Origin of the sequence: Trichocoleus sp. FACHB-591 (assembly GCF_014695845.1) — a bacterium.
Lineage (GTDB): Bacteria > Cyanobacteriota > Cyanobacteriia > FACHB-46 > FACHB-46 > Trichocoleus.
Genome location: NZ_JACJPA010000017.1, coordinates 57,672 through 173,014 on the forward strand (window position 1 = coordinate 57,672; position 115,343 = coordinate 173,014).

Genomic DNA, 115,343 nt, shown 5'->3' on the forward strand with positions numbered 1-115,343 from the left:
AAACGCATCTTTTTAGACCTAAAGCTGCACGACATCCCCAATACGATGGCGGGAGCATGCCGAGCCGCAGCCAAATATGGCGTAGACTTGCTCACAGTGCATGCCACAGCAGGGAAAACCGCGTTAGAGGCATCTCAGGCTGCGGCTGAAGCAGGAGCGATCGCAGCGGGTCTACCTGCGCCGAAATTGATTGCAGTCACGCTCTTGACCAGCCTTTCATCCCGGATGTTAGCTTTTGAGCTGAAGGTACCTTTAGAGTTGCCAGAATACGCCTTACAAATGGCTTTGTTAGCCAAGGAGAGTGGCTTGGCAGGAGCAGTTTGTTCTCCTCAGGAGGCTGAGCAACTGCGGCAAACTTGTGGTGACAACTTCCTCTTGGTTTGTCCGGGGGTGCGCCCGACTTGGGCAGAAGCAGGGGATCAGAAAAGAGCCATGACCCCAGCCGCAGCTTTACAGGCAGGAGCCAGTTACCTAGTGATTGGTCGTCCGATTACGGCTGCTCCTGACCCAGAAGCCGCCTTTGCCCGAATTTGTGATGAATTGGCAGTTGTGGCCTAGCGTGAGGAGATCCGTAGATGCGGTCATGGAGCGTCGCTAAGTTAGGAATCCTGATTCTTTGCGGGTTGAATTTTCAGCTAGGGGCGATCGCGACTGACAAACCTCCGAGTTTCCCTGTGGAGCAGCGTCCCTCGTCTCCCATTACGCTCCCTGGGCGGGCTGCTTGTCCGAGTGAATTTCAGCCTGTAGTGGCCTTGCTCCTGCGCGATTTACCCGGCTATATGAACCGAGTCCACCAGCGGCTCTTTCGGCGCGATCGCTCTACTGCCTCCGCTCCCTATGTCCTCCTCACCAGCCCACCAGATTTTGAACCCTTAGCTTTAGGGCCTGGGGTTTACGAGTCAGCGTCTTCACCAGAAGCAGAAGGAGTCCACCAGGTCTTCTTCACCACTCTAGAGCGCCAGTACACAGCTGGAAAAATCATTCAGTTGCAAGGTTATCATTGGGTTTTTCTGACCCAAACCGTGAGTGGCTGGCGATTAGCCATGATGTTTTCTCAATTTGGTCCCTATCCTGCCGCTCGTCCGCCTTCCCCCCCAGAAAATAGCACTCAAGGAGTCACAGGCCAAGCAATCCGCACTTGGCTGCGAGACTGCCGTGCCGGGCGAATTCGGCCTCTTTAACCTAATCTCCCGACTGTGGATTAATCGGCGCAGAAGTACCTCTAATCTCATCCAGCTTCGTCCGCACCACTTGGATATCCTGCCACATTTGCCACTTCGGGCTTCCCGGTTCCCGCGATGGATTGCGCAATAGATAAGCCGGGTGCAAAATCGGCATACAAAGATGGCCTTCCCACTCTAGCCATTGACCGCGAATCTTAGTGATGCCGCGTTTATCCCCTGTGACCCCCCGCACCGCTGTAGCACCCGTCAACAAAATAATTTTGGGATCTACCATCCGGATTTGCTCCATCAGGTAAGGGCGACAAGCTTCTGTTTCATCCGGTGTTGGAGTGCGGTTGCCAGGAGGACGACACTTGACCATGTTGCAAATGTAGACATCTGCCTCTGTGGTCAAGCGCACCGATTCTAAAATCTTTTCTAGAAGTTGTCCAGCCCGCCCGACAAAAGGCAAACCTGTTTCATCCTCATTTTGTCCGGGGCCTTCACCAATGATCATGATGGGCGCTTGCAGATTTCCTCGCCCCACCACTGCATGGGTACGGCTAGCACCTAAATCGCAGCGTTGGCACTGGTTGCAATGGACAGCCATTTGCTCCATCGCGCTGTAGGTGCCCGCTGGAATAGGTACCTTCGCACTCGTGGGAATCAAGTCTGGGTCAAAGTCCGCAGGTGCAGGAGATGCGGGAAGACCTGAAACATCAAAAAGGCTAATTTGTTCTTCGCTGGACATGAATCTTGACGGCAGATGTATCAGAATTTTCCTATCCCAAAGTATCAGGATGGAAAAAATTTGTAAGCAAACTCAATTCACTTAAGATTTATAAATTCTAGAACCAATTCCTCACGCTTGAGAGCTGTCGCTAGGTGGAATGTCCAGCTTTAGTATTATTTGGATCACTTGTAGATAACGGGTTCAATCAGCCAAGATAGGGACAACACTAATGCCGAGCGCTGGAGGGATGAATGTTACCTTCTCCGCTATTTCGCGATCGCGAAGCAGCTGGCCATGAACTAGCCCTGGCAGTTTTCGAGGAATTCAGCCGGCTCAAAACAGCGGCAACTGAGCTAGACTGGCCCACGCTTGCCACCGCTCAACCGATCGTTTACGGACTACCTCGCGGTGGAATTCCAGTCGCTGCTGCGATCGCCGAAAAACTCAACTGCCCGCTTGACGTAGTCATTGCCAAAAAAATCACTCGCCCCGAAGACCCAGAGCTAGCTATCGGAGCCGTTGCCGCCACAGGAGAAGTCTTGTGGACTCAGCCTCGACCTTGGCATCTTCATCGCACCAAAATTTATCAGGCCGCCTTGCAAGCGACGCTAGAGAAAGCTCAACTACAACTGACTCAATTTGGCCCCATCCGTCCCCAGGTCGAACCCCAAGGAGCAATCGCCATTTTAGTAGACGACGGCATCGCTACAGGCATGACCATCGCCGTTGCTGCGCAAGCCCTCCGCCAACAGCAACCCGCCCAAATCTGGATTTGCGCCCCAGTCGCCCCCCTAGAACTGGTGAATTGGCTTCACCAATGGTGCGATCGCCTGATCCTCTTAGCCACCCCCGCCGACTTCTCCAGCGTCAGCCGTTTTTACCAAAACTTTCCCCAAGTAGAGCTAGACGAAGCCATAGCTTGCTTACAAAACCAGTCCCATGCGAGACTGCCAGCACAAATGAATATTTGTTCCCCTAGGTCCCCAATGTTGGAGGAATTAGAGAGGAAATGTTCTTCAGCATTGGAAGGCGAAAGAGAGCAATAAAGTATTTATATAGCGACATAGCACGACACCAAGCAGCTAAAATCCCTTCTGGAGGAGGTCTGGAGGACGCAGCCGTCCTTCAGCGGGGGTTTGGGGGCGAGTGCCCCCAAGCTCTTGGTGCTGCCACAGAACCTACGCAAAGCAACATAAATAACTCCCATCCCAAGGCAGGTAGCCAAATCAAAACAGTTGGACTATCCTACGGTCAGTTCTGAAACGCTTAACCCAAAACAGGTTCAAGTCATAATTAGCTGTAGTGATTAAAGTGGTGGCGAGATGAGACGCTGGCAATCTTGGTGGGACACCCTAGCACTGGCAAGTAGCAGTAACCCACCCCAATTTGTGGAATTATTGATGCTCCTCTTAGCGATCGCCCTCCTACTCGTATGGGGAGCCAGCGATGTGGTCTGGGGCCTCACGAAAGGTTGGCCTTATTTAGTTCTAAGCTTAAGCTTCGCCATTGGAGCCGCCGTCTCCACTTTAGTTCGGGAAGCCCTCATCCCCTCCTCACAACCTCGTATTACCCAGGTCACTGCCGTCTTATTGCTGATTATCAGTTGCTATAGCTTCTCAGACTTGATGCGCTACTTTTAAGCCTGCGCAATCCATTCACGAGCTATTTCAGCAAAAACTAGCGTGCGGTTGTCGCCAAAATTTTTTGGTAAGACTGAATCATTTGTTGAGCGATCGCAGGCCAGCTATAGTGCTGCAAAGCATAGGCTTTTGCTCGCTGGCCTCGACGTTGGCGCTCAGGCGCATCCTTCAAAGCATCCTTGAGCAAATGAGTTAAAGCTGCTACCTCACAAGGCCCGACCCAGCCTGCCTCTGCCTGCCGCACTTCCTCACAGATATGCACTTGGTCTGAAATTACCACAGGCGTGCCCATTGCCATCGCTTCGGCTACCGCAATACCAAAGTTTTCGTAGTAAGACGGCAGCACAAACAAATCAGCACTTTGCAGCAAGGCAGCTTTCGTTTCCCCAGCGGCAAACCCAGTTACCGTCGTGTGGGGAGCGAGCGAGGAAGCTTGAATTTGGTTCCGAATCTCCGCTTCATAATCTGGGTCTTGGGGGTTGCCACCCGCTAACACAAAATGAAATTCTATTTTTTCTGCTAGCAAAGTTTCTAGAGCAGGTAACAGCAGATCCAACCCTTTTTTGGGGTCAATTCGCGACATAAATAAAACTAGGGGGCGATCGCTGGGAATGCCTAACTGAGCACGAATCGCTTCGGGGTGAGCAGACAGCTCCGGTAAGCTGACTCCCAAGGGCATGACTAAATCTGTAGTAGTCAGCCCAAAGCGCTCAGAGATTTTGGCTTCTTGGTCACTGGTGAAATGTATTGCCGCAGCCCCAGCCAAATTAGGCCGCTCTAGAAATGCTGCATAAATTTGCTTTAGCTGCTTTTTCTTGCGTAGGTCGGCGGGATCAAGAGTTCCCAAAGGACGCAGTAGATAGGGCAACTTTTGCGATCGCGCGATCGTAGCTGCTGCTGTACTCACCGGAGAAAACAAGGCGTGAATATGGGCCAAGTCGAAGGAGTGAGCATGTTTAGCCAGCCATTGCAGCAAGTCCAAAGAGAATTTGTAGCGGCGGAAGGGTGAGCAACGAAAGTAGCGGATTTGATAGCCATCTTGTTCTACAGGGCGATCGAGGGGTACCGCTAAGGGAGCCTGGCCCGCATCCCCATTAGAATCTGTAGTGAGGATTGTCACCTCTACACCCTGAGCTGCTAGGGCACCGGATAACCCCAACACCATTTGGCTTGGCCCTCCGTACACTAGCGAAATGGAAGGCACAATTTGCAAAACCCGCAGAGGCTGGTTCACGCGGCAAGCAACTCCTTGTAAAAGCTCAATAACTGGCTAGCCAAAGCGTGATTGGTGTACTGGTTAAGGACTCGTTCGTACCCTCGCTTCGCCAAGTTGGTTGCTAGCTCCGGTTGCTCCATCAACTGCTGCAAGCGATCTTGCAACGCTTCGGCATTTCCTTCCGGGAAGACCAAGCCCGCATCCCCAATCACATAAGGAATTTCCCCCGAATCCGAGCCAATCACCGGGACTTGGCAAGCCATCGCTTCAATCAGCACATGGCCGAATTGCTCTTTCCAGCCCACCGAGGTTAAGGTTTTGAATTGATAGGTGGTTTCCGAAGGCAGCACCAAGGTGCTCATTAAATTGATATATCGCTGCACCTGATCGTGCGGGACGCTCTCCACCCAAATCAACCGATCTGCCAAGCCCTCTTGCTGCGCCCAGTTAAAGAGAGTATCTTTTAGTGGCCCTCGGCCTAAGAGCATCCATTTCCAGGGGCGATCGCGCAAACCTGCTAAGGCTTTCCCTAGGGTTAGCAGCCCTTTTTCTTCCACAAAGCGCCCGACAAAACCCACCACAAACTCAGACGGCTGAATGCCAAGCTGAGCCGCTAGTTCTGGTTGAGGTTGCGGTCGAAATAAAGTTTCATCCACTCCCAATTGCGGCATCACACGGGCAGGGCCTTTGTAACCATGTTGCTGCAAAATTTCCACACCATCCTGATTCCCAGCTACCAACCCATCAGTATGGCGCAAGTTATAAGCCTCAATGGCGGAAATAGGAAACTTGAGGCTGTAAGGTAGATTCCACCAAGTAAAAAATAGGTTTTTAGCTTTTAGGCCTAGCAGACGGTTTAGCGTAATCAGTTGGCTATAGCCGATCGCCTTTGATCCCTGCTCTACTTGAATAATCTGGGGTCGAAACTGGCGTAGCAACGTGACCAAATCTTGACTAAAACAAAGCAGTCCTTGATTGTTCTGGCTCAAATTAGAAACTGGGACAATCCGAAACGAACCCTCTTGACGAGGCTGAGTTTCGATAATGGTATTTTGCACGCCTCCAGGCCGCCAACGTTGAGGTACCACAATCGTCACTTCAACATCTGGCTCCAAGCGGGCCAGCGAGCGTAACTTCTCACAATTGAGATCAACGATATAGGTATGGCTAGCTACTAAAATTCTCATGGCTGTTTAGAATTTACTCGTTGAACCCTACCTTTACCTTTTAGCCTGAACCAAATCTTCTAAGACTTCATTGAGCTAACAGCTGTAGCTTGTTCATCTAACGATTGGTTGGCAACGGGTGCCTGTGTCACTCTAGCGTTCTGATCCAAGCGTGTATAGGTTTGACCATCATCCCAGATAGATTTAATCAAAGTCCAAACAGCACTCAGAAATCCTAAGAAATAGAACCCCGCGCGACTCAGGATCTTTAAGGGAGAACCGCTCTTGTGGCAAGGTGGCCGACCTAGCACGTGACAGTCGAATAGGCGAGTGAACAAGCGTAGAGCTTGGATCGGGGTGAGATTCTTAAGCCCCAGCAAGAAGTGGTTGTGGTAGAAAGTGAGTTGATATTGCAGCGATCGCGTGCTGATATCGTGACAACCTCCCGTTTCTTCTCCTAAATGCACCAGATGAGCTTCTGGGTCGTACCAAATGCGGTAGCCCGTTTGGCGAATATGCAAGCAAAAGTCAGACTCCTCTCGCACAGCGCTACCTCGAAAGCGCTCATCAAAGTGCAGGCCATGCTGCTCAAATAACTCCCGCCGAAAGGACATATTACAGCCTCTCGCGGTCAACACTTGCTGAGGTTTAATCGTGTGAACCAAATCAATGTGATACCAGGCTATTCCTGGGTCCATCGCTTCGGGGGGCAAATATTCAATGACGCGAGTTTTCTTCGACTCAGTCAGCTTCATGCGATCGAAGACACGACCCGCCACAGCCCCCACATCTGGTTGTTCCACATAGTTGCGAGCATGCGTCGCCAGAAAACCAGGCGTAAGCTGCACATCGTCATCAATGAACAAAATAATGTCACCCGTAGAACGCCGTACAGCGTAGTTTCGCGCTCCTGGTAAACTCGCCCAATCCACCCGGAACCACTGAATCTTGCCTGCTGTGGCTAGTTGCTCCAAGTAGGCTTCAGTCGCAGGCTCGTGGGTACGAGTTTGGTCTACCACCAACACTTCAAAGTTAGGGTAATCCTGCGCCATGACATCTACTAGTGTGTCTCGCAAAGCCTCCTCACGACAATAGGTGGGAACAATCACCGAGATTAAAGGCCAAGCCATAACATCTGAATTTTTCATTGCAGTTTCAGTTTGGTTGGTCATCTAAGCTTGACTACTCACTAATTTTCTAGTCTGTTTGCGAATAAAAACTTCTGTTTTGACAAATAAAAATCCATAAATAGTAAGTAATAAACTTACTACTAAAACAGAGAAGCCGAGTTGAAGATAAGGGGGCAAATCAAGCAATTGATTGAGTCTACGCAAAACCACCACAAAAAGCGGTTGATGAATTAAATATAGTTGATATGAGTAAAGTCCTAGTAACGAAAGAAAGCTCATACCCCACTGTAGCGATCGCCACTGGCTCAAGAATTGGAGAAGCACACAAAGTCCCAAGAATAAAATTGGCGAAAGCAGCACATCAAACCCAAACATATAAATGATGCTGACTTTGCTCAAAACCATTCCGGCACAAATTACAACACCAAGCGCTAAAGTGCCAATAGCCGCTAACCAATCAATTCTCCTAAAGGATTGCTTATCAAAGTAAACAAATCCCCAGTACAAACCAAGGCAAAGCTGAAAAAAGTAGCTACCCAAGAAGTTGTTTTGCAACAAAAACCAGAAACTCGATGAACTTTGAGGTAGAACCCAACAAAGAGCCTTGGTTAGGGCAGCAACTAAAATCCCTAACTCCAAAATCTTGACTGTCTGACCCCTGCAAAAATAGAAGATTAGAGGAATGCTCAAATAAGCTTCTAGGATGACTGTAAAAAACCAAAAGCCAGGGTTAATCGATTGAAACTCATAACCTGCCAAGCCAATACAGCTCAAGACAAAGTTCTGAATTGAGTTGATTTTTAAGTGGCCGAACCACTGATAGAGCATCAAACTAGATGCGACTGCCAGAAAATAAGTAGGATACAGCCGAGAGATTCGCTTCTTTAACCACAATTTCCAATCTACTGATATTTCAGTTAAATTAGCTGTCTTTAAAGCTGAGGCTAAAGCATAGCTGGTATTAAACCCAGCCATGACAAAAAAGATATCAACCGCAGCGTAGCCGAAGCGAGCCCCATTTCGATCCAAAGCGACGACTAAATCAAAGCGCTCAGGGTAGTTTTGAAAAAAGTGGAATAAGATAACTGCTAAGATTGCAATTCCCTTGGTTTGGTCAATCCAATCTAATCTCTTTCTAACCACTTTAGTTTCACAATTCACGGTGGTTGAGTTCCTTATAAAGTTGCTGCTGCTTTTTTCGATCGCCTACCTTTCTTCTTATTAACCAAATCCTCCGAGGCTTCTTTAAGTAATTTTTCCTGGCGATCTAATTCTGGCAACTTCAAAATCACGCCAGCAAAAAACCAGTAGTAAACAGCCACTGGGTCCACATCTAAGGGGTAGTAGTAAGTATTGAAGCTAATGAATAAAATGAAAACCCAGAAGCTAGCTCCATAACTTCTCAAACTGCGATCGCGCACAGAGCGATAAGCCTTGAATGTAATAATGGTCAAGCTGATCGCTACTACCAAAAAAGCCAGCACTCCCAGCGGCCCAATTTCGTAAAGTAGTTTAGGGTAGTAGGTTTCAATGAGTTCCGAGTTGCCCAAAGAACGGGCCGCATTCGTAGCTCGTCCCAAACCCCTGCCTAAAAAACCAGATCGCTCTGCGGCATATTCAAACTGCTGCATGATGAAGGCTTGAGGAGGTGAAGCTTCCCATCGTCCTTGAAAACTAGTAATCCGCTCTTGGACAACCTCCGGATTGGCTGCCATCGCAACGCTCAAAATCAGACCTAAGCCTGCGCCTATGGGAATAAAGCGCTTGAGGTTAGCGACTTGCCCCGTGAGGATTAGCAGAATCACTGTGGTCACTGGTACCAGTGCTAACGCAATTCTTTGGCCCGATAAGGTAGACATAATGAAGGTTGCTGCCATTGCTGATAACCCAGCATTTCGCCAAACAAACGAGGGATCGCTGAAGGCCGCCGCAAAGCTGATAAACCCGCTGGAAATGAGGAACCAACCCCACTGCCACGGGGCAACAAAGGTTCCAGGTAGGCGGATCTGCCCATGCTCAGGGCTATATAGCAGAGAGCCACCGACTAAGCATCTTGCGTCTAGAGAGGCTTTGAAGAGAGATGCTCCCGAGGCTACCGTTCCAGCACAACGGCCTGTCTTGAGGAAAGTGTATTGAATGAAGGCAAGACCGCAACATGCCAAAATCAACACAACATGTAGGCGCAGCAGGAAATGGAGGTCTTTTTTGTCTCGGATTAAGTAATAAGCACAGACGATTAAAGGGATATAGCCCATCAAAACCTTGAGGCCCAAAATTCCCATTGCAAATGGCTGCTCGGCTCCATTAGCCGCCATCTGTTGCGAGCCGTTAATAAAAGCTAGAACTAGTAAACAATAGGCCAACAGAATTCCCAATGCTGGCATGAGCTGCTTAGGAATTAGAAAAGGCAGACGCTCGCGCCGACAGTACTGAATCGTGCCAATGAGAGCTGGGATAAAGAAAGCGTCCTTAGCCAACTGGAGCAAAGGGCTATTGCCAATCGCATAGGTGATCGTTCCGCCAAAGGGTAGGTAGATGAGAAATCCCCACATTGCCTGACGCGGATACTTAAATGACAGGCTGAGGCAAAGCAGACCCACAGTTAAGCCAATTCCTGGCTTCGGGTCTTCATTAATTACACCGAAACATAAGCCCGCAACGGCACACAGTAAAAGGGCAAAAATTGTGTAGTTAACGAGTTCTTTCCGGGCTTGGGCAGCTTTTCGTTTCTGAGCCAACCGCTCCTTCATCGTTAGCAGCGGAGCTTCGTCATTGAGAGCTTTTTGCTTTGACTTCAGTTTTGATTTGGGCATAGCAAAACTATGAGGCTGATCCTCTCCTTAACTTTGACTCGGAGCCTCGACGCGGAGCCACAACTAATTAGGTCAATCAATTAGTGGCATTTTCCGGCGGAGAAACTAGCGGTAGTTTCAGTGGCAATTTAGAGGGTTGTACCAATTGCGTAGATTCTTTCTGCGAGAACCCCAAATAAAGTTGAGAAACAGCTAGGGTATCGGCATCAGTATTAGGGAGAGTGGCCTACCAATTGTGGCATCTGGGCTTCTGATTCGGCGACTGTTTGGCTTGGCTTTAAGAAGGCTTTAAACAACTGACCCTATTGACCTTGGAAAAATTTAACATCGATGTGATCTCTGCATGCAAAAAAGCCTTTGTCAAGATCAGACTCGGCAAATCTAAGAATAGAGGGTTGCTGTAGTAGCTTTCGCTGCCTTCAACAACCCTCTATTTCCTAGCAAACTATCGAGCTGCTACCAGTGCTGCCAAAAAAATAAACTTTGAGTAGTGCTAAGTCAAATGCTCTTGTACGGCTAGAACTAGATTATCTGCCCAGTGGGTTGCCAACTCGGCACTAGCCGCTTCTACCATGACTCGAATCACAGGTTCGGTTCCAGAGGCTCGAACCAAAATTCGGCCTTGGTCTCCCATATGGGCTTCGGCTTGAGCGATCGCACTCTGCAAACCATCACAGTTTTGCCAGTTCAAACGGCGATCGCGATCCTCAACTCGCACATTCTTTAAGAACTGGGGATAAGTTTGGAAGCTTTGATCGACTAAATCTGCCAAAGAAGTACCTGCCCCTCGCACCAGTGCTGCTAAGTGTAAAGCAGTTAGGAGACCATCCCCACTGACGCTATAGTGCCGACAGAGAATGTGACCCGACTGCTCGCCACCAAGCATGGCACCTTGACGCAGCATTTCAGCATGGACATATTGATCCCCCACGGCAGTACGCAGCAGTTTACCGCCTTGTTTTTCCCAAGCCCGCTCGAAGCCCAAGTTTGCCATTACCGTCGAAACGATGGTATCGCCGGGTAACTCTTGCGCTTGACGTAACGTTTGGCCCCAGAAATATAGAATGTAATCTCCATCCACAGTGCGGCCTTGAGCATCCACGGCTAGGACTCGGTCGGCATCACCATCAAAGGCAAAGCCGATGTGAGCGTTATGCTGCTTCACTGCTGTACGGAGCGGGTCAAGATGGGTGGAACCGCAGTTAACGTTAATGCGATCGCCATCTGGACTGTCGTGAAGACAAATCACCTCAGCACCCATCGCCGTGAATACTTCAGGCGCTAAGTTCGCGGCTGCGCCCCAAGCGAGATCTAAGACAATCCGCATACCTTGCAAGTTCACGGCTGGAAGTAGCGGCTTGTGTAGCGACTCCACATACTTGCTCAATAGTTCTGGCCGATGGTAGTGCTGTCCCCAGCGATCGCCACCCTGGAGTTGCGGCTTCACATCTACCGCATTACCCCGGATCGCCGCTTCAATTTGAGCTTGGACTGCTAGGGTTAGCTTGGCTCCATCCGGGCCAAAAAACTTGATGCCGTTATCTTCTGGAGGATTGTGGCTGGCTGAGATCATGACACCACCCAGTGCCCCGGTGGTTTGAGCGAGATAAGCAACACTGGGAGTAGGGCACAGTCCTAAATTCCAGACTTCTAGGCCAGCAGCGGTCAAGCCCGCAGAAAGCGCCATCGCTAACATATCGCTAGAATTTCTGGAATCTTGACCTAAAATGATCGGGCCTGATGTCGTCGTGTGAGATTGCAATACACGACCTGCCCAAAAACCCACTTGTAGCGCTAAAGGAGCGCTCAACAAATCACCCGCATGGCCTCGAATCCCATCAGTACCAAATAGCGGAGTAGCTGGTAGGTTGAGTTGAAGCGGTTGTTTTTGAATTGTGGGCTCAGAGGGGGCAGACTGTACCTTTGAAATCGAAATCGAAGCTAAGCTAGGACGTTGCGTCCGGGCAGGGGATGTGACCATAAATTTAAGCACTCCACTCACAACACACTCACAGTGGAGAATAGCACTTTCCCTCAGAGGCTGCTCTACTGCCAAGAGCATAAAGTGTACAGTCCAGCTATGAATCTGTAGGATTTTTCAAAATATTCAGTTTATACGTTTAAGTAACGCGCTACCGAGTGCATTTCCGGAGAAAAATATTTTTTAGTCAAATAGTAAAGTTTGAACATTACTATTACCCTAAACCAAGGAATAGACGGCTTTGCTGTATGTGTCGTATTAGCTAGTGCAAGCACGATCTAAAACGCGATCGCCACTTGGATTAGGGTTGTAACCTGCATCTGCAAAGTCATTGAGGAGCGGCTTGGGTCGTCCCTAGCTTGATTTAGATCGCTTCAACAAATTCCTTCGCTGGCAATGCCGCTGAATTAGCAGAAGAAATCGCTTGAATTGGCAAGGTAATCATAAACTTTGCACCTCGCCCTATCTCAGAAGCAACCTCAATTTTGCCGTGATGCTTTTCTATAATTTGATAGCAAATCGCTAAGCCTAATCCTGTGCCTTGTCCCACGGGTTTGGTGGTAAAGAACGGATCAAATAGTTTGCTACTGAACTCGCTGGAAATACCTGGACCGTTATCTGCAATACAGATTTTTATTTGATTAAATTTCAGTACCTCAGTTTCAATGGTAATTTGCTTCCTCGCCTGACTTGATTGCGATACCAGTGCATCAGATACCAGTGCATCAATCGCATTATTTAGCAGATGCATGAACACTTGATTGAGCTGCGCTGGATAGCACTCAACTAAGGGCAGCTCGCTGTATTGCTTGACAACTGAAATCTCTGGAGCCAACCGATGATTCAGAATTAACAGTGTGTTGTCGATGCCTTGATGGATATCGACTGGCTTCATCTCTGCTTCATCTAAGCGCGAAAAGTTGCGCAGCGACAGAACGAGTTGGCGAATCCGATCGGTTCCCGCTTGCATCGAAGCCAAAACTTTAGGCAAGTCATCCACTACAAACCCAACATCTAAGTCAGAAATTTGTGCTTGGAGAACCGCAGGAGGATGAGGATATTGCTGCTGATAAAGCTGCACCAGGCTAATCAATTGCGTCATATAGGTGTTGGCATAGTTGAGGTTGGCTGCCACGAAAGTAATGGGATTATTGATTTCGTGGGCAAATCCTGCCACCATTTGGCCCAAGCTCGACATTTTCTCGGTTTGAATCAACTGAGCTTGGGTTTGACGTAGCTCTTGCAGGGCTTGATGTAGCTCATGAGCTTGAGATACCAGCTCGCCATTCAACTGTTGCAGATGGTCGTGAGCCTCTGCCAACTGTTCATTCTTGCGCCAAAGTTCTGCTGTGCGTTCTTCTACTCGTTTCTCTAGCGTTTGATGTACGGTTTGCAGTTCGTGGGTATGCTCGGTGACGCACTGCATCAACCCATTCAAGGCCGCTGCTAACAAGCCGACTTCATCTTGGGTGGTAATGGGCGCTTGCAGCTCAAAGTTCGATTCCTTAGTGGCTCGCTGAGCTACCTTGGTGACAGACTCTAGGGGACGAGCGATCGCCCGACTCGTCAAAACTGCCAAAATAGCCGCAATGCTAACGGAAAGCACCATGCTTAGGGCAATGATTTCAGTCCGCAGGGTTTTGGCATCGGCTAAAGCCACTTCTGCCCGCTGCTGTTCCTGACGGTTGCTTTCAATCAGTTGAACTAAGTTATCTAAAAGACCATCAAACTTGAGCGAAGCTTCGCTAGTAGAAAACTGAAGCAACCAAGCCTGCTTAGCTTTGAGTTCTGTAGTTGAAAGCTCTTGGGGATTTGTCTCCCTCAGAAACACCTCCATTTGCTGGAAGTAGTCACGCACGATCCCCTGACTTGATTGCAAAAATTGGGTGAGAGTAAGTGAATTCTCAGTTGCAGCTACAGATTGCAGGCTTGGCAGAATCTTCTGAGTTTTATCAATATGGCTGAGGAAATGATCGTGCTTGGCCTCAAACAGTGCGGGTTTTTCTAGGAGCGGCACAAACTCGTGGTGGTGCAAGCGCATATGCAGTACATTTCGTTGCAGCTCACTCAGCAGTTGCTCTTGCTTCACAGCACGAGTGAGTTGTTTCTGCGCTTGATTTTGGTAGTAGTCCCCCACGGTTAACCCAGCAGTTGTGCCTAGCAGGGCTACCCCGATCGCGACTGCATAGCCAGAACCAATTTTGCGACGAATGCTCGCACCATGCACCCACTGTTTCACCCTCTGAAAACTTGCTTCGGAAGTGAGCGATCGCTTGGATAGATGCGGCTGAGGCACCGCGATTTCGTAGCTGTGAGGAGAACTGGGGTTTTGAACCTGCATAGGCCTTGAGGCACAGAAAGAGGTTAGAGCGTATCTTCACCCTCCTTCGGAGGAATTACGGAAAATCCGTAAGGAATTCACCGATTCTTAAAATTAACTAGTTATCTTTACGTAAAGTAGCCATCTAAACGCCTACCTGGGATAACAAAACCTGCATCTGCTCCCAAGTTAGCCCTTGGGCTAAATAAACCGGGGACTGCGGTGTATAAGGGCTTTTTAGGCGATCGATCGCCACAATTTTGGCCCCCTCCGGTAACATCGGTACTTCGGGATCAAAAGCGGTAGGGCGCACGAGGGAACTAGAAAAACCCTTAAAAATCGTAATTTCATCTGGTTCTCCCTCAACTTCGGCATGGACAATCAAAACTTCTTGAGGGCGTTTGATTGTGTACTGCTCCAAACGGTATCCAATCGAATTCATGACTGCCTCTGCTACAAAAATGCGTTTTCCTGAGATTGGGAGATGTTTCTGCGGCCAAGCTAAAAAACTCTCCTAGAAGCCACTATAGGAACCATCAACATTTTCTGATGCAGTGAGCCACATGAATTAGCGATCGACTGAACCCATAATGATGTCGATGCTGCCCAAAATTGCCATAATGTCAGCGATTTTGACTCCACGTAGTAAGTGAGGCAAGATTTGCAGATTGTTGAAATCAGCGGCGCGAATTTTCCAACGCCAAGGGAAAACGCTATCATCCCCAATTAAATAGACACCCAATTCACCTTTACCGCTCTCGACTCGGACATAGTGTTCTCCGGCAGGAACTTTAAAGGTGGGAGCGATTTTCTTGCCAATGAATTGGTAGTCAAACTCATTCCATTGAGATTTTGGGCCTGCAGTGATTCTTTGGGCTTCTAGGTTTTCGTAAGGGCCACCGGGTAATCCCGCGATCGCTTGGCGCAAGATTCTGATCGACTCGCGCATTTCCCCTAAACGGACGCGGTAGCGAGCAAAGCAATCTCCTTCTGTCGCCCACTGCACGTCCCAGTCAAAGTCGTCATAACACTCATAGTGATCAACTTTGCGGAGATCCCATTTCACGCCAGTCGCTCGTAACATGGGGCCAGAAAGTCCCCAGTTCAACGCTTCGGCTCGACCAATCGTGCCCACACTTTCAACCCGGTGGCGGAAGATTGGGTTGTTGGTTACGACCCGCTCGTACTCTTCTAAACGTGGCCCCAGATAATCACAAAAGTCTTGGCACTTATCTATCCAACCGTAGGGTAAGTCAGCGGCCACTCCCCCGATGCGGAAGTAGTTGTTGTTGACCATGCGGTAACCAGTCGCGGCTTCCCACAGGTCATAAATCATTTCTCGCTCGCGAAAAATCCAAATCGGTTGGGTACCCAATCCTAAATCATGCGCGAACGTCCCCAGCCACAGTAAGTGATTGGCAATGCGGTTTAGTTCCAGCATGATCACCCGGATATAGCTGGCGCGCTTGGGCACTGGGATATTTGCCAGCTTTTCGGGTGCATTCACCGTCACGGCTTCATTAAACATGCCCGCCCCATAGTCCCAACGACTGACGTAGGGCACGTACATGAGGTTGGTACGGTTCTCAGCAATCTTTTCCATGCCGCGATGCAGATAACCAATCACGGGTTCGCAATCTACCACCTCTTCGCCATCCAGAGTTACGACTAAGCGAAAGCAGCCGTGAGTGGTAGGATGATGTGGCCCCATGTTGAGAATCATGGGTTCGGTTTTGGTTTCAAGCTTGACCATAATTAGTCAAAAACCTCTCTAAAGCCAGGGTTGGGGGAATCGGCTCAATGGGTCAACGGCACCAACGCTGTCCAAATCGCAACCAATCTTGCTTGGCTAACAGCTCCAACTCGTAGCGTTGATTCAGAACCATAGAGCTGTTGAAATTGAGTGCTGAACTAAGAATTAATACTTAAGTTCTATGACTTTCACGGGAGCGATCGCCTCACCCAGCTAGGTGAACCTATGGAACATTACTGAACCTTGACTTGAACTAGCTACAGGAAAAGCCACAAAAAAATGGAGCAGGTTGTTCACCCACCCCATGCGATTGCCGGATTACAGCGTAGAAACTAATGTATGACTGGAGAGTTAGCGATCGACCGATCCCATAATGATGTCGATGCTACCCAAAATTGCCACAATATCCGCAACCTTCACGCCACGGACAATGTGGGGGAAAATTTGTAGGTTATTGAAGTCAGCCGCCCGAATTTTCCAACGCCAAGGGAAAACCGTGTCGTCCCCGACGATGTAAATCCCCAATTCGCCTTTACCGCTCTCGACTCGGACGTAGTGTTCGCCCGAGGGGATCTTAAAGGTGGGAGCAATCTTCTTACCAATAAATTGGTAGTCAAACTCGTTCCACTCAGATTTGGGACCCGCCGACATCCGCTTAGCTTCTAGATTTTCGTAGGGGCCACCGGGCAAGCCCGCGATCGCCTGACGAATAATCTTGACCGATTCACGCATCTCCCGAATCCGCACGATGTAGCGGGCAAAGCAATCGCCTGCGGTTTCCCACTGCACATCCCAGTCAAAGTCGTCGTAGCACTCGTAGTGATCAACCTTACGCAAGTCCCATTTCACGCCAGAAGCCCGCAGCATGGGGCCAGAAAGACCCCAGTTAATCGCTTCTTGGCGGCTAATGGTGCCCAAGCCTTCAACCCGACGGCGGAAAATGGGGTTGTCGGTGATCAGGCGCTCGTACTCATCCACTTTGGGTAGGAAGTAATCGCAGAAGTCTTCGCACTTGTCTACCCAACCGTAGGGCAAGTCAGCAGCAACTCCACCAATGCGGAAGTAGTTGTTGTTAACCATGCGGTAGCCAGTCGCAGCTTCCCACAGGTCATAAATCATTTCCCGTTCGCGGAAGATGTAGAAGAAGGGAGTTTGTGCTCCTACGTCTGCTAGGAATGGGCCAAGCCACAGCAAGTGGTTAGCAATGCGGTTCAGCTCCAGCATGATCACGCGGATATAGCTGGCTCGCTTGGGTACGGCAATATCAGCCAGCTTCTCGGGAGCATTCACCGTCACCGCTTCATTAAACATCCCGGCTGCATAGTCCCAACGGCTGACGTAAGGGACGTACATGATGTTGGTACGGTTCTCGGCAATTTTTTCCATGCCACGGTGCAAGTAGCCAATCACTGGCTCGCAGTCCACCACATCTTCCCCGTCCAGGGTAACAACCAACCTCAACACACCATGCATGGAGGGATGGTGAGGCCCCATGTTCAAAACCATGGGTTCTGTGCGGGTTTCAATCTTTGCCATCGGTGAGCAGTCTCCCCTTTACGTCGTTTCGGCAACCGCACCTATCAGTGGTTTGTGGTTAATGGCAAGTCAGCAGCGCATCACGAAGAAATTTTTCTCCGAATCGTCGCTACAACTCGTCACTAAGCGTGGCGGATGGGCACGGTCTGTTATGTACTCAATTTATTGCATTTTCTTAATTATAGAGAGTCGCGGCTCCCAAAATTGGCTGTGATTCAGCTAGCCCGATTGATTTTGTGAACTATCACTATCAAGCACGATTGATGGGTTAAGGCGATCGCAGCCCCATTCAGCAGTATCAATGCACCACCAATTCAGTAAATCCGCCTACTTGAATTGAAGAGTTGGCTGGGAAATCTGATGGAGGATTTCCAATTACAGTCTTCAGTTGCTGAGGCGAAAGAGGGGCTATGGCTTGGACAGAAGAAAAGTTTGAAGCATTAATCCAGCGTTTAGAAAAATTGGCTCGCCAGCAGCCTGCCACTTACAGAATGCGAGTGGGTTTGTTGGCAGTCCTAGGATATGTCTATATCTTTGCTGTAATTGCTGGGCTATTGGCTGTGTTTGCGGCGATCGCTTGGTTCATGATTTTCAGCGGTCGTATTCATACCGCCATGATCAAGCTGGCAATTCTGGTCTTGATTCCAGCTTTAATTGCGCTGCGATCGCTCTGGGTCACCTTTCCACCACCTACAGGCTTACCTCTGTCTCGACAGCAGGCTCCCCAACTGTTCGCGCTGCTAGACGAACTCACCACAAAACTACAAGCTCCCCGTTTTCATCATGTGTTAGTGACCGAGGAATTCAACGCGGCTGTCGCGCAAGTTCCTCGCCTCGGCATGTTGGGTTGGCAAAAAAATTACTTGCTGTTGGGTCTGCCGTTGCTGCAAGCCCTTTCCCTAGAGCAATTCCGGGCAGTGCTGGCTCACGAACTGGGTCACCTCTCCGGGAATCACAGTCGCTTCTCAGGTTGGATCTATCGTGTTCGTAAAACCTATGCCCAACTATTTGAGCGACTACAGCACAGCGAACAGCAGGGTTCTTGGTTCCTGTTTGAACGATTTTTTAACTGGCATGCGCCGTTCTTTAATGCTTATTCGTTTGTCCTCGCCCGCAATAACGAATATGAAGCCGATCGCTGTGCCGCCGAGTTAGCAGGAGCAAATCATGCTGCCGCTGCCCTGATTAACGTGAATATTCAAGCTCAATTCTTGGAAAGTGCCTATTGGCCTAAAATTTACCAACAGGTAGAGCAGCAGATTGAGCCACCTGCCACCGCCTTTACCAACTTGACCACAGCCCTACGCCAGCCTGCGGAGCCTGCAACTGCTAAGCAATGGCTCAACCATGCCCTAGCCTGTAAAACTGATTATGCCGATACCCATCCTTGCCTCAGCGATCGCCTTTCTGCCCTAGGTGTCTCGCTCTCACCTGATCACCCCCTGACACTACCCCAGCCTGTATCGGTCAGTGCTGCCAGAGTGCTGTTAGGGTCAACCTTGACTCAGCTCACAGCTCATTTCGATCGCCAATGGCAGGAGCAGATGGCAACTTCTTGGCGGCAGCGATATGCCCACCTTCAGGAATGCCAGAAACAGTTGCAAGTTCTAGAAACCCAAGCTCAAAGTCAGCCTTTGACGCTAGAAGCAGCTTGGGAGCGAGCCAGATTAACTTTAGAAGTCCGGGACTCAGCCGCTGCAATTCCTCTGTTAGAAGCAGTGCTGACGATGGACCCTGAGCATGCTGCTGCTCATTACACTCTCGGGCAAGTGTTGCTAGAGCAGCAAGAAGCAGCAGGCATTGAGCACATCGAAAAGGCGATCGCGGCTCGGTTCGACTGGGCCTCATCGGGATACGAACTGATTCTGAATTTTTTGTACCAGCAAGGGCAAACAGAGCAAATTCAGATTTATCAGAAACGGGCGGAACAGCACTACGAAACCCTGATGTTGGCCCGACGAGAGCGCTCTTCTGTACAAGCCAGTGACGAATTTCAAGCCCATGATTACTCAGCGGAGGCGATTAAATCTCTGGTAACGCAGTTAGCTCGGTATGATCAATTGAAAGAGGCATACTTGGTGCGGAAAGTGATGCATTACTTTCCCGAAGAAGCTTTTTATGTATTGGCGGTGAAGCGCCAGCAGCGGTTTTGGGAGACCAACAGCGATCAGGTCGATCAAAAATTTATTGATCAGATTGCCGATGGCATGGAATTTCCTGAGCAGACTTACATCCTGCTGCTGAACAAGCACACCAAAAATAGAGAAAAGAAATTACGCCAAGTAGCGCCTACAGCGATCTATCGACGGTAAGGACCCAGCATGACCACGGACTCCCAAGAACTGCTCAACTCGGACACTCCAGCCTTTGTCCATGTCTCAGTGCTGAGCCGAGAACTGATTGCAGGCTTGGAAGTCCGAGCGGGGGGCCATTATTTAGATGTGACCGTGGGTGGCGGCGGGCACAGCCGCTTAATCCTAGAAGCCGCACCGGATGTCCGCGTCACAGCCTTAGATCAAGACGAACAAGCGATCGCTGCCGCGCAAGCAAATTTGGCTGAGTTTGGCGATCGCGTCCAGTTCTACCATCGCAACTTCGCCACTTACGACCCCGGAAAAGTGCGATTCGATGGCATCATTGCTGATTTAGGCGTAAGTTCGGCCCAGTTTGATATTCCCGATCGGGGGTTCAGTTTTCGTCACGAAGCCAGCCTCGACATGCGAATGGACCAACGCCAAGACCTCACCGCCGCTGAGTTGATTAATTTTGGGGATGAGGTAGAACTAGCGAATATCTTCTATAACTATGGCGAAGAGCGGCTGTCGCGCCGCATTGCCCGCAATATTGTGGAGCGACGACCCTTCCAAACCACGACAGAATTGGCAGAAGCGATCGCGCGTTGTGTCCCCCGTTCCTATCGCTATGGCCGCATTCATCCCGCAACTAGAGTATTTCAAGCGTTGCGGATTGCGGTGAATCAAGAACTCAAGGTTTTAGAAACATTTCTTGACACTGTACCGGGTTGGTTAGAACCGGAGGGCAGAATTGGCGTGATTAGTTTTCATAGCTTGGAAGATCGCTTAGTGAAACACAGATTGCGCGATTCACCCTTGCTCAAAGTGCTGACCAAAAAGCCCATCTTGCCCCAACCAGACGAACTGGAGAACAATCCGCGATCGCGTTCCGCAAAACTCCGGTTGGCCGAACGGCAGCCAGACTGACTTGCCCTTAGACATATGCAGCCTGAGCAGTTTTAACTCTTTGCGCCACTTTTTATCTCCAAAAAGGTCATTGAGCAAGCTTTTCTAACAAGGTACCGTAAGAAAAACTCAACCTAAAAGATAACGGGTCGTATCGACGATCGCTCTTAGTAGCTAGCCTGCAACAACCACCTGCTCAACTATGCAAGCACAAGATCCGTTAACCTCTCCACTGGCTTTAGAGACTGCGATCGATCGGCGTCCTTTAACGGCATCTCCTGACACCTCAGTGGCAGAGGTAATTGCCATGATGAGCAAAGCCCAGAGTAGCTGCGTGCTACCCAGTTTAGAACTGTCACGTAACATCGTTTTAATGGGTGAAGCCCGCGCTAGCGCCATTCTGGTGGTTGACGGCTCACAGCTACTAGGCGTGTTTTCCGAGCGAGAGGCGATCCAGGCAATTACTACAAATCAAAACTTGGCAGAGACTAGGGTTGATCAGGTCATGCAGCGACCGGCGATCGCTCTAAATCAGACCGAGCATCAAGATGTTTTTACTGCCCTGGCGCTCCTACGGCAACATCAAATTCAGCATTTGCCCATCGTAGACCCGCAAGGCCAATGGGTGGGGCTAGTCACACCCGCCAGCATTCGGAATGTATTACAGCTAGATGAATTGCTGAAATCCAAGCCGCTAGTAGAGCTGGCAGCTGCTCCGGCAGTTCAAGCTCCTGTGACCACTACATTGCTGGATTTAGCCCAGCTCATGCTCGCACATCGAGTTGATTATGTAGTGTTGAGCGCAACCACTCCCGCGCATGAGATGCCGACACCCGTAGGCATCATTCTGGAACGGCACATCATCCAGCTTTGGGCTTTAGGACTCGATTTATCGCGGATCCCAACCCAAGAGGTTATGAGCGCTGCGCTACCATGCTTCCCGGCTTCAGAGTCTGTGTTGGTGGCCTACTGGGAAATGCAACAACAGCGGGTGCAGCGCCTGGGCGTCTCTGGTGAAGCTGGAGAGTTATTGAGCGTTATTTCCCCAACCAGCTTCCTTTACAGCTTAGATCTCGTCGAAATGCGCAGCGCTGTGGCACAGTTACAGCGATCGATTGAGGATTTTGAAGTCGAAAAAAACCAACGAACTCAAAATTGGCATACTGACCTAGAAACACAACTCTTAGAAAATCCAGCAGAGTTACTCGAGCAGCTACAGTGCAGCCAAATTCTGACAGCGATGGCACTCCATATCAGGGAGTCTCTCAACTTAAACGAAATTCTTCAGACTGCTGTGAATGAAGTCCGACGCTTTTTGCAGACGGACCGAGTGATTATCTACCGCTTCAATCCAGACATGAGCGGCACTGTTGTCGTCGAATCAGTAGCAGAGGGTTGGAGGCCTGCCCTCAACAGCAACATTCGAGATACCTGCTTCGGTCAAAATTATGCCCAAGCCTACAAAAAAGGACGCACTCAAGTCACCGAAGATATCTATAGAGCGGGTTTAACTCAATGCCATATTGATATTTTGGTCTTGTATGACATCCGCGCTAGCCTCGTAGTCCCAATCTTGCAAGGCGAGCATTTGTGGGGGTTGTTGTGTGCCTACCATTGTGCAGGCCCTAGACGCTGGCGACAATTTGAGGTTGAGTTACTCAAGCAACTAGCCACGCATATGGCGATCGCCATTCAGCAATCTGAACTCTATCACCAAGTCCAAAACGAATTAGCCGAGCGCAAACGGGCAGAAGAACAGCTAAAGCTTTCTTTGAAAGAAAAAGAAGTGCTGTTGAAGGAAATTCACCATCGGGTCAAAAACAATTTGCAAGTCATCTCTAGCGTTTTGAGACTGCAATCTGATTATGTCAAAGATGACAAGATCTTGGCATTGTTTAACGACAGCCAAAACCGCATTCGCTCGATGGCACTGATTCACGAAAAGCTTTACCAGTCCAGCAACTTACTAAAAATAAACTTTGATGAATATATTCGCGATTTGACAGAAAATTTAATTCGTTCCTATGTTGCTTTTGCTTCAACTGTTACCTTGACGACCAATGCTATTGGAGTTTGGCTAAATATTGATACAGCAATTCCTTGTGGCCTCATTATTAATGAATTAGTTTCAAATGCCTTAAAGCATGCTTTTTCAGGATCAAATCCAGACAATGAAATTCAAATCAGCATCACCTCAGGAAATGACAATCAATTCACTTTAATTGTTCGGGATAATGGCATGGGATTTCCGGAAGATATTGACTTTCGCAACACTGAATCCTTGGGTTTGGAGTTGGTGTGTGTCTTCACAGAACAGTTGGATGGGGCGATCGCGCTGGATAGAAGCAATGGCACAGCTTTTGTAATTACGTTTTCTGAAATAGGCAATATCGGAAGGACTGAGAAAAATGGCCAATGAAAGAATTTTAGTAGTGGAAGACGAAAGAATTGTTGCCAGGGATATTGAGAAAAGACTCAAAAAACTAGGTTACGTGGTGCCTATAACGGTTGCCTCTGGAGAGGAAGCCATTAAGCAGGCAGCAGAAATACGACCCGACTTAGTGTTGATGGATATTCAACTCAAGGGTGAATTAGACGGCATTGAAGCCGCAGAACAAATTCGAGCAGATTTTAATATTCCAGTAATTTATCTCACTGCTTACGCCGATGAAGCCACCTTGCAGCGAGCCAAAGCAACTGAGCCTTTTGGTTATATTCTGAAACCATTTGATGCCAGAGATTTACAAGTCGCGATTGAAGTTGCTTTACGCAGACGAATCTCGGAAGAAGCGATTCGAGTGGCTTTGGAAAAAGAGAGAGAACTGAGTGAGCTGAAATCCCGTTTTTGGTCTATGGCAGCTCACGAATTTAGAAACCCTATGACTTCGATCTTGTCTGCCGCCCAACTCCTCGAACAAGAAAAACACGATCTACCTGAGGAGCGCAGACGGGAGTACTTGTACGTTATTCAAAATGCGATCCGCTCAATGGATCAATTGCTTAGTGACGTATTAGCCGTGGGTCGAGTCGAGGGAGGAAGCCTGAAGTTTGACCCAGCTCCTTTAGATTTGGAAGAATTTTGTCAAATCGTTGTGGAAGAAATGCAATTTAATGCAGGTCTAAAACATCGGATTGTTCTTCATCAGCAAGGCGACTGTGTTCAGACCTTTTTAGATAAAAAATTACTCAGACACATTTTGACCAATATACTTTCGAATGCGATTAAATATTCGCCTGAAGGTAATGATATTTATTTCGAGCTGATTTGTGCGGATGAGACAGTGATTTTTCAGGTTAGAGATACCGGAATTGGTATTCCAGCAGAAGCCAAAAATCACTTGTTTGAACCATTTCAGCGAGCTGAAAATGTGGGAAATATTCCTGGTACTGGGCTAGGGCTAACAATGGTTAAAAGATGCCTGGATCTACATGGTGGTCAAATTTCTATAGAAAGCAACCCAGGTGGAGGAACCATCGTTACGATTCAACTCCATTTGAATAGCCGAGTAAAATCTCGCCAAGCTTAAACAGTTTAGCGGTGAGAGCTGACTTGACGCGGTAGTTCTACTCGGAAAGTTGAACCCTGCCCCACAACACTTTCGACTGTAATCGAGCCATTCATCATTTGCACCAACCAGTCTGTAATCGCTAGGCCTAATCCTGTGCCCCCATGTTTGCGGGTTGTGGTTTGGTCTACTTGGCGAAACTCTTCAAAGATGTGTTGCAAATCTGATTGAGCAATGCCAATTCCAGTGTCTTGAACCGCGATCGCCACGCAGTTGGCTGAAACTTCCCACGCCATCACCTTGACGCTGCCCGACTCAGTAAACTTAATCGCATTAGACAGCAAATTTACCAAGACTTGGCGCAACCGCATACTGTCATTGATAATGCCAGGATTCACCAAGTCAGTGCTGACCGACAAATCTAGATTCTTTTGCTCAGCTAGCGATCGCAACTCTTCGGTGGTCGCTTTGACTAGGTGCTCCAAGTTAATTTCTTCTAGTTTCAGTTCCAGACGGCCCACTTCAATTTTGGAGAGGTCGAGAATATCGTTAATTAGCGCCAGCAAATTCTTACCGTTATTGAGAATTCGCTCCACCATGTCTTGTTGAGGGGCACTTAGTCTTTCCTGGTGCTGGCGGAGCAATAATTGTGAGAAGCCAATGATCGCGTTCATTGGAGTTCGCAGCTCATGGGACATAGTGGCTAGAAACTGAGATTTGAGCTGAGCCGCTTCTAAGAGTTGGAGATTTTGCAGTTGAATTTGTTGGCGTTGCCGTTCTAGCTCCGAGTTCTGACGAGCCAAAATGTCATTCTGCACCGCTAAGCGCTCTTCGCGTTCCTCCAAAACATTGATCAAACGAGCATTGTTGATTGCGATCGCCGCTTGCTCGCCAAAAGCCACTAATAATCGTTGATCTTCATCATCAAAGGCTTGGAGGTCTTGCCAATTGCCGATCGCTAGTACACCCAAGCGACCTGCCTGAGCCGACTCGATCGCTACTGCATAAATGGAAGCAGGCATTTCCTCAGAGCCATATTCTCGCAGCGATTCACCTTGCAGGAGTAGCGATTCTCCGGTCAGAAAAACTTGACCCAGAAATCCATTGCGAATGTCAGAACCATCGAGTTGCAGCTTTTCCATGCCCACACCGACTTTAGCGGTTAGCTCCAGCAGATCGCGTTGAGGGTTACGCAGCGCAATCAAGCCAAACTCAGCTCCGGGTATAGCTCCACAGACCGAGCGCACCATTGTCTGCAACAATCCAGGCAAGTCGGCTAAGCGCTGATTCAATAGATTTGTTAGCCGTTGCAACGTCCGCAACTGCTGTTGCTGCTCACCCAAAATCAGAATTGCCTGTCGTAGGTTTTCCCCAACTTCTTGGGCTTCTCGATACAGCCGCGCATTGTCTGCAGCTAGAGCAGCTCGGCGGGCTAGATCTTCTGCTAAAGCGAGATCGGCTGGGGTATAACGCCGACCCGATTCTGCACTCACGAGAGAAATGACCCCCAAAGTGCGATCGCGAGCCATCAACGGCACTAGCATGGCTGAGCTGAAGCCCACCTGTCGCAACAAGGCTAGATGCTCTGCATCTTGGGCCATTGCTGTCAGCAAGGCATCGTCTATTTCTGGATAAAACTCAGATTTTCCAGTGCGAATGACGTTCGCTGTTCCTCTAGAAGCGCTGGGGGCAGGGGGATAGCGCCGATACACCTCAGCCGCCCATGCAACGTTCTTAGGGTTGGTATGGGCGATCGCCACTTGCCGTAGAGTTTGGTCCTCTGCAACCACATCCACTACACACCAATCGGCTAAACGCGGCACCAGTGACTGAGCCAAATTTTCCAGGGTGGTTTGATAGTCTAGAGAAGCCGCTAGTAGCGTGCTCGCTTCCGCCAAAAATCGCTGTGACTCCTCCGCTTGCTTGCGCTCTGTAATGTCGAGAAATGCACCCACACACCCTCGCACATTTCCCTGCTCATCAAACAGCGGTGCATCATATTCCAACAGCTTGATGACTCGCCCATTACTGTGGACAATGTCAATCTCTGTATCTAAAACCTCTCTACCTGTCGCGGCAGCGTAGCGCAGCGGTAACTCATGAGCTGCTAATTCTTGACCATTCTGCAAAACTCTGAATTGAGTAGACTTTGCACCAGTTGGGTTGCTTAAATTTGGACTACTTAAAGAAGTAGTACCATCCAACGGCATCTCTAGCAGCTTGGCAAAGTAGGGGTTGACTCGAATATTTTCACAGCTAGGCTCGTCTGCGATGCCAATGCCAATGGGCAGCACATCAAACAACGTCTGCAATTCATCCACTCGTCGCTGCAAGACACGATTTAGCTCTAGGATTTTCGCCTCTCTGCGCTTGCGTTCTTTGGCAAAGGCGACGTGATTAGCAATGGTTTGGGCGAGTTGAATTTCCTCTTCAGTAAAGTGATGGGGTGTATCGTAGCAAAGCAGGAATTTGCCCAACAATTGCCCCTGAGCGATTAGTGGCATAAAACCGATCGCACGAATGCCTTCTTGCAAAATCACCGACTGTAAAGGTTCTTCGGTTAGCTCAGTTTCCACATTTGCCACCCAAATCGGCTGGGGGCTTGCGGCATCGGTAGGCCAAGGAGAACGGCCTTCAGTCGCTTGCCGATAAGTATCCGATAGCTGTCGCCAAGCCTGAAAACGCATGACGCGATCGCTATCTAAAATCAGTACAGCCGTGCGATCGGCTTTGAGGGCTTGTTGAAATCCCCCTAAAGCAGCTGCGTAAATATCTTCGAGCGCAGCCGCGTGACTGACTGTATTGGTAATGTGATAAATCGCCTGCAATTGCTCAAACTGCTGACGCAAGGTGGCTTCTGCCTGCTGGCGCTCGGTGACATCGTAGAAGATCACAACTCCAGCCACAATATTGTTGTCGCGATCGCGGATGGGGCTAGAACTAACCCGCATCACACCCCAGGTTTGATCTCCCCGTAGAATGCGAATTTCCTCGTCTGTGATGACTTCACCATGAGCAATGGAACGAGCCAGTGGCCAATCTAGTGACTGATAGGGGCGGCCCTCCGCATCAAATCCTTGGTAGTCTTGATATTGCGCAATTTGCTCGGCAGGCAAAAATGAATGACGCCAAATTTGCTCAACTTGCTCATTACCCAGCACTAGTTTCCCAGAGGGAGCCTCCGCAATAATCACGCCCGCTGGCATTTGTCTTAGGACTGCTTCCAAGCGGCCTCGCTCGGTTTCTAGTTGCTGCAGCAGGTCTTCTCGCTCGGTTTCGGTCTGCTTAGTATGGGTGATGTCTAAGACAAAGCAGACGGTCTCCTGCCCCGACTCCAACAAAGCTGCCCCGATCAGCACCGAAACCCGACTGCCATCTTTGCGGATATACTCCTTTTCCCAGGGCGAGCACACTCCAGCAGTTTGCAATTGCGCGATCGCCCAAGCATCCATCTCTTGGTAGGCCAGGGGAGTCATGGCTGCCCAACGCACTTGGCCTAACTGCAACTCCTCTCTGGTGTAGCCCACCATCTCCAGGAAAGCTTCATTAGCCTCCGTAATCTCGCCCGTCAGTCTGGCAGTGATTACCCCAATCATATTGGCTTCGGCCAAGCGTCTAAATCGCCCTTCGCTTGCTCGTAACGCCTGCTCTAGCTGCTTGCGCTCAGTAATATCGCGCGAATTGAGAATGACTCCGCTCACACCTGCATCTTGCAGCAGGTTATTCGCCACCACTTCTATGTCAATCCAATGCCCCTGAGCATGCTGGATGCGGAATTCTAAAGGAGCCGCAATTCCAGGCTGGGCCAAAATCTGAGTAAAAGTGGTCTGAAGCCTAGCCACCTCGCTGGGATGAGTGTACTTAAAAGCTGATTGACCGATGAGGGTTTCAGGAGGGTAGCCTAAAATTCGCTCGATCGAGGGGCTGACATAGCGAATTGTGCTGTCCGACTCCAAAATGGTGATGATGTCAGAAGAGTTTTGCACCAACGAGCGGAAGCGAGCTTCACTTTCTCGCAATTTTTGGTTGGCTGCCGTAGCCTGAATTTCAGCACGACACAGACGAATCGCATTATGGAGGCTACGGGACAAACTTTCTGGAGCCAGTTTCGCTTTAGGCAGATAATCAGAAGCGCCTGCCTTCATCAGCTCAACGGCTACTTGCTCATCCCCCTGATTGGTTAGAACAATGAAAGCAGTTTGAACTCCTTGCTCGCGCGCGGTGCGGACTAAAGTTAAGCCATTGCCGTCAGGTAATTGGTAATCCAGGAGAACGCCATCGAAGGATTGTTGCTGTAAAAGCGCGATCGCGGCACTGTAACTACCTACCTCTGATAGCTCTAGCGACAGACCCGCAGCTTGGAGTGCCCGACGCACCGCCATCCGGTCTGCTTCATCATCGTCAACCACTAAGATTTTGAGAATCTCTTCCATAACGATTGGCTATCAGCAATCCGCTCTTAGCTGGCTTTGGTTCAGTATCGACTATTCCCAGTCCTTGTACTAAATACTGTAAACAAATCGCTCAGCCTCAACAAATTCTGAACGCTTCCGGCTGTTTCACTCAAGGTCCCTCATGCTCTACAAACACTCCTTCGCTAGCCAGAGCAGGGACTCAAGGTGGATAAAGCGGTGGATAGATCGGGTGATGTTAACTTCAAGGGATAACGAGTACACAATGAAGCTTAACCATACATTTTTGACAGCAAGATCTATTATCGGAATAGTTCAGCCCGTTCCTACTATCGATAGATAGATTATTTCAACACCGGACGGATAAGCTTGAGCTAGTTCCTTTTGTGTGAAAAACTACTTTCACCTTCTTATTTATAAGAATTGCAAAGCTGATTATGAACGAAATTCAAGTTGCCCTGATTGAAGACCATGATTTGACACGAGTGGGCCTACGGACCGCTCTCCAGCAACGGGGCGCAGTTAAAGTTATTGGTGAGGCTGCCACCGGTACTGAAGGATTAAAGTTACTAGAAACTGCTAAACCCGATGTAGCAATTGTGGATATCGGCTTGCCCGATATGGATGGAATCGAACTAACCAGACGATTTAAGCAAATGCTGGCTGAGTCAGATTCCCCTGAGCCATCCACCACTAAGGTCATGATTTTGACCATGAATGACAACGAGGACGCCGTTCTAGCAGCTTTTGCGGCTGGAGCTGACTCTTATTGCATGAAAGACGTGAATGTAGATCGGCTGCTAGAAGCGCTGAGAGTTACCAACGAAGGCAATAGCTGGATTGATCCAGCGATCGCTCGTGTGGTGCTGCAACAAACCCGCCAGCCTTCGTCTCAAACCGTTAGCAGCATCCCCAGCGAAATTCACACAGTTGCGATCAACGCTGCTGATGACGAATACAGCCAAATGATTGAAGCTTACCCCTTGACCGAGCGGGAGCTAGAAGTTCTAGAGCTGATTGTGGCAGGTTGTAGCAATGCGGCGATCGCCGAAAAACTCTACATCACGGTTGGCACTGTGAAAACCCACGTCCGCAACATTCTCAACAAACTCTGTGCGGATGACCGGACTCAAGCCGCAGTTCGCGCTCTCCGTTCTGGTCTAGTTGGCTAAACTAGCCGTTACTTTGTCTACTCTCCGGTCTGGGAGCGACTAACCTCAAACTTCCTCCAGGCGTGAGTTTATCCTTTGTCCTGCCCATTTTAGTGACGCGATCGCAATTCGTTTAGGTCGGTTGTGGGTGGGACTTTTTTAGGCTCAAGTTTGAGCTGCGTAACCCGTTTTAACCTATACTCGTTTCTCTAGAATTTGAGTTTTATCTGTTAGGGTTCCCCTAATCTAGGGTACTTTTGAATTTGAGATGATGTGTGGCCGAGGTGCCGGGACCAGCTTGCAACTCGCTGCTCTGTTCTGTCCGCTTGTTTGATTCTTAGTCGAATAGCGTTACTCTGACTACTTTCAAGCCACCATCACAATTAACCTGTCAAGTGGAGTACCGCATGAGCCAGGGCAGTGGGGGCAAGCTCAAACTGATGGTCGTAGACGACGAACCCGACAACTTAGATTTGTTGTATCGGACCTTTCGGCGTGATTTTGAAGTTTTCAAAGCTAGCAGCGGTCTCAACGCGCTCCAAGCTCTAGATCAAGAGGGAGAGATGGCAATTATCATCTCTGACCAACGCATGCCTGGAATGAACGGCACGGAATTTCTGAGCAAAACAGTCGAGCGCTTCCCCGATACGATTCGTATTGTTTTGACGGGTTACACCGATGTTGAAGACTTGGTAGAGGCCATCAATACAGGCAAGGTTTTCAAGTACATCACTAAACCTTGGATGCCTGATGAGCTGAAAACAGTCGTGCAGCAGGCGGCAGAAACTTATCAAGTATTGAAGCAGAGAACAAATGAGTTGCAGCGAGCCCTCAGACGCGAATCGCTATTTAATGCCATGACCAGTGCGATTCGAGAGTCGTTAGACTATCGCAGCATGCTACAGACGATTGTGGAAACTATTGGCAGTGGTTTTGAGGCTACTTGCTGTATCTTACGGCCTGTTGAGAGCGATCGCCTCACCGCAGAATTCTTTTCCTACCAAGCCCCCACCCAAGCAGAACTCTTAAGTTCAAGTCACTACCTTTCTGGTAGCCAAGCTGAGGCCGACTCACTCACTCATCAAGCACTGACAACTCGCCAAACTCAACTAGCCCCTACAGGGGTGATATCCCCTGAGCTAGCGCAGCTCGTTATTCCGCTGACTTATCAGCAAGAACTGCTTGCCGTCCTGGCACTTTACCAAGACAGTACAGCCTCTATCTGGCCGCCCGAAGACATTCAACTGATTGAAGGGGTTGCAGAACAAGCCGCTCTAGCCATTTCCCAAGCTAAGCTCTACCAACTCATTCAAGAGCAGACGCAACAAATGCGTGCGGAGCTGGAAGTTGCTCGCCAAATTCAAACCAATTTGCTGCGGCAAAGCTGGCCAGAGGTTGAGGGAGCCAAGATTCAAGCCTGCTGTTATCCAGCACGTGAAGTCGGTGGTGATTTCTTTGAAGTCTATGTTCATCCGCAAGGCGATATTTGGTTGACGGTTGGAGACGTTTCTGGCAAAGGAGTCCCAGCCGCTTTATTTATGGCCAGTGCTATTTCCGTGCTACGGCGAGAACTTGCTCAAGAAGCTCCGCCTGAACCAAATATCGTGATGCAGAACTTAAACAGCGGCTTGTCAGAGGATTTAGTCAGTAACAACTGTTTTATTACAATGGTTTTGGCCCGTTATACACCCGCCACGGGTCAGCTAGTCTATGCCAATGCGGGTCACGTTTATCCGCTAGTATGGTCTCACCAGGCCGTGATTTCAGCCAGTTCTTCAGAAACGTTACCAATAGAACCAACTTACTTAAAAACTCGGGGCGTCCCACTGGGCATTCTACCTATTTGGAAGGCGGCGGCAGGCAATGTAGTTCTGAATTCAGGAGAAGTATTTCTGCTGACTAGTGATGGTATTACTGAGGCAACAGTTAACGCAGAAGGGATCGGTGATGGCACTCCTCTGAGTGCAAGTTCGATGTTGCAGCAAACAGGCCTCTGGCAGCTTCTCACCCAAGAGCGAACTCCCTTAAACCTCAATACCCTCCTGGAGCGCATTCAAGCGCATAACCCCATTCAGGAAGATGACCAAACCATTCTCTCTCTGGAGGTTCTGTAGTCCATGAGAACTGAGCTTCACGTACCCAGCGACTTGAAGTTTTTAACTATTGTTGAAAACTGGCTGCTAGGCTCCTTAGAAGTTGAGCTAGGCAACCATGTGGATTGGCCAAAGCAGTCAAATCGCCTCCGTCTAGTGTTAGTCGAAGCGTATTCTAACGTCGTGCGCCATGCCCACCGCAATCAGCCCAACCTACCGGTGTTGATTCGCTTAGAACTCAAAGATCGCGACATTGCTCTAGAGATTTGGGATCACGGCAAAGGGTTTGATCTTTCCACCTATTTGCCCCCCACCCCGGAAGATAAGCAGGAAAGTGGCTACGGATGGTTAATTCTAAACCGTCTCATGGACCGAGTGGAATACCGACTTCAGGTGAATGGCCGCAACTGTCTCAAATTAGAAGCAAGTCTGCCTGAAGAAGCAAATTCTAAACTCAATTCTCATTCAAAAACGGATTGACCAAGCAGTTTATGCCTTAACGCTGAAGATTTAACAGTTCTTGAGGGGACGCCAAGAGCTTAACAGTAACGGAAGTAATTCTTTCTTGGGCGTCTAGAATAAAAAGCCAAGAGACGTTGACACTGAACCAAGGCGTTTGGACTTTGCCAGCTACTTGTGCTTGAAGATAGTTATTGTCTACCTCCTCAGTAATTCCTTGTTCAGGCTGTAGCACCATGCCTGCTGCTTCTTTTTGCAGATAAGCAGCGATCGCTTCTGGTCCTACCAGCGGTGGCTCAAACGGTGCATTCATCACACCCTCAGCCGCAAACAACTGGCTTGCTGCTTCAAAATCAGCCGCGTTGAGCTTTTCAAAGTATTGGAGAATTGTTGGTTCTGTAATTCCTGCGATTGAAATGGTTGCTTTATTAGAAGTTACTTGATTAGGAACAGTGGAATTAGACATAGTTAAACTTACAAATTCAGTTGTAATCACAAAGCTAGTGAAGCCAGCCTTCCTTACAAACGCTGAACTACAGTAATCAATTAAATCCAGCTTCAAAGGATGCAACTAGACTAAAGAAAAGCAACTAACCAAAGCTTGCCCCCGCAGATGGATTTCCCTGCTCTCTGAAGTAACAATAGGGTTTCAAATTACGAGTTGCGAACCACAAATTACAAATTGATGTTACTTACCAAGTAGGCAGCCAGCGGCGCAGTTGCCAATCGGAGGGGGACAGGGGGAGCCCAAGGTAGAGGGGTAGCCAGAAGATAAAGGCCAAGATGATCAGGAAAATGGCTGTGGCACCTGCGACTCGGAACCAATACTGGCGGCTGTGGAGCCAGCGATCAATGAGCCACGCGATCGCAAGTAATGAGAAGACGGAAGCACCCATGTAGTGGTAGAGAAAGGTGCAGCGGCTGACTCGCATCCAAGGGATTACGTTGGCCCAATAGTTGACGACAATGTAAACGCCAATCCACAAGTCCATTGACCCAGTTATCGACCCAGGAGTTGATCGAGTGAGGGGAGGAGTGGCGATCGCTTGGTCGGAGGGTCGGTTAGAGGGGGTATCGATAGTGTCGGCTTGCTGCACCCAGTTGTAGAAACGGGCTCCTAGCATCCACATCACCAACAAAATGCCAGCCGTGGAGAGCCACCAGAGTAAGGGGTTGCCCATCGCGTGAATGTCGTAAACCACTTTCACGGCTGCCTGGGGGAGGGGAGGCTTGGCAGGTACGATATCGCTGGTGGTTTGAGCGGTTTCGTAGAGGTAAACAATGGGACGCTGCATGAAAAACCAGCTCTGCCAGTCAGAGCAGTAGGGGTGAACTTTGGGGCCATTGCCAACCTGCTCGTGATACGACAAAATTCGTTTCTGTACGTCCCAGAAGTTGGGGCTGGGATTGAGTTGGAGATGAGGAATCCAGCTCAGGCTGTAAGTTAGAACTGGGACAACTGCCAAACTTGTGATGGCGGCGATCGGATTGAGTTGAGTCAGCTTGCGCAGGGGAGAGATGAATTGCTTACCACTGGGTGTGACGGTGAGGTCCGCTGTTGCTCCCCAAAACTTGGCAACCAAGCGCATGATCCACGCGGTAAACCACAACAAGTAAGCGCCGAACAAAAACCATAAGCCATTCCACTTGACAGCAGCGGAAGCGCCAAAGGCAATACCTGCTAGGATCAGCCACCACCAGCGTTTTACGCCTCTTCGATCTAGCGATCGCAAGAAAAACCACTGCCCCAACAAGCCAAAGCTGATTAGATAGACATTGACCAAGGCGTAGCGAGACTCAACTAAAAATAGGCCATCCAAGGCGGAGAGTAAGCCTGCAAATAGGGCATAGCTACGACGACGGGTAAGCTGATAACCAATGCCCATGACAATCAAGGGAATGAATGAACCCACTAGGGCATTCAGCCAACGGTAGCTAAAGGGGGACAGCAGCGAACCTGTGAGGGAGTTTTTAACCGCATTCGCGCCCCAAGGGGTAAGGTTGCCAAGCCAGATCCCAATGGCAATCAGGTATTTGCCCAGGGGTGGGTGTCCATCAAAAAAAGGCCGCTGGGTGAGGTAGTTGTTGGCAAAGGTGGCGAAGTAAACTTCATCGAAGACTAGCATGTTGAAGCGACTCAGACCCCAGAACCGCAGCGCGATCGCCAATAAGAAAATGCCAACGGTGCCCAGAATGAACCAAAGCTGAGGCTGCTTAGACAACTGCTTAGACCAGGCCATAAACCAACTCTCAATCCCCTAACTTCTGCTGCCTTGCTGTAAGGCTTAAGCGATCGCAATGAACTTTGCTCCATCAACGATACGTCAAAAGCTTGTCTTCTCCTACACTTCGCTCCCTTAGATTTTTGGAGAAGTGATGCAGAAAGGCAAAATGTAGGCGATCGCTTAGAATTCCTTAACCCAAAATTGTTTAGCTAGGCATTGTGCATTAACGTCGGAACTTAATTTTTTTCGGACCCGCCTCAATTTGGGGAGGGTTGCGCTTCAAGGCCAAATAAAGCTTGCACTTGGGCTAAAGGTAATTGCCAGAGCTGCTCTGGTTGCCAAGTATCAGGCTTAAGGCGCGATCGTTGTCCTCGCTGGTAAGCTTGCTTTAGCCGTTCCCAAGGCATTTGGCTAAATTTTGGAGTTTGGTTTTGTGGAAGCTGCTGGTAAAGCAGGCGCAGCAATCCTAAACCAATCAGGAGGTTGGTGGTGCTGAATTTGGTTCCGAGCAGAAAGGCCTGCACTTCGGCCTCCCCGATTGAGTCACTGCCGTAGCTTGTCAGAATATGAATGCCGTCATGCAGTTGTTTGCGCCGAGAACCTGTGGTGAGTGGTGATAGGCCATGCTGGTCTAGAAAATCGGCCCAGGCTCGACCAAAGGTGCCCGCAGGCAGCGATCGCAAGGTTGTCAGATTCACAATCGTTGGGACGTTGCGCCCTCGTAGCTCAGCGATGCGATCAATTAATTTAAAGAATCTTTCGACTCTAGGATTCGATGCGGGTGTGGCAGCAGTTTGGGCATTCATGTTTGTGTTCCAGATGTGTTCCAGAGACTGTCGGCTTAAAAGTGCAGGGGCAAACCAGCGATCGCCCCTGGCAAAATCAACAAAGGTTTAACGGTTTAGAGCGCTTAACAATCCAACTTACAGGGCTAGAGTGCCTAGGAGTTATTGCTGTTGCCCTTGCCGTCTTTGCTGTCGAGTTTGCTTCAGTTCATTCAGCGTTTGCCGCTGCTCCTCGGTGAGCACTGCTTCCATGCGCTGACGGGACGCTTGCTTAATTTCTTGGATGCGAGTTTGTTGCTCGGCTGAGAGATTGAGGTTGGCAAATGGGCCTCTGCGCTCTCTGTTTTCTCCTTGGGGTCTAGCTTGGCCCTGGGCTCTGGCTGCTTGTCTTTCCGCCCTGGTGGCTTGTCGCTGTTCCTTGGCTGCCTCCAGTTGTTGCCGTTGCTCTGCGGTCAAAACTTGCTCGATTTGAGCTTTAGTTGCTTCGTGAATTTGCTGCATCTGCGTCCTTTGTTCCGCAGATAGATTCAAGGCCTTCATGCCTTTCATGCCTTTCATCCGGGGACCGCTTTGGCTCGGTGTTCCGGTGCCAGACTGGGCCTGAACGACTTGGGTCGCAAGTGGAGCAGCAGTTAGAGTCATGGCGATCGCGCCTGCTAGCAAAGGAATCAGTTTCAGTTTCATAGTTGGAATCATTTGTGAGTAGCTCAGTCATCCGTGGATGAGCCAATCATAAAAAATTGATTCTCTATCCACCTGAGGAGAAGGTCATGAAGTTGGCATGACTTTGGTCATGGATGATGGCGTAGGACTCAGGCATAAAAGCAGTAGTCCAAGGAAAGGTAGTGCTCTTAAAGTAAGAAGCAGCACCTTTGATTTTGCTAATCCGCAAACTTCCGTGAGTCAGCCGCTAAAAGTTCAAACTCATCCGTTTCCGTTCTTGTTGTACTTAGAGTGGGCTCTGCTCGGTGTAGCAACACTATCGGAACTATTTTTCGTGCCGCTGCCCCGGATGCGCCAGTTTCCCCTCACGACGCTCTTGAGTATTGGCGGCTTGTGGCTGATGGGGCTACGACTCCCTGTGAGCCGACCTGGATGGCTGAAGCTGCTGTATACAGGGTTAGAGTTTAGCCTAATTGTTTTGGCGGGAGGCTTGAGTCCACGGGGAATCCGGGTTTTTCCGTTTCTCTATTTGGTTTTAGTCATTCGCAGTTGTTTGCTGTTTAAGCTGCCCGGACGCTTGATGGTGACAGGGCTAGCGTTTTCTTCCTTTCTGCTGACGCTGCTTTACCGCATGCAAACGCTGAATCTGCCAGGGCGACCGATGGTGCAAGACCGCATCCGGTTTCTCATCCTCAATTTGACGTTGAATGCAGCTTTGCTGTTTGGTCTGATCCTGATTTTGGTGTTGTTTTTAATCAATGCGCTGCTATCAGAGCGCGAAAGCCGAGAAAAGCTGGCGATCGCCAATGAACAACTGCGCCAATATGCCCTGCGAATTGAAGACCAAGCCACGCTGCAAGAACGCAACCGCATTGCCCGCGATATTCACGATTCCTTGGGCCATGCTCTCACCGGGTTGAACATTCAACTGGAAGGAGCCTTAAAGCTTTGGCAAACCAACCCCAGTAAGGCGCAAGCCTTTCTAGCAGAGGCAAAACGCTTGGGATCAACGGCATTGCAAGCAGTTCGCCAATCTGTAGCAGCGTTGCGCTCCGATCCACTCCAGGGGCAATCTGTAGAAATGGCGATCGCCCGCCTAGCCCAAGAATTTCACTGTACAACCGGAATTTTGCCGACTTGTGAAATTGAACTGACGCGATCGCTGCCGCTAGAAGTCAAAACTACGGTTTATCGCATTGTCCAGGAATCTCTAACCAATATTTGTAAATATGCTGCTCCTACTGCGGTGCAGATTCAAGTTAGAACAGCAAAAGACATCCTGCTGTTACAGGTTCAAGATGATGGCAAGGGCTTTGAAGTGAATGAAAATACCACTGGCTTTGGAATTCAGGGGATGCAGGAACGGAGTTTGGCGTTGGGCGGTCACTTTAGCATTGAAAGTCAACTAGGATCGGGTTGTCGCATTCTAGCCAAGCTGCCCTTACCGAAACCGCCCCAATGATCCGCGTTCTACTAGTCGATGACCAAAGTATTCTGCGCCAGGGTTTGAAAGCGCTGCTGGAGCTAGAGCCAGACCTGGATGTGGTGGGAGATGCCAGTAACGGACAAGTTGCGCTCCAACAAGTAGAAGCCCTACAACCCGATGTGGTGCTGATGGATGTGCGAATGCCCGTGATGGATGGGGTTGCCGCCACTAAAAGCATTTGTCAGCGCTTTCCGGCAATTAAAGTCTTGGTATTGACCACCTTTGATGACGATGAATATATTGCGGAAGCCATGCGAGTCGGGGCGATCGGCTATCTGCTCAAAGATACACCCTCGGAGGAGTTAGCTGCGGCAATTCGAGCTGTGCATAAGGGATATGCCCAATTTGGTCCTGGCATTTTTCAGAAAGTGCTTTCTCACATGGGACCGAAACCGAGTGCGAGTGCTAGCTCACCTGCTGAGTCGCTGCCTCCTGGCGTCAGCGAACTCACGCCTAGAGAACGGGAAGTGTTGCGCCTGATTGCGGCGGGTTCTAGTAACCGAGAAATTGCGCAGACTTTGTTTATCTCAGAAGGTACGGTCAAAAATCACGTCACCAATATTCTGAATCGACTCAATCTGCGCGATCGCACTCAAGCAGCTATCTTCGCCAATGCCTATCTAACGTTGCTGAATGACGGAAGTGGTAGCCTGTAAACTCAGATCGGCAAGTTTTGGTTGAGTAGAAAATTGGTGCCCACTGCTACGAATTCTGTGACCTATCCCAAACGTAATTCTCAGGCTCGTTTGCGGCTATTTTGCTTTCCCTATGCTGGGGGCAATTCTTTTATCTTTCGACCTTGGCTGAATAGCCTACCAGCAGATGTTGAGCTAAGCGCGATCGAGATGCCTGGACATGGCACTCGCATGGCTGAGCCGCTATTAACTCGGATGACTGAGTTGGTAGCAGCGATCGCCTCATCTCTACTGCCACATCTAGATAAGCCCTTTGCGTTGTTCGGGCACAGTATGGGAGCCTGGGTGAGCTTTGAGGTGGCTCGCTGGTTACAAGCCCATCATGTGTATCCGGTGCATCTCTTTGTGTCTGGGGCACGGGCTCCTCAATTGCCTAGTCTGCGATCGCCACTGCACCAGCTACCAGAAGTGGAATTCGTCGCAGCGTTGCGTCGGCTACAAGGCACTCCAGAAGCAGTTTTAGAGCATACGGAGCTGATGGAGTTAATGCTGCCGATTCTCCGGGCTGACTTTACGGTGCTAGAAACCTATATACATTCGTCCCAAGCTCCTTTACCTTGCCCGATTACCGCGTTTAGCGGATTGCAAGATGTAGATGTGTCTCCGGAGATGTTACAAGCTTGGCAAACCCGAACCAGTGCTGGTTTTTCTCACCGAATGCTCCCAGGTGATCACTTTTTCATTCACTCAGACCAAACCTTGCTCCTACAACTTTTAACCCAAGAACTCACTCAAATTATCAGCCGTCTGCCTGAATATGCCTCTCTCAAATCTCCTCCAGATTTGGGGAGCTAGGGGGACAAAATGCAGCATATTGAGGGCAATTATTGGCAGTTACCACCTGCCGACTTGAAGTTAGCTCAGGATGAAGTACATGTCTGGTGTGTGGTGCTAGATCAAGACCCAGCGTTGGTTGAGCAGTTTCATGCAACCCTAGCCAGCGACGAACAGGAACGGGCCGCGAAATTCTATTTTCCTAAAGATAGGCAGCATTTTATTGTGGCGCGAGGCTTACTGCGCCTAATTTTGGGCCACTACCTTGACCAAGCACCCGCGCACCTACGTTTCGTCTACAACGCTTACGGCAAGCCCAGGTTAGAAGCTACTCCATCGCTACATTTCAACTTATCTCACTCGAAGGGATTGGCTCTATTGGGAGTGTCGAGCGATCGCGAACTAGGAATTGACCTCGAATACATCCGCACAGACTTTCCTTTTGAGCAGGTGGCTAAATCTGTTTTTTCAGTTTCAGAGCAAAATATTTTGCGATCGCTGCCTGACGCCCTCAAACCTGAAGCATTCTTTAATGCCTGGACTCGTAAAGAAGCCTACATCAAAGCTTTGGGGCAAGGGCTGTCGATTCCGCTCGATCAGTTTGATGTGGCTTTCGTCCCTAGCGAACCTGCGACTTTGCGAGAAGTCAGAGGGACTTGGTCAAACGCCCACAACTGGACTTTGCAGCACCTCAGCCCTGCGCTTAACTATGCAGGTGCGATCGCAGTTGCAGGATCAGGCTGGCAACTCAAGTGTTGGCGCTGGTTAAATGCCTGAAAGGCAAGTGGTAGGATGAAAGCCAGCATCGCTAAACTCTGAAGTTTATTGGTATTTAGGTGCAACTCAAAAACGTCATTATTGCTCACAAAGCAGGAGATGCGACCAGTCGGCGCTGGGCGGAAAAATGTGCTCGGCAACTAGAAGACCGAGGTTGTAAAGTGCTGATGGGACCGAGCGGCCCCAAGGACAATCCCTATCCTGTCTTCTTAGCCTCAGCCACCCATCCGATCGATTTGGCGCTGGTTTTAGGCGGAGATGGCACAGCGCTCTCAGCGACCAGACACTTGGCTGCGGACGGCATTCCAATTTTGGCGGTGAATGTGGGTGGGCATTTGGGATTCCTAACCGAGTCTTCAGAGGAACTGAGCGATTCAGAGCGAGTTTGGGATCGGCTGCTAGAAGACCGTTTTGCAGTGCAGACTCGGATGATGGTGCAAGCGAGTGTGTATGAAGGGCATCGCACCAATCTCGATCCGGTGAGCGATCGCTACTTAGCCCTCAATGAAATGACGGTGAAACCTGCGTCCGCCGATCGCATGATCACTTCCATTTTGGAAATGGAGATAGATGGTGAGGTAGTGGATCAGTACCAGGGAGATGGCCTGATCGTAGCGACACCCACCGGATCTACTTCCTACACGGTGGCTGCTAATGGACCCATTGTGCACCCAGGGATGGAAGCCCTAGTGGTAACACCAATTTGCCCGTTGAGCCTCTCTAGCCGCTCGATTGTTTTGCCGCCCGGTTCAGTAGTGAGTATCTGGCCCTTGGCAGATAACGACCTCAGCACCAAGCTGTGGATGGATGGAGTGATGGCAACCTCAATTTGGCCTGGACAGCGTGTAGATGTACGCGTCGCTGATTGCCAAGCCAAGTTTATTATCTTGCGCGAAAACTATTCTTATTACCAAACGCTGCGCGAAAAGTTGCAATGGGCTGGAGCCAGAATTCGCTATAGCAACAACCACCGTAACTAAATACCGGAATTAAAGCGAGGGGGACAGATTATTAGGTGGAACATAGGTTGACTCAATAGCTTGGTTGCGTCGTTACGCTTTATACAGTTGCACCCAATTGATTGAAAAATTCCTCCAACCCTAACGACTCAACCCTTCTAGCTTGTAGTCTGTGCTGATTCGTTCCTAAGAATAACGGAATCAGACAAAGTGAGCTAGCAAATTTTGTCCGTTGCTTTACGGTTGGCAGGGAGAAGTAATTGGCTGAATTTGGTGGCCCTCAAAAGTTCTAGGGAACTCTATCAACAAATAGCCAGCATCTCAGTCACCTAGGAATTGCAACTGCCCGATCTCGTGAATTTTAACTATGAAAAGTCACCTTGTGGCGATCGCGGAGTTATCTACTGCCGATCGCGAGGATATGTATGGCCTATTAAGCACTCATTTTTCCGGAGTCAAGCGAGCGGTTTTTGAAGCTGACTTGAGTACCAAAAACTGGGTGATCTTATTGAAAGATGAGCGATCGCAGACCCTCAAGGGTTTCTCTACAATTCTGATGTATGAAACTGAGTTTGAGGGTGAAGAGTTGACGATCGTCTACTCTGGCGACACGCTCATGGACCCCAGTGCTTGGTCTAGTTCAGCACTCTCACGGGCCTGGATTGCCTCTGTCAATCAGTTGCGGCGCAAATATCCTCGCGGCAAACTTTATTGGCTCCTGATCTCCTCGGGCTATCGTACCTATCGCTTTTTACCCACGTTTTGGCAAGAATTTTATCCTCGCTATGATGCCCCCACATCTCCCCCAATGGCAAGATTGATGCAATTTCTAGCGCAGCGGCAGTTTGGCGGCTGTTATGACACGACAACTGGCATCGTGCGTTTCCCCCATCCGCAACAGCTCAAAGGTCAGCTTCAGGGAATTCCAGAAGAGCGCTGCAAAGATCCACATATAGACTTCTTTGCTACTCACAACCCACATCACGACAAAGGAGATGAGTTGGTGTGCTTGGCAGAGATTAACGAAACTAACTTAACGCCAGCAGGACGGCGGATGTGGTTCGCCATGCTAGAACCTGCGGCTTTGGTGTAACGACTCATGAGTAGCAAAGCTGGGACGCAGACAGAAACTTTTAATCATCCCGATCGCTTTATCCAAGGGTGGCATTGGGCACTGCGATCGCGAGACCTCAAAGTAGGGCAGGTCAAACCTGTGCAGCTGTTGGGGCGAGATTTAGCGATTTACCGCAATCAAGATGGACAGGTAGTGGCGCTGGATGCTTATTGTCCCCATATGGGGGCACATTTGGCGGAAGGCAAAGTAGACGGCACAGGCATTCGCTGTTTCTTCCACAACTGGAAATTTGATTCTCAAGGGCATTGTGTGGATGTGCCTTGCTTAGGGAAAGCGATTCCTACCCAACTTTCCAGTTGGCCCACTGCTGAACATTACGGCTTGATTTGGATTTGGACGGGAGAGATACCCCAGCAATCTCCGCCATTTGTGCCAGAGCTAGAACATACAGACTATGACGTGATGTTTGGGTCGCATTTCTTCAAAAACTGTCATCCGAATGTGCTGCTGATCAATGCGATTGATGCCCAGCATTTCAATACGGTGCACAAATTCCCAATTCAGATTGTGTTTCGCACAGAGACGTTGCATCGCAATGCCATCACCTTCAGCAACACCACCAGAGGCGGCGATGAATCTTGGCTGATGCGCTTGATTCAGCCGTTTTACAAAAATGAGGGCACCTACAGCATGTGCTACTGGTATGGCAGCACGGGCACAGTGACGCTCGGCCCTGATTTTCTCCACTTCTACATTATGTTTACGCTGCGGCTGTTAGAGGGTGGCAAAACCGAAGGACAAACCGTTTTAATCACGAAAAAGCGGTCTGGATTTCTGGGCTGGCTATTGAACCGGATGATTTTGTTTATCACCCAACTAGTCGGGAATTACTTCGCCAAAGGTGATACACAGATCTTCCAGACGATTAAATTTAACCTTAAAACCCCGACCAAAGCGGATCACTCCATTGTTGAGTTCATGCAGCATGTAGAGCAGCAGCAACCACTCACTTGGGGAATCTGGGAACCAATTCTAGAACTAGCAAAAGTTGCTGTGACAGAAGGGCCAGAAGTTGAACCCAAGATAGAGTTTGAGGCAGAACGAATCCCGGAGGTCGTATGAAAACAGTCCTGATTACAGGCTGCTCCTCTGGGTTTGGGCGCGGCATGGTGGACGAGTTTCTCCGGTGCGGTTGGCAAGTGATCAGCACGATGCGGCAAGCGAACCAACGCCGAGAGCTACTGGCAGAACCGCTGCAAGAATATGGCGATCGCTTAACAATCCTCGATTTGGATGTCACCGATCCAACTCAACGCGAGGTAGTGGTAGAGCATGTGCGCCAAAAAGGAGATTTGGATTGTCTAGTGAATAATGCAGGCGATCGCTTTTTCGGCCCTCTAGAAGGTCTCAGTGAAGCCCAACTGCGACGACAAATAGAGGTAAATTTCTACGGCCCTACCCTCTTAACGCAAGCTTTATTACCAGAGATTCGAGCCACACAAGGCACCGTTATTTTTATCTCCTCGACGTTTGGTTATACAGGTTTCCCGCTGACCTCCGCTTACTGCGCCAGTAAATATGCTTTGGAAGGCTTGGCTGAGAGTCTGTATTACGAGCTAAAGCCGCATGGCGTGCATGTTGCCCTGATTGAACCTGGAGCCAGCTACACTAACTTTGGTCACGATCCGGGTTGGGCAGAAGGAGATTCGGAAGTTTATCAGTTACAGATGCAGAATTATCACTTGCTGAAGGAGCGATTACGGGCCAAATCCCCCAACAACACAATCCAAGTGGCTCAACAAGCGGTGGCTTTGGCAGAAGGGCGATCGCGACGCTTACGAGTACGAGTCGGACAGGATGCAACATTGGTGTATTTCTTTCAACGGCTCGTACCTGATTGGATTCGCCTGCCCTTGATCGATCGGTTCTACCGTCGGATCTTTTTACGGAGGCCAGCTTAATGAATCCGAACATTGCTGGATTTGATCTACCTCTGCTTGATGAAGGAGACAAACTCAATCGGATTTTGGCTTCCACTTTAGGTAATCAGCTACCCACAGCAACACAGCTTTCCTACTCCTACCAGTCAATCTCGCAACTACCACAACCTTATTGGGATGCAACGCATTTTGGTCTAGAACGGGTGGCGATCTTTCAGGATGCTAGTTCAACGGAACAACAGGCGATCGCGCAAATTGCCAGCCAAGGATTGTTAGCAGAAGCCTATTTTGTGGAGAAGGCGGGCATGGGCTATATGGCCAAGATGCTCTTGCTAGCAGAAACTCTAGAGGAACGGATGCTCTACAGCCTCTTCGCCGCCGAAGAAGCCACACACTTAGCTCAGATTCGGAGCTTTTTCACACAAGAACCCATTGGCACCGATGATCCATTTCTGCGGTTTTTGTCTGATTTGCTAGAGACAGGAGATAAAGCTATCTTGCTGTTCATCATCCAAGTAGTGTTGGAAGGATGGGGATTAAGTCACTATCGCAGTCTGGCTAAGGGCTGTTGTTACCTAGAGTTAGGTCAATTGTTTGAGCAATTTCTGCAAGCCGAAGCGCGTCATCATGGTTCGGGCTTAATGCTGTTCAATCAAACATCTTTAGCAGAACCAAGCCAAAGTGCAATTGTCGAGGCATTGACGCTGTTTCTACAAATGGTGCAAGTAGGGCCACAGCGAGTTTTAGCTGCGATCGCTCAAGTCAAAGGAGATCTGTCGCGATTGCAACAAATTCAAGTTTTGCAAGAGTTAGAAACTGAGATCCAGAGCGGGGCGCGGTTGAGTTATTTACGCTCCCTGATGCAGAAAACCAGCGCTCACACCATTGTTCAGGAATTAGAGGAACGCGGGTCTTTTCAACCCTTCCCAGCGGAGAAATGTATATGAATCTATTTAATGAGCCTCAGGCAAATACCTTGCTGGAAAATCAAAAGGTTTATCGTAAGCTGCAAATCAACTACCAACGCAATCAGCAACAAGATCAAACTGCCGCAATCGATTCTGCTGCTGCCAACTTTAACTATGACCAGTGCAAAGACGAATACTGGAATCCAGAGGAGTTCTCTCTGCTTTACGGCACTCCCTTGTGGGAACAAGCGAGTCTCAGTCAACGCATCGTGTTGAACCATCTCTATTGGGTAGCCTATTACTCGCAGATTGTCTCAGCGGAGATCGCGACGATTTTCTTTAACCAGACCAGTGCAGCAGGTCTTTATGCTCAAGAAGATTTCCGGTTGGTCTGTGACACGCTGGATCTAGAGTCAGCCCAAGAGCGATCGCATATCCATGCGTTTAGAACCATTGCTAGTCAGACAGAAGCAGCCTTATTCGGTCAACGAATTTTCACCTACCCGATGCGGGGACCGTTTACGGAAACGATGATATTTGCAGATACCAATGCTTTAAAGCGCTGGTGGAAGCAAGTTCAGCTCAAATGTTTTGGCTTGTTGTCTTCAGATAACACCTTTCTAGCGTGCCAATATTTCACGGTTCGGGGAGTGCGGACACTGAACGGCAAACTGGTGCAACACAAGCTCAGCGCCTACTATCAGAAACATCCTGATGCAGCAAACGCACCGATTCCCAGCCAAATTTCTTATTATCACTTCTTGGATGAGAGCTTCCACTTCAACAGCTCTACAATTCTGGCTCATGATGTTGTGAAGTGCTTAAAGCCTCCGACAAAGTTTGAACGTACTGTCGCGAACTTGGGATTGCGGGGTTGCCAGCGCGATCATTATCATTTCTCAGCAGCCATCAACGGTATCTTCTGGTATGACCCTGCTCTGTATACAGCCATTCATCAAGTGTTGCGATCGCCTGTATTTGGGATGAGCGATCGCGAGGCTAAGGAAATGATGGTGGCCTGCTTTACCCAAGAGTCAGAGGGGTTGCATCGTAGCTATCAGACGCATCAAGAGGCAATGGAGTCTTACAAGATATACCTCGATAAGCTCAGCTATGTTTGGCAGAGCAATCGAGAGATGTCATTGATGGCTGCGAATTCTCTCCCTCAATATCTAAAGACGCAGCAAAGAGCCATGCAGAAATTTTTGGCTACAGGGGAAGTTGGTTCTGGGCCGCGATCGCAGCCAACCTTTATCTCTACGCCTGAGGAAGTTGCTGATGCGGTCTTGGAGGAGGTGAGTTAAACATGCAATCTATTCCTTCCTCGACTGATCTAAGAGCCCCTACTTTTAACAATAATGATGTGGTGGCTCAAGGCTGGTACATCATCTGTGCGAGTCGTGATTTATCAGTTGGTCGAGCGAAATCTTTTGATCTGTGTGGTCAAAGAATAGCTGTATATCGGGGCAAAGATGGGAAGGTTCGAGCTTTAGATGCCTATTGTCCTCATTTAGGTACAGATTTGAGCCTGGGACGAGTCGATGGCAATATGATTCGTTGCTTTTTCCATCACTGGGCCTTTGATGGCGCTGGCAAATGCCAAGACATCCCTTGTCAAGCTCAAATTCCAGATAGAGCCAAGATTCAAGCTTATGCTGCCGACGAGAAATATGGCTTTATTTGGGTGTATCCAGACGGCCAAGCGCCAGAACCTGTAGTTGAGTTTGACGAGTTGAAAGGTAAATCCTTGGTTGTTTGGCACGATCAGCCTCTGGAGCGGCACTGCCATCATCACATCTGCATGATGAATGGCATCGATGCACAACATTTACGAACGGTTCACAAGCTCAATGTTGAGATGGAATTATCTCTCGATCGCAATGCAACTGGCAATGTGATTGATTTCACTATGCGGGGAGAGATTCCTGGTAAAACGTGGCGAGAAACAGTGCTTCAGACATTTTTAGGTAAAAGGTATGAATATTCCATGCGATATGCCGATGGCTGCATGGGATTGCTGACCATGATGAAAAATGTGCGATTGGTGTCACCACTACATATGATTTATGCCTATACACCGATCGCACCGAATAAAACTCGTATTCAGCCAATTTATGTGGCAGAGAACAGGCCAGGAATCTGGGGCTGGGTGGTGACGCGATCGCTCTTACTCCTCACTCGCCTGAGCTACTACTTTCTTCGTGATGAAGATGGCCTGATCTACAACAACATCCGGTTTGATCCGCAAGTGCTTCTGAGTATTGATGCACCGTTGGTGAAATACATGAACTATGTGAATCAGCTCAAACCTTCGCTCTGGTCAAAATGTTTTTCTAAGCAGAAATCATCCGAAGTTTAAACGTTTTTATTTGTATCTAATGTAGTGGGGGTAGAGCATTTGGCCTATAGCCTTTGCAGTTGTCGGAAGAACATCTACCGAATGCTTCGCCTCTACAGGTGCAGCCCAAAACATTTCATTAATAATTATTCGACTCCTGGTTTTTATCATGAACGCGTCCTGTTGTGTGGTTCATTTTTCAAATACAGAATATGCACCTCTCCCTCTAGAACCTCACCAGCCTCTAGCAGAACAGCTCACAGTCCAAAATTCTCCGGTGCTATTTGGCTGCCGCACAGGTCTTTGTGGAACCTGTTTGGTTACAGTGGCCGGGGAGTTGCCTCCCCCTAGTGCCGCCGAGCAGGAGATTTTGGATATGCTGGCACCTGAAAATCCTCAAGCAAGATTGGCTTGTCAAATGGATGTGACAGGAGAAATTACGATCGCGCCTCTGACGGAGGTTGTATGAAATTTGAGGACTTCTGGTATGTGGTAGCTCAAAGTGAGCAGCTAAAACCTAACAAGGTTCTATCTCGGACTGTGTTGGGGGAATGGCTAGCAGTTTTCCGGGATGAGAATGGTGAACCTGTGGCTTTGCGCGATCGCTGTATGCACCGTAGTAGTCGCCTATCTCGTGGTCAGGTATGCCAAGGACAGGTGCATTGTCCGTATCACGGCTGGGTATATGACAACAATGGAACTGTCGTAGCAGTGCCAGCAGAAGGAGATGACTTCAAGCAGCTTCAAGCTCGACGGGTGAAGCATTACGAGACTTGTGAGCAAGATGGTTATGTCTATGTACGCCTGACCGACCAGCCGAGTGAGGAATTTGAGCCCTTTCTGATGCCTCATTACCAAGAAGCAGGCTGGGCAACGGTGCGAGTGATCAACCGCTTCCGCAATAATGTGACGAACTGCGCTGAGAACTTTATTGATATTCCGCATACAGCTTCTGTGCATCCCGGTGTTTTTCGCACGCCTTGTAGACAGAAGTTAGAGATGACCGTAGAGCGACAAAAAGGAGCAGTACGAGCAGAATACCGGAACGAGACCACAAACTTGGGCTGGTATGCCAAGTTTCTCAATCCCAAGGGCGGCAAGATTCGCCATACGGATTATTTCTTCATGCCCAATGTCACCAGCGTCGAGTATGACATGGGACCGTATCGCCAACTGTGGATTACCAGTCAATCCGTCCCAGAAACAGAAGATTCCACCTTGGTCTATACCGATGTTACTTACAACTATGGCATTTGGAATCAATTGGCGCGTCCCTTCATCCATTGGACAGCTCAACACATCATCGGTCAGGATGTGGCAGCGTTGGACTTGCAGCAAGAAGTGATTGAGAAATACGGTCAGAAATTTGCTAATACTCCGGCGGATACGATTCATACATTCGTGGAGTCTATTCGCGATCGCATTGCTGCTGGCGAAGATCCCCGCCTGCTACCTGATCAATCGGTTCGAGTCACGTTCTGGGTATAGTAATGGCGATCTTTGCTGCGTTTGTGACTTTGCTTTTGTTGACTGTGGCTCGCGATCGCCGATCTAATCCCCTCTTGCAGAAGAACCAAGAAGATTGGCTGTTGGACACGGCAGGGCTTTTAATTCAAGGCGTAGTAATTCCTGCTCTACAACTACTATTGGTTTACCAACTGTATGAGTGGCTGTTGCCTACTTGGAAAGGAATTTTGATGCTCTCTTCAGGACTAGGATTCCTGCTTAGCTTTGTATTCGTCGATTATCTCTATTATTGGAATCATCGCCTGCTACATCACCATCGTCTATGGCCTTGGCATCAAGTTCATCACACTGTTACCCAAATGGATGTGTTGGGCACTTCTCGCAATACGCTATGGAGTAGCTTTTTGATTCTGTATTTGTGGGTTCATCCATTATTTCTCTTGCTATTACAGAATCCCACAGGCTATGTTTTGGGAGTCACTTTGACCGCAATTCTAGACTTGTGGCGGCATAGTGCGATCGCTCCTGCTCCTCAGAGTTTGATTTATTGTTGGCTTTCACCTTGGCTTGTTTTGCCCCAAGACCATGCTTGGCATCATGCCCAAGCTCAGGGCTGTAATTATGGAGCGAATCTGAAGCTGTGGGATCAATTGCATGGGACTTATTACGAATGCGATCGCGCTCCAGAAGCATTGGGGATTGAGACAAATTTGACGTTATCTCAGAAGCTATTTTGGCCTTTTTAGGGACAGGGAGCTGATCGATGGAGACTCATCAAACGGAGATAGACCTAACCCCCCAACCCCCTTCCCTGCCAGGGAAGGGGGAGCAAATAGTGAACCAGATGAAGGTAGAGCGGCAGGGAATGACTTGGCTGAGTGCTCTCTTGGCTTTTTTCCCGACGTTGGTCATGCTCTTAGTAGGAGGCTCCTTTCTGGCAATCTGTATCTCTCCTAGCATTTGGGCTATTTCATTGTTATTGTTTTCGCTTTATGGCTTGCCGCTGTTAATCTATCGGATTCATAGTTGGTTTTATCCTGTGCTAGAAGGTATCAGCTATCTACAAGGAAAAGATTATTCTCCTTGGTGGGGGAGTCATCAACTTCAGGCGATCTATGTTGCCTTTCCTGCCTTGGAAACTATATTGCGTGTGATTCCAGGTGCCTTCTCCCTCTGGTTGCGGCTATGGGGCTCAAAAGTAGGTGCCGGCGTTTATTGGACTCCACATCTGGAGATTGCCGATCGCGGATTGTTAGAGATAGGCGATCGCGTCATTTTCGGTCATCAGGTGGGTCTCTATCCGCACATTATTAAGCCCCGAAAGCAAGATTTGATGCTGTATGTCAAAAAGATCAAAATCAGAGACGGTGTGTTTTTAGGGGCTTGGAATCACCTTGGGCCTGGGGTTGTTGTACAAGCAGAAACATACATCCCCGTTTTTACGCATGTGTATCCTAATCAAACGATTGATCAGAGCAAAGTTCAAACTCTTTTAGCCAAACAGCAACATCAACCCTCAAAACTTGAGTAATCCTAAAATTTTATGACTCATTACGGTCTGTTATGCCCTCCCACAACTGGGCACCTCAACCCCATGCTGGCTTTAGGCCGCGAGCTGCAACAACAAGGCCATCAAGTTACTCTCTTCAATATCCTCGATACAGCAGCAAAGGCAAAAGCGGCAGAAATTAACTTTTGGCCCCTTGGTAGGAAAGAGTTTCCTTTAGGAACTTTGGGAAATTTCTATGATCATTTGGGCACATTACGAGGTTTAGCGGCTTTTCAGACCACCCTGAATTTCAGACAACAAGTTTGGGCTACTGTGTTTCTGCAAGAAGCTCCTGTGGCAATTCAAGCCGCAGGGGTAGAAGCTCTGCTCGTGGATCATGTGGTTGTTGCTGGAGGAGCGATCGCCGAACGATTATCTCTCCCGTTTGTCTCTCTCTGCAGTGCGCTCTTAATGCAGCCTGATGCCAGTGTGCCTCCTTTCTTTGCGGGTTGGCCTTATGACCCAGCGCCTTGGGCATGGTTACGAAATCGGTTTGGCCATGCTCTGTTGGTGCAGTATTGGCGCATGGTGCATCAACCTGTGAATGAGTACCGCCAAATGTGGCGACTGCCGCTATATCGTAATCCCAGTGATGCACTCTCCCCCCTCGCTCAAATCAGCCACCAACCTGCCGAGTTTGAATATCCTCGTCAATATCTTGCTTCCTACTTCCACTTCACTGGGCCGTTCCACAGCACTGTGAGTCGAGAAACTGTCTCCTTCCCATTTGAGAAACTAACGGGTCAACCTTTGATCTATTCCTCCATGGGAACGCTACGAAACCGTTCGCATTGGGTGTTTGAGCAAATTGCTGCCGCTTGTGTTGGCTTAGATGCTCAGTTGGTAATTGCTTTAGGGAAAGGTCTTGTTCCGGAAGCTCTTGGGGCTCTCCCTGGCGATCCGATTGTGGTCGGTTATGCTCCCCAGTTAGAACTTCTGCAACGCGCCACTCTAGCCATCACCCATGCAGGCTTGAATACTGCCCTAGAATCTTTGCAAGCAGGAGTGCCGATGGTGGCGCTCCCAGTCACAGATGATCAGCCAGGAGTTGCAGCTCGGATCAAATGGACAGGCGCTGGAGAAGTAGTTCCAAAATCTCGCTTGACCACAGCCCGTTTAAGAACTGCGGTTCAACAAGTCTTAACTTGCGAAACTTATAAACAAAACGCAGTCAGATTACAACAAGCGATCGCCCAAGCTGGCGGAGTAACACGGGCTGCGGACATTGTGGAACGAGCGATCGCAACTGGCAAGCCTGTCTTGACTCAAGATTTCTCCAAACCTAAACCTGAACCATGCGCCCCATTATTCAACTCTTTGCCAAGCTGTTAAGCCCGGAGGCCCACAGATTTCATCAAGCTCTGCAAGACCCACAAGCCGCTCAACAAAAAGTTCAAAAGAAGATTTTTGAGTGCTTCGTTGCCAGTGAATATGGCAGATCTTTAGGGGTGCGATCGCTGACCGACTGGCAGAAAATCCCGATTGTGAACTACGCCGATTTGGAGCCGTGGATTGAACGCCAAAAACAGAGTCAGCAAGCTCTTCTGACCCCGCAACCCATTCTCTTTTACGAGAAAACTTCTGGGAGCCGTGGGGCTGCAAAATGGGTTCCCTACACGCGATCGCTGCGCCGCTCCTTTAGCCAAATGTTTTGCATCTGGGCACATGATCTGATCACAAATGGGCCTCAGTTCTCCACAGGCAAAGTCTATTTCTGTATCTCGCCGCAACTCACTCAACCCACACAAACCAAAGCAGGGGTACAGGTTGGGCTAGAAAATGATGCCGAATATCTAGATGGGTGGTTGCAGTGGGCGTTACGACCTTTTTTATTGGCTCCTACGGGTTTAAGTCGTCTCCGCGATCCAGAAGCGTTTAAGGAGCAGCTCTGTCTAGGGTTATTGCAATCAGAAAAACTAGAGATTATCTCAATTTGGAGTCCTAGCTTTCTCAGTGTCCATCTTGATTACATCCAGCAACACCGCCAAAAGCTTTGTGAGCAACTGCGCGATCGCGTCTCTCCCCAACGCCTCGCCTTGCTCTCAGATCCCACAACGACTTGGACAGAAATTTGGCCCCACCTAAAGCTGATTTCCTGTTGGGATAGCGTCAATGCTGCCGACCAAGCTCAAGCGCTGCGATCGCACTTTTCCGGCGTGATGGTTCAAGGCAAAGGACTTTTGGCGACTGAAGCCCCGATGACAGTGCCACTGATTGCCGCTCAGGGATCTGTGCCGCTGCTGAATGAAGTCTTCTTTGAATTTGAGGATTCCACTGGCAAGATTCATCTTTTGCACGAGCTAGAGCCAGCCACAGAATACTCAATCATCTTGTCTCAAAAAGGCGGGTTGTATCGGTATCGCATGGGCGATCGCGTCTGGATGACTCACACCTACCTGAACACGCCTTGCCTGGAGTTCTTGGGCCGTGATCAGATGACCAGCGATTTAGTTGGCGAAAAACTACATGCTGCGTTTGTGGCTCAAGTCTTCGATCACCTAAATTTGGGGGGCACAACGTTTAGAACTTTAGTTTCCGTCACTCAACCTCAGCCCCATTATGTTTTGTTGCTCAATCAGGCTGATCGGGAAGGAGATGCGATCGCCCAACGACTGGATGCTGCCCTCAGCGAGTCTCCCCACTATGAACATGCTCGGCTTTTAGGACAACTAGCACCTGCTCAAGTTTGGGTATCGCCAGATGTGCCTGACCTGGTGCTGCAACAGAAATTGCAAGCGGGCCAAAAGTGGGGCGACATTAAGCATGAAGTGTTGGCAACAAAACCAATCAAAACCCTGCCGACGGTTGGGCTTAGGTCTAGTAGTTCCGGTAGGGTGGGTTAGGCTAGCCGTAACCCACCAAGCAAGCAAAATCGAGAGGCGAAAGTTACGCCTCGACTTTGACACCGCGCCAAAAGGCGATATAGCCTTCAATGTTTTTGGCAGCCTGCTTCGCCTCTGGATAGTACCAAGCCGCGTCTTTGTTCACTTGGCCCTCTACTTCAACGTTGTAGTAGCTGGCTACACCTTTCCAAGGACAAGTGGTATGAGTTGAACTTTCTTTAAAGAATTCGCGATTGATGGCATCTGGGGGGAAGTAGTAGTTGTTCTCTACCACTTCGCAATTGTTACTTTCGGCGAGGACTGCACCGTTCCAAACTGCTTTTGCCATGATTCACTTCCCTCGTTTCTATTCAAGTTCGCTTGTTTGGTCAATTTTGGTTAAGAACGGACAGATTGAATCCTGTCCTAAACCAGTCTTTCTCTAGACTCTAGTCAGGATAGCGTGGAACTATAGCGGGTTGTGCGAGGAAAGTTTATCTGTATCTTTTTGTCCTATATTTGGTACCCATGATGCCTAGTGCTGTATCAAGCAAGTTTTGACCGGTGATGTAGTACCCATCATTCAATCAAACCCTTCAATTAAAAATTGACAGATTACCAGCTATTTATGCTTAATTTCCGATCGTTTTTGAGGTAAAGAGCTACTATGAACTCTCCTAATGCACCTAGCCTCCATCTAACTGAGCCAGAGCGCGCTAACCTCGAGCGCTTAGTGGACTATCAAGCTGTTGAGTCTTTGCCAGCAATTTGGCCAATGGTGGCTCAGAAATTTGGCTCAATTGTGGCCTTAAAAGATCCTCATGCCAAACCGGAAGTATCGCTGACTTACGCCCAGGTGTATCAGCAAATGCAGCACTTTGCCGCAGGGTTGCAGGCATTAGGGGTGGAAGTGGGCGATCGCGTGGGCCTAATCTCCGACAACAGCCCCCGTTGGTTTGTGGCGGATCAAGGCATCATGACGGCTGGAGCAGCCAATGCCGTGCGGAGTTCTCAAGCAGATCGTGAAGAACTTTTGTTTATTCTGGCTGATAGCGGCAGCACCGCGTTGGTCGTTGAGAATCAAGCCACTCTCAAGAAACTACGCTCTGGACTGGATGGGTTGGCAGTTCGAACCGTGGTGCTACTTTCCGACGAGGAACCACCCGTTGATGAAACGCTCAAAGTCTTGAACTTTTCTCAATTACTGGAGCTGGGTGCCAATCACTCGTTGCAACCTGTGCAGCAAAATCGCGAAACCTTGGCCACCTTGATCTATACATCCGGTACGACAGGCAGGCCAAAGGGAGCCATGCTCACTCACGGCAATTTGTTGCATCAAGCCACCATGCTAGGGGCCGTTGTGCCTCCGCAGCCCGGTAATATTGTGCTGAGCATTTTACCTAGCTGGCATGCTTACGAGCGAGCTTTTGAGTACTTTGTTTTAGCTCAAGGTTGCACTCAAGTCTACACCAGCATCCGTCACGTTAAGCAAGATCTGAAAACATACAAGCCCCAATACATGGTAGGAGTCCCCCGTCTGTGGGAGTCGATTTATGAAGGGGTACAGAAACAGTTTCGCGAGCAGCCAGCGAGTAAGCAAAGGCTGATCAACTCGTTCCTGGCGGCTAGCCAAAAATATATTGCCGCTCAGCGCATTATCCAGGGTCTGAGCCTAGAGCATCCCCATCCTTCGGCGGTTGAACGGTTAGCCGCTGCTGCAAAAGCTGCCGCTCTGGCTCCGGTTCATGTCTTGGGCGATCGCCTGGTTTATCGACAAGTTCGAGAGGCCACTGGCGGCAAAATCGAGTTTTTGGTGAGTGGAGGTGGGTCTTTTGCCAAGCACCTCGACAACTTCTTTGAAATTATTGGAGTCACTGTTTTGCAGGGCTATGGCCTTACAGAAACTTCACCTGTAACCAATGTGCGGCGGCCTTGGCGCAATCTCAAAGGTGCTTCTGGTCAGCCTGTGCCAGGGACAGAAATTCGCATTGTAGACCCAGAAACTCGTAAACCTCTACCCGCCGGAAAGCGAGGTCTAGTCTTGATTCGGGGTCGGCAAGTGATGCAGGGGTATTACAACAACCCACAGGCGACCGCTAAAGCGATTGACCCGGAAGGGTGGTTTGATAGCGGCGACTTAGGCTGGGTGACGGATGAAAATGATTTGGTGCTGACAGGACGCGCCAAAGACACGATTGTCTTGACTAGTGGCGAAAACATCGAGCCGCAACCGATTGAAGATGCTTGTATTCGCAGCCCTTACATCGACCAAATTATGGTGGTTGGGCAAGACCAGCGATCGCTCGGTGCCCTAGTTGTGCCTAACTTGGATGCTCTACAACTATGGGCCACTCAGCAAAACCTATCTCTCAACTTGCCTGATCAACCCGCTAGCACCAATCCTTCCGGGGCTACGGCGATCGCCTTGGATGACAAACGCATTCAAGATTTATTCCGCCAAGAACTGAATCGGGAAGTGCAGAACCGCCCAGGTTATCGCCCCGATGATCGAGTGGGGCCATTTCGCCTAATTGTGGAACCCTTCTCAGTCGAGAATGGCATGATGACGCAAACCTTGAAGATTCGGCGACCCGTTGTGATGGAGCGCTATCAAGGTATGATCGACGGGATGTTTGCCTGATCGCTGGGCTGACGCACCGTATACAGACGCAGTATCGTTTTTGACAGAATCGTTTCTTGCAAAAACGTTGGCGCAAGTACGCGTTGTTTCCCAAGCGTTGCCCATCCTCAAACTATTTTCCAAGTGAAATGTTTATGGACGTCTCCAATTCACAATTACTCCTGAAACGAGCCATTACAGTTAAAGCGATCGTCACCCCCCGGTGGAAGGAGGAAGCTCAGCAGCAACTCCAGGCGCAAATTAATCAACTTGACAGCCAATTGCAACAGTTGGAAATGCAAGGGCAGCGGATGATTGCTGAAATTCAAAAGCAAAGTCTGCAACCCCCTGGCCCTCAAACAGTGCAGCAGATTGACAATATTCAAATTCAGGTCAATCAAAAGAAAAGTGAGCTGCTAGAGCAAAAAAACCAAGTGCTCCAGCAGTTGCAGCAAGTGCAAATGCTAGAACTCAACCAAGAAGTGAGCCAAGGCCAAATCGAAAGCTTCTTCCGGATCGAGCCGGGCGATAACTTGGTTGAAAAGATGCAAGTTGAGGTTTTATTGCGGGATGGCATCGTCGAAGAAATTCGGGGCGATGTCTAAAGCTTGACTCTCTAACGATGGGTGCGATCGCTCAGATCGCTCAGGTTAGGTGCGATTTCTAACTCTCTTGAGGTTTCCCACTGTTACAGGTGGGAATTTTTGTAGGGTCGGTAAGGCGATCGCAGCAATTCTAGTCAACTTTGTTCTGTGTGATAGCCCTGGTGGCATCTGTCAGGATAAAATGCGATCTGGCTTTGCTCCAGTTTTAACGATTTATTGATTCAGAACCCAGCCCATGATCAACGAAGTTTTCATGCCTGCCCTCAGTTCTACAATGACTGAAGGAAAAATTGTTTCCTGGACCAAGTCGTCAGGTGACAAAGTTGAGAGAGGCGAAACCGTCCTAGTTGTCGAATCCGACAAGGCAGACATGGATGTGGAGTCCTTCTATGAAGGCTATCTCGCTGTGATCATGGTGCCTGCGGGTGAGAGCGCTCCGGTGGGACAAACGATCGCCTTCATTGCCGAGACGGAAGCTGAAATTGAGACAGCGAAACAGAAAGCCGGGGGTCAGTCAGCGACGACCACGACAAACCCTGCGGCTGTGTCTGCGCCTGCGGATGCCTCAACTCAATCTCGCCAAGCAGCGATCGCGATAGAAGCTACAGTTGCAACCGCCACCAACGGCAATGGCTCCAGCGTCAGCAGTGGCCGCACCATTGTTTCTCCCCGCGCTCGTAAACTAGCAAAAGACTTAAAAGTGGATCTCGCCGGATTAAAGGGCAGTGGCCCTCACGGTCGGATTGTGGCTCAGGATGTGGAAGCGGCTGCGGGTAAATCTCAACCTCCTGGTTCTGGTGGGGGCACAGTTCCACCTTCTCCAGATAGGCTCGTAGATCCAGTTCCTCCAGGTGTAGGTTCTAAGCCTAAGTCTGTTCCAATTTCTCCACCTGCCCCTGTAGTTCCCGGTCAAGTCATACCGCTGACCACGCTGCAAAACGCGGTCGTCCGCAACATGATGGTGAGCCTCAGCGTCCCCACCTACCATGTCGGCTATACCATTACCACCGACAACCTGGACAAGCTTTATAAGCAAGTGAAATCCAAGGGTGTCACTATGTCGGCTCTGCTCGCCAAAGCAGTCGCGGTGACGCTACAAAAGCATCCGCTGTTGAATGCCAGCTATACCGAGCAAGGCATCAGCTATCCTTCTGCGATCAATATCTCTGTAGCAGTCGCAATGGAAGATGGCGGCTTGATTACCCCTGTGCTGAAAAATGCCGATCAAGCGGATCTCTACTCGTTGTCTCGTACCTGGAAAGATTTAGTCGATCGCGCCCGTGCTAAGCAACTCCAGCCCGATGAGTACAACAGCGGCACCTTCACCATTTCTAACCTGGGCATGTTTGGGGTCGATCGCTTTGATGCGATTCTGCCTCCCGGTCAAGGTTCGATCTTGGCGATCGGGGCTTCCAGACCTCAAATGGTAGCAACCGATGATGGCTTGTTCGGCGTGAAGCGGCAAATGCAAGTGAATATCACCTGCGATCACCGCATCATTTACGGCGCTCATGCGGCTGCTTTCTTGAAAGACTTGGCAACCTTGATTGAGACCAATACTCAGTTGTTGACGCTGTAGCGTTCGCTTAATCAGGATACCTAAATAAAATTAAGAGGCGATCGCTGTTCTCGTTGAAGGAGCGATCGCCTTTTTTATAGCGTAGGGGCTCTGAGTTACAAATTGGCGATTTGTATGGATTGAGCGATCGCTAACAATTCGTCTGGTTGACCAATCAAGAAATCAGGATTTTGTCTCGCTAAAGCTTGTCTTGAATTAAATCCCCAACTCACAGCCACGGACTTGATTTTGACTTGTTTGGCTGCTTCAATATCCCGCGTTTCGTCACCCACATAGATGACAGTATTGGGGTTAATTTGTTTTTGTAATAGCAGCCGACTTAAAACCTTATTTTTGCCGAACAAGCTGCTTCCTGAATGCACGAAATCAAACAGCTCATATAAGCCGTGATGCTTCAAGAAAGTTAGAACATTGCTCTCAGCATTGGAGGTGACGATACCCAACCGATTTCCATCTTGCTTCAATGCCCACAAAGCTTCTTGGATGCCGTGAATTGGTTTTAGATGAGGGATTTCTTGTTTTAGCTCGTTTTTAACTCGACGCATTAAAAAAGGCAGTTTTAAGAGCGGAATTTTTGAATATCTAATGATTTCTTGAGAACTTAAGTTCTGAAGTTTTTTGACTTCTTCAGAATTGACGGTTTTGTAACCAAATTCTATGGCTAGGCGATTAGTGATTGCCACGATCGCCTCTAATGTATCGGCCAAAGTTCCATCGAAATCGAAGATAATCACTGACACAGCTACAAATACAAAAATAACTATTAATTTATGAACTAAGATCACAGCCGTAGTCTAACTCAAATTGGGTCTGGGATTCGGTAAGCGATCGCTAATCTCTCATTTCCAAAACGATGGGTCAGAGGAGCAGCCTGAGCAATGCCTTCTCTAGTATTCTGATGAAGGAGCTGAGTAACATTTATCTAAGGCGGTAAATTAGCAATTCTTGCCTATTCCGCCGTTAGCTCCAGTGATGCCTAACTGTTTACTAAGAGAGCAACCGTGAAAGCAATTTTGATGACAGCCCCTGGAAGCCCGGAGGTCTTGCAACTTCAGGAAGTGCCTGATTTAGCAATTCAAAAACCCACCGAGCTATTAGTGCGGCTCAAAGCTGCTGGCATCAACCCAATCGACACGAAATTGCGACAACGAGGCAGGTTTTTCCCAGACCAAATGCCCGCAATTTTGGGATGCGATGGCGCTGGAGTGGTTGAGGCTGTGGGTGCAGAAGTCCAACGGTTTCAGGTGGGCGATGAAGTGTACTTCTGCAACGGCGGCTTGGGTGGGCATCCGGGCAACTATGCGGAATTTGCAACGATTGATGAAAAATTTGCGGCTCGCAAGCCTGCCTCACTCAGTTTTGAAGAAGCAGCGGCGGCTCCTTTGGTACTACTTACGGCTTGGGAAGCATTGTTCGATCGCTGCAATTTGCAACCCGATCAGCGGGTACTGGTGCATGCAGGTGCAGGCGGTGTTGGCCATGTGGCGGTACAACTGGCAGCCATCAAGGGGGCACGAGTTTGCAGCACGGTGGGTACAGAAGAAAAAGCTCGCTTGGTGCGTCAGTTGGGAGCTGAGTTAGCAATTTTGTACCAACAGACTGACTTTGTCCAAGCGGTGATGGATTGGACCGAGGGCGAAGGGGTAGACATTGCCTTTGATACCGTGGGCGGCAGCAACTTCTTCAAATCCCTAGAGGCAGTCAAGGTATATGGGGAAGCCGTGACGATTCTAGATTTTGACACTGCCAACGCCAACTGGAAGACGGCTAGAATGCGTAATTTGCGGGTCAGTCAGGAATTGATGCTGACTCCGATGCTGCAAGGGTTAGTAGCAGCTCAGCAGCATCAGGCTGAAATTCTAGAAGCCTGTGCAACTTTATTTGATGAAGGCAAGCTGAAAATTCATTTGCAACAAACTTTGCCCTTGGCTGAAGCGGCTACGGCTCACCGTTTGCTGGAAGCTGGCTCCATGACGGGCAAATTAGTTTTGGTGATTTAGCCTAGCCGAGAGCTGTAAATTGGGGTCATAATTCTTGCGCTGGCTATTTGGGGATTGCTGGGAGCATCGTTCTGAAAGGGCGATCGCCTCCCGATTCATTCGTAAAATCATTCGCTTATTGCTGCTGTGTGATCTGCTGCTAGGACTGCTCTGTCCGCAGCCAAGTTGGGCCGCTGCCCCACCAGAACGCACCCTCCTAACCTTAGATCTCTTGCAGGAACGGTTGCGATCGCCAGCGCAGAGTGAGGGGATTCGCACAATTGATTTGCGCCGCCTCGACATTGATCTGCGACCAGAAAATGCCACGTTTCGCGATCAGTTTTACCGTTTGTTGCAAACTCAATTACAACGGGCTGGATCGCCTTTAGGGTTGGATCTGAGCTATTCCGTGATTCAAGGAGAGTTTGCGGGCAACCAGTTGGGCTTGAGAGCGCCGATGTATGGGCAGGCGTTGTCTTCCATCTTTACTACGGCTGAGCAAGAGCAACTACGACGCGATCGCCGTCGGTTGTCTCGCTTGAGTGAGCTGTCGCGATCGCTGATCACCACTCCCAACGTCGGCACCCAAGCTCTGGCTCCCCTACAAATTGCCGTGTTTCGTGGTCCACTGAAACTATCTCAAACTCGCTTTGTAGGAGCGGTAAACTTTAGCAATACCTTCTTTCTGAATCGGGTGGAAGCTCAGGGTACTTGGTTTGGTCAAGAAGCTGATTGGTCGGGCACCCGATTCAGCCAACCCAGCAGTTTCGCCGGAACGACTTTTAATCAAGAAGCTCGATTTCGCAGCAGTATATTCTTCGATCGCGCAGGGTTTAATCAGTCGCAGTTTCAGGGACTCGTTAACTTCCAAAGTAGTGAATTTCAGGGCACAGCTAACTTTAGCCAAGCCATGTTTAGACAATTTGCCAATTTTAGTCGGGTGCAGTGGCAAGGGAATGCAGACTTGGCCCAAACCCATTGGCAAGAAGCAGCTCAGTTTAATAAAAGTCGATTCGTGCAGTCTTGCTTTCTGACGGAAGCGGAGTTTGAGCAACCTGTGAGCTTCCGGGAAGTGCAATTTAGTCGTCCTGTAAATCTGCGAGGAGCAAGCATTCTGGAGCAAGCCGACTTTAGCGATGCGGGCTTTAGTAAAGCGGCTTACCTGAATGTGCCAGGGTTAAAGTTTGACGCTGACCATGCCAAGTTTCTGGGTAATCCAGGACAGATTGGGCGATCGCTCTCGGTTCCAGTGTTGCAAGGCAATGAAAGCTTGCTGCGGAATTTGGTGCGGAACTTTCGCCAGCTAGAGCAAATTAGTGACGCCAATCAGATTGAATACAAAACCGAATCTTTACGACTGCAAGAACTACGGCAACGACTTTTAGGGACGAATATCAACACTGCCTCTGTGCCCCGTCTGGTCAAGATTGGTTTTTCTGCGGCTCAAGCCGAAGCGATCGCCCAGCGTCGAGTTGAGCAACCGTTTCGCTCCTTGACCGAACTGCTCACCCTCGACAGCATTGACCTGGCTGACTATATCAAGATTCGCGATCGCGCCATTGCTGCCGATTCCCGCAACTGTGTTGGGTGGGTGTTAGATGGATTGCACTGGCTCTGCCTTAGCCTGCTGTTGCTGCTGAGTCGATATGGCACCAATTTTTGGTTGGTGTTTGGGGTGGAAATTGTCGCGATCGCTTACTTTGGCGTGCTGTTTTGGCTGATCGATCGCCTGCGACGGTTGCGACCTAAGCCCATTGTGCCGACTCTCTACGAAACGATCGCGGTGCTCAGTAGCTTCAGTGTGTTGTCCTTAGGCGGGCTGGTGACGATTTTTCAAACCTCCGATCGCCCTTGGCTCACCTTAGCTTGCCTCGCCGTCGTGATTGTGCCAGTTCCTCTTTTGCTCTTGGGACGGTTGTACCAGCAGGGACGCTACCACAACTTAATGGATGTCAGCTATTTTGTCGAAGAAGGTAGCTTGCGGCAATTGCGCCTCCTAATTGGGCGGATGCCAATCATGCCCCGCTTCCCGTTGTTCCAGGAGCGCTACGTGCCGCTACTCTGGGATCGCCGCTGGAACTGGCTGAACTATTATGACTTCAGCTTCAATAACCTGCTGCGCTTTGGATTTAATGACATTCGTCTGCGCGATCGCGATATGCCTGGTTTAATTACGACCCTCGTTTGGTATCAGTGGAGCCTAGGCATCCTCTTCATTGCCTTGCTGCTTTGGACCCTATCGCGTACCATTCCGGGGCTAAACCTGCTGATTTACTTCAAGTAGCAAGAATCTGTAGCGCCTACCATACTTGTACTTAGCATCAAATATTACCTTAGTGTGATTGTCTCCTAGACAAATCACGAATAAGCTTTATAAAAATGCGGCACTAAGCATAAGCGACAAACGTCAACTTACAAAGTTAGTAGTTCGATATGCTCTAGCTTTAACTAATTTTTTTTCATTAATCTCCGTTAAACATAAGTAACTTTAGCAACATCGCTAAGGTTCGTGCTAAATCAGGCGTGCATCTTCAGAGTGGAAAGATTTCATCCAAAACTTTCTACCACCATGACTCCAACTCACTTAGAAGCAATTTCCGTAGCAATTATTGCCTCACCTCTTAGCTGTTTTTATAACAACTCCGAGCCATAGATGAAGACAATCGAAGAAATCAAGCTTCAAGCGGAATTGCCTGTTTTAGTAACTGATGAGCAGGGACTAATCATTTACGCAAACGAGCCTTTTAGAGCGGTTTTCGGGTGGGACGACGACGAAGTGTTGGGGCAGACACTGGAAGTAATAATTCCAAGAAGCTTCCACGATTCCCACCACCTGGGCTTTTCGCGCTTTGCCATGACTGAGCAGTCGAAAGTTCTCAACCACCCGTTGAAACTAAAAGCAGTCAAAAAAGATGGCACAGAGATTGAGGCTGAGCATTTTATTACGGCTGAAAAGTTAGCAGGAAATTGGTTTTTTGCAGCCATACTTCGTCCCCTGGATGCCTAATCACCTCATTGCTCAGTTCCAAGGATACAGATGGTGGCTAACTCAACTGACCTAGTCAGCAAATTGCGCACAACTCTGGGAAAGATGGAGGTGGCGCTGGGAGCAATTACAGAAGCGATCGCCTGGACTGATGAACTAGGAAGAGTTCAGTGGTCTAACACCGCATTCGATCACCTAATTGCCAAAAATCGATTTGAAATTTTAGGCACCAAGCTAATCAATTTGTTGCCTTTAATCCAAAATGGCGAGCCTGTTTCTGTGGCCACCCATCCAGTCACAATGGCCTTCAAACGTCAGAGGGATTCGACTGCCTGTTATGAGTTTCGGCAGGATAATACCACGTTAGTTATAGAAATTTCTTGTACTTGTATTCATCTCAAAGACGCAGACAATGGTGTTGTCGTCGCGATTCGCAATATTACACAACGCCAACAAGCAGAAGCACTCTCAAAGCGACACCAAGAACAATTACAAGACTTGGTAGAAGAGCGAACAGCAACCTTGTCGTTTATTAACAACCAACTGCAACAGGAAGTTTGCGATCGCCAGTACACAGAAGCAGTCTTACGCGAAAGTGAGGCTAAAAATCGCGCCTTGGCAGAAGCTGCTACCCTCCAAGCGCAACAGCTCAGCCAAACGCTGTTGGAACTGAAGCAAACTCAAACCCAACTTGTTCAAAGTGCCAAAATGTCCAGCTTGGGCCAAATGGTGGCTGGCATCGCTCACGAAATTAACAATCCCGTCAACTTCATCTACGGCAACTTAACTTACACCGATCAATACACGCAGAACTTGTTGGCTTTGCTGCAACTTTATCAGCAAGCTTATCCTCAACCTAACTCCAAAATTACCGAATTTAGTGAAGCGATCGAACTCGATTTTTTAATCAACGATCTGCCGAGAATCTTAGCTTCGATGCAGATTGGGGCCGAACGGATTCGGGAAATTGTTTTGTCACTGCGGACGTTCGCGCGACTGGATGAAGCGGAACGCAAGGCTGTGGATATTCATGCTGGAATCGACAGTACTTTGTTGATTTTGGACAATCGGCTGAAGTCCAAGGGACGCGATCCAGAAATTATCGTAGTTAAAAAATATGGCAATTTGCCTGAGGTGGAGTGCTACGCCAGCCAACTCAACCAAGTATTTATGAATGTGCTCAGTAATGCGATCGATGCTTTAGAAGAGCAACCCGAACCGCGAGTCATCACGATCAAGACCTCAGTAGTAAACTCAACGGCTGCACCTGACAAGACTCAGCCGTTGGGCGATCAGAGCGATCGCGTGATTATCCAAATTCATGACAACGGCCCAGGTATCCCAGAAGCAGTGCAGGCAAAACTATTTGAGCCATTTTTTACCACTAAACCCACGCAACAAGGCACTGGCTTAGGGTTAGCCATCAGCTACCAAATTATTGTAGATAAACACAAAGGAACGCTCCAATGTACTTCGGCACCGGAGCAAGGCACAGAGTTTTGGATCGAAATTCCGCTTCAGGACGTGGCTGCAGATACCTAAAGCTTGGCTTCGAGAGACTTCAAGTATTCAGTATTGACTCCAGACTCGCGAGTTAAGGCAATTTTTCCGGTGCGGGCAATTTCGCGAATGCCAAATTTGTTCAACACTTGCACGATCGCCACCATTTTGCCCGGATCGCCCACAACTTCTAGGGTGATGGCATCTTCCGCCACATCTACCACCCGCGCCCGGAAGATTTGCGCCAGTTCCACAATCTCCGAACGATTGGAGCTAACAGCGTTCACCTTCAGCAGCATCAGCTCTCGTTCGACACAGGGCACTTCGGTAATATCCTGCACTTTGATGACATTGATTAGCTTGTACAGCTGCTTGGTGAGCTGCTCAATGCTGTTGTCATCACCCGGAACCACCATCGTAATTCGAGAGACTCCCATCTGCTCGGCTGGGCCTACGGCTAAGCTTTCAATGTTAAAACCCCGACGGGCAAACAGACCAGCAATGCGGGTTAGAACTCCCGCTTCATCTTCAACCAGAACAGAAAGGGTATGTTTCATCGCAGTAATTGTCTAACCAAAATGCTGGTAGCAACAGCACAGTAGACCGCCATTTTATCGCGCTCTCTCTCGATTGGAAAACTATTAATTCATCAAATTAGATTTGTGAGGTTGTGCTGCACAGGCTTTGCCACCCAACTAGCAACTCAATGCCTAGACTTGCAAGGCTGTCTTGAGCTGATGAAACTTGCCCAACCAGCTAGGATTTCTGACCGGATCAACTAACTATGTCTCTGTCAATAGGGTTAGCGCTGCTCCTTGCGGACCTCTTTTCCTGGGCAGATGCTTGACTGGCCTGAAATGTTTTTAATCAAGTTAAGTAAAGATTGATTCGGAGCAAGATTATGGGTTGGTTACAAAGACTGTTTGGCGTTAAGAAGCCTCAGAATCCTCAGCAGGCAATTAATGCAACTCCTGCACCCCAAGCAGCGCCCCAAAGCGCACCCGCAGGACAATCCTACGCTGCCCCTTCTGCAACTGAAGCAACTCCCCCCGAGCGAGTGGGCCTGAATGGTGAGTACGACCAGAGTGGTCTAGCAAAGCGTGTCGCTCTAGCATTTGACGAAGATGACCAATTGGATGACATTGAGACGCTGTATGTGGCTCAGACTGGCGGCACCGTCGTACTGAAGGGCAAAGTACCCAGCCAAGATATTCTCAACAGAATGGTTTCAGTCGCTAGAAACGTTAGCGGTGCGACTGGCGTAGAAACTGACCAAGTCACGATAGGCTAAGTCATGGTAGCGTGACAAATTCAAAATTTATCCTGTACTGCTGTTTGACTTTATCTCTCCTAATTTTGATCTCTACTGACTCCAGTAGAGATTTTTTTATGAGCCGTTACTCCTCAACAGCAACTGGTAGCGCTGAAAATTCAGCCGTTTTAGCTACACTCCAAGCATTAATCCACTCCAAAATCGCCTGATTCACTGCTTCGGGACATTCATCGTGCAGGCAATGACCAGCGTTGTCTACTTCGACAAACTTAAGGTTGGGGTTGTAGCTGATGAACTGCCGCGCCAAGCTATAAGGAATCATCCGGTCCTGCTTCCCCCACATCAGCAGCATGGGAATTTGCAGGGTTGGCAGCACAGACTTGACGCTAGGGCCAAATTTGGTGCTAGTCATGGCTTTGAGGATGGCACAAAATGCTTGAGCAGAGCCTCGGTCTTGGGCAGGTCCAGTCAAAATATCTACGAGTTCATCGGTAACAGCTTCTGGGTTGGCGTAAGCAATTCTGGCCCAGGGCTTTACGACTTGAGGCCGACGCACGACTCGAAATATGGTTTTGAGCAATAGCGGGGAGGCAAATAGACCTTCGAGAGTGGCGATCGCGGGTCGGAGAAATTGAGGAATCGCTTCTTCGCGGGCAGAAGGATCGGGCAAGCTGAGCATGGCAATCCCCGCGACCATATCCGGGTGAGCTGCTGCCGCCGCCATACAGATCAGCGAGCCAATGGAGTTACCCACTAACACCACAGGCTGACGAATAAAGGTTTTCCAGAAGTCATAAACTTGCTCGACCCAAAAAGCTGCGTTGTAGTTAGCCACTGCTTTCTCAGAAGCTCCAAACCCCAACATATCGAGTGCATAAACGGTGTGGGATTGGCTTAGCGCTTCTAGATTCTGCCGCCAGTGCCCAATCGATGCGCCAAACCCATGCAGCAAAATTAGGGGCGTATTGCTAGTGGCTCCCTGTGCCGCTCGCATGTAGGTGTAGCGAGTTTGCCACCCCCGCCAAACCCAATCTCGCTGATTGCCAACCCGCTGATGCCAAGGCAAAGAAGTGACCACGCTGACCTCAAAAGTTGCTCCTAAAGCCTATGCTAAGCCAAAAATTCTGGTGTTTGGGTATAGAAAAGGAGTGAGGGGCAATGGTACTTCAATGAAGGTGCTTCAACACAGTCGTAGCTAGTATTAACGATAGTCAAAACTCGTACATCTCTATTGAACCTTATTGCTTCTATCCTTATTGCCTCTATCTTCATCACAGAATGTCAGAAGGAATCTATGAATCTAGAGAAGTTGATTGAAGCGGGAAGCGCAGCCCAACAGCTTGGAAATTATGCTGAGGCTGAGGTTATATGGCAGCGTTCTCTAAAGCAAGATCCAGGCAATGCTTATGTATATCTCAAGCTAGGAATAAGCTTGGATTACCAAGGGCGAACTGAGGAAGCCATCTCCGCCTACAAAACTGCAACTGAGCTTGCACCCAATTACGCAGCAGCTTATCTCAATATGGCATCTGCCTTAGCAGATCAGCAGCGATTTGAAGAAGCTATTACTGCTTACCAACGTGCGATCGCGCTTGATTCGAGCCAACCTCACCCCCATGTAGGGCTTGGTATGGTTCTTGTGAATCAAAAGGAATATGACAAAGCAATTGCTAGCTTTCAGCAGGCGATTAAACTTGATCCTCAATCTGTACCAGCACATTATCATCTAGGTCTGGCTTTAAACGAACAGGGTAGGTATGAAGAGGCAAGTAGAGCCCTTCAGCAAACTACAAAACTTGTCCCTGATCAAGCTGTTGTGTATCAACATCTAGGCCAAATGCTTGGCAATCAAGGCAAATTTAATGAAGCGATCGCAGCATTTCAGCAAGCAATCAAGCTTGATCCAGATAACCCTAATCTCTACCAGAATCTAGGAATTGCACTCAATGCTGTGGACAGAGGGGAAGAAGGGGCGGCAGCACTTCAAAAATTTTTATCCCTAAAGCGAGAACAAGCTTCTCAATAGGAAGGGATCAACATCAATGATTATTAACGGCATGGAGAAGCATCTTGATGCACAATGCGTTGGTATCGTGAAAGTTTTAGAAGACGAGGAATCTGCTGACTACATCTTCTATTGCAGTGTATGGATATGCAATGAAGCCTTGAAAGGAAGACTCAAAATACATCAGAGTAACTTCGGTCGGGCTAGGATTTTAAAGGTCAGTGGCGAAGTTGAAATTATTGATCCGATGCCAGACGACGTTGGAGGAAGACGAGCATCAGCGACTGCCTCCAAACTCAGACAACATTGGAAACTAGGAAACTTCCCCAAAGTCACTACTTGGGCAAGCTGATAGTTGGTTTAAAGATTTCTTTCTAAGCAAGTTGATCTCTGCTTTTAAGCTACTGATGCAGACTTGCTATCCCATAAAAATGACTGCGGATCACTCGTATTTGCAACAAAGTCGAGGATAACGCGATTGCACTTGAGCTGAGATGATTGATTCGCGATCGCTCCTGACTCGAAATTGCTTTGCCTAGTTTTGCAGCAGGGCTAAATCTGACTGTAAAAGATTTGTTCGCTTGGTTATTAGATTAAAAATCTATTTCCTGTTTCCTAAAAATGACAGCAGGTTGCTCATATTGGCTGCGAAGCCGAGATACCGCGATCGCCTCACCCATTCCCCCAGCAGAACTCAGTTGAAAACTTCAGCAGTCTTACACGTTGATGTCGTAAACAATGAGATTGAAGTGGCTGCATAGGTAGGCATGGATAATGACTAATTTTTCAGGATTAGATGGTAGAGCCGCTGTTGAATTAATAAGCTAGTTGGCTAAGACAATGCCCACGCTTGTCCACATCACAGACGAAAAAAATAGTGCCCGAATCAAAGAGTCTGGCATTGTGCTAGGAAAATATCGTAGCGTCATCTACTTCATGCCTGTTGTACAGGATCACTTTATATCGCATCAGTGGTTACGGGAACTTCGGCGTAGGGGTGCACGGGTATTGGTTGGTGTTTACTTTCGCTTGCCATCAGATGAGCTTGTTTGGGCAGGGAAGTACAGCTCAAAACACCAACGTCTACCCTTAGGGCAAGCCATCCGTGACTTTTCTGCACTTGCAGATCCATTGGGTTATGAGATGTTCATCGAGAGAAAGATCGATGCGGCAGAAATCACCAAGATTCGTCATTTACCTCAAAAAATCGGTTGGCGTTATCAGCCCCACGCTCATAGAAAGCCACCATGCGGATGTCCAGCATGTTTAGACTACGGCTCCTATGGGTCAAGAAAGATTCGTGAGAAATATGATTCTCCGTCTATCCCAGTTCCCTACGAAATACTTAAGGCTAGGATTGCAGAGTCTAGTCAGATAGATGTTTTATTGGACTGCTTATGGGCGCTGTGCAATAAGCGCCGAACTGCCGACCCTTCCTTTCTTGAGCATCTTCTGACTATTGAGGACGCCGAACTTCAGGAAGTGCTGGCTCGCACGCTTGCACATTTTAGACACGAAAAGACGAAACGCATGTTGCTGGGGCTGTGTAAGCATGAGTCTGCTGAAGTCAAGACAGTTGCCACAGAGAGTCTTGTCCAACTCTATCGCCAGGACGCGATCGCCGTGCTAGGCCCATTAGTGGATGATCCAGCAATTTCAATAGCACTGGCTGACAGTTCGCTTGAATTTTTGTGAGGGGTGATTGGCAATCCTAGTTGATTCGCATTAGTTCGCGATCGCCTCTCCGCAAACCTGAGTAAATCCATTAGGTGCTGCTTTCGCAAGATCAAGGCAAATCCGCGACTTCATGTAAATGTTTATTAAGTTTTGTAAAATTTAGTGTTACTGTTGTAACAGATTGCTGAAGCTTCAGCGTGGAAACGCTCTGGAGTGCATCTCTTTGTCAGTTGTAAATCTCATCAAGGTTAGGCCCGTACTATGCCGATTACGATTGACTCAGCTCGCGGAATTTTTCCTCAAACTCTATTTGCTGATGCAGTACCAGCTACGATCGCTAGATTCAAACAACTCAATGCCGAAGACCAACTAGCATGGACTTGGTTTGCTTATCTTGAGATGGGCCAGACCATTACCGTTGCCGCTCCTGGCGCTGCCAGCATGCAGTTTGCCGAAGCAACTCTAGAGCAAATTCGGAAAATGACTTTTGCTGAGCAAACGCAAGTCATGTGTGACCTAGCAAACCATGCCGACACCCCCATTTGTCGCACCTACGCTGCTTGGTCTGCAAACATCAAGCTAGGATTTTGGTACAAGCTTGGGCAATGGATGGATGAGGGAATTGTGGCTCCCATTCCAGCAGGCTATCAACTTTCCGCCAACGCCTCAGCAGTACTGCAAGCGGTTAGAGAACTAGATCAAGGCCAACAAATTACAGTCCTACGCAATTCTGTAGTTGATATGGGGTTTGACCCCGGTAAGTTGGGTGACTACACCAAAGTTACTGAACCTGTTGTTACTCCCAAAGACATCTCACAGCGTACTCAAGTCACTATTGAAGGGATTGATAACCCGACGGTGCTGAGCTACATGAACAATTTGAATGCCAACGACTTTGGCGCTTTGATTGAGTTGTTCGCACCCGATGGTGCCCTTCAGCCTCCTTTCCAGAGACCCATCGTTGGCAGAGATGGCATCCTGCAATTCTTCAACGAAGAATGTCAAAATCTGAATCTGATTCCAGAGCGAGGCGTTTCTGAGCCCGCAGAAGACGGTTACACCCAAGTAAAAGTCACTGGCAAAGTCCAAACTCCTTGGTTTGGTGCCGCTGTAGGCATGAATATGGCTTGGCGATTCTTGATCAATCCCAAAGGCAAGATTTTCTTTGTCGCAATTGATTTGTTGGCTTCTCCTAAAGAATTGCTGAACTTGATTCGCTAAAGAAGCGACACTGTAGATAAGCTCTGAACGATTGTGAGCGCTCTCCTAAAGGGCGCTCAGCTTTGTCTTGACCAGATGATATAGAAATAGTGCAAATGAGTGACGTTGAGTGGTCTCAAGTAGAGAAAGAAGTAGCTCAGGAAGCTTTTGAGAGAGCCTACGAACGAGAAATCAATGCTTTGATAACAGAAGTTCGTGAGAGAGCTAGCACGATTACAAAATTGGATGATACTTGGCTGTTACATGATTTCTTAAGTGCAAGAAGACACCAGCTCGATGGCAAGTACGACTATAAATATTCAGTACTGATCTTTGTGTTTGCTCAGTTGGTTAAGGAGGGTTGGTTGCATCTCAAGGAGCTAGAGGGGCTAGAAAAAGATAAGCTGACCAAAATAGCAGCTCTTACCCGCATGTGAGAAATGCCCTGCCTAAGAACATACATTGAGGCAAGAGCCATCGCCCAGAAACGATAGCGGGTTACTCATATCTTCTGCAAAGCCAAGGATGCCGCGATCGCGATGTTCGTAGAGCAATTCTCCCTGAGCATCAAAGAGAAAAGTACCTCCTCGTTGCGTCATATAAGCGGCATCTGGCACATAGGTGTTCCAGTGGCTCAGCACTTCTGTCATATTTCGCAGTCGCAAGGTGGCAAGCTCGAAAGGGCGTTGAAATCCTTTGCCGCCTGCCAGTTTGAAGAACGAACCTTTGAAGGGAGGGAGCGGTTTAGCTTGCACCACTTCCTCATCGGTAATGAGTTGTGGGGCCTGGCGATCGCCTCGATAACCCCGAAACACTTCGGCCAATGTCCCAGGGCTACCAATCCCAGCGCACATCAGCATCAAGTTCATCCAGGCATTCTGAGCCGAGGAAAGACTGAGTACTTTGAGCGAGAGACCCGAATAGAGGCCGATTTGACGGTGCAGTTCTGCGGTGGGGTCAATGAATAAGCAGTCAGCGGGAAAACCTGTGAAGTCGCAAAATTTCTGACCAGAAGCGCGATCGCCAATTCCCACGGCTCGAATTGTGATGTTCTGAGCTTGGAGCTGTTCTGCTTCTCGTTGCAGCCACCAGGCATATTCCAAACTGTCAAAGTCTCCCAGTTGCGGCCAGACTAAGACCAACTGTTTGGCAGCATGACAATCGCTGAGAATCGGTGCGATCGCTCCATCGCTTACCCTTTGACGTTGAGTTTGCTTGATGATGGCGTAAGCATCCATAAAATTGGTCTGATCAGAGAAGAAAAACTAGAAAAGTATAAATGATTTAATCAGATAGTCTAGTTAGGAGTGAAGTGAAGGACGATCGCCTCTTCTGAAGCTAGAGCCATCAAGAAAGCTAATTAGGGTCATCACAGGGACTGAGCAGTCTTGCTTAGAGTTGGGGCTGATCTTCCCCTACAATACAATCAGCGAAGCGTGGGATCGCAGGTAGATCAGGGGTATAAGGATCAACGCGATCGCTAGCTTGGTAGGGAATAAAAAATTCAGTTAATTAGGTCAGATAAGGTGTCGGCTATGAGCACAACAGAGACTTCCAGCGCTAGCAAGAGCAAAGCTAAGAGTGATCAACCAGCAACTTTGGAACTTGCTGACAAGAAAACGGGTAGTGTGACTAAGGCTAAAACCTCAGGATTGGCGCTGCAAACCTATCATCCTAGCCCTTTGCCCAATAACCGCCCCATTGGGCCCAGCACTCTAAGAGTGGCTCACGTCGGTTCTTTGCCAGGTGGCCGTCCGATTTTTGAAAGTGACCTGCAAATTGTAGAGTTTGGCGGACTCCATCAAGATCGCCCCATTTTTGCTAGCACCTTAGAGGTTGCCGACTCCGACTCTCTCCCCAATCACCGACCGATTGCAGTTAGCAAGTTGGAAATTTCAGCGTTAGATTCCCTCCCCAACCATCGCCCCATTATGGTGAGCCAATATGAAGGAGAGGAAGACTCAATGGGGTTTATCGATTAAACTCGTGACAGCAAGTTTGTGTTCCAGACAGTTCCGCAGGGGTTATTGGTTGAGCCTCCTGCGGAATTTTTTATGGCCTTAGCAACCGATCGGGCACCAGTAAGAATAGTCGTCTGTAATTTCGCCTTCTGAAACCCGCATCCCCAAGCCTCCAGCCACGAGGCGATCGCGGCCATCGTTGTAGAGCCACGCGCCCCAAACGGCAGTCATTAATTCGTCAGCAATAGTTAGTTGGGGAAACTCTAGGAGTTCTTGGTAGACGTAGGCCTGCTCGGTGTACCAAGGGTCGTTGTTGTGGCTGCGGTTGGCGATCGCCCCTGCTTCAACGGCAAATCCCCCTTCCCCTTGGCGGCCCAAAATTGGCTTGGCAAAGTAGTCGCTGCCCAGCGCCTCAGTGGTTAAGGAAGTTTTGGGGAAATAGTCGATCACAGTGGCAGCATCGCGATCGTCAAAGAATTCTGATCCTAAATCGTTTATCAGGGCAAAAACACTTTTGGGTTGCAGCAGAAACGCTGAAGCAAAGTTCACAATCACGACTTTGCGCTCCAGAATTAGCTGCTCCAAGGCAGGCCACAGGCGCTCTCCTGCTTCGTCGGTATCGTGAATCGCCCACTCGACCGGATACCACATAAACAGAATGTCAACGCGCTCTCCAGTCCGTTCGTGGAAGAGGCGATCGCCGTTTTGAATTCGCAGAAACTCCAACGGAAACACGGTGCTCTTACCAGAATAATGCTGGCTCAGCCATTGCATGGTGCCCACATCTTCGGGATTGTTGAGAGCGGTAAAAGCAACATGACAATCTGAGAGGGGTTTCTTGAGATAAGCTGCGGCTCGCTTAAGGTGTTGATTTAAGCTGGCACGAAGCAAATTTTGGGCACCGGGAACGGGGTCTTGCAAGCCAAAATGCTTGGCGACATGGCTATTGCCTTCGGTACATTCAAACCAAAAGCTGGGAGTTTGTGGATTAGTTTCGACGACTTTTTTCAGGCTGACGGCGGGATTCCAGCACCAGTCCAGCCGCATACAAAGGGGAGGCAGTGGATCGTACTTAACCAAGCGAATAGTCTCAACTGGGAAGCCGTAGTCGAGCAATGTGTCGCCATCCAACTGCCGAATCACGGACCACATTTTCATAAACACGCGACCTACCGCTTCAGAAGCTTGTTGCATCTCCTGTACAAAGTCAGGTGAAACTGGGTGGCAGTGGTAGAGCGCGTAAGGCACTTGCTCAGAGGCGATCGGCAAACCTGTTTCGCCGTTAATCGGACACAGGTTATACCAGTTGAGCTGCATCGACTTAAACAAGTAATCGCGTTCTGGACTGTCGAAAATCTTTCTATTCATGGCTGCCTAGCCCATACCGCCCCAACGGCCAAAGCTACCAAATCCACCTCGGCCACTGCTGGAACTAGAGTGGCTACTGGTACCGACACTTGAGCCTTTGCTGCCAGTGGTGGCAGGCACTTGCCGTAAGGTGCTACCAGAACCGGAAGTATAAGCTCCCGAACCACTGCCCACATAAGTTCGGCTGCTGCCATTTGAAGAGTTGGTGCATTCGCGGTTGGCTTGTCTAACAGCAGGGTCGTTGCAGTTGAGATTAGTGGCACTAGGATTCGTCGTGCAAGCTGCCAGAAATGATGCCATTAAGGACGACATCATCAAGAGAGTAATCAGTTGTAATAAGCTAGGCTTCAATTTCATGCCAGTGTCCCATCGGACTAAGTGAGAAAAAGCTACAAGATTTGCGTGCAAGTTTACGGAATGAGGAATTCCTGAGGTTGTCAGTGTTTCTCCTAGTTGTGGGCGATCGCGCTTCTAAAATTCCCAGGACGGAAAAGAAATGACTCCTGAGTTAACAGCAGCATTGCAATTTATCGAAAAGATTGAGCGAGCCAATGCAGGCCAGTCTGTCTATGAGGTTGCTAACAAACTACGCGGTTACACCAAGCCTAGCTACACCACGCCGATGTGGAGTACGGCTACAGGCTATAAGCAGCCTTACCTAGAGGGTGAGTTTAAGGGCAAGCTGAATCAAGAATTGCTGCTCAGCGGCGAGAAAACGGACTTTGGGCATTTTGTGGCGGCGCTTTCGGATCAAATTAATCAACCGGGAGTGCGTTGGTCTGATTTGACCAGTTGGACGGCAGATCACACTTCTTGGGCGGGAGACATTGGCTCAGCGATCGCCACGTTTCACGCACAGGGCAGTAATCCCAAAATCCCTACAGTTTTAGAAGCTCTAAATCGCTACGCCTCTGACTCTGACCACGCGGCGAATATTGCAGCTTATGTGGTTGGCGTAATGCTTAATTCTGGTAAAGAAGCTTTAATTTCTCAAGCGATCGCTCAGTATAATGCTCAGCCTTATGCCGAGAATATGAAATGGTATCTGCGGGAAAGGTTTAAGGGAGCGATCGCCAACAATCAACTGCAAAATCCGGCAGAAGTGGAAGCAGAAATCCGCCGTGCGATCTCAACTTATATTCGCCTGTCACCTGATTCGGGTTTGTTTAAATCGGTCAAAAATTTATTGAAGTTGGACCCACAAATACAACGCGAAGATTTTCAGCACCCAAACGCAACTGAGTTATTGCAAGGGTCACTGCACTTTCTGACGTATCTAGTCAAGAAATCTGGACTAGAACCCCTTAAATTCAAACCTTATCAATTGCCCAAGGTACCTTGGTTGGGAACAGTCAGTTATGAAGTGAAAGTACCATTTGTTTGAGCGATCGCCCTACATTGTCTTAGCGGCTTGGCGGTGCATCATGGCAGAATTTAGTAGTGTTAAGCATCTGTTCTGATTAATTTATTTAGTCTGCCCTTCATGACTGCAACTATCCCGACCCTCGCCAGCCAGTACGACCCCTCTACAACCGAATCTAAGTGGCAAACAGCTTGGGAGCAAAACCAAGTATTTAAGGCTGACCCCAATCATGGTGGAGAGCCTTACTGCGTGGTGATTCCGCCACCCAACGTCACGGGTAGCTTGCACATGGGGCACGCCTTCGAGAGTTCCCTGATTGATACTTTGGTGCGCTATCACCGGATGCTGGGTCGCAACACCCTCTGGCTGCCTGGTACTGATCACGCCAGCATTGCGGTGCAAACGATTTTAGACAAGCAGCTCAAGGCAGAAGGCAAAACTCGTTACGACCTGGGCCGTGAGCAGTTTCTAGAGCGGGCGTGGCAGTGGAAAGCTGAGTCTGGCGGCACGATCGTTAACCAGTTGCGGCGCTTGGGTGTCTCGGTTGATTGGTCACGGGAACGCTTCACGATGGATGAAGGGCTGTCTCGCGCGGTGCTGACTGCGTTTGTGCAGCTTTACGAAGAGGGGCTGATTTATCGGGGGCAGTACTTGGTTAACTGGTGCCCTGCTACTCAGTCAGCGGTGTCTGACTTAGAAGTAGAACCTCAAGAAGTTAATGGACATCTCTGGCACTTCCGCTATCCGCTCTCCGATGGTTCTGGTTATGTGGAAGTCGCGACCACTCGCCCCGAAACGATGTTGGGCGATACAGCCGTGGCGGTCAACCCTAACGACGATCGCTACAAGCATTTGATTGGCAAAACCCTCACCTTGCCGATCATGAATCGGGAAATTCCGATCATTGGCGATGAGTACGTTGATGCCAGCTTTGGGACAGGTTGCGTTAAAGTCACCCCTGCCCATGACCCCAACGATTTTGAGATGGGCAAGCGCCACAACTTACCGTTCATCAACATCATGAACAAAGATGGCTCGATGAATGAGAACGCAGGGCCATTCCAGGGGCAGGATCGCTTCGTGGCTCGCAAGAATGTGGTGGCACGGCTAGAGGCAGACGGTGTTCTCGTCAAAGTCGAGGACTATAAGCACTCGGTTCCCTACAGCGATCGCGGCAAAGTTCCAGTCGAACCGTTGCTCTCAACCCAGTGGTTCGTCAAAATCAAGCCGATGTCCGAGCGGGCGCTGGAGTTTCTTGACCAAAAACAAGAGCCAGTCTTCGTGCCCGATCGCTGGACGAAGGTATACCGGGATTGGTTGGTGAGCTTGCGCGACTGGTGTATCTCACGGCAACTTTGGTGGGGGCATCAAATTCCTGCTTGGTACGCAGTGAGTGAAACCAATGGCGAGATTATGGACAACACGCCCTTTGTGGTTGCCCATAGCGAAGCAGAAGCGAGAGAAAAGGCGATCGCGAAATTTGGCGCGGATGTCCAACTAGCACAAGATCCGGATGTGCTAGATACTTGGTTCTCGTCGGGTCTGTGGCCGTTCTCGACTTTGGGTTGGCCAGAACAAACGGCAGATTTGCAACGCTACTATCCCACCACAACGCTGGTGACTGGGTTCGACATTATATTCTTCTGGGTGGCCCGGATGACGATGATGGCAGGACACTTTACCGGACAAATACCATTTGAGACGGTATACATCCACGGTTTGGTGCGGGATGAAAACAACAAGAAGATGTCGAAGTCGGCTAACAACGGTATCGACCCGCTGTTGCTGATTAACAAATACGGCACTGATGCACTACGTTACACCTTAATCAGGGAAGTCGTGGGTGCAGGTCAAGACATCCGCTTGGAGTACAACCGCAAAACCGATGAATCCGCCTCGGTAGAAGCGTCTCGCAACTTCACCAATAAGTTGTGGAATGCCTCTCGGTTCGTGATGATGAACCTGGAAGGTCAAACTCCGCAGCAGTTAGGCCAACCTAGCGAGAATCTGGAACTGAGCGATCGCTGGATTCTCTCTCGCTTTTACCAAGTAGTACAGCAAACCCGCAACGACATTGATAACTTCGGGTTGGGTGAAGCGGCTAAGGGCTTGTATGAGTTCACCTGGGGCGACTTCTGTGACTGGTACATTGAATTGGTCAAGCCTCGCTTGCAAGGAGAGAACGCGACCTCTCGCAAAGCGGCTCAGCAAACCTTAGCTTATGTGTTGGAAGGTATCCTCAAACTGTTCCATCCCTTTATGCCGCACATCACCGAGGAGATCTGGCACACCCTGGCTCAAGCAGGCGAAGACCAGTATTTGGCGGTGCAAGCTTATCCAGAAGTCAATGCGGCTCAAATTGATGCTGAACTGGAGCACCAGTTTGATCTGTTGATCGGCACCATTCGCACTATCCGTAACCTGCGGGCAGAAGCAGATGTGAAGCCAGGAGCAAAGGTACAGACTATTCTGCAAAGTGAGAGCGATCGCGAACGCCAAATCCTTGATCAGGGTCAAGCCTACATCCAAAACCTCGCCAAAGTAGAAACCCTCAGCATCGTGGAGAAGCTGGAATCAGCACCTGAGGCGATCGCAGGTGTGGTTGGAACTGTGCAAGTTCTCGTGCTGCTTGCAGGTGTAGTAGATGTGGCTGCATTGAAGGCCAAGCTGGAGAAAGACCTCAAAAAGGTAGAAGCCGAGATCGCCGCTCTCTCTGGTCGTCTCAGCAACTCTAAGTTTGTGGATAAAGCTCCTGCTGATGTTGTCCAAAGTGCGCGAGATGCACTAGCCGAAGCCGAGAAACAAGCCGAGATTCTCAAAGCTCGATTGTCTCAAGTAAGTTAACCTCTCCCCAAGCCCCTCGCCTACAAGGCGAGGGGCTTTGAATATTTCTCCCCTTCCCACCCCTTTGGGAAAGCAAGCTACAGCAGGGAAGGGGCTGGGGGTTAGGTTTCATTCTGATTCCCGCTAGTCAGCTCGATAAATTGCCTGAGATCGATCGCTAAACTCCACCAAAAACGCGATCGCCTGAACATCGCTGAAAGTGAGCTAGCTTGGAACAAAGGCTAGTGTGCCGAAGGAGCAAAACGATGACAAACGGTTTTTTGTTGAGTCGAATTGTTTTGCAGTTTAGTTCTAAGTTTCAGGGGGTTTCTGAAGATCTCTCAGCGGTGATTCACACAAAAGATGGGCACCTGTGGGTTGCCTCCGATGAAGCTGCCACGATCGATCGCTTGTCCTTTGCAGAGCCTTATATTTACAAACACGACAAACAGTTCGCCCTCGCTGATCTGATCAATCTACCCGATCGCAAGAAGGTTGAAGTTGATATTGAAGGTATGGACTATGCCGATGAATATCTTTGGGTCGTTGGCTCCCACGGTACCAAACGAAAGAAAGTCAAAGACGAAAAAACTGATGAAGAAAATCTGCAACGCTTAACTGAGGTAGAGTTTGACCCCAATCGCTACATTCTGGCCCGAATCCCACTCTGCAATGGAGATTTGGTTAAGTCCTGTCCCCACTCCCAAGACCCCGCCCAACAATTAACCGCTGCGACCTTAGAACTCACAGCAGGCGGCAATGTTTTGATTGATGCCCTCAAGGCTGACTCTCACTTGGGGCCGTTTCTCTCTGCTTACACCCAAGCTCAGGATCAGCCGCTACTGTTGCCTGGAAAAGATAATGGTTTTGATGTTGAAGGGTTAGCAGTTTATGGCGATCGCATTTTTGTCGGGTTACGGGGACCCGTGTTACGCGGTTGGGCAATCATTTTAGAACTTGCTGTGGAACAGACAAATCCTGAAACTCTATCCTTAAAACCCATTGGTAAAGAAGGACAACTCTATAAAAAACACTTTTTTGATTTGGGTGGGTTAGGCATTCGAGATCTCCATTTCCAAGGCAAGGATCTGTTGATTTTGGCTGGCCCAACGATGGTACTCGACGGCTCTATTCGAGTGTTTCGTCTCACCAAAGCTCTAGATTTGGATGAAAACAGTCTGTGTGAGCAAGCCGAGGGAGAGCTAGAACTCCTGTTTGACATTCCCTACGGTGTTGGGTGCGATCGCGCCGAAGGCATGACCTTGTTTACCTGTATTAGTGACTCTCCCTCACTGATGGTGGTTTATGATGCGCCTTCGGAAACCCGGAAACGAGATCTAAAGGGTGTTTTAGCCGATGTTTTCAAACTGTGAGCTTAGTCTTGCGAGTACTCCTGAGGACCAGAGATTTCGTTGAGTAGGGGCTCTGGACTTTCGCTCTTGGCCTTCCGGGTTTGCCAGGCAGCGTAGAAAAATAGAATTGCTAGCAAACAGTAACCCACGGCCCAATCTCCTCCAGCGCCCCAACCCAAGTGGATGACCGTATCCGCAATCGCCCAGTTGTAGCTGTGCATCAACCCTATCCAAGAGAGTACGGCTGCCGCTAGCGACCACAGGGCGGCTTGTTTAAATTTGCGCTCAATAATATAGACGGTGATCCCTGCGAGGAGCATGGCCGAAAAAATAAATCCTTGCTCTAAGGCAAAGGCTCCGTCAATAAACATGCCGCTGTTTTGGAAGGATTTAATCAAATTGGGAGTAAACGGCTGAGCAGGTGTACCCAAACCCGCAGCCCGCAGAGCGTTCTTGGCAACCAGTACTCCCCAAGCCGCGATCGCAGGGAGCAACCCCACAACCACAGCAGGAGCATGGCGCAGCGGTGTAGCTGTAAAACTCTGAGCCACAATCACAATCGCAATCCACAGCACGATCGCCATTCCCGCTTCAATGGGCACAAAGTAAGCCAGCAAGCCGACCGTTCCGCTCAAACACAACAGCGCCATCACAACGCCATTGAGCGTCGAATACCCAACTCTTGCACCCAGCGCTTTCCAACCGGGATGCCCAATGTAAATCGTTGTAGGGAAACAAGAACCACAGACGGCTGCCACAATTGTGCCAATGCCATTCACCGCCAAACAAGGAGCAGATGGGTAAGAGTCTCCAGCGGCTTCCGCACTTTCCAAATTCTGAATGCTGCCAATTAAGTTAAACAGGCCCATTGGCAAAATCACGCTCAAGTAATCGATCAAGACCGATCGCCCTTGCCACAACTCGCCTAGCCAGAATCTGGGCAAGTAAATGCCGATGGGTTCTAAAGCCGTTGCAAAGCGAGTCGCATCCCAACCGACCAATCCTGTGCCCCAAGCAAGCCCTATCCCCAGTAGTACCGCTAGCAGCCCCCCTGGAATCGCAAAGCGCACTTGCCCAAAATAAGTCAGAAGAATTACACCCAGCGGCACTAACCCCACAATTGGACTAGCAAACGTGCGAAACAGAAAGTCCATTGCGATGAAGGTTACGGCAATGCCACCTAAGGTTGAGAGCAAAGCGGCTCTCGGTGCCAGTCGGCGCAAACCTTCCCCAATCCAAGCACCTGCTAGTTCGATTAAACCGGAGCCTAAACAGGCGACCAAACCTGCCTGCCAAGCTAGTTCTGCGGCTTGTTCTGGGGATACTCCTTGAGCGATCGCAGCTAGTTTAACGGGCAGCATCACCAGAAATACATAAGCAAAGAGACTCACAGTATTAATGCCGTAGGGCAAAGCAGTAATGTCATCCCGCTGCTCCCGCTGGCCTTGTTGATACGCCAGCCAAGCATAGTAAAAGTTACCAACAATTAAGCTAAGCGCTACGCCAGGTAGAATGCGGCCATACAAAATTGCGCCTGGAAAATTTAAGACTCCCTGGCACAGGCTAACAATCACCAAAATTTGAATGAAATTATCGAGAGCGAGGCCAAAAAAGCCATCAATATCTCTGCGGACAAACCACCGTGGAGAGTTAATTGTTTGCATGGGTATGCTCTAGTCTCTGTAGCCAAGAGTTCAGCGTCAAAAAAGCTACAATTCGCTAGTATCTCAGACTAAAGCCCTCATGCTCACAAGCGAATAATAGTCCTAGCTCTTGTAGAGAGTGATATTCGAGGCTACCCTGCCACTTTTGCAAAAAATGTAATTCTTAATACCAACTTTTTTGAAAGGCACTGTTTTTTAGGTAGCTCATCATCTCCCACTTATGCCCTGTATCGGTATTAACAAAGTTTCATAAACCAACAACTGTCGTAAGATGGATGGTTAATCTTGTTAAATAATTCTTTAATCAACTAACATTCTGATCAAGCTCCAAAAGACGTAGAACTTATGGGTTCATCACCAACGACCTTAGAACTTAAGCCAGAAAAAGCTGCTACCTCAAGCCGTAGCCAAGCTTTTGGCACCGTGACCACTCAGACCTGCTTACTTCAGACGATTCCTCCAGAGCGAGTTGGGTTAAATGGTGAGTACGACCATAGCGGTTTAGCTAAGCGGGTCCAGTTAGCGTTTCAACAGACCTTCAGCTCTGAACAAATTCAGGCGCTCTCTGTATCCCAGCGCGGCAGAGTGGTTGTGCTCAAAGGGCGAGTTTCCCAAGGCTTACTGCAAAGGCTAGTGGAGATCGCTGCCAAAATTCATGGAGCCACCGATGTTGAAACTTATGCGGTGACTTCCATTGAAGAATAAAGCTAGAGCCATCGTCTCAGCGATCGCTCCTGCCAGGTTGAGTAATTCTGAGCGATCGCCCTTCGCGACTATGCTTGAGAATTAGGCTTGAGAATTGGGCTTGAAGGTTGCGCTTGAAGACATCTTCGTAAAACGAGATATACTGTCTCTCAAGAATATGCTTATGTTTAGCTTGAGTTGCGATGCTGCATTTAGCCCAAGTGCAAAAAAAAGGATTTTTAGGAAAGGCTGACTTGCAGTTGCTTGCCCGTCAAAAATCCGAAACAACCTGGGTCTTGGCGGCTAAAGAAGATGTGGTTTTATCTACTGAAGCCCATGCTTTTGGTGAAGGAACATTAGTTCTAGTTGAAGTGGCAGAAGATCGTCAAGTGACCAACGTCCAAGACGCTACAGAGTGGGTCCTTGAGTTAGTTCAGAAATATTTGATTGCAGGCCTGACTCCTGCTCTTTTGCAGCAAGAAGCAGAAAGGGCTGAGCAATGGCGACAGTCTTTGACTTTACAAAGCCAGGAATTAGGCCGACGCACGCTAGAAGTAGAAGCGCGGCGTGAGCAGATTCAGGAACTTGAGGAAAACTTGAAGCGCGAGAAACAAGAGCTAGAAGCATTAGCGCAGCAGTTAAAAGTTTCTCTACAAGACGAGTCATAGCAGAGCGAAAAATTGTAGCTAATCTTACAGAGCCAAAAGTCCTTCTCAAGGAAGAATTTTCGCCACCCAAGTTTAAGTTAATTTGAGATTAAGAAATATTTAACAATAGAACTTAGTGTCGCTACATCACTAAAGGGTGGCTATGGCAAATTGTAATAACGCAGCTAAAGACAACTTTTTTTATCCTAGGAGCCGTTACTACGGTACTTTTACACCTGAAACGTTAGCTTTTAATGCCAACCTGCAAGAGTTCTCCCAGAAAGTTGCCTATATTTCCGCTCTAGAGACAGGTGGCAAACTTCCTCCTGAGCAGGCCTATAAGCAAGTTAAAACTCTGTGGAAACAGTTAAAGCGCAGTCGCAAGGCTTTAGGAATCAGTCCCAATCTATACCCTGACAACCAGTAATTGCGTGAGCCATAGAAGCCCTAATAGATTCGATTCCTCTGTGACGGCTACATCTGTACATAGGCAGATGCAGCAGAGCTACCAGGAAGACCCTAAAAATAGCTCTCTACTAAAGGCCCTCAAAATTAGAGCGATCGCCTAACTCCAGAAGATAAGAGTTAGGCGATCGCTTTAATTCGGTTAATTTATCGGCTAACAGCGGCGGGTAGAGCCAGATGAGAAGATGAGTTACCGTTAGCTTGCCTTGAGAAGCCATTCGTTGCGGAACTGGGAGCCACAGGAGTAGCATCTTCTTTGAGTAACACTTCACGAATGAAGCGAGCTGCCACACGTTGCGCTAAACCACTGGCGATCTGCTGTCCCATGTGCTGTGTCTCTGGCTTAGCTAATAGCCGAGGAATTAAGGGTAACAGTTGAGCCGCGTCAAAACCTTGGGTTTCGCGCAAGATGCCCCAAATTCGTTTGATATGGTCCAAACTCTGTTGCTCGTCAGCAGGAGCAGCGCCTTGCTGGTTTACTGCTAAGCCTACCCTTTCGCGCACCATATAGCTGAGGTTGTGGAAGGCATTGCGACCCAGTGCATCTACCCCTTTAATAATTTCATCAACTAACCTATTGCGAATAAACACGCCTCGCTCGGAAAAGAGAAAATCTACTGCCTGAGTCATGACTTGATTTAAGTCATAGTCTTGGCTGTCGCGAGCATTCTTGAGCAAGTTCTCTAAACGGTTCCAGCGGAAACTGCCATCTTTGAAGAGCAGGTCACGCAGAGAATTCCGCAATTCCGGTGCTGGATCAGTCAGCAAGCGCTTGGAAACATAAGGATAAGCTTTGCTGAGAACTTTGAAATTAGGATCTACGTTGATCGCAATGCCTTCTAGCGTAACGAGCGATCGGATGATCAGTGCGTAGTAAGCTGGCACTCGGAAGGGATATTCGTACATCAGGGCCGAAAATTCATCGGTGATGCTCTTGAAATTTAATTCTGCTACACTCGCGCCGAGGGCGTTACTGAAAACGTTAGCTAGAGCTGGAATGATCGGAGTCAGGTCAGTTTCAGGAGTGAGAAATTCTAGCTTCACATAATCGTGAGCCAAACCCTCAAAGTCCCGGTTGACCATATGCACCACGGCTTCAATCAGGCCGTAGCGCTGGTAGGGCTTGACTTCGCTCATCATGCCGAAGTCTAGATAAGCCAACTTGCCATCGGGTGTGGCTAGCAAGTTGCCTGGGTGGGGATCAGCGTGGAAAAAGCCGTGCTCCAGGAGTTGGCGCAAAGAACACTGCACCCCCACCTCAATCAGGTAGCTGGCATCAATGCCTTGAGCTTTGAGTTGCTCTGGCTGAGTCAGCTTGGTGCCGTTGATCCACTCCATCGTCAGCACGCGCCGCTGCGTATATTCCCAATAAATTTTAGGGACGTAAATATCTTGCAAGTGACCGTAAAGCCGAGCAAAGCGTTCTGCATTGTGCCCTTCGTGGATGTAGTCCATCTCTTCAAAGACACGGCTACCAAATTCATCCAAGATGGCAATGAGGTCACTCCGGACTTGTTTAATGTTTCGCTGTGCCCAACCCGCTAGACCCCTGAGTAGATACAAGTCCAGGGTAATATTTTGGGCCAATCCGGGCCGTTGTACCTTAACGGCGACCAGTTCCCCAGTTTTAAGCCTGCCTTTGTAGACCTGCCCTAAAGATGCTGCCGCAATAGGTTGAGGCGTTAGTTCGGCGTAAATCTCTTCTGGGCGATCGCCGAGCTCTTCTTCAATAAACTGGTAAGCCAGCTCGTTGGGGAAAGGAGGTAGCTGATCCTGGAGTTGCGTTAGTTCTTCTAGAAACAGCGGCGGAACCAGATCAGGCCGAGTGGAGAGAGCTTGCCCCACTTTTATGTAGGCTGGCCCTAAGGCAGTCAAGACTTCCCGCAAGCGCACGGCGCGAAGGCGTTGATTTTTAGCTGCTTGTCCTGTCCGCTTGTCCCACCATAAGCTCAGCCCAAAGGTCAGAAATGGCCAAATGATGGTGAGCAAACGACCCCATACTTGCAACGGTTTGGAGCGGTAGTAGTCCGCGATCGCTACTGGGTCATAGCGCAAGCCAGCAACTTCCGGATCAAATTCCGCTTCGTCCACGGGTTCGGGCATTAGCATCTCTGGCGGCAAGGCGACTGACTCACTTTTTACCGTAATGGTTGAGGCCGTGATGGTTGAAGGGGAGGTTGAGTTTGTCACTACTATTCCGGCTGGAATAGCAGACTCTGGCTGAACTGAGCGTAAGTCAGTTCGCGTAGCAGTAGAAGATATCTCAACATTCTTCATGGGTTCAGGACTGATTGGGGAGCAGCGATGTTAAGTATTGTAACAACTCAATTCATCATAGCTCTGAGTTCATTTTCACTCTAGCTTTTGATTGAATTGCTCAATTCTCATTTCGGGGTAAGGGAAGCAGGGGTACGGCAACTCACACTAAACTAAATGGGTAGCCCCCTTTGATTCGATGTGATTTCCACCAGGAGACCTGGTTTTACCTGCTGCTTAGGACGCAGTATCTTCAGTGTCTAGGGAGTTCGAAGTTTTTTCCTCTTCCTTCAAGGTCAATTCTGCCTCATGTTGCTTTCTCTTCGGATTGAAAACTTTGCTCTAATCGATCGCCTGGAGTTAGAGTTCAGCACTGGTCTGAATGTCTTGACGGGCGAAACAGGTGCTGGCAAATCAATTATTTTGGATGCGATTGACGCAGCCTTGGGTGGTAAGGTGACGAGTCGGGCCATTCGGACTGGAGCCGATCGTGGTTTAGTAGAGGCTACGTTTGCTCTGGACCCGTCGTTAGCTGCTTGGCTGACGGAGCAAGAAATTGACCTCCTAGATGATGCCTCTCTAGTTTGTAGCCGCGAAATGGTGGCAGGCCAGAGCACCCTGCGCAGCCGATCGCGCCTGAATGGGGTGCTGGTGAACAAGCAGCAAATGGAAATTCTTCGCGATCGCCTGGTAGAAATCACGGCCCAAGGCCAAACCATGCAGTTAGGGCAGGCCGCAAATCAGCGTGAGTGGCTGGATGGTTTTGGGGGGCCACCGCTCCTAGAACAACGGGCAGCGGTGAGTAGTGCCTTTATTGCTTATCAACAGGCTTCACAAGCTTTAGAGAAGCGGCGACACTCCGAGAGCCAGCGGCTGCAACAACTAGACCTATATCAATATCAGTTGCGAGAGTTAAGCACTGCCAACTTGACGGAAGCGGATGAGCTAGAGCAACTGGAGCAAGAACGGCAGCGACTCAGCCATAGTGTGGAATTGCAGCAGCAAAGTTACCAGGCGTATCAAGCCCTCTATCAAAACGATGCTGGGGAGCCTGCCTGTGCTGACCTGCTGGGCAATGCCGAAGTAATTTTGAACGATATGCTGCGCTACGACCCTGAATTGCAGCCTGTTCTAGACCTAGTAACCGATGCCTTGGCCCAAATTCAGGAAGCGGGGCGGCAAATTAATGCCTATGGGGAAAGCGTCGAAACTGATCCCCAGCGGTTGCAGGATGTGGAAGACCGCATCGCTGAGCTGAAACAAATTTGCCGCAAATATGGCCCTACCTTAGCCGATGCGATCGCCTTTCAACAGCGGGTGCAGTCAGAGCTAGAAGCTCTCACCGGAGGTGGTTTATCGCTAGAAGAGTTAGAGCAAACTTACCAAGAACGCCGAACTGCTCTAGTAACAGTGTGTGCCCGGTTAACTGAGTTACGTCAAGTGGCTGCCCGTGAGCTAGAAGGCCGCCTGATCCGAGAATTAAAGCCCCTGGCAATGGAAAAGGTGCAGTTTCAAGTGCAAATTGCGCCGATCGCCCCTACTGCCAACGGAGCCGATCAAATCACCTTCTTGTTTAGTCCTAACCCTGGAGAACCTTTACAACCATTAAACGAGACGGCATCCGGTGGGGAGATGAGCCGCTTTTTACTGGCGATTAAAGCTTGTTTCTCGCAAGTCGATTTGATTGGCACACTCGTTTTTGATGAAATCGATGTGGGGGTTTCCGGTCGGGTAACCCAGGCGATCGCCGAGAAACTATACCAACTGAGCCAACAGCACCAAGTCCTTTGTGTGACTCACCAACCGATTGTGGCGGCGATGGCAGACTATCACTTCCATGTCGATAAGCAAGCGATCGCTGAGCCTGTGGTGGTGGCAACCAAGAATGGCAAACGCAGCCAATCTAAAGGCAAGCCAGCCGCAGCTACAGCTACAGATACAGAAACTACAGCCGTTGACCTGATCACCTCCGAAGCAGATTTAGAAGCGATTCGGACGGTGGTGCGTGTCACGACCTTAGATCCCAACCAGCGTCGAGAAGAACTAGCCCAACTTGCGGGAGGGCGCTCAGCTCAGGAAGCGATCGCCTTTGCCGACTCTCTGCTGGCCCAAGCAGCCGACCTGCGCCAAACGCCTGCAACCACTACAATTGCCCCTGTTGAGACTGTTACACCAGCGGAAGTCAACTCTAAATCAAAGGCTCGCTCAACCTCCACTCGGGCTAAAGCCTCGCGATCGCAAGCTCCAAAAAAGGCTTAGTTCATCATTTTGGTGTTATTAATATCACACGTTTCTTACTTGCGTCAGCAGGGCTATTGAGCTGCAACCAATTAACTTCAAGAGTTTACATGCGTTGTTGAGCTTTGATAGCAACGTATATTTTTTTACTAGACCACTTTAAAAAATATATTTCACTATCTATAGCGATCCCAAATGGGTTGCACCTCTCACAACCCGCCAATTTTAGAAATCATTTAGGACTGCTATATGTTCAATGATTAAAAACTCAGCCATTTTGCTGAAAGTCGATACCAAACAGATTGAAAACTGAGGTTGCTGAGAATTATTAAACTCATTTGGGCAAACTGAGCGAGTGATATTGAGAAATCAATTAGTCAAGCAACTAAACAGTGACCTATGGAGGCAGACAGGAATCTGTTCGAGATTAACTTTGCTTACAAGGTGGCGGAATATTTTTAAGCCATATATCGCATGCAAAGTCTTTTTACTTTGCCTTATAACTGTCCTTGAAGCTATATTTTTTAGTCATGACCATTATTCTTGAAACTAGTTGACAGTCTACAAACAAAAATTTATATCTGTAAACTTCTACTCAAAAAATCAACAGGTATAAATTAAAGACGAAAATCCTAAGAACTAATACTTCATCTACCTATTAAACATATTCGTAGGGTTGATATTATCCCTATCAACCCTAAAATCAGGGATTGCCAACATGACTTTAGCTAGTTCTCTCACAGACTTTTCTTTAGCAGAGCTGTTCCGAATGATTGACCAAGGACGCAAGTCGGGTCGTTTGACGCTTCTCATCGCCGGCGATGCTCCAACCTCTCAAGCGCCCGTTTGTCGATACATTTGGTTTCGGCAGGGACGAGTCATTGCTGCGGCTGACCGTTTAGATGGGCAAGGCTTAATTTCCCAAATTACAACGAGAGGATGGTTGAGCCAGCGAGTGATTGAAAGATTGGGTAATCTTGCTGGAGGAGAAACTCCTTTAGGGTTGACCTTAAAAACTCAAGGAGCGTTGCAAGCCGAACAATTAAATTTGCTTTTTTCAGCTCAGATGCAGCAAATTTGGAGCTTATTTGGGATTCAAACAGGGCGGTTTGATTTAGATGGTAAAGCTACTTTACCTAGCACTGAAATGACGGGTTTGAGTTTGCCAGCAATGGAAGTTGCTCTGGCAGGTTTGAGAGCCATGAAAGATTGGACTACATTGACTGACGTGCTGCCAGAAGCTAACTCAGCCATCCAAAGCATCATTCCAGGAAAACCGCAATTCCGCTTGAATCCTGTTGAGTCCCAAATTTGGGAATTTGCCAGTGGTTCAGTTTCTCTGAACGCGATCGCTAAGCAACTCAATCAACCCGTTGCTAAAGTCCAACAAGCAGCTTTCCGCCTCATGCTAGCTGGTTTGGTAGAGGAGCTTCCTCTGATCACATCTGGTTCAAATGTCAAGGGCCCTCCAATAGTTCTCGACCCGATCGAGCAGTTTCCAGAGGAGCCCAAGAAGACAGAAACCGCAGAAAAATCCAAAGTGAGCAACTCCTTTCTGCAAAACTTGGTTGGCTTTTTACGGAGCAAGAGCTAATGGAAATTTTACGAATTGTTGTAACAGGAACAGTTGGGGCCGGAAAGACCACCTTCATCCGTACCATTAGCGAAATTGATGTGGTCGATACAGACCGTCGAGCCACCGATGAAGTGGCTGAGCAAAAGCGCAATACCACAGTCGCTTTTGACTTTGGCCGTTTGACTTTTGCCCCTGGCCAAGCCATGCATCTGTATGGCACACCTGGTCAATCGCGATTTGACTTTATGTGGGACATGCTGATTGAGAAAGCACATGCCTACATTTTGTTACTAGATGCCAATCGGCCTCAAGACTTTCGTTATGGTCGGCGAATTTTGGCTTTCATGAATCAGCGAGTACAAATTCCCATGATTATTGGGCTGACTCATATGGATTGCCCTGGGGCATGGGATGCAGAAAACGTTGCTTTGGCCTTAGGGTTATTAGATCCAGCTTCTCGGCCTCCCATTGTAACTGTGAATGCCAATGAGAAAGAGTCTGTATTCGAAACTCTCGTTGCTTTAATTGAGCAACTGATGGGAGCTGCCGCTGTGAAGTAAAGAAATATCGTAGAGATTTGGTTTTACCAGGAGTTAGCTGCTCCAGGCTCTAAATTGATTCTCTACTAAATTCTTTCACTTCACATGTTATAAAGTCTTCTTCTTTGTGAAGAATAACTCAAGTAAAAAGCGCAAGAATTTAATTGGTAAATTTAATTAATAATTTATTCTTGTTTGACCTGTTATAAAGCCTCATTTCTTGTGAATAATAAGTCAAGCAGAGGGCATAAAGAGTTCAGTTAAGAGGCAATTTTAACTACTGAATATATCACTTCATTCAGTGAGTTACTATCAGAAATAAGATGGATCAAACAGAAGACTAACCAGATTTGTTGCCAGCTTCTGGATGAAAATTTTAACCTCTCCATCTCGCCAAACACTCACAACACTACCATCGAGGAACAAGCCATGATTGTTGTTTCAGCTCTACAAGATGTCCTCCAAAATTTCGTTAGCGGCACCCCCGATGTTCAAGGTGCAGCTCTAGTTAGCCCCGATGGCCTTGCTTTAGCGTCTGCTCTTCCTGCCGGTTTTGACGAAGAAAGAACATCGGCAATGTCTGCGGCCATGATCTCTCTAGGCGAGCGAATTGGCCAGGAGTTAGCGCGGGGAGCAATTGACCGGATTTTTGTGGAAGGCGAGAAAGGCTACGGAGTGCTAGTGGGTTGTGGCACCGAAGCCGTACTTCTAGTCCTAGCTAGTTCTAGCGCCAAGCAAGGCTTGTTGAACTTAGAGATTAAGCGAGCGGTTGCCTCAATCACTCCTATGGTCAGCTAGAAATAACGCTTGACTCAACTGAAACCAAGTATTCGTCGATCTTCATCTTCAAAAAATTAGGGAATCATTCATGACTACGTCGCGTGAACAACTCGGAGATTTCAGCAGTATCGTTTGCCTAAAGTCCATCATTGTTGGCATGGAAGATGCTTTAGGTGAGAAAGCAACTGCCATCTCTTTAATTGCAGCAGGTCGGGCTCGGGGCAAAAAGCTGGCAGCAGAATTAGGCTTGGTCAACTCAGCAGTGTCCTTGGAAGATGCTACCTCCAAGGTGGCCCACGCTTTGGGAAAGGATGGAACTCGTTTGCTGGTCCTAGACAAAATTGAGCGAGACGGTGGCACCATCAAAGTGTATACACAGGAGACTATCTGCTCTGCTGGCGAACCTCAAGGCTCAGAGCGAAAGTGCACTTTTACCCTAGGTGCTGTTTGGGGGGCATTAGAGGCAATTCTAAGTAAGCGCTTACAAGGTAAGCATACTGAATCTGTTCTGCGTGGTGGCACCCATGATGTTTTTGAATTTACTCAACTAGGATAAGCGTCAAAGCGCAAAGGTACTCTTGAATAAGAATGAGCAGCGCCATGAATCAAAGTTCAATTGCTACGGCGTTGCTCATTTTTTACATGCTAAATAGTGTTTTAAATCTTCAGGGATGAGCAGATGATGAGTAGGAGTGGACAGGAAAGCATTCAAGCTGCGGCTGAATTGTTGGAGCAATACAGCTCGGGTAGAAGAGACTTTTGTCAAGCAGAGCTAAGCCAAGCAAATTTAATTGAAGCCGTACTCTGTGAAGCTGACCTCTCGAAATCTAATTTGACTGAATCTAATTTGATTCTGGCTAACCTCTCTCAAGCTAATTTAACTGGAGCAGTTTTAGTTCGGGCCAACTTGAATGGGGCAGAGTTAACCAATGCCAACCTTAGTCAATCTAATCAAGTCCAAGCTGGTTTAATTGGAGCCAATCTGAGTGGAGCCAATCTGAGTGGAGCCAATCTGAGTGGAGCCAATCTGAGTGGAGCCAATCTGAGTGGAGCCAATCTGAGTGGAGCCAATCTGAGCGGAGCCAATCTGAGCGGAGCCAATCTGAGCGGAGCCAATTTGAGTGGAATAGATTTTCACAAAGTATTTTGTAGCCTGACGACTTGTTTCCCTCCAGACTTTAATGTGGGGGCGGCAGGGATATATATTCTAAAACCCGATATCTCTCTACAGAATGTAGATTTAAGCCAAGCTAACTTAGACTGGGTAGATCTGAATTTCGCTTCTCTACAAAAGGTTACTTTAGTCGAAGCAACGTTACGTCAAGCAGGTTTGTCTTGTGCCAATTTAAGCAATTCAAATTTAAGTAAAGCTAATTTAACCGCAGCCAATCTCAGCCAAGCTAATTTAGAAACTGCTAATCTGACAGCCGCCATCTTAAATGATGCGAATTTAGGACAAGCGAAACTAGCTAGAGCTAACCTCAATCAAGCAATTCTAGTAAACGCTAATTTAAGTGAAGCTAATCTGGAATCTAGTCATCTGATTGGGGCTAATTTATGCGGAGCAGATTTAAGTAAGGCCAAGCTTTCCCAAGCAAATCTGCAAGATGCTATTTATGACCAAGGTAGTGACTTTGCCGCCGGAACTCGTTTTCCAAAGGGCTTCAATCCTGAAAGAGCTGGAGCTTCTATTCGTAATGCTTAAAGCATAGTTATCTTTAGTATCAGGTATTGCTGAGGTTGGCACGGGCATTACGACGTAACATCTCAGGTTTAATTCGCCGTAGGGCGGAAGCTGGAAAGCGGCGATCGCATTCTTCATCAGAAATGTTTGCCAGTTCACTCAGCTTAGGAGCCACGTTCTGGGGGTAAGGCTGAAATTCAGTGGCGTCTGTGGCTTGAGCAAAGCGTTGGTTCCAAGGGCAGACATCTTGGCAGATATCACAACCTGCGACCCAGCCCTGCATTTTTGTCGCGATCGCTTCTGGGAGAGTTTCAGCTCGGTTCTCAATCGTATGGTAGGCAATGCAGCGGTTGGCATCTACCACAAATGGTTGGGCGATCGCTCCGGTGGGACATGCCTCCAGGCAACGGGTACAGGTGCCGCAATGCTCGGTGTGCGGGCGATCGGGTTCTAAAGCTAAGTTGGTTAACACTTCCCCAAGAAAAACCCAAGAACCATACTCTCGCGTAATCACGTTGCTATTTTTGGCAATCCACCCCAAGCCCGCTCGTTGAGCCCAAGCTTTATCTTGAATAGGGCCTGTATCAGCATAGTAACGGGCTTGGATGCCGTCCCCTTGGGCTTGTAGCCAGTTAGCAAAAGCCTTAAGTTTTTTATGCAATATGCGATGGTAGTCCCGCCCCCAGCCGTAGCGAGAAATCTTGGCATACTCTTGTCCTTCAGGTCGCTGATCGGCAGTGTAGTAGTTGAGTGCTACGCAGATGATTGACTGCACCTCTGGCATAATTAGGCGTACATCTTGGCGTTTAGGATTATCCATCCAAGCCATATCCGCTTGGTAGCCTGTATTCAACCAAGTTTGCAGCCTCTGTACTTCAGGACTGTTGGCATCGGGGTCTACTGCGGCAATTCCAACTTTGTGAAAGCCTAGCTCCAAAGCTTTTTGCTTGATGCGATCGCGATCGATATTGGCAGCTCTGACTAGGTCACTCATAGGGTTGACTCTAAGTACGCACAAACAAAGCTCGGTAGACAGGTCCTCCTCGTTCCAACGTCATACATTCCCGTTCCGTCGGCACTGGTAGAGGATTTTCACTCAGCCAAGATTCCCCCTGCCGCTGAAACGCTGCGTGCTCCTCAAAGCGATCGCACATTTCTACAGCTACTTCTTGAATATCAGACTGAAGAAAGACAACGCCACCCTTAACCAAATAGCTAGCCAGTTCTCTCACTAACTCTGGCTGCACTACCCGTCGCTTTTGGTGGCGGCGCTTAAACCAAGGGTCAGGAAACTGAATCGTTACTCGTTGCAACACTCCCTTCGGTAAAGAGTGCAACAGCGATCGCGCCGAAGTATTGGCATTACAAAACAAGTAGTGCAAATTGGGCAAATTCAGCTCATCGCGCTCCTGGTTGGCTTGATCTACCAAAGGAGCCCGAATTTCCAAACCTAAGAAATTCCAACTCGGTTCCGTTTGCGCCATACTCAGCACAAAACGACCTCTCGCACAGCCAATGTCCAAATGTAGCGGCTGGTTTGAGTCCGTATACACTTGGTTCCAATCCGGGGGATGAACTGGACTTTGATATTTGCGGCTCAGCGGATTAACGTGTTCTCGAACTCGAACCAGTGACAAGGTTAATGCTTCCTCTCGTAAATGCTGAACAAGCTGTACCGTAATTTCTTCTCAGGATTATCCTTGAGAGGAAATCAGTTTGCGACAATATAAACCAATTTAATCGATTCCCAAGTTAGTTCTCCGCCATCAAGGGTGGAGTTGCTGTAACCGTTTGATCACCCGCTTTAAAAAATCACCTTATGAGCTTGCAGTTTCGCTTCGCTGTTGTCAGCGATCTCCATGTTGCCTTACCCCATACTATTTGGGAGCATCCTAATCGGTTTCACTTGGTCGAGGTGAGCATCCCTGCCCTGGAAATTATTTTGGCGCACTTAGAGCAACTAAATCTTGATTTTTTACTCATTCCTGGCGATCTCACCCAGCATGGCGAACCCGAAAATCATGCTTGGCTGACGGAGCGATTAGCACAACTCCCTTTTCCCACGTACGTTGTGCCTGGTAATCATGATGTCCCAACCCCTATGCCTGATGGCACTTCGATTGGTTGGGCTGATTTTCCCACCTACTACCATAAGTTCGGCTATGAAGATACCTCTCGGATGGATTACACCTGTGAACTCTTGCCTGGAGTGCGCTTAATTGGGCTGAACTCCAACCAATTTGACGCCCAAGGCAAACAAACAGGTTGTCTAGATGAGCAGCAGCTTAACTGGCTCAGTCACGTTTTAGCCGAAATCGAACCGGACGAATTAGTGCTAGTAATGCTGCATCACAACGTAGTAGAGCACCTGCCCAACCAATCGCAACACCCATTGGGCCGCCGCTACATGCTAGACAATGCGTCAACGCTCTTGCAAATGCTGCAAGACGCGGAGGTGCAGCTTGTATTTACTGGGCATCTGCATGTGCAGGATATTGCTCAGTACCAAGGTATTTACGAGATCACCACTGGCTCCTTGGTCAGCTATCCCCATCCCTATCGAGTTTTGCAGTTTCATCGCGATCGCCAGGGCCAACAATGGCTGCAAGTAGAATCCCATCGGGTTGACGCCGTGCCCGATTGGCCGCAACTGCAACAAGCCTCTCGTCAATGGATGGGCGATCGCAGTCATCCCTTCATGCTGAAACTGCTGACTCAACCACCGCTCAATTTGCCACCAGAAGAAGCTGAAGTTTTGCTGCCGAGCCTACGCTACTTCTGGGCCAAAATTGCGGATGGGGACGCTTTGTTTGACTTCTCGCACTTTCCTTTAGCCGCACAGCAGTACTTTGAGAGCTTTAGCGCCACCAATCGTTGGGGTAGTCCTGCATTGATCGATAACCACAGCACTTTGCTCCTGCGAACCAAGCAAGCAAAATCTTCATCTAAGCCCGTCTAGTCCAGCGGCGTGAAACCTGTTCCATACAAGCAGACGCGATCGCAGGTAGAGGTAAAACTTCTTTTGCAGCACCCAACTCAACCGCAGCTTTGGGCATGCCATAGACCACACAAGTCTCGCGATTTTGAGCGATCGTATGCCAGCCTGCGGCATAGAGAGATTTGAGACCCACCGCGCCGTCTTTGCCCATCCCCGTGAGCAGCACTGCCACTCCTTTACGGGGCCAGTGAGCCGCTACGCTGTTGAAAAAGACATCTACGGAGGGGCGATAGACACACTGGGATGGCTCTGGCGTATAGGCCAAAGTCAGATCTGCTTGCACAATCAAGTGATGGTTAGTACTAGCGACAGAAACAGTACCCGCCTGAAGGACTTGGCCATGCTGGGCAATTTTTACCGGGATAGTGGTTTGCTGATTCATCCATTCAGTTAAACCGGGAGCAAATTGAGCATCGACATGCTGAATGATGACCACCGCTGCCGGAAAATTAGCTGGGAACTGGGACAAAATGGTTCGCAGCGCTTGCGGTCCTCCAGTGGAAGCGCCAATCACGACCAAAGGAGGCGTCGAATGAGCGAAGCTGTCTGGCTGCACCGAGTTTGGCGATCGCGACTTTCGGGCTGTAGACTTGCCAATCAGCTTAGCTACCATCGCAATTTTAGCCAGTACTTCAGTGCCACTCGCCCCTTGTCCTTGTGGCCCCAAAATAGGCGTGTTCACTGCATCTAAAGCGCCATAACCCATTGCTTCAAACACCTTAGCGCCGTGGCCGCTCACCGTTGCGGTGACTAGTACGATAGCGCAGGGAGATTGAGCCATAATTTGGCGGGTTGCAGCGACTCCATCCAACTCAGGCATCAACAAATCCATCAAAATTAAGTCTGGGGTGTCTTGAGCGGCTTTCGTCACCGCTTCGGCTCCATTGCGAGCTATCCAAGCGACTTCGTATTCTGGAGCGCTGGCAACTACACGGCGAAGCGCTTCTACCGCCAGCAGCATGTCATTGACTATGGCAACTCTCATGCGATCGCCTCACCGATGAGATCGCGCACGGCCTTGAGGAGGGTGTCGTCATGAAAGCTACTTTTAGTTAGGTAGTAGTCCGCTCCCACTTCCAACCCCCGCATGCGGTCTTCTTCTCGGTCTTTGTACGACACAATAATCACGGGTAAGGATTTCAAGGTGGCATGTTGCTTCAATTGGCCAATCAGCTCAATCCCATTCATCCGAGGCATGTCAATATCCGTGACGACCAAATCAAAATGTCCCGTACGAATCGCATTCCAGCCATCTATACCATTAACCGCTACTTCCACCGCATATCCTTTGTTTTGCAATAACTTCCGCTCCATTTCCCGCACCGTAATGGAGTCATCTACGACTAAAACGCGTTTTTGAGCTTTAGGTGCTAGCTGGGCTGTTTTACGACTGATATGACTAAGCTGACCATTAGCTAGCAGTTGATCAATCGATCGCACCATGTCTTCCACATCGATGAGGAGGACCGGAGAACCATCTTCCAGGAGAGCCGCCGCGCTAATGTTTTTTACCTTACCCAAGCGGGAATCGAGAGGCCTGACCACTAGATCTCGTTCACCCAGAAACCGATCTACCACTAAGCCATAGCAGCTCAAGCGATCGCTGATTACGATGATCGGGAGATCCTTGGCATGACCGGAAGAGGCAGGTAGCTCTAGAACTTGATGAGCCACCACTAGACCAATATTTTGCTCATCAATAGTGAAGAACTGGCGGTTTTCTGCCACGGCGATCGCCTCTGGTTCTACCATGACAATGCGGTCGATCCGAGTCAGCGGCAAGGCATAAGGCTCACCAGAAATCTCGACCAAAAGCGTGCGAATGACTGATAAAGTCAGGGGCAATTGCAGGTAAAAAGTCATGCCTTTACCTGGTTTAGAGATCGCCCGTAAGCTCCCCCCAACTTCCTGAATCATGTTTTGCACAATATTTAGCCCCACACCCCGTCCCGAAAGCTCGGTCACGGTATCGCTGGTGGAAAAGCCTGGGAGGAACAGAAACTCAATTAGCTCCGCTTCTGTGAGTTGAGGAGCCATCTCAGGGCTGACCAATTGTTTGCTGACGATCTTGGCGCGTAAACGCTCAAAATCCATGCCTCGTCCGTCATCAGACACGGTGATCGAAAGCATGCCGCCCTGATGTAATGCTTCTAGGCGCACTAATCCTTCTGCTGATTTACCTGCTGCTAAGCGCTCTGCGACTGATTCAATGCCGTGGTCAACCGCGTTGCGGAGCAGGTGCGTGAGCGGTGCTTCTAGCTTTTCTAGAATGTCTCGGTCTACATCTGTAGCTTTGCCCAAAACTTCAAAGCGGATTTGCTTATCTAGCTGCCTGCCTAAATCTCGCACCATGCGCGGAAATGCCTGAACGCCATCGGCAAAGGGACGCATGTGGCTCGCCAAAACTTCGCGATAGAGACGATCGGACAAATTGGCAGAACGACGGGCAAATAGTTCCAGTTCATTCAAGCGATCGCTCAACATCTGACGGCAATCAGTCGCTTGCTGCCGCACGGTATTGAGGTAGTTTTCGCTGCGCTGATTTAAGGGCTGTCCGACTAAAGATTCCTGCAACTTTTCTAATAAAGTGGACAGATCTGTTTGTTGCCGCCTCAGTTTTAATAGCGAATCGGCAAATGGTTGCAGCCAATTTGCTTCTACTAGCGATTCTCCTGCCAATCCCATCAAACGACTGAGGTTGTCGGCACTGACTCGAACCACCCGATCTAAGTTGTCGGCTGTCTGCATACCAGACGAGCTGAGCGGTGTCGCTTTAGCTGTGGCGGATAATGCCGCGCCGGAAGCAACCGGATCAGCGATCGCTGTGGTGGCAATTTGGCTCTCTGCCACAGTTAAGCCCACAGTTGGCAGATGCGTTGCGATCGCTTCTGCTTCTAGAATCGGTGCTTGATTCAGTTCCTCAGGCGCGATCGTGACAACTGGAGTGATTTCTACTGAAACGGTGGCGTTAGAAATGACTGCTAGTTCGTTGGCGAGAGATGGCGGTTGTAGGTCTGATTGTGGGTCTAGTAAAGTGGCGATCGCCTTGACCAGCGCTTCAATCCCCGCCGTTTGCTCGGCTAGCCACTCCTGTAATTGAGCCTCTGGAACTTGGCTTAACCGTAACAACAGATCAACGCCTTGGAGCAGCACATCAATATGCTCTGCTGCTAAAGTTGCAGTGCCCATCTGAGCACTCGCAAAGCAATCTTCCATCACATGAGCCAGTCGGACGCCCACCTCTAAATCAACAATTCGCGCGGCTCCTTTAATCGAGTGGGCGGCACGCATCAAAGACTCCAGAGTTTCAGGTAACCCAGGATGAGTTTCTAACTCCAACAAACCGTGGTTTAAGACTGCTGCTTGCGCCTCTACCTCCATCCGGAACAATTCCAGCATGGAGAAATGGCTAAAATCCTGATTTGCGCTCACTACAGCAGCCTCCGGTTCAAGGTGTAAAACAGCAGCTCGTCATCTAAATAGTTCACACTATGGTTTTGCCAGTTAATGATGCCCTTGGTGTAGGTATCCTTGGCATTCGAGAGCGTTGCAGGTAAATTGCGGATGTCATCGGGGTGAATGCGCTGCACACCATAGACTTCATCAACGGGAAATACCCAGCTACTTTTCTGGCTTTGCACCACCACCATGCGCTGATAGGCCATCTGATGCGTGGTTGAAGTAGCAGCCACCTGACCAATACCGAGCAGATCACGCAGAGAGATACACAATTGCAACTCACCGCGAATATTCACCAAGCCTTGAAAGATCTGGTTACTCCGGTGCGGCAAAGTCCGAACTGAGCTAACTTGGGTAATCTCCTGAAACAACAGCGCTGATAGGGCTAACCATTCCTGGCCCAAGCGAAAGATCACTACTGATAGAGTGCCCGCCGTCTGCTCTATTTTCTCCTCAGCTAAGGAGCTAGCCCACTCCAGCAGATAATTAGCCGGGATCTCTCGCTCTAATAAACTGCGTCCCGCTTGGGCGTAGACAGGACAGTTGCGGCAATGAATCATCTCCAAAAGTTCGGGGCAGGCGCGATCGCCGGAGACACCGATGGTATTCCAGCAGCGTTCGGAAGGAGATGACAAGTTTAGTTGATTCATAAGCTGCCGTAAATTTGAACCGAGACCGTTCTGATGTAAGAGCTTTAATGGGAAATTGGGCGATCGCTGACTTGAAACCGAGCAATCTCTTGATGCAATCCTTGCGCTACTTCCCCTAGCTGGGCGATCGCTCGATTAATTTCTTGGAGTGAATCAGCCGTTTGCGTCGATACATCACTCAGTTGCACCATGACATCACTAATCTGTTGTGCCCCTTGTGCCTGAGTTTCCATCCCCTGCGTCACAATCAAAAATTGCGGAGTCAGTGTTGTCACCTGCTCAATAATCTGACCCATTTGCTGGCTAATTTCCCTGACTTCCTCAGCTCCCTGCTTCACTTCCTGGTTGAACTTATCCATTTCCATCACCCCAGTGGAGACAGAAGCCTGCATTTCTTTCACTGTTTGCTCAATATCTAAAGTAGCCACAGCGGTTTGGTCGGCCAAGCGGCGAATCTCTCTCGCCACTACCGCAAAGCCCAACCCCTGTTCTCCTGCTTTTTCCGCCTCGATCGCAGCATTTAAAGAGAGTAAATTCGTTTGGTCAGCCACTTTGGTAATGGTCTTAACCACACCATTAATGCTTTGAGCCTTTTCGCGAATCACCTCCAGCCTGGAGGTAATGGAGGTGGTTGACCTCATTAATTGCTGCATCGAATTAGCCATAGCCGTGAGGTTAACCTGGCTCACACTGGCACTAGCAGCCGTAGTCTGAGACTTAGCAGCAACTACTTCCATCGTTTGCACTAAGTCTTCAGAAGTAACCGCAATCTGTTTTGCTGTCGCCACTACCTCGCGGGTCGAAGCCACTTGTTCAGTCACAGTCGCCTCTAGTTGTTTCCCAAAAGCAGTCAGCTTGGTGATAGAAGCCGTCACTTGAATGCCAGATTGTTGGACTTGGCCAACGAAGCCACTGAGTCCCCGAATCATCCTTTGAAAGGCGAGGAGAAGCTGACCGATTTCATTGCGATCGCTAATATCAGTTTTTACCTTTACGGTTAAATCACCGACAGAGATTTTCTCCGCAACATCTACAATCTCCGCAATCTGAGACTCCACTTGCCGAGAAAGCCAAAGCCCGATGATCAGATTAAAAACAACAGATATAATTACGCCCAAAAAAACTGAAACAACAACTAGTTTTTGGGCAGATTCAGATTCTTGCTCCAAGCGCTGTAATGCAGCCTGCTCTACCTGCAAAATTTGTTGTCGAGCTTCGTCAATATCATCCATTCGCAGAGATTTCATCAGAGCTTTAGCTTCAACCAATTGCCCTGAGTCAATTAGCTCAAAAATCTTCTGAGCAATTGTTTCATTTCGGTTCACCTTTTTGGCAAGATCCGCTATTTGCTGCTGACGCTCTAAACTCTGCGCTTGTTGATCCAGCTTTCCATAAGATTGATTGAATAGTTCTAAACCTTGATCATAGGATTGGATATAGCTTTTATCTTCTGGGAATAGCAGATAGCCTCGGACATTTCTGACCATTCTGGCAACACCCAGCACCATTTGGTCAACCTCAATAATGGTGGTCTGAGCTATCTTTTCTTCTGCCTGTCTTTGAAAAGCATTGCTTGTATTTACATGAACGATTCCACCTAGCCCCACTAAACACAAAATTGGTAGGGAGTAGCCTATCAAGATCCGGTCTCTTAGTTTCTTATGCTTCAACATAGGCTTTGTACTTAGATGAGTTGACTTTGAAGCGCGAAATCTCCTCCTTTAGTATCTGGGCCACCTCTTTCAGCAAGTCGATCGCCTGATTAATTTCCTTAAGAGAATCTGCCGTCTGCTCAGAGGTATCTCGCAGTTGCATCATGGCTTCGTTGATTTGTTGAGCGCCTTGAGCCTGGCCTTCCATGCCTTGATTGACCGTGATCAATCTGGGTGCTAGCGCCTCTACCTGTCAATCTAGTAGCTATAGGCAGGTTGGGGTTCAAGCGCGATCGCGCCTACCTTAAAGCGAGAAATTTCTTGGCGCAAACCCTGAGCTGCTTGGTTCAACTGCTCGATCGCTCGATTAATTTCTTGCAAGGCATCTGCTGTCTGCACAGAGGTTTCGCTCAACTGCACCATTGCCTCACTGATTTGTTGCGCTCCTTGAGATTGTGCTTCCATCCCTTGATTCACCACAGAAAAGCGGGGTGATAGTGCTTGTACTTGCTCAATAATTTCTCCTAACTGCTCACTGATAGTGCCTACATCCTCCACGCCTCGGCCCACTTCTTTGGTAAACTTGTCCATCTCCATCACTCCGGTGGAGACAGAAGATTGCATCTCCTTCACCATCTGCTCAATATCGAGGGTAGCCACAGCGGTTTGGTCGGCTAATCGACGAATTTCCCTTGCCACCACAGCAAAGCCCAAACCGTATTCCCCAGCTTTCTCTGCTTCAATAGCCGCATTGAGCGAGAGAAGATTAGTCTGGTCTGCCACTTTAGTAATCGTGTTAACCACACTGTTAATGTTGTTGGCCTTCTCACTAATAATTTCCAGCTTGGCAGAAATGGAATTAGTAGCAGCCACTAGCTGACGCATCGTAGTTGCCATTCGCAGCAAGTCTTCTTGGTTGGTAGCAGCAGCCACCGTTGTCTCTTGAGACATGGTTGCAACTTCTTCCATCGTGTTAGCCAGTTCTCCCGAAGTGGCAGCAATTTCTTTTGCGGTCACTACTACTTCATTGGTTGCCGCAACCTGCTCTGTGACGGTGGCTTCCAATTGTTTGCCAGAGGCTGCAATCTTCGTTGCAGAAGTCGTCACTTGAATACCCGATTGCTGTACCTGGCGGATCAGAGAGTTGAGGTTATGAGTCATAGATTGAAAAGCGACCAACAGCTTGTCAACTTCATCGTTGCTGTTATTAGCACTCTCAACCTGCGTAGTTAAATCTCCAGCTGAAATTTGTTCTGCTACCAATACCACATTGGCAACTTTTGCTCCCAAAGGCTTCGCGATCGTGCGACTGAGATAGATGCCCAAAGCGATCGCTACTGTTGGTCCTGTCACTAACGTAAATACCACCCAGAACGAAGTCTGACTACTATCTTGAATAGCCATAACCTGAGCGGCCTTCGCAACTTCAGTATTGGTGTCCAGAAGCCTAAGCAGATCCTCTGTAGCTACATCAAAAGTAGGACGTTCTTGTTGAGACAAAAAGCGGTTGAGAGTTTGCACTTCAGATTCAGTTAAACCGCTTTGCTTAGCTTCTTCGTAAAGCTGAAGAAATCGTTCTTGATCTGTTTTCCACTCCACCCAGTGAGGCTGAAAAGCGGATTTGTAAAGCCTAGCTTCTTCAGGGGTTTGAGGCGTTGACTCGTATTGTTTAAAGCCAGCATCAATTTGCTCCCAAGCCTTCTTGATTCTGATTAGCTCAGTCTCTTTGTCACTCTCGCTAATTTCAGGGTTAACCAAGGCTCGCATAGCGGACTGAATTTGAGTTTGTCCCTCATTGATTTTCCAAATACCAGCTACACTAGGAAGACTATTTTTAGTCAGAGTGTCAATATGTTTATTTAGACGAGAAATACCTAACCATCCGACACTCGCAGCAACTAAAACGATCGCACTCATTACCCCAAATGAGCCAATCAAGCGATTCTGTAGTGACATGTTCTTGAGCATAAGATTTTTCTATCAAGGTAAAGCTACAACAGAAGTTTGCGATCGCTTGCCATAACAAGCCACTTCAGCAAATACAACTCGGAATCCCGGATGGTACAGGATTGTGTCCACCTGCTTAGCCACGAAATCTTGAGAGGTCAAAATCAAACTTCATCAAGAACGTTGAACAGGAATAGATAACTTATATTTCCCTAATCTCAGCTCAGATTCACTAAAATTTTGCATCTGCCAGAAGCAGTTTTAGAAACACAAAGTTACTAAAAACAAGCCTCCGCAAAGGCTTAAATTAATCTTAGATATAGGTTTTAAGCTAAAAATTCAGCATTATATTTAGTGCTCAGATAAATGAATTCGCTGCAACCGTTGCCGCAACACCAGAGCACTCGCCAGATCACCCGACTGCTCTTTTAGTAAGACCAAGTGCAGCAGAGCTTCTTCGTGGTGCGGTTGTAAGTAGACAGCTTTGCGAAAACATTGCTCAGCTTCAGTTTCTTGGTCTACAGCTTGATAGAGTTGCCCTAAAAGGCAATAAGCCTCAGCATTATTACGATTTTGGTTGAGATACGCTTCACAGGCTGCAACTGCTTCAACCAATTGCCCGCCATCCGCTAGCGTTTTGGCAGCAGTCAAAGATGCTTTTTGGGAGTCAGACACAGCAGTAGAGCGAGCATTCACCAATATAGGTTTTGCCTCAATGCTAGGAACATTTGTCGGTTGCAACTCAATCGCTTTGCGAGTGGATGTTGTATTTCTACTAGCTTGGGCTGGAGAAGCATTCCGCTTTTGTCCCTGCTGATTGTAAGTCGTCAATACGGGGGCTTTATCTTGAGTACCAGACTCAACCTTACGGAAAGCAAATGCTAAAGCGTGCCGAATGGGACTAAATCGGGATGGAGGCAGTTGTCCCATTTCTGAGTGACCGACAAAGAACAAGCCATTTTTAATTAGCAAGCGATCTAAACGATGAATTGTTTGCTGCCTTGCTGGCTGATCTAAATAAATTAGTAAGTTGCGGCAAAAAACCACATCATAAGCTGGTTGATCCCAGAAAAGATTGGAATCTAATACATTCCCTTGGATAAAATTAACTGTTTTTCTAACAGGCTCATTGAGCGAATACCCAGCCACAACTCGCTGAAAGTATTTCTCCTTCAAAAAGCTATTTTTTTCGCCTCCTTGATTCAGAGCCTCTTCCCTTCCGATCGCAGCTTTGCCGCGAAATGAGTACTCGTCATAAACAGCTAGTTGGGCTTTTTGTAGAGCCTTTTGGCTAATATCAACAGCATCAACTTGAAATTGTTCTGCTCCTAACCCTGCTTCTAACAAAGCGATCGCCATTGAATAAGGTTCTTCCCCAGTCGAGCAAGGCGCACTCAAGATCCTGAAAACTTGATTGGGGTGGGCAGGTAGCCACTCCGACATCACATAGTGTGCCAATAACACGAACGGCTCGCGATCGCGAAAAAACCAAGTTTCTGGCACCACCACAGTCTCGATCAGGGCTGCCAATTCTGTCCCCGAAGTGTGCAATTGAGTTAGATAAGCTGCCATGTCTACTAGGCCACAGCTTGCCATGCGAGATCGAACCGCTCTAGCGATCGTATTAGAACCAATGGCAGCAGCATTCAAGCCAATCTTCTGCCTGAGTAAATTCTCGATTGTAGCTTCTATCATTCTCAGGTACTTTATTGCACAACTGGTAGATCAATTACTTGCGTTGGAGGTAGCTGCACTGGAGATAATAGGTGTTCCACATCAAGGCACTGGATCACACCTTGGGTATCCATTAATCTTTTGCCTAAATAAGGAGCTGTATCCACCACCATTCCCGCAGGAACCAGCGTAGTACTAGACGTATTAAAAGTTTGCGTCACTCTCTCTGCCAGTAAGCCTAATATTTGTGTCTGGTTCTCGGCACTGAGAAAGCGAGCCACAATAATTCGAGTACTTAAGTAGGATCGACAAGGACGACGACGAACCAGCTGGCATAGATCTACCACAGGCACCATATGACCACGGTAGTGCAACAGACCGGATACATAGGCAGGTGCTTGGTGCGGTTTTGTCAGTCCTATTAGCGGTAGCACCTCTACCACCTGCTGGCTCTCCAAGGCATAACGCTCATCATCAATTGCAAAGAGCAGCATCAACATAGGGCAGTCCTACTAAGCCGAACAGAATTTCTAGCAACTCAGCCAATTTCCGGCGCGATCGCTGAGGTTCACTTCTAGAATGACCAAATTAGGGCCAGACTTATCCAGTCAGTTGATGGAAGAAAATTAGCCAAAATGCGGATTAAGGAACTATACCTTATGAACTAGACTAACAGAATATACTCTCAGAAAACAGTATTATTATTAACTCTATTAGGTGCAATCAGTCGGTTTATCACTTACTTCAAGTTTTCCTCATCACACACATTCATGCCCTAAATACTAGCCATTTCATCAGCCTGGCTTATGATGTCAATGCCACCAGAAATTGTTACTAAAAGTCCGGAAGCATTCAGTGAATCCACCATACTTTCACCTGCTCCCCAAATTGTTGTTTTGCTCATTGATGATCAAATTATTATTGGTGAAGCAATTCGGCGGATGCTGGCTTCCGAACCAGATGTAATTTTTCATTATTGTAACGATGCTGCGCAAGCAATCCATCTTGCTGAAGAAGTTGCTCCAACAGTCATTTTGCAAGATCTAGTTATGCCTAACATCGACGGGTTGATGTTAGTTCGTCAGTTCCGCTCTAATCCCATTACTTGCAATATCCCATTAATTGTACTTTCGACCAAAGATGAACCGAAAGTCAAAGCGGAAGCTTTTGCATTAGGAATTAATGACTACTTAGTTAAACTCCCCGATAAAATCGAATTAGTTGCTCGCCTGCGATATCATTCCAGAGCTTATCTTAATCATCAAGCCCAGACTGCCGCACTGACGGCGCAAGCTCAAACTCAGAAGCTAGAACAAGCTTTGCAAGAGTTGCGAAAAACGCAATCGCAGTTAATTCAAACCGAGAAGATGTCGAGCTTGGGCCAGATGGTGGCAGGAGTAGCCCATGAAATTAATAATCCTGTTAACTTCATCTATGGCAATCTCAAGCATATTGAAAATTATATTCAAGAGCTACTAGATTTAGTTCATCTTTATCAAGAAGAATATCCTCAGCCAAGCACAAAAATTCAAAGTTATATTGAAACAATTGATTTAGATTTTGTAGCCCAAGATCTCCCTAAAACCCTATCCTCGATGAAAATAGGTGCAGATCGAATTCGTCAAATTGTCTTATCCCTACGTAATTTTTCTCGGCTTGATCAAGCTGAAATGAAACGAGTTAATTTGCACGAAGGCATTGACAGTACTCTTCTTATTCTGAATCATCGTATCAAGCAAGGAATTACTATTATTAAGAGCTACTATGACTTACCTTTAGTCGAGTGTTACCCCGCTCAGCTCAATCAGGTATTCATGAATATTCTGAATAATGCGATGGACGCGCTGTTAGAAGACTCAGGCAAAGCCCACAAACAAATCACTATCCAAACTGAACTAACGAATTCTCATCAAGTTCAGGTCCGTATTCAAGATAACGGTTGTGGGATTCCGCTAGAAATTAAGAATAAATTGTTCGATCCCTTTTTTACTACTAAACCCGTAGGCCAAGGCACTGGTTTAGGTCTCGCCATTTGCTATCAAATTGTCGAAAAGCACCAAGGTGAAATCGAAATTGGTTCTGGCCCAGAGGGAGGAGCAGAGTTTATTATTCGTTTACCAGTTCAGCACTTTTCTTAAGAGCAGCGATCGCCCAAGCCATACCAACTGAGCGGTGCTTGCAGAGAGACAAGTGCCAACACTAATCTCTGAGTTGAGTAAGAGAATGCGGTAGTGGTTGTTTCTGTACAATCGCGGTGTAAGCTGCTGCCAGTTGCTGGGCGATCGCGTCCCAGGAGTAATGAAATTGGGCAAATTGCCGCCCGTTCTCTCCGAGTTGCTGTCGTGACTCCGGCGAGTTGAGGAGTTGGGCGATCGCTGCGGATAAGGGTTCGACTTCACCCTCAACAATCAGCCCCGCTTCAGCTCTAGCGATGTCTGAGGCGATTTGGACATCGGGTGTAATGATGACAGGCAACCCAGCAGCCATTGCTTCCGCTACTGCCACACCAAAGTTTTCTGAAAAAGACGGTAAGACAAAAACGTCGGAGCCTTGTAGAAGTATCTCTTTATCTCGACCAGCAGCAAATCCAGTCAAGGAAGTTTGAGCGGTCAGATCTAAGGAAGCAATGAGAGTTTGGAGATAGTTGAGATAATCTGGCTCTCCAGCACCCGCTAAACATAGGTGGAAAGAATGCCCTTCCTTAGCCAAGGAACTGAGAGATTGGAGTAATAGATCTGGCCGCTTTTTGTAATGCAGGCGAGACAAGAATAAAATCACTGGGATATCAGCAGCTATCCCATATTTTTCACCTAACAACCTTCTGGCTTCGGGGTATGGGCTTGGTATGTCAACTCCCAGAGGAATGGTGATGGTAGGGGTGTAAATCCCAAATTTTCGGACATCTTCAGCTTCACCCAGAGCAGTACAGTGAATTGCTGTTGCCTGTTGAAGATTACGCTGTTCAATTAGTCGGCTGTAGAGCCGTTTTTTAGTTTGGCTTTGAGCTAGCGCCCAAGGAGAAAGCTGACCCATTGTACGCACTGTGTAGGGAATTTTCTGATGACGAGCGATCGCGCCTGCACAGGTTGAAGCGTAGGAAAACAAATAATGAGTTTCTAAGGTGTCATATTCAGAAAGATGTTGCCACAGCCAACGAGTTAGCTCAGCAGAAAAAAGAAATTCTTTCATCCGTAGCGGAAAGCGGGGAAAGAACCAAATGGGTACTTGCTGGTACTCGGTTCTCTGCTGGAGAGGAACATCTAAGGTGGTATTGCCATTATCGTTAGTTGTGGCAATCTCAGCCTCTATTCCTATATCTCGCAATGCTTTAACTAAATGCAGCACCACATGAGTAGGTCCACCTAAAAGAGGGCTAACGGAAGGCAGCACATGTAAAACCTTCATCTCTAGCTCTCCCAAGGATGAGTTGCGATTAAATTAGTGAGTTTTTGTTGGAAAGGTTCAAGCCCATAAATGTCGTTTACTCTCTGCCGCAGTTTTTCGGGCTGATAGAGAACAGGGTTGGGATAGGCTTGTTCTAAAATTTGAATGATGGTTTGGGCAATTTGAACTGCATCGTCTGGATCAACTAGAGCCCCTAATTCGCCTTGGCAAAGCGCATCGATCGCTCCATCTTGGTTGCCTCCTAGCGTGGGTTTACCACAAGCTAGTGCTTCTAGATACACAATGCCGAACCCTTCTCCTTTACTGGGCATGGCAAACACATCACAGAGATTGTAATGATCACAGAGTTCCTGATCAGGGACAAAGCCCGTTAAGGTTACATAGCCCTGTAGGCCAAGCTGTGTAATCAGTTGCTCAACTCGTGCACGATCATCTCCTTTACCTACCAGAACATAATGAATATTAGGGATAGTTTGACGAATGGTAGGTAAAGCTTCCAGGATCTTGTCGTATCCTTTGTAGCGCTCGGCTCGTGACAAGCGGGCTACAGTAAGGATGATGGGCTGTTCTGATGTGAGATTGTATCGCTTGAGTAAATAGTCAGGTTTAGAAGCTGGTTGGAAGCGTTGGGTATCGAACGTGACGGGCAATAGAGAAAATTGGTTGGTATCTAAGTGTTGCTCATCAATGAGGCGATCGCGGGTGTACTGACTAATTGAGATAATTTTTGCAGCAGCTTGGAGGGCCTTTTCTTTCATCGAACTCTCGATTTCCCAAGCATCCACGCCATAAACTAAAATCCAGTAAGGAATGCCTGTAAAACGGTTCAGCCAATAGGCGACGGGCGCGAAGTTAAGATGACCGCACAGAATTAACTTTGGACGTTGTTTTAATGCACTTAAAGTGATGCCTAGGGCAAAATGTAGAGTTTTTAGCCAACTGCGTTGATTGCCATACATGATGAATGAAACGGGATGGTGCTGCCAGTCTTGAGCAGGGTAAGAGCGATCTAGCTTGTCATGAACAGTAATGTTTAGGGTGGGGAACGCTTTTGTTAAAGCTTGCAGCACATCACCTAGATAAACTTGAATGCCACCTTTGAACTCAAACAAGTTCGGAAACCAGAGATGTAGTGAATTTGGTTCTGAAGATTGAGACATAGGTAGCTCAGTGGGAAGGTTATCGGATATCTAAGAATTGGGCAGGAGCGATCGCACTTGATTAGCTAGGTGCTGACGGTATAACTGCCAAGTGAGTTGCTCAGCTTTGCGACGAGCGGCTTTGCCCATTTCAGCTAACTCTCGGGGATGACGGTAGCACCACTCTAGTTTTTCCTGCAATGCTTCTACATCCCGGATGGGGATAATAAAGCCTTCAACGCCGTCGGTGAGAATGTCAGGGCCAGCAGTGTTGGGGGTGGTGATCACGGGAATGCCACAAGCCATTGCTTCTAGGAGAACTAGCCCGAAGCCTTCGACTAATGAGGGAAATACTAAGACATTGGCGGAACTATAGTATTGGTTCAGCGCTGTATGAGGCACGGAAGGAATGTGGCGAAAACTGCCTTGATATTGCGTTAGCCAACCTGAGGGAAACTCATTCACGCCGACTAACAGTAGCTCTGCATCTAGCAAGTTTAATGCCTGCCAGGCTTGCAGGAGATAGTGAACGCCTTTACGCGGTCCAACTCGACCCACAAATAAGGCTCGAAAACTGGAATCTAGTTTTGGTTGAGGCTGAAAATATTCAACTGGGGCACCGTAGGGAATGACGCTAATCCGCTCTAGTGGGATAGCAATGTCTAGGAGCGATCGTTGAGTCATTGAAGAAGCAACAAAGATATGGTCTGCTAGTTCTATTTCTCGATGCTTGCGCTCAATTTTCCAACTAGGTTCATTAGCCGCTTGCAGCGCTGGAGCTAGTTCTGGAAATTTCTGAGCTTCTTCTAGCTGAACCTGGCGGCTCGTCTTATAGAAGGGAATTGGCAAATCGTAAAAACACAAAATGTTCTGCTGTTTTGCAGCTTGAAAGGTGGTTGCGGCTCCATCTTCATAAGCATAAACAGCGGCTAGGTTTTGCAGGTGGTGCTGGGCAACGTGGCGATCGAGACTCTGATAAACCCAGGCAACAGGACCTTGAGCACCAAACCCCAAAGATTGGCTCAGATTCGTCTTTACTAACAGCATCCGTAGCGTTTCCTGCCAAGGATGGGTTCTTAACGGAATACCTTGAGGGGGAATCCAGGTTCGTCTTGCTAGCTCAGCAGTAATGCGTTGCTTGGCTTTGCTAGGTAGCGGCTGCAAATACCAGGGTAGGAAATTAGATGGATTGTAAGCTGCTGTTGTAACCACCTCATGCAGAAGCCCTACCTCTGCTAGTGCAGCAGCTGCATTGCGAGAAAATGGGCTACTGGTGGGGTGAACCAGGGAGGTACGGGGATGGAGCATGGTATCTCATTACTTGTTCAGCACGATATCGGTTTTCGAGTTGTTCCAACCGAGGTAACAGAAATACGAAGCTGCTGAAGAACCAATAGTAGATCGAGAAAGTATGGTGAAAGACGAGAGGACCTGTAATCTGAATTGCTTGAATGAGAAAAGCGGCCAAGGCTAGGTCACGCAGTAAAGGGCTTTTTAAGCTCCCGAAGACTCGCCATAGTGCCCAAAGAATACTCAATCGTAGCGCATACCAAAGTAAAAACCCGAAAGGGCCTAGCTCTAGAGCCACTCTGCCAACTTCTCCTTCGTAGTAAGTAGGAATAGACTCTCCAGCAGGTAAGTCAAAGGCTCGACGTAGTGAAGGAACTGCTTGGTGAGTAGAGCCCGGGCCATAACCATCTAATTCCTTATATGCTGAAAACTGAAAAGGTTCTGCTAGATTGCTGACCACCCGACTGGACAGATCTTGGTTGGATGTTGTACGCAGCCAAAAAGCATTAATTGCTGGTTGAAACCAAAGCATGGCGACAGTAACTACAATGATAGTGGGTGGCAGGAATTGCTTAAATAAGCGCAGAGTTAATTGAGGCTGAGTGAATATTTTGATGCCTAAATATACGAGTAAAAATACTACTTCAAAGATAATTAACCCACGAGCACCTGTCATTAGAGAATTAATAACAACTAAGCAAAGCTCAGAAATAAGAATGAGTTTCCATTTGTAAAGCTGCCTATTAGATAGCAGAGGGATTAAGCAGCCGAAACAGATCAGCAAGTAGATAGTATATCCACTAATATACGAAAAAGTTCCTGTGACTCGAACAATATTGGCTACCCCAAATGTTGCAATTGCTAAATCTCCGGGAGTATAGATATTAAGGGGACTAGAAGGAGGACTAAAGAATTGGGCAATGCCTAGTAGACCTACTGGAATAGTTAGTAACAGATGCGATCGCAAAAACTTGTGTAAGGATTCCTGTGATTGAAACAAAGTTGGGACAATCCACATTAAGGGGATGTAGAGAAGGTATCCCCTCAGACCAAATAAACCAACTAGAGGCGATCCTAAGCTGGGATTAAACGTCTGAAATAGGCACCAACCAGCAAGGAGCAAAACTAGGGTATTGATTGCCGAAAGCTTGAATACAAATCTTCTACGTTCTGATATAAGGAAGTTAGTATAAGCAGCTATTAAAACAAAATCTTTTAGGAAATACATTAAATCACTAGCTTGTGGAAGCACCCATTTCCGAAGAGCACCTTCAATTACAAGCAAAACAAATACTAGCTGTATGCTACGACGCCAACTAAAAGATGAAATGCCAAAGAAACCTATAGCTGCTAGCAAACCAATTAGTAGCTTCACTGAAGAGCCCTCTCGAAAACCTTGAGATATGCTTTGGCAACTTCTGCCTTTTGATGTCGTGCTAAATGTTGTTTCGCGCTTGCCCGATACTTAGATAATTTACTGGGATGACTTAAAAAATCAGTTAATATTTTTGCTAAAGATTTGACATCACCATTAGAGAAGGTAATTCCGCAAGGCCCAATTGCATCGTTTAAGCCGCCTCCTTCGGAGCCGACGACAACACAACCGCATGCAATGCCTTCTAAGGCCACGACTCCAAATGGCTCTTGCCAACGAGAGGGAATAACTAGAATTTGATGAGCACTTAATAGTTGAGCTAGTTCTTCTCCAACTTTGATGCCAACAAAGCTTACTTGCTCATTCAAACACAATTTCTTCACTTGACTGCGTAACTTTGGCTCTTGCGGACCCTGACCAATAATTGTAAGCGTAGGTGTTAATCCTAAAACCTTGATTTCATTTAGAGCATTTAACAGTAAGTCCACTCCCTTATCAGAAACTAAACGTCCGAGAAAAACCAGTTCTCGACAGCGTGAAATATCTAATTTCTCATAAAATATATCCTCTTCGTAAGGGTTTGGAATAACACTTGATTGAGAAAGGATATGACTTGCTACCGCATAGCTAACTGAAATATTAGTTGCAAACTTAGTTACAACTTGTTTAAGGTAATCTTGCCAACCAAAGTAACCATTTGCACGCAAGTACCAATTATTATGAGATATAACTAAAGGTCTAGAGCAAACGAGCAAAGGCCAGATTCCTTTCAAACTAACATTTGGCTGAAAGTAAATTTCACTCCAGTGCATTATCTGAATTAGCTGTATTGGTGAAGGTTGCCGAATGACCTCAAACGGGAAAGCATCTTGATCGATTGCTGAAGTTTGAGATACTAGCTTGACGGAGTGTCCTTGCTTTACAAACTCGTTAGCCAGAATAAGAACTACCGTCTCCAAACCGCCAACACTAGGATAAAAGAGAGGAGAATATATGAAAATTCTCATTTATTTCTTATGCTCTAACCTGTCTACTCTATTCCCTTACGAATTATTGCCCAGTTTTGGTATTGAAAATTTTCAAACCTCACATCGTAGGAATTTATCAAAAAAAGTTTATTTGGATAAATTTTGTAAAATGAGTAATTAAACTCATTAAAATATTCAAAAACATCCTTTAAAAAAGTTTTTGAGTCTATATAGGTACCACCATACTCAAATTGGATAAAGTTTATTTTTTCAAGACTCAAAAGGTTTTTTGCTCCTTTTAGAACCTCTAGCTCATGTCCTTCGACATCAATCTTTAAAACATCTATTTGTTCAATTTTATGAGCTACGCAATAATTATCTAGCGTTTCAAGCTTCACTTTCTCTTCTCTACATGGAGTGGACAATCCATAGCTTTTAAGACCACTACGTTTCCAAAGAGAATTCAATGGCGAATTATCATCAAAAATGAATAATGACTTATCCTCAACCTCTGAACTGAGGCCAAAGTTATTAAGAGTAACATTACCTGCTAAGCTTTTTTTACTGAGAGTAGAAAAAGAAGTACTGCTTGGTTCAAAGCAGTGGAGATCAATTGCACTGTTTAAAGCAAGTGCCATTTCCGCCCATTCTCCAACATTGGCTCCAACATCAAATATTAATCTACTCCTATTTATATATTTTCTTAAAAAATAAAGCTCACCATTAGAATGAATATTGCCATTGTTATTGTTATCATAAGCATCAACGTACCTCTTACATATTCTGTAAAGTAACGAACTTCTCAAAAAACTGTAAGGAAGTGCTTTTTTACCTAGCTTCTCTCTGAGCATATATTTTTACAACTAGAGTCAGTTTTATTTTGTAAGAACTAAAAAGTTTCTTTTTTGAATGCAACGTCTGCGTATAACACTTCTTTAGTAGTTCTTGATCGAACAGGATCTCCAATATCAACAAGCTGATATCCATACTTACTCAGAAATGAAAGTATAGCTTCTAAGCTAGGTTGTTTCTCGTAAAGGGCTGCAAAATTGACTTCACAGACAATAATAGGAATCCGATCTAAGATTCCTGTCGCTCCCTGAAGAACTTCTAATTCAAATCCCTGAACATCTAGTTTTAATAAAATAGACTCATGCATCGTATCTAAAGAGTTAATTAAATCATCTATTCTATCTACTTTTACAATAACGATATTGTCGATTTCAGTTTCAGGGAATTCTATTGCTAGTTGATCGCTTGGCTCTAAGAAAGAAGAGGCAGGAGAAAATTTCGTAATATTAATTGGTAAGTTATTTTGCTTACTGCCCAGAGCGACAGGAAAGATTTTGATTTTTTCTGAATTCCACTTATGTGAACTTAATTTTTCAGCCAATGATAAATTAGGTTCAAAAGCATAAACAGCAACTTCAGGCATTAAAGCAAGGGAAGTGATGATGAATTTTCCTTCATTAGCCCCCACATCTATTACGAGTTGAATTTCATTTTTAGGAAACCAGTCTTTATTTAGCAAACGATATAGCTCGGCGCAGCCCTTTCCTGCTCTTACTTTTGCATAGGATGGATTCGCCAACAAATATCCATAATTTTGAATTCTGTATCCTAGCTGGCTTAGAAATTGAGGGAAGTTATTTAGCATAGTAATATTTGTCAGAAAAAAGGCTGAATTGACTGGTTCCAGCGATCGAGACTACTTTGATCGTTTGGAATTGCAGCAAAGTTAAACTCTGAAGACTCAAAATTATCTTCAAGCGCTATTCCCAAGGGATATGAACCTGTAAAACTTGCTAGGTGAAATAGTTGGTAGTTAAACGACCTCAATAAATTGAACAATTCATATCTATTGGTGCCCGATGCTTTCAAAGCTGCATCATTGCATTCAATCATGAACGCTGGACGAATGACCTTCAGCAGAGAACAAGCCCCCTTTAGGATTAATGTCTCAAATCCTTCACAATCAATTTTCACAAGACTAGGATTAAGTTGAAAATCAGAGACTAGTTTATCGAGAGTTGTAGTACGAGAACTTCTTGACTCAGGGCTAGCTTGAATTGCTCGTTGCCAAGGTTCTTTTCCAGGATTATCAGGAATTACGTAATACTCAAATTTACTTGCCGAGAGGATTGATTCGACAACATGAATGTTATTTAGATCGAGGATCTTGAAGTTTTGCCTGCATAATTCAGCGGTATTATGATTACCTTCAATTGCTAGCACCTTGTCTAAGGAGCAAGCTTGTGAAAGAACTGCTGAAAAATAACCGATATTTGCGCCACAATCAATGATTGATTGACTAGCCTGCCCTGCCTTAATCCAGTGTTGACACCAGTTCATTTCAACTTTCTCATGTCCTTTGCAAACATATAAGACATGAGAGAAAGCATCTTCTTGGCGCGAAACAAACTTTGCTTGATTGGGTAGAGTCCAGACATAGTAGCCATTATTCAAATAACAGCGAATCTGAGAGTATTTTTGTCTTGCTTTCCAGTGAATTTTGCCCCAAAACTGCTGAGGATTAATAATACTCTTCATATTTATAAAGACTTATAGTCTCGAAGAACTGTCATTAACAGTATTTGTCGCTGGCTAAAAGAGTGTTTTGCTCGTTTGGAATATAAAGCCATAACCCTGAGCAGAATAAGCTCTAAACTATGCCTACAAAATAGAAGAGGTTTGAGCCATAGAACCCATTGCCCTTGATGTTTTAGAAGCAAGTTTAATCTTGCCTGATGGAAATTGACTACTCGATTGCTTGACCAAGCTGAGGACTGCATGTCGTTGTCATGAACGACACCCGCAGTATCAAGAACTGCGATGTGCCAATCTTGTTTAGCTGCTCGCCAGCACCAGTCATGGTCACAGTCCGAGTAAGGAAAGGTTGTAGCATCCATCTCACCAACTACTTGCCAAGCCTCGTATCTAACTAACAAAGGACTAGTAAAAACCGTGTCACTGGTTGCCCAACGAGTTCCTGAAAAAGGATGCCATTGGGACAACAGTGAGTGAGCTAAGCCGAGCTTTTGAGTAATTTGTTGACCTAGAACAAACCCTAAAGCTGTAGGAAAGCAAGAGCCGAAGCCTGCTTTTTCTCCACTTCGACGTTCAACGGTAAACCCAACAGCAGCCAAATGTTCTTGTTCCTCTAGAAGCTGAATGGCTAGAGGTAATGCTTGATTGTTTTTAATTAGGTTGTCTGTCTCAAAAAAGAA

General features: G+C 48.1%; 102 protein-coding genes (2 of these 102 cut by a window edge). 57 read left to right on the forward strand and 45 right to left on the reverse strand.

What is annotated here, in order from left to right:
• Both pyrF and H6F90_RS01445 read left to right on the forward strand, forming a co-directional pair.
• Positions 1–558: the 3' portion of an orotidine-5'-phosphate decarboxylase gene (pyrF, locus tag H6F90_RS01440; RefSeq protein ID WP_190549583.1), read on the forward strand. It extends 192 nt beyond the left edge of the window; the window shows 558 of its 750 coding nt (coding positions 193–750); the start codon falls outside the window, past its left edge; it ends in the stop codon at positions 556–558.
• Between the two features lie 17 nt (positions 559–575).
• Positions 576–1,181, forward strand: coding sequence for a hypothetical protein (locus H6F90_RS01445; RefSeq protein ID WP_190549585.1), 606 nt, complete (start codon positions 576–578; stop codon positions 1,179–1,181).
• Position 1,182: 1 nt separating this feature from the next.
• On the opposite strand, the gene H6F90_RS01450 is transcribed toward H6F90_RS01445, so the two are convergent.
• Positions 1,183–1,914, reverse strand: a complete 732-nt coding sequence (locus H6F90_RS01450; RefSeq protein WP_190435727.1) for a uracil-DNA glycosylase family protein — start codon at positions 1,912–1,914, stop codon at positions 1,183–1,185.
• A gap of 233 nt (positions 1,915–2,147) precedes the next feature.
• Between H6F90_RS01450 and H6F90_RS01455 the strand changes: the two genes are divergently transcribed.
• Together H6F90_RS01455 and H6F90_RS01460 are read left to right on the forward strand one after the other, a co-directional pair.
• Positions 2,148–2,942, forward strand: a complete 795-nt coding sequence (locus H6F90_RS01455) for a phosphoribosyltransferase (RefSeq protein WP_190549587.1) — start codon at positions 2,148–2,150, stop codon at positions 2,940–2,942.
• Between the two features lie 276 nt (positions 2,943–3,218).
• Positions 3,219–3,536, forward strand: coding sequence for a hypothetical protein (locus tag H6F90_RS01460; RefSeq protein WP_190549588.1), 318 nt, complete (start codon positions 3,219–3,221; stop codon positions 3,534–3,536).
• A gap of 37 nt (positions 3,537–3,573) precedes the next feature.
• On the opposite strand, the gene hpsP is transcribed toward H6F90_RS01460, so the two are convergent.
• From hpsP to H6F90_RS01510, 10 genes are all read right to left on the reverse strand, one after another.
• Positions 3,574–4,770: a hormogonium polysaccharide biosynthesis glycosyltransferase HpsP gene (gene hpsP / locus H6F90_RS01465; RefSeq protein WP_370587917.1), complete on the reverse strand. Its 1,197-nt coding sequence runs from the start codon at positions 4,768–4,770 to the stop codon at positions 3,574–3,576.
• Complete coding sequence (hpsO, locus tag H6F90_RS01470) at positions 4,767–5,939, reverse strand: hormogonium polysaccharide biosynthesis glycosyltransferase HpsO (protein ID WP_190549591.1); 1,173 nt, start codon at positions 5,937–5,939, stop codon at positions 4,767–4,769. Before hpsO ends, hpsP begins: the two co-directional genes overlap by 4 nt.
• Positions 5,940–5,998: 59 nt before the next feature.
• Entirely contained in the window at positions 5,999–7,066 is a 1,068-nt protein-coding gene (hpsN, locus tag H6F90_RS01475; protein ID WP_242024272.1) for a hormogonium polysaccharide biosynthesis glycosyltransferase HpsN, read from the reverse strand.
• A gap of 24 nt (positions 7,067–7,090) precedes the next feature.
• A complete protein-coding gene (locus tag H6F90_RS01480) occupies positions 7,091–8,191 on the reverse strand; it encodes an acyltransferase (protein ID WP_190549593.1) in 1,101 nt (366 codons plus the stop codon).
• A 32-nt stretch (positions 8,192–8,223) separates the two neighbouring features.
• The gene (gene hpsL / locus H6F90_RS01485) at positions 8,224–9,861 is read right to left on the reverse strand and encodes a hormogonium polysaccharide biosynthesis protein HpsL (RefSeq protein ID WP_190549595.1); all 1,638 of its coding nucleotides are present in this window, start codon (positions 9,859–9,861) and stop codon (positions 8,224–8,226) included.
• 493 nt (positions 9,862–10,354) lie between these two features.
• Complete coding sequence (gene glmM, locus H6F90_RS01490) at positions 10,355–11,842, reverse strand: phosphoglucosamine mutase (protein ID WP_190549597.1); 1,488 nt, start codon at positions 11,840–11,842, stop codon at positions 10,355–10,357.
• Positions 11,843–12,206: 364 nt separating this feature from the next.
• Positions 12,207–14,183 (reverse strand): sensor histidine kinase, encoded by a 1,977-nt coding sequence (locus H6F90_RS01495; protein ID WP_190549599.1) that lies wholly within the window; start codon positions 14,181–14,183, stop codon positions 12,207–12,209.
• A 124-nt stretch (positions 14,184–14,307) separates the two neighbouring features.
• Positions 14,308–14,604 (reverse strand): hypothetical protein, encoded by a 297-nt coding sequence (locus H6F90_RS01500; RefSeq protein ID WP_190549601.1) that lies wholly within the window; start codon positions 14,602–14,604, stop codon positions 14,308–14,310.
• 126 nt (positions 14,605–14,730) lie between these two features.
• Entirely contained in the window at positions 14,731–15,915 is a 1,185-nt protein-coding gene (locus H6F90_RS01505) for an NAD(P)H-quinone oxidoreductase subunit H (RefSeq protein WP_190549603.1), read from the reverse strand.
• 351 nt (positions 15,916–16,266) lie between these two features.
• Complete coding sequence (locus H6F90_RS01510) at positions 16,267–17,451, reverse strand: NAD(P)H-quinone oxidoreductase subunit H (protein WP_190435752.1); 1,185 nt, start codon at positions 17,449–17,451, stop codon at positions 16,267–16,269.
• Between H6F90_RS01510 and H6F90_RS01515 the strand changes: the two genes are divergently transcribed.
• From H6F90_RS01515 to H6F90_RS01535, 5 genes are all read left to right on the forward strand, one after another.
• Entirely contained in the window at positions 17,408–17,665 is a 258-nt protein-coding gene (locus tag H6F90_RS01515; protein WP_190549832.1) for a hypothetical protein, read from the forward strand. The two genes, H6F90_RS01510 and H6F90_RS01515, sit on opposite strands and share 44 nt — an antisense overlap.
• A 196-nt stretch (positions 17,666–17,861) precedes the next feature.
• Positions 17,862–19,763, forward strand: a complete 1,902-nt coding sequence (locus tag H6F90_RS01520; protein WP_190549605.1) for a M48 family metallopeptidase — start codon at positions 17,862–17,864, stop codon at positions 19,761–19,763.
• A 9-nt stretch (positions 19,764–19,772) separates the two neighbouring features.
• On the forward strand, positions 19,773–20,672 hold the full coding sequence (rsmH, locus tag H6F90_RS01525; RefSeq protein ID WP_190549607.1) for a 16S rRNA (cytosine(1402)-N(4))-methyltransferase RsmH: 900 nt from the start codon (positions 19,773–19,775) through the stop codon (positions 20,670–20,672).
• Positions 20,673–20,853: 181 nt separating this feature from the next.
• A complete protein-coding gene (locus tag H6F90_RS01530) occupies positions 20,854–23,070 on the forward strand; it encodes a histidine kinase dimerization/phosphoacceptor domain -containing protein (protein WP_190549609.1) in 2,217 nt (738 codons plus the stop codon).
• Positions 23,060–24,178: an ATP-binding protein gene (locus H6F90_RS01535; RefSeq protein WP_190549611.1), complete on the forward strand. Its 1,119-nt coding sequence runs from the start codon at positions 23,060–23,062 to the stop codon at positions 24,176–24,178. Before H6F90_RS01530 ends, H6F90_RS01535 begins: the two co-directional genes overlap by 11 nt.
• 5 nt (positions 24,179–24,183) lie before the next feature.
• Here H6F90_RS01535 and H6F90_RS01540 read toward each other — a convergent pair whose 3' ends face one another.
• Positions 24,184–28,590 (reverse strand): PAS domain S-box protein, encoded by a 4,407-nt coding sequence (locus H6F90_RS01540; protein WP_190549613.1) that lies wholly within the window; start codon positions 28,588–28,590, stop codon positions 24,184–24,186.
• 416 nt (positions 28,591–29,006) lie between these two features.
• On the opposite strand from H6F90_RS01540, the gene H6F90_RS01545 reads away from it, so the two are divergent.
• The 3 genes from H6F90_RS01545 to H6F90_RS01555 all read left to right on the forward strand — a co-directional run bounded on the left by H6F90_RS01545 (position 29,007) and on the right by H6F90_RS01555 (position 32,293).
• The gene (locus H6F90_RS01545; protein WP_190435775.1) at positions 29,007–29,741 is read left to right on the forward strand and encodes a response regulator transcription factor; all 735 of its coding nucleotides are present in this window, start codon (positions 29,007–29,009) and stop codon (positions 29,739–29,741) included.
• A 386-nt stretch (positions 29,742–30,127) separates the two neighbouring features.
• Positions 30,128–31,834, forward strand: a complete 1,707-nt coding sequence (locus tag H6F90_RS01550) for a SpoIIE family protein phosphatase (RefSeq protein WP_190549614.1) — start codon at positions 30,128–30,130, stop codon at positions 31,832–31,834.
• 3 nt (positions 31,835–31,837) lie between these two features.
• On the forward strand, positions 31,838–32,293 hold the full coding sequence (locus H6F90_RS01555; protein ID WP_190435784.1) for an anti-sigma regulatory factor: 456 nt from the start codon (positions 31,838–31,840) through the stop codon (positions 32,291–32,293).
• Positions 32,294–32,309: 16 nt separating this feature from the next.
• Here H6F90_RS01555 and H6F90_RS01560 read toward each other — a convergent pair whose 3' ends face one another.
• From H6F90_RS01560 to H6F90_RS01575, 4 genes are all read right to left on the reverse strand, one after another.
• A complete protein-coding gene (locus H6F90_RS01560; RefSeq protein WP_190549616.1) occupies positions 32,310–32,738 on the reverse strand; it encodes a ketosteroid isomerase family protein in 429 nt (142 codons plus the stop codon).
• A 226-nt stretch (positions 32,739–32,964) separates the two neighbouring features.
• Complete coding sequence (locus tag H6F90_RS01565; protein ID WP_190549618.1) at positions 32,965–34,512, reverse strand: dolichyl-phosphate-mannose--protein mannosyltransferase; 1,548 nt, start codon at positions 34,510–34,512, stop codon at positions 32,965–32,967.
• A gap of 242 nt (positions 34,513–34,754) precedes the next feature.
• Positions 34,755–35,303 carry a Coq4 family protein gene (locus tag H6F90_RS01570; RefSeq protein WP_190549620.1) on the reverse strand — a complete coding sequence of 183 codons (549 nt, stop codon included), beginning with the start codon at positions 35,301–35,303 and terminating at the stop codon, positions 34,755–34,757.
• A 141-nt stretch (positions 35,304–35,444) separates the two neighbouring features.
• Positions 35,445–35,966, reverse strand: coding sequence for a Spy/CpxP family protein refolding chaperone (locus H6F90_RS01575; RefSeq protein ID WP_190549622.1), 522 nt, complete (start codon positions 35,964–35,966; stop codon positions 35,445–35,447).
• Between the two features lie 97 nt (positions 35,967–36,063).
• Between H6F90_RS01575 and H6F90_RS01580 the strand changes: the two genes are divergently transcribed.
• From H6F90_RS01580 to H6F90_RS01660, 17 genes are all read left to right on the forward strand, one after another.
• On the forward strand, positions 36,064–37,407 hold the full coding sequence (locus H6F90_RS01580; RefSeq protein WP_199295653.1) for a sensor histidine kinase: 1,344 nt from the start codon (positions 36,064–36,066) through the stop codon (positions 37,405–37,407).
• Positions 37,404–38,087 (forward strand): response regulator transcription factor, encoded by a 684-nt coding sequence (locus H6F90_RS01585; protein ID WP_190549624.1) that lies wholly within the window; start codon positions 37,404–37,406, stop codon positions 38,085–38,087. The genes H6F90_RS01580 and H6F90_RS01585 overlap by 4 nt, the downstream gene beginning before the upstream one ends.
• A 57-nt stretch (positions 38,088–38,144) precedes the next feature.
• The gene (locus tag H6F90_RS01590) at positions 38,145–38,921 is read left to right on the forward strand and encodes a thioesterase II family protein (protein WP_370587918.1); all 777 of its coding nucleotides are present in this window, start codon (positions 38,145–38,147) and stop codon (positions 38,919–38,921) included.
• A 9-nt stretch (positions 38,922–38,930) separates the two neighbouring features.
• Positions 38,931–39,677, forward strand: coding sequence for a 4'-phosphopantetheinyl transferase superfamily protein (locus tag H6F90_RS01595; RefSeq protein WP_190549629.1), 747 nt, complete (start codon positions 38,931–38,933; stop codon positions 39,675–39,677).
• Between the two features lie 59 nt (positions 39,678–39,736).
• A complete protein-coding gene (locus H6F90_RS01600; RefSeq protein WP_190549631.1) occupies positions 39,737–40,657 on the forward strand; it encodes an NAD(+) kinase in 921 nt (306 codons plus the stop codon).
• A 346-nt stretch (positions 40,658–41,003) separates the two neighbouring features.
• Complete coding sequence (locus H6F90_RS01605) at positions 41,004–41,729, forward strand: hypothetical protein (RefSeq protein ID WP_190549633.1); 726 nt, start codon at positions 41,004–41,006, stop codon at positions 41,727–41,729.
• A gap of 6 nt (positions 41,730–41,735) precedes the next feature.
• Positions 41,736–42,833, forward strand: coding sequence for an aromatic ring-hydroxylating dioxygenase subunit alpha (locus tag H6F90_RS01610; RefSeq protein WP_190549635.1), 1,098 nt, complete (start codon positions 41,736–41,738; stop codon positions 42,831–42,833).
• Positions 42,830–43,672 carry an SDR family oxidoreductase gene (locus H6F90_RS01615; RefSeq protein ID WP_190549637.1) on the forward strand — a complete coding sequence of 281 codons (843 nt, stop codon included), beginning with the start codon at positions 42,830–42,832 and terminating at the stop codon, positions 43,670–43,672. Before H6F90_RS01610 ends, H6F90_RS01615 begins: the two co-directional genes overlap by 4 nt.
• Positions 43,672–44,598: a ferritin-like domain-containing protein gene (locus tag H6F90_RS01620; RefSeq protein WP_190549639.1), complete on the forward strand. Its 927-nt coding sequence runs from the start codon at positions 43,672–43,674 to the stop codon at positions 44,596–44,598. Before H6F90_RS01615 ends, H6F90_RS01620 begins: the two co-directional genes overlap by 1 nt.
• Entirely contained in the window at positions 44,595–45,863 is a 1,269-nt protein-coding gene (locus tag H6F90_RS01625) for a P-aminobenzoate N-oxygenase AurF (RefSeq protein WP_199295654.1), read from the forward strand. The genes H6F90_RS01620 and H6F90_RS01625 overlap by 4 nt, the downstream gene beginning before the upstream one ends.
• A 2-nt stretch (positions 45,864–45,865) precedes the next feature.
• The gene (locus H6F90_RS01630; protein ID WP_190549641.1) at positions 45,866–46,918 is read left to right on the forward strand and encodes an aromatic ring-hydroxylating dioxygenase subunit alpha; all 1,053 of its coding nucleotides are present in this window, start codon (positions 45,866–45,868) and stop codon (positions 46,916–46,918) included.
• A 148-nt stretch (positions 46,919–47,066) separates the two neighbouring features.
• The gene (locus H6F90_RS01635) at positions 47,067–47,366 is read left to right on the forward strand and encodes a 2Fe-2S iron-sulfur cluster-binding protein (protein ID WP_190549643.1); all 300 of its coding nucleotides are present in this window, start codon (positions 47,067–47,069) and stop codon (positions 47,364–47,366) included.
• Positions 47,363–48,385 (forward strand): aromatic ring-hydroxylating dioxygenase subunit alpha, encoded by a 1,023-nt coding sequence (locus H6F90_RS01640; RefSeq protein WP_190549645.1) that lies wholly within the window; start codon positions 47,363–47,365, stop codon positions 48,383–48,385. The genes H6F90_RS01635 and H6F90_RS01640 overlap by 4 nt, the downstream gene beginning before the upstream one ends.
• Positions 48,386–48,387: 2 nt before the next feature.
• Positions 48,388–49,110: a sterol desaturase family protein gene (locus H6F90_RS01645; RefSeq protein ID WP_190549647.1), complete on the forward strand. Its 723-nt coding sequence runs from the start codon at positions 48,388–48,390 to the stop codon at positions 49,108–49,110.
• A gap of 17 nt (positions 49,111–49,127) precedes the next feature.
• Positions 49,128–49,895, forward strand: a complete 768-nt coding sequence (locus H6F90_RS01650; protein ID WP_242024273.1) for an acyl transferase — start codon at positions 49,128–49,130, stop codon at positions 49,893–49,895.
• Positions 49,896–49,907: 12 nt separating this feature from the next.
• Entirely contained in the window at positions 49,908–51,245 is a 1,338-nt protein-coding gene (locus tag H6F90_RS01655) for a glycosyltransferase (RefSeq protein ID WP_190549649.1), read from the forward strand.
• Positions 51,209–52,756, forward strand: a complete 1,548-nt coding sequence (locus tag H6F90_RS01660; protein WP_190549651.1) for a GH3 auxin-responsive promoter family protein — start codon at positions 51,209–51,211, stop codon at positions 52,754–52,756. The genes H6F90_RS01655 and H6F90_RS01660 overlap by 37 nt, the downstream gene beginning before the upstream one ends.
• Positions 52,757–52,799: 43 nt before the next feature.
• Here H6F90_RS01660 and H6F90_RS01665 read toward each other — a convergent pair whose 3' ends face one another.
• Positions 52,800–53,084, reverse strand: a complete 285-nt coding sequence (locus tag H6F90_RS01665) for a DUF427 domain-containing protein (RefSeq protein WP_190549653.1) — start codon at positions 53,082–53,084, stop codon at positions 52,800–52,802.
• A gap of 318 nt (positions 53,085–53,402) precedes the next feature.
• Here H6F90_RS01665 and H6F90_RS01670 point away from each other — a divergent pair, with 318 nt between their 5' ends.
• The 3 genes from H6F90_RS01670 (at position 53,403) to H6F90_RS01680 (ending at position 57,539) form a co-directional block, all read left to right on the forward strand.
• Complete coding sequence (locus H6F90_RS01670; RefSeq protein WP_190549655.1) at positions 53,403–55,376, forward strand: long-chain fatty acid--CoA ligase; 1,974 nt, start codon at positions 53,403–53,405, stop codon at positions 55,374–55,376.
• A gap of 134 nt (positions 55,377–55,510) precedes the next feature.
• Complete coding sequence (locus H6F90_RS01675; RefSeq protein WP_190435841.1) at positions 55,511–55,960, forward strand: YlqD family protein; 450 nt, start codon at positions 55,511–55,513, stop codon at positions 55,958–55,960.
• A gap of 235 nt (positions 55,961–56,195) precedes the next feature.
• Positions 56,196–57,539, forward strand: a complete 1,344-nt coding sequence (locus H6F90_RS01680) for a dihydrolipoamide acetyltransferase family protein (protein ID WP_190549657.1) — start codon at positions 56,196–56,198, stop codon at positions 57,537–57,539.
• A 95-nt stretch (positions 57,540–57,634) separates the two neighbouring features.
• On the opposite strand, the gene H6F90_RS01685 is transcribed toward H6F90_RS01680, so the two are convergent.
• On the reverse strand, positions 57,635–58,273 hold the full coding sequence (locus H6F90_RS01685) for an HAD-IA family hydrolase (protein WP_370587919.1): 639 nt from the start codon (positions 58,271–58,273) through the stop codon (positions 57,635–57,637).
• Between the two features lie 267 nt (positions 58,274–58,540).
• Between H6F90_RS01685 and H6F90_RS01690 the strand changes: the two genes are divergently transcribed.
• The 4 genes from H6F90_RS01690 to H6F90_RS01705 all read left to right on the forward strand — a co-directional run bounded on the left by H6F90_RS01690 (position 58,541) and on the right by H6F90_RS01705 (position 64,046).
• Positions 58,541–59,539: a zinc-binding dehydrogenase gene (locus tag H6F90_RS01690; protein WP_190549661.1), complete on the forward strand. Its 999-nt coding sequence runs from the start codon at positions 58,541–58,543 to the stop codon at positions 59,537–59,539.
• Positions 59,540–59,573: 34 nt separating this feature from the next.
• Positions 59,574–61,802, forward strand: a complete 2,229-nt coding sequence (locus H6F90_RS01695; protein WP_206756144.1) for a pentapeptide repeat-containing protein — start codon at positions 59,574–59,576, stop codon at positions 61,800–61,802.
• 369 nt (positions 61,803–62,171) lie between these two features.
• Positions 62,172–62,525: a PAS domain S-box protein gene (locus H6F90_RS01700; RefSeq protein WP_190435853.1), complete on the forward strand. Its 354-nt coding sequence runs from the start codon at positions 62,172–62,174 to the stop codon at positions 62,523–62,525.
• 30 nt (positions 62,526–62,555) lie between these two features.
• Positions 62,556–64,046 carry an ATP-binding protein gene (locus H6F90_RS01705; protein WP_190549662.1) on the forward strand — a complete coding sequence of 497 codons (1,491 nt, stop codon included), beginning with the start codon at positions 62,556–62,558 and terminating at the stop codon, positions 64,044–64,046.
• Here the strand turns inward: H6F90_RS01705 and ilvN are convergent.
• Positions 64,043–64,561: an acetolactate synthase small subunit gene (gene ilvN, locus H6F90_RS01710; RefSeq protein WP_190435859.1), complete on the reverse strand. Its 519-nt coding sequence runs from the start codon at positions 64,559–64,561 to the stop codon at positions 64,043–64,045. The genes H6F90_RS01705 and ilvN overlap by 4 nt on opposite strands.
• Positions 64,562–64,905: 344 nt before the next feature.
• Between ilvN and H6F90_RS01715 the strand changes: the two genes are divergently transcribed.
• Positions 64,906–65,295, forward strand: coding sequence for a BON domain-containing protein (locus H6F90_RS01715; protein ID WP_190435863.1), 390 nt, complete (start codon positions 64,906–64,908; stop codon positions 65,293–65,295).
• A gap of 106 nt (positions 65,296–65,401) precedes the next feature.
• On the opposite strand, the gene H6F90_RS01720 is transcribed toward H6F90_RS01715, so the two are convergent.
• Positions 65,402–66,355 carry an alpha/beta fold hydrolase gene (locus tag H6F90_RS01720; protein ID WP_190549663.1) on the reverse strand — a complete coding sequence of 318 codons (954 nt, stop codon included), beginning with the start codon at positions 66,353–66,355 and terminating at the stop codon, positions 65,402–65,404.
• A 216-nt stretch (positions 66,356–66,571) separates the two neighbouring features.
• Between H6F90_RS01720 and H6F90_RS01725 the strand changes: the two genes are divergently transcribed.
• From H6F90_RS01725 to H6F90_RS01745, 5 genes are all read left to right on the forward strand, one after another.
• Positions 66,572–67,303 (forward strand): tetratricopeptide repeat protein, encoded by a 732-nt coding sequence (locus H6F90_RS01725; protein ID WP_190549664.1) that lies wholly within the window; start codon positions 66,572–66,574, stop codon positions 67,301–67,303.
• Positions 67,304–67,319: 16 nt separating this feature from the next.
• On the forward strand, positions 67,320–67,634 hold the full coding sequence (locus H6F90_RS01730) for a hypothetical protein (RefSeq protein ID WP_190549665.1): 315 nt from the start codon (positions 67,320–67,322) through the stop codon (positions 67,632–67,634).
• A 488-nt stretch (positions 67,635–68,122) separates the two neighbouring features.
• Positions 68,123–68,977: a HEAT repeat domain-containing protein gene (locus tag H6F90_RS01735; RefSeq protein WP_190549666.1), complete on the forward strand. Its 855-nt coding sequence runs from the start codon at positions 68,123–68,125 to the stop codon at positions 68,975–68,977.
• Positions 68,978–69,220: 243 nt separating this feature from the next.
• Positions 69,221–70,180, forward strand: coding sequence for an orange carotenoid-binding protein (locus H6F90_RS01740; protein ID WP_190435876.1), 960 nt, complete (start codon positions 69,221–69,223; stop codon positions 70,178–70,180).
• Between the two features lie 95 nt (positions 70,181–70,275).
• The gene (locus tag H6F90_RS01745; protein ID WP_199295655.1) at positions 70,276–70,596 is read left to right on the forward strand and encodes a hypothetical protein; all 321 of its coding nucleotides are present in this window, start codon (positions 70,276–70,278) and stop codon (positions 70,594–70,596) included.
• Between the two features lie 12 nt (positions 70,597–70,608).
• Here the strand turns inward: H6F90_RS01745 and H6F90_RS01750 are convergent, their stop codons facing one another.
• The gene (locus tag H6F90_RS01750; RefSeq protein ID WP_190549667.1) at positions 70,609–71,397 is read right to left on the reverse strand and encodes a peroxiredoxin-like family protein; all 789 of its coding nucleotides are present in this window, start codon (positions 71,395–71,397) and stop codon (positions 70,609–70,611) included.
• Positions 71,398–71,694: 297 nt separating this feature from the next.
• Between H6F90_RS01750 and H6F90_RS01755 the strand changes: the two genes are divergently transcribed.
• Positions 71,695–72,141 carry a hypothetical protein gene (locus H6F90_RS01755; RefSeq protein WP_190549669.1) on the forward strand — a complete coding sequence of 149 codons (447 nt, stop codon included), beginning with the start codon at positions 71,695–71,697 and terminating at the stop codon, positions 72,139–72,141.
• A 78-nt stretch (positions 72,142–72,219) separates the two neighbouring features.
• On the opposite strand, the gene H6F90_RS01760 is transcribed toward H6F90_RS01755, so the two are convergent.
• Positions 72,220–73,488: a glutathionylspermidine synthase family protein gene (locus H6F90_RS01760; RefSeq protein WP_190549670.1), complete on the reverse strand. Its 1,269-nt coding sequence runs from the start codon at positions 73,486–73,488 to the stop codon at positions 72,220–72,222.
• Between the two features lie 6 nt (positions 73,489–73,494).
• Positions 73,495–73,845, reverse strand: a complete 351-nt coding sequence (locus H6F90_RS01765) for a hypothetical protein (protein WP_190549672.1) — start codon at positions 73,843–73,845, stop codon at positions 73,495–73,497.
• 139 nt (positions 73,846–73,984) lie between these two features.
• On the opposite strand from H6F90_RS01765, the gene H6F90_RS01770 reads away from it, so the two are divergent.
• The 3 genes from H6F90_RS01770 to H6F90_RS01780 all read left to right on the forward strand — a co-directional run bounded on the left by H6F90_RS01770 (position 73,985) and on the right by H6F90_RS01780 (position 79,047).
• Complete coding sequence (locus H6F90_RS01770; protein ID WP_190549674.1) at positions 73,985–74,872, forward strand: hypothetical protein; 888 nt, start codon at positions 73,985–73,987, stop codon at positions 74,870–74,872.
• 99 nt (positions 74,873–74,971) lie between these two features.
• Positions 74,972–77,695: a valine--tRNA ligase gene (locus H6F90_RS01775; protein ID WP_190549677.1), complete on the forward strand. Its 2,724-nt coding sequence runs from the start codon at positions 74,972–74,974 to the stop codon at positions 77,693–77,695.
• Positions 77,696–77,940: 245 nt separating this feature from the next.
• Positions 77,941–79,047, forward strand: a complete 1,107-nt coding sequence (locus tag H6F90_RS01780; protein ID WP_190549679.1) for a DUF3616 domain-containing protein — start codon at positions 77,941–77,943, stop codon at positions 79,045–79,047.
• A 2-nt stretch (positions 79,048–79,049) separates the two neighbouring features.
• Here H6F90_RS01780 and H6F90_RS01785 read toward each other — a convergent pair whose 3' ends face one another.
• On the reverse strand, positions 79,050–80,690 hold the full coding sequence (locus H6F90_RS01785) for an NCS2 family permease (protein WP_190549681.1): 1,641 nt from the start codon (positions 80,688–80,690) through the stop codon (positions 79,050–79,052).
• A 345-nt stretch (positions 80,691–81,035) separates the two neighbouring features.
• On the opposite strand from H6F90_RS01785, the gene H6F90_RS01790 reads away from it, so the two are divergent.
• From H6F90_RS01790 to H6F90_RS01800, 3 genes are all read left to right on the forward strand, one after another.
• Positions 81,036–81,395: a hypothetical protein gene (locus H6F90_RS01790; RefSeq protein ID WP_190549683.1), complete on the forward strand. Its 360-nt coding sequence runs from the start codon at positions 81,036–81,038 to the stop codon at positions 81,393–81,395.
• A gap of 182 nt (positions 81,396–81,577) precedes the next feature.
• A complete protein-coding gene (locus tag H6F90_RS01795) occupies positions 81,578–82,042 on the forward strand; it encodes a hypothetical protein (RefSeq protein ID WP_190549685.1) in 465 nt (154 codons plus the stop codon).
• Between the two features lie 142 nt (positions 82,043–82,184).
• A complete protein-coding gene (locus H6F90_RS01800; protein WP_190435915.1) occupies positions 82,185–82,448 on the forward strand; it encodes a hypothetical protein in 264 nt (87 codons plus the stop codon).
• Between the two features lie 185 nt (positions 82,449–82,633).
• Here the strand turns inward: H6F90_RS01800 and H6F90_RS01805 are convergent, their stop codons facing one another.
• Positions 82,634–84,763: an ABC1 kinase family protein gene (locus H6F90_RS01805; RefSeq protein WP_370587920.1), complete on the reverse strand. Its 2,130-nt coding sequence runs from the start codon at positions 84,761–84,763 to the stop codon at positions 82,634–82,636.
• Between the two features lie 288 nt (positions 84,764–85,051).
• Here H6F90_RS01805 and recN point away from each other — a divergent pair, with 288 nt between their 5' ends.
• From recN to H6F90_RS01835, 6 genes are all read left to right on the forward strand, one after another.
• Entirely contained in the window at positions 85,052–87,001 is a 1,950-nt protein-coding gene (gene recN, locus H6F90_RS01810; protein WP_190549687.1) for a DNA repair protein RecN, read from the forward strand.
• A 697-nt stretch (positions 87,002–87,698) separates the two neighbouring features.
• Positions 87,699–88,574 carry a DUF4388 domain-containing protein gene (locus tag H6F90_RS01815; protein ID WP_190435920.1) on the forward strand — a complete coding sequence of 292 codons (876 nt, stop codon included), beginning with the start codon at positions 87,699–87,701 and terminating at the stop codon, positions 88,572–88,574.
• The gene (locus tag H6F90_RS01820; RefSeq protein WP_190549689.1) at positions 88,574–89,116 is read left to right on the forward strand and encodes an ATP/GTP-binding protein; all 543 of its coding nucleotides are present in this window, start codon (positions 88,574–88,576) and stop codon (positions 89,114–89,116) included. Before H6F90_RS01815 ends, H6F90_RS01820 begins: the two co-directional genes overlap by 1 nt.
• A gap of 408 nt (positions 89,117–89,524) precedes the next feature.
• The gene (locus H6F90_RS01825; RefSeq protein WP_190435927.1) at positions 89,525–89,893 is read left to right on the forward strand and encodes a roadblock/LC7 domain-containing protein; all 369 of its coding nucleotides are present in this window, start codon (positions 89,525–89,527) and stop codon (positions 89,891–89,893) included.
• A gap of 70 nt (positions 89,894–89,963) precedes the next feature.
• Positions 89,964–90,431 carry a hydrocarbon-binding protein gene (locus H6F90_RS01830; RefSeq protein WP_190435930.1) on the forward strand — a complete coding sequence of 156 codons (468 nt, stop codon included), beginning with the start codon at positions 89,964–89,966 and terminating at the stop codon, positions 90,429–90,431.
• Positions 90,432–90,554: 123 nt separating this feature from the next.
• Positions 90,555–91,580 carry a pentapeptide repeat-containing protein gene (locus tag H6F90_RS01835; RefSeq protein WP_190549692.1) on the forward strand — a complete coding sequence of 342 codons (1,026 nt, stop codon included), beginning with the start codon at positions 90,555–90,557 and terminating at the stop codon, positions 91,578–91,580.
• A 19-nt stretch (positions 91,581–91,599) separates the two neighbouring features.
• Here H6F90_RS01835 and queG read toward each other — a convergent pair whose 3' ends face one another.
• Positions 91,600–92,553 (reverse strand): tRNA epoxyqueuosine(34) reductase QueG, encoded by a 954-nt coding sequence (gene queG, locus H6F90_RS01840; protein WP_190549694.1) that lies wholly within the window; start codon positions 92,551–92,553, stop codon positions 91,600–91,602.
• Positions 92,554–92,563: 10 nt separating this feature from the next.
• A complete protein-coding gene (trmB, locus tag H6F90_RS01845; RefSeq protein WP_190549696.1) occupies positions 92,564–93,196 on the reverse strand; it encodes a tRNA (guanosine(46)-N7)-methyltransferase TrmB in 633 nt (210 codons plus the stop codon).
• A gap of 182 nt (positions 93,197–93,378) precedes the next feature.
• On the opposite strand from trmB, the gene H6F90_RS01850 reads away from it, so the two are divergent.
• On the forward strand, positions 93,379–94,518 hold the full coding sequence (locus H6F90_RS01850; RefSeq protein WP_190549698.1) for a metallophosphoesterase: 1,140 nt from the start codon (positions 93,379–93,381) through the stop codon (positions 94,516–94,518).
• Here the strand turns inward: H6F90_RS01850 and H6F90_RS01855 are convergent.
• From H6F90_RS01855 to H6F90_RS01890, 9 genes are all read right to left on the reverse strand, one after another.
• A complete protein-coding gene (locus H6F90_RS01855; protein ID WP_190549700.1) occupies positions 94,505–95,542 on the reverse strand; it encodes a chemotaxis response regulator protein-glutamate methylesterase in 1,038 nt (345 codons plus the stop codon). The two genes, H6F90_RS01850 and H6F90_RS01855, sit on opposite strands and share 14 nt — an antisense overlap.
• On the reverse strand, positions 95,539–97,989 hold the full coding sequence (locus H6F90_RS01860) for a response regulator (protein WP_370587921.1): 2,451 nt from the start codon (positions 97,987–97,989) through the stop codon (positions 95,539–95,541). Before H6F90_RS01860 ends, H6F90_RS01855 begins: the two co-directional genes overlap by 4 nt.
• Positions 97,989–98,666 (reverse strand): chemotaxis protein CheW, encoded by a 678-nt coding sequence (locus H6F90_RS01865; RefSeq protein WP_190549702.1) that lies wholly within the window; start codon positions 98,664–98,666, stop codon positions 97,989–97,991. The genes H6F90_RS01860 and H6F90_RS01865 overlap by 1 nt, the downstream gene beginning before the upstream one ends.
• Positions 98,667–98,710: 44 nt before the next feature.
• Positions 98,711–100,339, reverse strand: a complete 1,629-nt coding sequence (locus H6F90_RS01870) for a methyl-accepting chemotaxis protein (protein WP_190549704.1) — start codon at positions 100,337–100,339, stop codon at positions 98,711–98,713.
• Positions 100,326–100,526 (reverse strand): hypothetical protein, encoded by a 201-nt coding sequence (locus H6F90_RS01875; RefSeq protein WP_190549706.1) that lies wholly within the window; start codon positions 100,524–100,526, stop codon positions 100,326–100,328. The genes H6F90_RS01870 and H6F90_RS01875 overlap by 14 nt, the downstream gene beginning before the upstream one ends.
• Positions 100,527–100,576: 50 nt before the next feature.
• Positions 100,577–102,274: a methyl-accepting chemotaxis protein gene (locus H6F90_RS01880; RefSeq protein ID WP_242024274.1), complete on the reverse strand. Its 1,698-nt coding sequence runs from the start codon at positions 102,272–102,274 to the stop codon at positions 100,577–100,579.
• Between the two features lie 24 nt (positions 102,275–102,298).
• Entirely contained in the window at positions 102,299–102,427 is a 129-nt protein-coding gene (locus tag H6F90_RS31015) for a hypothetical protein (protein ID WP_255524954.1), read from the reverse strand.
• 189 nt (positions 102,428–102,616) lie between these two features.
• Positions 102,617–103,960 (reverse strand): protein-glutamate O-methyltransferase CheR, encoded by a 1,344-nt coding sequence (locus H6F90_RS01885; RefSeq protein WP_190549710.1) that lies wholly within the window; start codon positions 103,958–103,960, stop codon positions 102,617–102,619.
• Between the two features lie 11 nt (positions 103,961–103,971).
• On the reverse strand, positions 103,972–104,439 hold the full coding sequence (locus H6F90_RS01890; protein WP_190549712.1) for a chemotaxis protein CheW: 468 nt from the start codon (positions 104,437–104,439) through the stop codon (positions 103,972–103,974).
• Between the two features lie 306 nt (positions 104,440–104,745).
• On the opposite strand from H6F90_RS01890, the gene H6F90_RS01895 reads away from it, so the two are divergent.
• Positions 104,746–106,077 (forward strand): ATP-binding protein, encoded by a 1,332-nt coding sequence (locus H6F90_RS01895; RefSeq protein WP_199295656.1) that lies wholly within the window; start codon positions 104,746–104,748, stop codon positions 106,075–106,077.
• Positions 106,078–106,138: 61 nt separating this feature from the next.
• On the opposite strand, the gene H6F90_RS01900 is transcribed toward H6F90_RS01895, so the two are convergent.
• From H6F90_RS01900 to H6F90_RS01940, 9 genes are all read right to left on the reverse strand, one after another.
• On the reverse strand, positions 106,139–107,344 hold the full coding sequence (locus H6F90_RS01900) for a glycosyltransferase (RefSeq protein ID WP_190549714.1): 1,206 nt from the start codon (positions 107,342–107,344) through the stop codon (positions 106,139–106,141).
• A gap of 2 nt (positions 107,345–107,346) precedes the next feature.
• The gene (locus H6F90_RS01905; RefSeq protein ID WP_190549716.1) at positions 107,347–108,504 is read right to left on the reverse strand and encodes a glycosyltransferase; all 1,158 of its coding nucleotides are present in this window, start codon (positions 108,502–108,504) and stop codon (positions 107,347–107,349) included.
• Between the two features lie 30 nt (positions 108,505–108,534).
• Positions 108,535–109,791, reverse strand: a complete 1,257-nt coding sequence (locus tag H6F90_RS01910) for a glycosyltransferase family 4 protein (RefSeq protein ID WP_190549718.1) — start codon at positions 109,789–109,791, stop codon at positions 108,535–108,537.
• Entirely contained in the window at positions 109,751–110,449 is a 699-nt protein-coding gene (locus tag H6F90_RS29945) for a hypothetical protein (RefSeq protein ID WP_199295657.1), read from the reverse strand. The genes H6F90_RS01910 and H6F90_RS29945 overlap by 41 nt, the downstream gene beginning before the upstream one ends.
• A gap of 695 nt (positions 110,450–111,144) precedes the next feature.
• Positions 111,145–112,155 carry a glycosyltransferase family 4 protein gene (locus H6F90_RS01920; RefSeq protein WP_190549723.1) on the reverse strand — a complete coding sequence of 337 codons (1,011 nt, stop codon included), beginning with the start codon at positions 112,153–112,155 and terminating at the stop codon, positions 111,145–111,147.
• A gap of 23 nt (positions 112,156–112,178) precedes the next feature.
• Positions 112,179–112,967: an FkbM family methyltransferase gene (locus H6F90_RS01925; protein ID WP_190549726.1), complete on the reverse strand. Its 789-nt coding sequence runs from the start codon at positions 112,965–112,967 to the stop codon at positions 112,179–112,181.
• Between the two features lie 38 nt (positions 112,968–113,005).
• Complete coding sequence (locus tag H6F90_RS01930; RefSeq protein WP_190549728.1) at positions 113,006–113,773, reverse strand: FkbM family methyltransferase; 768 nt, start codon at positions 113,771–113,773, stop codon at positions 113,006–113,008.
• A gap of 11 nt (positions 113,774–113,784) precedes the next feature.
• Positions 113,785–114,666, reverse strand: coding sequence for an FkbM family methyltransferase (locus H6F90_RS01935; RefSeq protein WP_190549730.1), 882 nt, complete (start codon positions 114,664–114,666; stop codon positions 113,785–113,787).
• A gap of 2 nt (positions 114,667–114,668) precedes the next feature.
• On the reverse strand, positions 114,669–115,343 hold the 3' portion of the coding sequence (locus H6F90_RS01940) for a glycosyltransferase family 2 protein (RefSeq protein ID WP_190549732.1). Its footprint extends 324 nt past the window's final position; the window shows 675 of its 999 coding nt (coding positions 325–999); its start codon lies off the right edge, out of view — the gene reads right to left on this strand; its stop codon occupies positions 114,669–114,671.

What these genes read in the sequence shown, in the direction of transcription:
- H6F90_RS01765 (WP_190549672.1), bottom strand. Translation starts at nt 73,845, where the DNA reads ATGAAATTGAAGCCTAGCTTATTACAACTGATTACTCTCTTGATGATG.
- H6F90_RS01510 (WP_190435752.1), bottom strand. Translation starts at nt 17,451, where the DNA reads ATGGCAAAGATTGAAACCCGCACAGAACCCATGGTTTTGAACATGGGG.
- hpsL (WP_190549595.1), bottom strand. Translation starts at nt 9,861, where the DNA reads ATGCCCAAATCAAAACTGAAGTCAAAGCAAAAAGCTCTCAATGACGAA.
- H6F90_RS01665 (WP_190549653.1), bottom strand. Translation starts at nt 53,084, where the DNA reads ATGGCAAAAGCAGTTTGGAACGGTGCAGTCCTCGCCGAAAGTAACAAT.
- H6F90_RS01630 (WP_190549641.1), top strand. Translation starts at nt 45,866, where the DNA reads ATGCAATCTATTCCTTCCTCGACTGATCTAAGAGCCCCTACTTTTAAC.
- H6F90_RS01535 (WP_190549611.1), top strand. Translation starts at nt 23,060, where the DNA reads ATGGCCAATGAAAGAATTTTAGTAGTGGAAGACGAAAGAATTGTTGCC.
- H6F90_RS01855 (WP_190549700.1), bottom strand. Translation starts at nt 95,542, where the DNA reads ATGAGAGTTGCCATAGTCAATGACATGCTGCTGGCGGTAGAAGCGCTT.
- H6F90_RS01640 (WP_190549645.1), top strand. Translation starts at nt 47,363, where the DNA reads ATGAAATTTGAGGACTTCTGGTATGTGGTAGCTCAAAGTGAGCAGCTA.
- H6F90_RS01495 (WP_190549599.1), bottom strand. Translation starts at nt 14,183, where the DNA reads ATGCAGGTTCAAAACCCCAGTTCTCCTCACAGCTACGAAATCGCGGTG.
- ilvN (WP_190435859.1), bottom strand. Translation starts at nt 64,561, where the DNA reads ATGAAACATACCCTTTCTGTTCTGGTTGAAGATGAAGCGGGAGTTCTA.
- H6F90_RS01895 (WP_199295656.1), top strand. Translation starts at nt 104,746, where the DNA reads ATGATGTCAATGCCACCAGAAATTGTTACTAAAAGTCCGGAAGCATTC.
- H6F90_RS01460 (WP_190549588.1), top strand. Translation starts at nt 3,219, where the DNA reads ATGAGACGCTGGCAATCTTGGTGGGACACCCTAGCACTGGCAAGTAGC.
- glmM (WP_190549597.1), bottom strand. Translation starts at nt 11,842, where the DNA reads ATGGTCACATCCCCTGCCCGGACGCAACGTCCTAGCTTAGCTTCGATT.
- H6F90_RS01580 (WP_199295653.1), top strand. Translation starts at nt 36,064, where the DNA reads ATGACTTTGGTCATGGATGATGGCGTAGGACTCAGGCATAAAAGCAGT.
- H6F90_RS01615 (WP_190549637.1), top strand. Translation starts at nt 42,830, where the DNA reads ATGAAAACAGTCCTGATTACAGGCTGCTCCTCTGGGTTTGGGCGCGGC.
- H6F90_RS01610 (WP_190549635.1), top strand. Translation starts at nt 41,736, where the DNA reads ATGAGTAGCAAAGCTGGGACGCAGACAGAAACTTTTAATCATCCCGAT.
- H6F90_RS01645 (WP_190549647.1), top strand. Translation starts at nt 48,388, where the DNA reads ATGGCGATCTTTGCTGCGTTTGTGACTTTGCTTTTGTTGACTGTGGCT.
- H6F90_RS01835 (WP_190549692.1), top strand. Translation starts at nt 90,555, where the DNA reads ATGATGAGTAGGAGTGGACAGGAAAGCATTCAAGCTGCGGCTGAATTG.
- H6F90_RS01925 (WP_190549726.1), bottom strand. Translation starts at nt 112,967, where the DNA reads ATGCTCAGAGAGAAGCTAGGTAAAAAAGCACTTCCTTACAGTTTTTTG.
- H6F90_RS01760 (WP_190549670.1), bottom strand. Translation starts at nt 73,488, where the DNA reads ATGAATAGAAAGATTTTCGACAGTCCAGAACGCGATTACTTGTTTAAG.
- H6F90_RS01885 (WP_190549710.1), bottom strand. Translation starts at nt 103,960, where the DNA reads ATGATAGAAGCTACAATCGAGAATTTACTCAGGCAGAAGATTGGCTTG.
- H6F90_RS01935 (WP_190549730.1), bottom strand. Translation starts at nt 114,666, where the DNA reads ATGAAGAGTATTATTAATCCTCAGCAGTTTTGGGGCAAAATTCACTGG.
- H6F90_RS01655 (WP_190549649.1), top strand. Translation starts at nt 49,908, where the DNA reads ATGACTCATTACGGTCTGTTATGCCCTCCCACAACTGGGCACCTCAAC.
- H6F90_RS01450 (WP_190435727.1), bottom strand. Translation starts at nt 1,914, where the DNA reads ATGTCCAGCGAAGAACAAATTAGCCTTTTTGATGTTTCAGGTCTTCCC.
- H6F90_RS01530 (WP_190549609.1), top strand. Translation starts at nt 20,854, where the DNA reads ATGCAAGCACAAGATCCGTTAACCTCTCCACTGGCTTTAGAGACTGCG.
- H6F90_RS01700 (WP_190435853.1), top strand. Translation starts at nt 62,172, where the DNA reads ATGAAGACAATCGAAGAAATCAAGCTTCAAGCGGAATTGCCTGTTTTA.
- H6F90_RS01550 (WP_190549614.1), top strand. Translation starts at nt 30,128, where the DNA reads ATGAGCCAGGGCAGTGGGGGCAAGCTCAAACTGATGGTCGTAGACGAC.
- H6F90_RS01540 (WP_190549613.1), bottom strand. Translation starts at nt 28,590, where the DNA reads ATGGAAGAGATTCTCAAAATCTTAGTGGTTGACGATGATGAAGCAGAC.
- H6F90_RS01920 (WP_190549723.1), bottom strand. Translation starts at nt 112,155, where the DNA reads ATGAGAATTTTCATATATTCTCCTCTCTTTTATCCTAGTGTTGGCGGT.
- H6F90_RS01820 (WP_190549689.1), top strand. Translation starts at nt 88,574, where the DNA reads ATGGAAATTTTACGAATTGTTGTAACAGGAACAGTTGGGGCCGGAAAG.
- H6F90_RS01545 (WP_190435775.1), top strand. Translation starts at nt 29,007, where the DNA reads ATGAACGAAATTCAAGTTGCCCTGATTGAAGACCATGATTTGACACGA.
- H6F90_RS01505 (WP_190549603.1), bottom strand. Translation starts at nt 15,915, where the DNA reads ATGGTCAAGCTTGAAACCAAAACCGAACCCATGATTCTCAACATGGGG.
- H6F90_RS01445 (WP_190549585.1), top strand. Translation starts at nt 576, where the DNA reads ATGCGGTCATGGAGCGTCGCTAAGTTAGGAATCCTGATTCTTTGCGGG.
- H6F90_RS01560 (WP_190549616.1), bottom strand. Translation starts at nt 32,738, where the DNA reads ATGTCTAATTCCACTGTTCCTAATCAAGTAACTTCTAATAAAGCAACC.
- H6F90_RS01900 (WP_190549714.1), bottom strand. Translation starts at nt 107,344, where the DNA reads ATGAAGGTTTTACATGTGCTGCCTTCCGTTAGCCCTCTTTTAGGTGGA.
- hpsO (WP_190549591.1), bottom strand. Translation starts at nt 5,939, where the DNA reads ATGAGAATTTTAGTAGCTAGCCATACCTATATCGTTGATCTCAATTGT.
- H6F90_RS01735 (WP_190549666.1), top strand. Translation starts at nt 68,123, where the DNA reads ATGCCCACGCTTGTCCACATCACAGACGAAAAAAATAGTGCCCGAATC.
- H6F90_RS01755 (WP_190549669.1), top strand. Translation starts at nt 71,695, where the DNA reads ATGAGCACAACAGAGACTTCCAGCGCTAGCAAGAGCAAAGCTAAGAGT.
- H6F90_RS01825 (WP_190435927.1), top strand. Translation starts at nt 89,525, where the DNA reads ATGATTGTTGTTTCAGCTCTACAAGATGTCCTCCAAAATTTCGTTAGC.
- H6F90_RS01725 (WP_190549664.1), top strand. Translation starts at nt 66,572, where the DNA reads ATGAATCTAGAGAAGTTGATTGAAGCGGGAAGCGCAGCCCAACAGCTT.
- H6F90_RS01775 (WP_190549677.1), top strand. Translation starts at nt 74,972, where the DNA reads ATGACTGCAACTATCCCGACCCTCGCCAGCCAGTACGACCCCTCTACA.
- H6F90_RS01805 (WP_370587920.1), bottom strand. Translation starts at nt 84,763, where the DNA reads ATGAAGAATGTTGAGATATCTTCTACTGCTACGCGAACTGACTTACGC.
- H6F90_RS01680 (WP_190549657.1), top strand. Translation starts at nt 56,196, where the DNA reads ATGATCAACGAAGTTTTCATGCCTGCCCTCAGTTCTACAATGACTGAA.
- H6F90_RS01500 (WP_190549601.1), bottom strand. Translation starts at nt 14,604, where the DNA reads ATGAATTCGATTGGATACCGTTTGGAGCAGTACACAATCAAACGCCCT.
- H6F90_RS01790 (WP_190549683.1), top strand. Translation starts at nt 81,036, where the DNA reads ATGGGTTCATCACCAACGACCTTAGAACTTAAGCCAGAAAAAGCTGCT.
- H6F90_RS01875 (WP_190549706.1), bottom strand. Translation starts at nt 100,526, where the DNA reads ATGGAAGGCCAGGCTCAAGGCGCTCAACAAATCAACGAAGCCATGATG.
- H6F90_RS01785 (WP_190549681.1), bottom strand. Translation starts at nt 80,690, where the DNA reads ATGCAAACAATTAACTCTCCACGGTGGTTTGTCCGCAGAGATATTGAT.
- H6F90_RS01880 (WP_242024274.1), bottom strand. Translation starts at nt 102,274, where the DNA reads ATGTCACTACAGAATCGCTTGATTGGCTCATTTGGGGTAATGAGTGCG.
- H6F90_RS01555 (WP_190435784.1), top strand. Translation starts at nt 31,838, where the DNA reads ATGAGAACTGAGCTTCACGTACCCAGCGACTTGAAGTTTTTAACTATT.
- H6F90_RS01455 (WP_190549587.1), top strand. Translation starts at nt 2,148, where the DNA reads ATGTTACCTTCTCCGCTATTTCGCGATCGCGAAGCAGCTGGCCATGAA.
- H6F90_RS01870 (WP_190549704.1), bottom strand. Translation starts at nt 100,339, where the DNA reads ATGTTGAAGCATAAGAAACTAAGAGACCGGATCTTGATAGGCTACTCC.
- rsmH (WP_190549607.1), top strand. Translation starts at nt 19,773, where the DNA reads ATGACCACGGACTCCCAAGAACTGCTCAACTCGGACACTCCAGCCTTT.
- queG (WP_190549694.1), bottom strand. Translation starts at nt 92,553, where the DNA reads ATGAGTGACCTAGTCAGAGCTGCCAATATCGATCGCGATCGCATCAAG.
- H6F90_RS01740 (WP_190435876.1), top strand. Translation starts at nt 69,221, where the DNA reads ATGCCGATTACGATTGACTCAGCTCGCGGAATTTTTCCTCAAACTCTA.
- H6F90_RS29945 (WP_199295657.1), bottom strand. Translation starts at nt 110,449, where the DNA reads ATGACAGGTGCTCGTGGGTTAATTATCTTTGAAGTAGTATTTTTACTC.
- H6F90_RS01905 (WP_190549716.1), bottom strand. Translation starts at nt 108,504, where the DNA reads ATGTCTCAATCTTCAGAACCAAATTCACTACATCTCTGGTTTCCGAAC.
- H6F90_RS01585 (WP_190549624.1), top strand. Translation starts at nt 37,404, where the DNA reads ATGATCCGCGTTCTACTAGTCGATGACCAAAGTATTCTGCGCCAGGGT.
- H6F90_RS01865 (WP_190549702.1), bottom strand. Translation starts at nt 98,666, where the DNA reads ATGAATCAACTAAACTTGTCATCTCCTTCCGAACGCTGCTGGAATACC.
- H6F90_RS01930 (WP_190549728.1), bottom strand. Translation starts at nt 113,773, where the DNA reads ATGCTAAATAACTTCCCTCAATTTCTAAGCCAGCTAGGATACAGAATT.
- H6F90_RS01570 (WP_190549620.1), bottom strand. Translation starts at nt 35,303, where the DNA reads ATGAATGCCCAAACTGCTGCCACACCCGCATCGAATCCTAGAGTCGAA.
- H6F90_RS01715 (WP_190435863.1), top strand. Translation starts at nt 64,906, where the DNA reads ATGGGTTGGTTACAAAGACTGTTTGGCGTTAAGAAGCCTCAGAATCCT.
- H6F90_RS01780 (WP_190549679.1), top strand. Translation starts at nt 77,941, where the DNA reads ATGACAAACGGTTTTTTGTTGAGTCGAATTGTTTTGCAGTTTAGTTCT.
- H6F90_RS01520 (WP_190549605.1), top strand. Translation starts at nt 17,862, where the DNA reads ATGGCTTGGACAGAAGAAAAGTTTGAAGCATTAATCCAGCGTTTAGAA.
- H6F90_RS01575 (WP_190549622.1), bottom strand. Translation starts at nt 35,966, where the DNA reads ATGAAACTGAAACTGATTCCTTTGCTAGCAGGCGCGATCGCCATGACT.
- recN (WP_190549687.1), top strand. Translation starts at nt 85,052, where the DNA reads ATGTTGCTTTCTCTTCGGATTGAAAACTTTGCTCTAATCGATCGCCTG.
- H6F90_RS01730 (WP_190549665.1), top strand. Translation starts at nt 67,320, where the DNA reads ATGATTATTAACGGCATGGAGAAGCATCTTGATGCACAATGCGTTGGT.
- H6F90_RS01770 (WP_190549674.1), top strand. Translation starts at nt 73,985, where the DNA reads ATGACTCCTGAGTTAACAGCAGCATTGCAATTTATCGAAAAGATTGAG.
- H6F90_RS01670 (WP_190549655.1), top strand. Translation starts at nt 53,403, where the DNA reads ATGAACTCTCCTAATGCACCTAGCCTCCATCTAACTGAGCCAGAGCGC.
- hpsN (WP_242024272.1), bottom strand. Translation starts at nt 7,066, where the DNA reads ATGAAAAATTCAGATGTTATGGCTTGGCCTTTAATCTCGGTGATTGTT.
- H6F90_RS01750 (WP_190549667.1), bottom strand. Translation starts at nt 71,397, where the DNA reads ATGGATGCTTACGCCATCATCAAGCAAACTCAACGTCAAAGGGTAAGC.
- H6F90_RS01800 (WP_190435915.1), top strand. Translation starts at nt 82,185, where the DNA reads ATGGCAAATTGTAATAACGCAGCTAAAGACAACTTTTTTTATCCTAGG.
- H6F90_RS01625 (WP_199295654.1), top strand. Translation starts at nt 44,595, where the DNA reads ATGAATCTATTTAATGAGCCTCAGGCAAATACCTTGCTGGAAAATCAA.
- H6F90_RS01660 (WP_190549651.1), top strand. Translation starts at nt 51,209, where the DNA reads ATGCGCCCCATTATTCAACTCTTTGCCAAGCTGTTAAGCCCGGAGGCC.
- H6F90_RS01620 (WP_190549639.1), top strand. Translation starts at nt 43,672, where the DNA reads ATGAATCCGAACATTGCTGGATTTGATCTACCTCTGCTTGATGAAGGA.
- H6F90_RS01635 (WP_190549643.1), top strand. Translation starts at nt 47,067, where the DNA reads ATGAACGCGTCCTGTTGTGTGGTTCATTTTTCAAATACAGAATATGCA.
- H6F90_RS01830 (WP_190435930.1), top strand. Translation starts at nt 89,964, where the DNA reads ATGACTACGTCGCGTGAACAACTCGGAGATTTCAGCAGTATCGTTTGC.
- H6F90_RS01605 (WP_190549633.1), top strand. Translation starts at nt 41,004, where the DNA reads ATGAAAAGTCACCTTGTGGCGATCGCGGAGTTATCTACTGCCGATCGC.
- H6F90_RS01850 (WP_190549698.1), top strand. Translation starts at nt 93,379, where the DNA reads ATGAGCTTGCAGTTTCGCTTCGCTGTTGTCAGCGATCTCCATGTTGCC.
- H6F90_RS01795 (WP_190549685.1), top strand. Translation starts at nt 81,578, where the DNA reads ATGCTGCATTTAGCCCAAGTGCAAAAAAAAGGATTTTTAGGAAAGGCT.
- H6F90_RS01815 (WP_190435920.1), top strand. Translation starts at nt 87,699, where the DNA reads ATGACTTTAGCTAGTTCTCTCACAGACTTTTCTTTAGCAGAGCTGTTC.
- H6F90_RS01595 (WP_190549629.1), top strand. Translation starts at nt 38,931, where the DNA reads ATGCAGCATATTGAGGGCAATTATTGGCAGTTACCACCTGCCGACTTG.
- H6F90_RS01745 (WP_199295655.1), top strand. Translation starts at nt 70,276, where the DNA reads ATGAGTGACGTTGAGTGGTCTCAAGTAGAGAAAGAAGTAGCTCAGGAA.
- H6F90_RS01890 (WP_190549712.1), bottom strand. Translation starts at nt 104,439, where the DNA reads ATGTTGATGCTGCTCTTTGCAATTGATGATGAGCGTTATGCCTTGGAG.
- H6F90_RS01565 (WP_190549618.1), bottom strand. Translation starts at nt 34,512, where the DNA reads ATGGCCTGGTCTAAGCAGTTGTCTAAGCAGCCTCAGCTTTGGTTCATT.
- H6F90_RS01705 (WP_190549662.1), top strand. Translation starts at nt 62,556, where the DNA reads ATGGTGGCTAACTCAACTGACCTAGTCAGCAAATTGCGCACAACTCTG.
- H6F90_RS01910 (WP_190549718.1), bottom strand. Translation starts at nt 109,791, where the DNA reads ATGCTCCATCCCCGTACCTCCCTGGTTCACCCCACCAGTAGCCCATTT.
- H6F90_RS01650 (WP_242024273.1), top strand. Translation starts at nt 49,128, where the DNA reads ATGGAGACTCATCAAACGGAGATAGACCTAACCCCCCAACCCCCTTCC.
- H6F90_RS01515 (WP_190549832.1), top strand. Translation starts at nt 17,408, where the DNA reads ATGTTCAAAACCATGGGTTCTGTGCGGGTTTCAATCTTTGCCATCGGT.
- H6F90_RS01675 (WP_190435841.1), top strand. Translation starts at nt 55,511, where the DNA reads ATGGACGTCTCCAATTCACAATTACTCCTGAAACGAGCCATTACAGTT.